At 62.8% G+C, this 113689-nt stretch carries 98 protein-coding genes and 5 pseudogenes (1 of these 103 running past the window's edge); 48 read left to right on the top strand and 55 right to left on the bottom strand.

What is annotated here, in order from left to right; genetic code table 11:
• The 3 genes and pseudogenes from AC0L3O_RS08795 to AC0L3O_RS08785 form a co-directional block, all read right to left on the bottom strand.
• Positions 1–569, bottom strand: the 5' portion of a protein-coding gene (locus AC0L3O_RS08795) for a xanthine dehydrogenase family protein molybdopterin-binding subunit (RefSeq protein WP_287345770.1). Its footprint begins 1783 nt before the window's first position; 569 of the gene's 2352 nt are visible here — the first part of the coding sequence; the start codon lies at positions 567–569; its stop codon lies beyond the left edge, outside the window.
• 111 nt (positions 570–680) lie between these two features.
• Positions 681–1175 carry a (2Fe-2S)-binding protein gene (locus tag AC0L3O_RS08790; RefSeq protein WP_128177211.1) on the bottom strand — a complete coding sequence of 165 codons (495 nt, stop codon included), beginning with the start codon at positions 1173–1175 and terminating at the stop codon, positions 681–683.
• Positions 1176–1440: 265 nt separating this feature from the next.
• A pseudogene (locus AC0L3O_RS08785) lies at positions 1441–1873 on the bottom strand (nuclear transport factor 2 family protein).
• A 203-nt stretch (positions 1874–2076) separates the two neighbouring features.
• On the opposite strand from AC0L3O_RS08785, the gene AC0L3O_RS08780 reads away from it, so the two are divergent.
• Together AC0L3O_RS08780 and AC0L3O_RS08775 are read left to right on the top strand one after the other, a co-directional pair.
• Positions 2077–3246, top strand: coding sequence for an FIST N-terminal domain-containing protein (locus AC0L3O_RS08780; protein ID WP_473534275.1), 1170 nt, complete (start codon positions 2077–2079; stop codon positions 3244–3246).
• A gap of 8 nt (positions 3247–3254) precedes the next feature.
• Entirely contained in the window at positions 3255–4595 is a 1341-nt protein-coding gene (locus tag AC0L3O_RS08775) for an ATP-binding response regulator (RefSeq protein ID WP_287257882.1), read from the top strand.
• A gap of 123 nt (positions 4596–4718) precedes the next feature.
• Here AC0L3O_RS08775 and AC0L3O_RS08770 read toward each other — a convergent pair whose 3' ends face one another.
• On the bottom strand, positions 4719–5402 hold the full coding sequence (locus AC0L3O_RS08770; protein WP_023803603.1) for a response regulator: 684 nt from the start codon (positions 5400–5402) through the stop codon (positions 4719–4721).
• A 157-nt stretch (positions 5403–5559) separates the two neighbouring features.
• Between AC0L3O_RS08770 and maiA the strand changes: the two genes are divergently transcribed.
• Together maiA and AC0L3O_RS08760 are read left to right on the top strand one after the other, a co-directional pair.
• Positions 5560–6210: a maleylacetoacetate isomerase gene (maiA, locus tag AC0L3O_RS08765; protein WP_473615363.1), complete on the top strand. Its 651-nt coding sequence runs from the start codon at positions 5560–5562 to the stop codon at positions 6208–6210.
• A gap of 172 nt (positions 6211–6382) precedes the next feature.
• Positions 6383–7423: a zinc-dependent alcohol dehydrogenase family protein gene (locus AC0L3O_RS08760; protein WP_027156160.1), complete on the top strand. Its 1041-nt coding sequence runs from the start codon at positions 6383–6385 to the stop codon at positions 7421–7423.
• Between the two features lie 170 nt (positions 7424–7593).
• On the opposite strand, the gene AC0L3O_RS08755 is transcribed toward AC0L3O_RS08760, so the two are convergent.
• The gene (locus AC0L3O_RS08755) at positions 7594–8457 is read right to left on the bottom strand and encodes a DMT family transporter (protein WP_287240669.1); all 864 of its coding nucleotides are present in this window, start codon (positions 8455–8457) and stop codon (positions 7594–7596) included.
• A gap of 106 nt (positions 8458–8563) precedes the next feature.
• Here AC0L3O_RS08755 and AC0L3O_RS08750 point away from each other — a divergent pair, with 106 nt between their 5' ends.
• The gene (locus tag AC0L3O_RS08750) at positions 8564–9967 is read left to right on the top strand and encodes an aminotransferase-like domain-containing protein (RefSeq protein WP_473615361.1); all 1404 of its coding nucleotides are present in this window, start codon (positions 8564–8566) and stop codon (positions 9965–9967) included.
• 180 nt (positions 9968–10147) lie between these two features.
• Here the strand turns inward: AC0L3O_RS08750 and AC0L3O_RS08745 are convergent, their stop codons facing one another.
• The 3 genes from AC0L3O_RS08745 to AC0L3O_RS08735 all read right to left on the bottom strand — a co-directional run bounded on the left by AC0L3O_RS08745 (position 10148) and on the right by AC0L3O_RS08735 (position 12696).
• Positions 10148–10648: a MaoC family dehydratase gene (locus AC0L3O_RS08745; RefSeq protein ID WP_473615360.1), complete on the bottom strand. Its 501-nt coding sequence runs from the start codon at positions 10646–10648 to the stop codon at positions 10148–10150.
• Between the two features lie 228 nt (positions 10649–10876).
• Entirely contained in the window at positions 10877–11305 is a 429-nt protein-coding gene (locus AC0L3O_RS08740; RefSeq protein ID WP_473615358.1) for a phasin family protein, read from the bottom strand.
• A 95-nt stretch (positions 11306–11400) separates the two neighbouring features.
• The gene (locus AC0L3O_RS08735) at positions 11401–12696 is read right to left on the bottom strand and encodes a DUF445 domain-containing protein (protein WP_473615357.1); all 1296 of its coding nucleotides are present in this window, start codon (positions 12694–12696) and stop codon (positions 11401–11403) included.
• 198 nt (positions 12697–12894) lie between these two features.
• Between AC0L3O_RS08735 and rirA the strand changes: the two genes are divergently transcribed.
• Positions 12895–13356: an iron-responsive transcriptional regulator RirA gene (gene rirA / locus AC0L3O_RS08730; RefSeq protein ID WP_473615356.1), complete on the top strand. Its 462-nt coding sequence runs from the start codon at positions 12895–12897 to the stop codon at positions 13354–13356.
• Between the two features lie 263 nt (positions 13357–13619).
• On the opposite strand, the gene AC0L3O_RS08725 is transcribed toward rirA, so the two are convergent.
• From AC0L3O_RS08725 to hemP, 5 genes are all read right to left on the bottom strand, one after another.
• A complete protein-coding gene (locus AC0L3O_RS08725; RefSeq protein WP_473615354.1) occupies positions 13620–14408 on the bottom strand; it encodes a heme ABC transporter ATP-binding protein in 789 nt (262 codons plus the stop codon).
• Between the two features lie 62 nt (positions 14409–14470).
• Positions 14471–15571 (bottom strand): FecCD family ABC transporter permease, encoded by a 1101-nt coding sequence (locus AC0L3O_RS08720; protein WP_419693602.1) that lies wholly within the window; start codon positions 15569–15571, stop codon positions 14471–14473.
• Positions 15572–15582: 11 nt separating this feature from the next.
• Positions 15583–16449: a heme/hemin ABC transporter substrate-binding protein gene (locus tag AC0L3O_RS08715; protein WP_473615401.1), complete on the bottom strand. Its 867-nt coding sequence runs from the start codon at positions 16447–16449 to the stop codon at positions 15583–15585.
• A gap of 47 nt (positions 16450–16496) precedes the next feature.
• Positions 16497–17576, bottom strand: coding sequence for a hemin-degrading factor (locus tag AC0L3O_RS08710; protein WP_473615353.1), 1080 nt, complete (start codon positions 17574–17576; stop codon positions 16497–16499).
• 11 nt (positions 17577–17587) lie between these two features.
• Positions 17588–17824, bottom strand: a complete 237-nt coding sequence (gene hemP / locus AC0L3O_RS08705) for a hemin uptake protein HemP (RefSeq protein WP_473477969.1) — start codon at positions 17822–17824, stop codon at positions 17588–17590.
• 206 nt (positions 17825–18030) lie between these two features.
• On the opposite strand from hemP, the gene AC0L3O_RS08700 reads away from it, so the two are divergent.
• The 4 genes from AC0L3O_RS08700 (at position 18031) to hmuQ (ending at position 22176) form a co-directional block, all read left to right on the top strand.
• Positions 18031–20271, top strand: coding sequence for a TonB-dependent hemoglobin/transferrin/lactoferrin family receptor (locus AC0L3O_RS08700; protein ID WP_473615352.1), 2241 nt, complete (start codon positions 18031–18033; stop codon positions 20269–20271).
• A 5-nt stretch (positions 20272–20276) separates the two neighbouring features.
• Positions 20277–20720 carry a hypothetical protein gene (locus AC0L3O_RS08695; RefSeq protein WP_236376692.1) on the top strand — a complete coding sequence of 148 codons (444 nt, stop codon included), beginning with the start codon at positions 20277–20279 and terminating at the stop codon, positions 20718–20720.
• A 299-nt stretch (positions 20721–21019) separates the two neighbouring features.
• Positions 21020–21793, top strand: a complete 774-nt coding sequence (locus tag AC0L3O_RS08690) for an energy transducer TonB family protein (RefSeq protein WP_473615350.1) — start codon at positions 21020–21022, stop codon at positions 21791–21793.
• Between the two features lie 68 nt (positions 21794–21861).
• The gene (gene hmuQ, locus AC0L3O_RS08685) at positions 21862–22176 is read left to right on the top strand and encodes a heme-degrading protein HmuQ (RefSeq protein ID WP_128176755.1); all 315 of its coding nucleotides are present in this window, start codon (positions 21862–21864) and stop codon (positions 22174–22176) included.
• A gap of 379 nt (positions 22177–22555) precedes the next feature.
• On the opposite strand, the gene putA is transcribed toward hmuQ, so the two are convergent.
• Entirely contained in the window at positions 22556–26167 is a 3612-nt protein-coding gene (gene putA, locus AC0L3O_RS08680) for a bifunctional proline dehydrogenase/L-glutamate gamma-semialdehyde dehydrogenase PutA (RefSeq protein WP_473534049.1), read from the bottom strand.
• 162 nt (positions 26168–26329) lie between these two features.
• Here putA and AC0L3O_RS08675 point away from each other — a divergent pair, with 162 nt between their 5' ends.
• Complete coding sequence (locus AC0L3O_RS08675) at positions 26330–26782, top strand: Lrp/AsnC family transcriptional regulator (RefSeq protein ID WP_023803583.1); 453 nt, start codon at positions 26330–26332, stop codon at positions 26780–26782.
• A gap of 218 nt (positions 26783–27000) precedes the next feature.
• On the opposite strand, the gene AC0L3O_RS08670 is transcribed toward AC0L3O_RS08675, so the two are convergent.
• Entirely contained in the window at positions 27001–28203 is a 1203-nt protein-coding gene (locus tag AC0L3O_RS08670) for a cytochrome-c peroxidase (protein ID WP_473532307.1), read from the bottom strand.
• Between the two features lie 13 nt (positions 28204–28216).
• Entirely contained in the window at positions 28217–28666 is a 450-nt protein-coding gene (locus tag AC0L3O_RS08665) for a FixH family protein (protein ID WP_023803581.1), read from the bottom strand.
• 210 nt (positions 28667–28876) lie between these two features.
• Between AC0L3O_RS08665 and AC0L3O_RS08660 the strand changes: the two genes are divergently transcribed.
• Positions 28877–29797, top strand: a complete 921-nt coding sequence (locus AC0L3O_RS08660; protein WP_473534050.1) for a sugar kinase — start codon at positions 28877–28879, stop codon at positions 29795–29797.
• A gap of 39 nt (positions 29798–29836) precedes the next feature.
• On the opposite strand, the gene AC0L3O_RS08655 is transcribed toward AC0L3O_RS08660, so the two are convergent.
• The gene (locus AC0L3O_RS08655) at positions 29837–30871 is read right to left on the bottom strand and encodes a class I SAM-dependent methyltransferase (RefSeq protein ID WP_128166787.1); all 1035 of its coding nucleotides are present in this window, start codon (positions 30869–30871) and stop codon (positions 29837–29839) included.
• A gap of 286 nt (positions 30872–31157) precedes the next feature.
• On the opposite strand from AC0L3O_RS08655, the gene AC0L3O_RS08650 reads away from it, so the two are divergent.
• Positions 31158–33179 carry a putative bifunctional diguanylate cyclase/phosphodiesterase gene (locus tag AC0L3O_RS08650; protein WP_128176810.1) on the top strand — a complete coding sequence of 674 codons (2022 nt, stop codon included), beginning with the start codon at positions 31158–31160 and terminating at the stop codon, positions 33177–33179.
• A gap of 136 nt (positions 33180–33315) precedes the next feature.
• Here the strand turns inward: AC0L3O_RS08650 and AC0L3O_RS08645 are convergent.
• Positions 33316–33471: pseudogene (locus tag AC0L3O_RS08645) on the bottom strand (DUF899 domain-containing protein); the annotation flags it as partial.
• Between the two features lie 326 nt (positions 33472–33797).
• Entirely contained in the window at positions 33798–34220 is a 423-nt protein-coding gene (locus tag AC0L3O_RS08640; RefSeq protein ID WP_287342679.1) for a hypothetical protein, read from the bottom strand.
• 622 nt (positions 34221–34842) lie between these two features.
• Between AC0L3O_RS08640 and AC0L3O_RS08635 the strand changes: the two genes are divergently transcribed.
• From AC0L3O_RS08635 to AC0L3O_RS08605, 7 genes are all read left to right on the top strand, one after another.
• A complete protein-coding gene (locus AC0L3O_RS08635) occupies positions 34843–35178 on the top strand; it encodes a hypothetical protein (protein WP_473615349.1) in 336 nt (111 codons plus the stop codon).
• A 90-nt stretch (positions 35179–35268) separates the two neighbouring features.
• Positions 35269–36750, top strand: a complete 1482-nt coding sequence (locus AC0L3O_RS08630; RefSeq protein ID WP_473615348.1) for a multicopper oxidase family protein — start codon at positions 35269–35271, stop codon at positions 36748–36750.
• 26 nt (positions 36751–36776) lie between these two features.
• Positions 36777–37217 (top strand): DUF411 domain-containing protein, encoded by a 441-nt coding sequence (locus tag AC0L3O_RS08625; RefSeq protein WP_023803572.1) that lies wholly within the window; start codon positions 36777–36779, stop codon positions 37215–37217.
• 35 nt (positions 37218–37252) lie between these two features.
• Positions 37253–37387: a hypothetical protein gene (locus AC0L3O_RS08620; RefSeq protein ID WP_023803571.1), complete on the top strand. Its 135-nt coding sequence runs from the start codon at positions 37253–37255 to the stop codon at positions 37385–37387.
• Complete coding sequence (locus AC0L3O_RS08615; protein WP_023803570.1) at positions 37384–37833, top strand: c-type cytochrome; 450 nt, start codon at positions 37384–37386, stop codon at positions 37831–37833. The genes AC0L3O_RS08620 and AC0L3O_RS08615 overlap by 4 nt, the downstream gene beginning before the upstream one ends.
• Positions 37830–38375: a TlpA family protein disulfide reductase gene (locus AC0L3O_RS08610; protein WP_473534052.1), complete on the top strand. Its 546-nt coding sequence runs from the start codon at positions 37830–37832 to the stop codon at positions 38373–38375. Before AC0L3O_RS08615 ends, AC0L3O_RS08610 begins: the two co-directional genes overlap by 4 nt.
• 55 nt (positions 38376–38430) lie before the next feature.
• Entirely contained in the window at positions 38431–39015 is a 585-nt protein-coding gene (locus AC0L3O_RS08605; RefSeq protein ID WP_353834086.1) for an SCO family protein, read from the top strand.
• Positions 39016–39187: 172 nt separating this feature from the next.
• Here the strand turns inward: AC0L3O_RS08605 and AC0L3O_RS08600 are convergent, their stop codons facing one another.
• The 10 genes from AC0L3O_RS08600 to nanR all read right to left on the bottom strand — a co-directional run bounded on the left by AC0L3O_RS08600 (position 39188) and on the right by nanR (position 50182).
• Positions 39188–39976 carry a DUF899 domain-containing protein gene (locus AC0L3O_RS08600; RefSeq protein WP_473534053.1) on the bottom strand — a complete coding sequence of 263 codons (789 nt, stop codon included), beginning with the start codon at positions 39974–39976 and terminating at the stop codon, positions 39188–39190.
• A gap of 409 nt (positions 39977–40385) precedes the next feature.
• Positions 40386–42365, bottom strand: a complete 1980-nt coding sequence (locus AC0L3O_RS08595) for a D-apionate lactonase family protein (RefSeq protein ID WP_473615346.1) — start codon at positions 42363–42365, stop codon at positions 40386–40388.
• Positions 42362–43456 (bottom strand): ABC transporter ATP-binding protein, encoded by a 1095-nt coding sequence (locus tag AC0L3O_RS08590; protein WP_473534055.1) that lies wholly within the window; start codon positions 43454–43456, stop codon positions 42362–42364. The genes AC0L3O_RS08595 and AC0L3O_RS08590 overlap by 4 nt, the downstream gene beginning before the upstream one ends.
• A gap of 11 nt (positions 43457–43467) precedes the next feature.
• Entirely contained in the window at positions 43468–44316 is an 849-nt protein-coding gene (locus AC0L3O_RS08585; protein ID WP_128246859.1) for a carbohydrate ABC transporter permease, read from the bottom strand.
• Positions 44316–45257 carry a carbohydrate ABC transporter permease gene (locus tag AC0L3O_RS08580; RefSeq protein ID WP_287242094.1) on the bottom strand — a complete coding sequence of 314 codons (942 nt, stop codon included), beginning with the start codon at positions 45255–45257 and terminating at the stop codon, positions 44316–44318. Before AC0L3O_RS08580 ends, AC0L3O_RS08585 begins: the two co-directional genes overlap by 1 nt.
• Before the next feature lie 112 nt (positions 45258–45369).
• Positions 45370–47025: an extracellular solute-binding protein gene (locus AC0L3O_RS08575; protein ID WP_287059078.1), complete on the bottom strand. Its 1656-nt coding sequence runs from the start codon at positions 47023–47025 to the stop codon at positions 45370–45372.
• 114 nt (positions 47026–47139) lie between these two features.
• Positions 47140–48192, bottom strand: a complete 1053-nt coding sequence (locus AC0L3O_RS08570) for an NAD(P)-dependent oxidoreductase (RefSeq protein ID WP_287213098.1) — start codon at positions 48190–48192, stop codon at positions 47140–47142.
• 13 nt (positions 48193–48205) lie between these two features.
• Entirely contained in the window at positions 48206–48982 is a 777-nt protein-coding gene (locus AC0L3O_RS08565; RefSeq protein WP_287195557.1) for an HpcH/HpaI aldolase family protein, read from the bottom strand.
• 49 nt (positions 48983–49031) lie between these two features.
• Positions 49032–49337, bottom strand: coding sequence for a putative quinol monooxygenase (locus AC0L3O_RS08560; RefSeq protein WP_128246864.1), 306 nt, complete (start codon positions 49335–49337; stop codon positions 49032–49034).
• Positions 49337–50182 (bottom strand): transcriptional regulator NanR, encoded by an 846-nt coding sequence (nanR, locus tag AC0L3O_RS08555; protein ID WP_287342716.1) that lies wholly within the window; start codon positions 50180–50182, stop codon positions 49337–49339. Before nanR ends, AC0L3O_RS08560 begins: the two co-directional genes overlap by 1 nt.
• A gap of 426 nt (positions 50183–50608) precedes the next feature.
• On the opposite strand from nanR, the gene AC0L3O_RS08550 reads away from it, so the two are divergent.
• The 3 genes from AC0L3O_RS08550 to AC0L3O_RS08540 are packed head-to-tail and all read left to right on the top strand — an operon-like array spanning position 50609 to position 54995.
• Positions 50609–51634 (top strand): ABC transporter substrate-binding protein, encoded by a 1026-nt coding sequence (locus tag AC0L3O_RS08550; RefSeq protein WP_473615344.1) that lies wholly within the window; start codon positions 50609–50611, stop codon positions 51632–51634.
• 2 nt (positions 51635–51636) lie between these two features.
• Positions 51637–53919, top strand: a complete 2283-nt coding sequence (locus tag AC0L3O_RS08545) for an ABC transporter permease (protein WP_473615343.1) — start codon at positions 51637–51639, stop codon at positions 53917–53919.
• Entirely contained in the window at positions 53919–54995 is a 1077-nt protein-coding gene (locus AC0L3O_RS08540) for an ABC transporter ATP-binding protein (RefSeq protein ID WP_023803563.1), read from the top strand. Before AC0L3O_RS08545 ends, AC0L3O_RS08540 begins: the two co-directional genes overlap by 1 nt.
• Here AC0L3O_RS08540 and AC0L3O_RS08535 read toward each other — a convergent pair.
• From AC0L3O_RS08535 to AC0L3O_RS08515, 5 genes and pseudogenes are all read right to left on the bottom strand, one after another.
• Positions 54985–55755: an inositol monophosphatase family protein gene (locus AC0L3O_RS08535; protein WP_473615399.1), complete on the bottom strand. Its 771-nt coding sequence runs from the start codon at positions 55753–55755 to the stop codon at positions 54985–54987. The two genes, AC0L3O_RS08540 and AC0L3O_RS08535, sit on opposite strands and share 11 nt — an antisense overlap.
• 109 nt (positions 55756–55864) lie before the next feature.
• A complete protein-coding gene (locus AC0L3O_RS08530; protein ID WP_473615342.1) occupies positions 55865–56437 on the bottom strand; it encodes a histidine phosphatase family protein in 573 nt (190 codons plus the stop codon).
• 115 nt (positions 56438–56552) lie between these two features.
• Positions 56553–56837 (bottom strand): annotated as a pseudogene (locus tag AC0L3O_RS08525) (aldose epimerase family protein); the annotation flags it as partial.
• Between the two features lie 80 nt (positions 56838–56917).
• The gene (locus AC0L3O_RS08520) at positions 56918–59386 is read right to left on the bottom strand and encodes an adenylate/guanylate cyclase domain-containing protein (protein WP_473615341.1); all 2469 of its coding nucleotides are present in this window, start codon (positions 59384–59386) and stop codon (positions 56918–56920) included.
• An 83-nt stretch (positions 59387–59469) separates the two neighbouring features.
• Positions 59470–60570, bottom strand: a complete 1101-nt coding sequence (locus AC0L3O_RS08515) for a branched-chain amino acid ABC transporter substrate-binding protein (protein ID WP_473615339.1) — start codon at positions 60568–60570, stop codon at positions 59470–59472.
• 674 nt (positions 60571–61244) lie between these two features.
• Here AC0L3O_RS08515 and AC0L3O_RS08510 point away from each other — a divergent pair.
• Together AC0L3O_RS08510 and AC0L3O_RS08505 are read left to right on the top strand one after the other, a co-directional pair.
• Positions 61245–61448: a glutathione S-transferase family protein gene (locus AC0L3O_RS08510; RefSeq protein ID WP_473615338.1), complete on the top strand. Its 204-nt coding sequence runs from the start codon at positions 61245–61247 to the stop codon at positions 61446–61448.
• Positions 61445–62299 (top strand): alpha/beta fold hydrolase, encoded by an 855-nt coding sequence (locus AC0L3O_RS08505; RefSeq protein ID WP_473615336.1) that lies wholly within the window; start codon positions 61445–61447, stop codon positions 62297–62299. Before AC0L3O_RS08510 ends, AC0L3O_RS08505 begins: the two co-directional genes overlap by 4 nt.
• Before the next feature lie 271 nt (positions 62300–62570).
• Here the strand turns inward: AC0L3O_RS08505 and AC0L3O_RS08500 are convergent, their stop codons facing one another.
• From AC0L3O_RS08500 to AC0L3O_RS08475, 6 genes and pseudogenes are all read right to left on the bottom strand, one after another.
• Positions 62571–63404, bottom strand: a complete 834-nt coding sequence (locus AC0L3O_RS08500; protein WP_473615335.1) for a hypothetical protein — start codon at positions 63402–63404, stop codon at positions 62571–62573.
• A gap of 40 nt (positions 63405–63444) precedes the next feature.
• Positions 63445–64281 carry an adenylate/guanylate cyclase domain-containing protein gene (locus AC0L3O_RS08495; RefSeq protein ID WP_473615334.1) on the bottom strand — a complete coding sequence of 279 codons (837 nt, stop codon included), beginning with the start codon at positions 64279–64281 and terminating at the stop codon, positions 63445–63447.
• A gap of 209 nt (positions 64282–64490) precedes the next feature.
• Positions 64491–64809 (bottom strand): annotated as a pseudogene (locus tag AC0L3O_RS08490) (IS91 family transposase); the annotation flags it as partial.
• A gap of 84 nt (positions 64810–64893) precedes the next feature.
• A complete protein-coding gene (locus tag AC0L3O_RS08485) occupies positions 64894–65925 on the bottom strand; it encodes an aldose epimerase family protein (RefSeq protein ID WP_473615333.1) in 1032 nt (343 codons plus the stop codon).
• Between the two features lie 86 nt (positions 65926–66011).
• Entirely contained in the window at positions 66012–67469 is a 1458-nt protein-coding gene (locus AC0L3O_RS08480) for an NAD-dependent succinate-semialdehyde dehydrogenase (RefSeq protein WP_287360620.1), read from the bottom strand.
• Between the two features lie 318 nt (positions 67470–67787).
• Positions 67788–68735, bottom strand: a complete 948-nt coding sequence (locus AC0L3O_RS08475; protein ID WP_287195576.1) for an AEC family transporter — start codon at positions 68733–68735, stop codon at positions 67788–67790.
• Between the two features lie 167 nt (positions 68736–68902).
• On the opposite strand from AC0L3O_RS08475, the gene AC0L3O_RS08470 reads away from it, so the two are divergent.
• Entirely contained in the window at positions 68903–69451 is a 549-nt protein-coding gene (locus AC0L3O_RS08470; protein ID WP_023802971.1) for a histidine phosphatase family protein, read from the top strand.
• A gap of 402 nt (positions 69452–69853) precedes the next feature.
• Here the strand turns inward: AC0L3O_RS08470 and AC0L3O_RS08465 are convergent, their stop codons facing one another.
• A complete protein-coding gene (locus AC0L3O_RS08465; RefSeq protein WP_473615332.1) occupies positions 69854–70735 on the bottom strand; it encodes an AraC family transcriptional regulator in 882 nt (293 codons plus the stop codon).
• Between the two features lie 201 nt (positions 70736–70936).
• Between AC0L3O_RS08465 and AC0L3O_RS08460 the strand changes: the two genes are divergently transcribed.
• Positions 70937–71692, top strand: a complete 756-nt coding sequence (locus tag AC0L3O_RS08460) for an SDR family NAD(P)-dependent oxidoreductase (RefSeq protein WP_473615330.1) — start codon at positions 70937–70939, stop codon at positions 71690–71692.
• Between the two features lie 525 nt (positions 71693–72217).
• Here AC0L3O_RS08460 and AC0L3O_RS08455 read toward each other — a convergent pair.
• Positions 72218–74074, bottom strand: a pseudogene (locus AC0L3O_RS08455) (adenylate/guanylate cyclase domain-containing protein).
• Between the two features lie 441 nt (positions 74075–74515).
• Here AC0L3O_RS08455 and AC0L3O_RS08450 point away from each other — a divergent pair.
• Entirely contained in the window at positions 74516–75328 is an 813-nt protein-coding gene (locus AC0L3O_RS08450; RefSeq protein ID WP_473615329.1) for a class I SAM-dependent methyltransferase, read from the top strand.
• 530 nt (positions 75329–75858) lie between these two features.
• Here AC0L3O_RS08450 and AC0L3O_RS08445 read toward each other — a convergent pair.
• The 4 genes from AC0L3O_RS08445 to AC0L3O_RS08430 form a co-directional block, all read right to left on the bottom strand.
• The gene (locus tag AC0L3O_RS08445; RefSeq protein ID WP_473615327.1) at positions 75859–79194 is read right to left on the bottom strand and encodes an AAA family ATPase; all 3336 of its coding nucleotides are present in this window, start codon (positions 79192–79194) and stop codon (positions 75859–75861) included.
• Between the two features lie 414 nt (positions 79195–79608).
• A complete protein-coding gene (locus tag AC0L3O_RS08440) occupies positions 79609–82980 on the bottom strand; it encodes an adenylate/guanylate cyclase domain-containing protein (RefSeq protein WP_473615326.1) in 3372 nt (1123 codons plus the stop codon).
• Positions 82981–83461: 481 nt separating this feature from the next.
• A complete protein-coding gene (locus AC0L3O_RS08435) occupies positions 83462–83935 on the bottom strand; it encodes a hypothetical protein (RefSeq protein WP_473615325.1) in 474 nt (157 codons plus the stop codon).
• Positions 83919–84188: a hypothetical protein gene (locus tag AC0L3O_RS08430; RefSeq protein WP_287257844.1), complete on the bottom strand. Its 270-nt coding sequence runs from the start codon at positions 84186–84188 to the stop codon at positions 83919–83921. The genes AC0L3O_RS08435 and AC0L3O_RS08430 overlap by 17 nt, the downstream gene beginning before the upstream one ends.
• A gap of 216 nt (positions 84189–84404) precedes the next feature.
• Between AC0L3O_RS08430 and AC0L3O_RS08425 the strand changes: the two genes are divergently transcribed.
• The 5 genes from AC0L3O_RS08425 to AC0L3O_RS08405 are packed head-to-tail and all read left to right on the top strand — an operon-like array spanning position 84405 to position 89314.
• Positions 84405–84686, top strand: a complete 282-nt coding sequence (locus AC0L3O_RS08425; protein WP_023802974.1) for an acyl carrier protein — start codon at positions 84405–84407, stop codon at positions 84684–84686.
• A 51-nt stretch (positions 84687–84737) separates the two neighbouring features.
• Complete coding sequence (locus tag AC0L3O_RS08420) at positions 84738–85925, top strand: beta-ketoacyl-ACP synthase (RefSeq protein ID WP_473615323.1); 1188 nt, start codon at positions 84738–84740, stop codon at positions 85923–85925.
• 19 nt (positions 85926–85944) lie between these two features.
• Positions 85945–87216 (top strand): beta-ketoacyl-ACP synthase, encoded by a 1272-nt coding sequence (locus AC0L3O_RS08415; RefSeq protein WP_287257841.1) that lies wholly within the window; start codon positions 85945–85947, stop codon positions 87214–87216.
• A gap of 35 nt (positions 87217–87251) precedes the next feature.
• On the top strand, positions 87252–88280 hold the full coding sequence (locus tag AC0L3O_RS08410) for a zinc-binding dehydrogenase (RefSeq protein ID WP_473534069.1): 1029 nt from the start codon (positions 87252–87254) through the stop codon (positions 88278–88280).
• A gap of 38 nt (positions 88281–88318) precedes the next feature.
• Positions 88319–89314, top strand: coding sequence for a lipid A biosynthesis lauroyl acyltransferase (locus tag AC0L3O_RS08405; RefSeq protein WP_473534070.1), 996 nt, complete (start codon positions 88319–88321; stop codon positions 89312–89314).
• Between the two features lie 129 nt (positions 89315–89443).
• On the opposite strand, the gene AC0L3O_RS08400 is transcribed toward AC0L3O_RS08405, so the two are convergent.
• Positions 89444–90067, bottom strand: coding sequence for a TetR/AcrR family transcriptional regulator (locus AC0L3O_RS08400; RefSeq protein ID WP_473524494.1), 624 nt, complete (start codon positions 90065–90067; stop codon positions 89444–89446).
• 119 nt (positions 90068–90186) lie between these two features.
• Here AC0L3O_RS08400 and AC0L3O_RS08395 point away from each other — a divergent pair, with 119 nt between their 5' ends.
• Positions 90187–90786, top strand: coding sequence for an SDR family NAD(P)-dependent oxidoreductase (locus AC0L3O_RS08395; RefSeq protein ID WP_473534071.1), 600 nt, complete (start codon positions 90187–90189; stop codon positions 90784–90786).
• Between the two features lie 182 nt (positions 90787–90968).
• Here the strand turns inward: AC0L3O_RS08395 and AC0L3O_RS08390 are convergent, their stop codons facing one another.
• A complete protein-coding gene (locus AC0L3O_RS08390; protein WP_473534072.1) occupies positions 90969–91865 on the bottom strand; it encodes a LysR family transcriptional regulator in 897 nt (298 codons plus the stop codon).
• A gap of 95 nt (positions 91866–91960) precedes the next feature.
• Between AC0L3O_RS08390 and AC0L3O_RS08385 the strand changes: the two genes are divergently transcribed.
• Together AC0L3O_RS08385 and AC0L3O_RS08380 are read left to right on the top strand one after the other, a co-directional pair.
• Positions 91961–93166: an MFS transporter gene (locus tag AC0L3O_RS08385; RefSeq protein ID WP_473534073.1), complete on the top strand. Its 1206-nt coding sequence runs from the start codon at positions 91961–91963 to the stop codon at positions 93164–93166.
• A 102-nt stretch (positions 93167–93268) separates the two neighbouring features.
• Complete coding sequence (locus AC0L3O_RS08380) at positions 93269–93451, top strand: LysR substrate-binding domain-containing protein (RefSeq protein ID WP_031256575.1); 183 nt, start codon at positions 93269–93271, stop codon at positions 93449–93451.
• A gap of 162 nt (positions 93452–93613) precedes the next feature.
• Here AC0L3O_RS08380 and AC0L3O_RS08375 read toward each other — a convergent pair whose 3' ends face one another.
• From AC0L3O_RS08375 to AC0L3O_RS08365, 3 genes are all read right to left on the bottom strand, one after another.
• Complete coding sequence (locus AC0L3O_RS08375) at positions 93614–94396, bottom strand: ATP-binding cassette domain-containing protein (protein ID WP_023802984.1); 783 nt, start codon at positions 94394–94396, stop codon at positions 93614–93616.
• Entirely contained in the window at positions 94389–96644 is a 2256-nt protein-coding gene (locus AC0L3O_RS08370; RefSeq protein WP_473534074.1) for an ABC transporter permease, read from the bottom strand. The genes AC0L3O_RS08375 and AC0L3O_RS08370 overlap by 8 nt, the downstream gene beginning before the upstream one ends.
• 83 nt (positions 96645–96727) lie before the next feature.
• Positions 96728–97810 carry a substrate-binding domain-containing protein gene (locus AC0L3O_RS08365; protein WP_473615322.1) on the bottom strand — a complete coding sequence of 361 codons (1083 nt, stop codon included), beginning with the start codon at positions 97808–97810 and terminating at the stop codon, positions 96728–96730.
• A 246-nt stretch (positions 97811–98056) separates the two neighbouring features.
• On the opposite strand from AC0L3O_RS08365, the gene AC0L3O_RS08360 reads away from it, so the two are divergent.
• Positions 98057–99460, top strand: coding sequence for a selenium-binding protein SBP56-related protein (locus AC0L3O_RS08360; protein WP_287342913.1), 1404 nt, complete (start codon positions 98057–98059; stop codon positions 99458–99460).
• 3 nt (positions 99461–99463) lie between these two features.
• Positions 99464–100126, top strand: coding sequence for a hypothetical protein (locus AC0L3O_RS08355; RefSeq protein WP_473534076.1), 663 nt, complete (start codon positions 99464–99466; stop codon positions 100124–100126).
• Here AC0L3O_RS08355 and AC0L3O_RS08350 read toward each other — a convergent pair.
• Entirely contained in the window at positions 100123–100551 is a 429-nt protein-coding gene (locus AC0L3O_RS08350) for a L,D-transpeptidase (RefSeq protein ID WP_023802989.1), read from the bottom strand. The genes AC0L3O_RS08355 and AC0L3O_RS08350 overlap by 4 nt on opposite strands.
• A 229-nt stretch (positions 100552–100780) precedes the next feature.
• Here AC0L3O_RS08350 and AC0L3O_RS08345 point away from each other — a divergent pair, with 229 nt between their 5' ends.
• From AC0L3O_RS08345 to AC0L3O_RS08325, 5 genes are all read left to right on the top strand, one after another.
• Positions 100781–102061, top strand: coding sequence for an acetylornithine deacetylase/succinyl-diaminopimelate desuccinylase family protein (locus AC0L3O_RS08345; protein WP_473534077.1), 1281 nt, complete (start codon positions 100781–100783; stop codon positions 102059–102061).
• 130 nt (positions 102062–102191) lie between these two features.
• Positions 102192–103670: an ABC transporter substrate-binding protein gene (locus tag AC0L3O_RS08340; protein ID WP_473615321.1), complete on the top strand. Its 1479-nt coding sequence runs from the start codon at positions 102192–102194 to the stop codon at positions 103668–103670.
• Positions 103671–103932: 262 nt separating this feature from the next.
• Positions 103933–104880, top strand: a complete 948-nt coding sequence (locus tag AC0L3O_RS08335) for an ABC transporter permease (protein ID WP_128176797.1) — start codon at positions 103933–103935, stop codon at positions 104878–104880.
• Positions 104877–105746 (top strand): ABC transporter permease, encoded by an 870-nt coding sequence (locus AC0L3O_RS08330; protein WP_128176799.1) that lies wholly within the window; start codon positions 104877–104879, stop codon positions 105744–105746. The genes AC0L3O_RS08335 and AC0L3O_RS08330 overlap by 4 nt, the downstream gene beginning before the upstream one ends.
• On the top strand, positions 105743–107386 hold the full coding sequence (locus AC0L3O_RS08325) for an ABC transporter ATP-binding protein (protein WP_473615319.1): 1644 nt from the start codon (positions 105743–105745) through the stop codon (positions 107384–107386). The genes AC0L3O_RS08330 and AC0L3O_RS08325 overlap by 4 nt, the downstream gene beginning before the upstream one ends.
• 22 nt (positions 107387–107408) lie before the next feature.
• Here the strand turns inward: AC0L3O_RS08325 and AC0L3O_RS08320 are convergent, their stop codons facing one another.
• Positions 107409–107840: a TerB family tellurite resistance protein gene (locus tag AC0L3O_RS08320; protein WP_023802995.1), complete on the bottom strand. Its 432-nt coding sequence runs from the start codon at positions 107838–107840 to the stop codon at positions 107409–107411.
• Positions 107841–108261: 421 nt separating this feature from the next.
• On the opposite strand from AC0L3O_RS08320, the gene AC0L3O_RS08315 reads away from it, so the two are divergent.
• The 3 genes from AC0L3O_RS08315 to AC0L3O_RS08305 all read left to right on the top strand — a co-directional run bounded on the left by AC0L3O_RS08315 (position 108262) and on the right by AC0L3O_RS08305 (position 109873).
• On the top strand, positions 108262–108432 hold the full coding sequence (locus tag AC0L3O_RS08315; RefSeq protein WP_023798964.1) for a hypothetical protein: 171 nt from the start codon (positions 108262–108264) through the stop codon (positions 108430–108432).
• A 100-nt stretch (positions 108433–108532) separates the two neighbouring features.
• Complete coding sequence (locus tag AC0L3O_RS08310) at positions 108533–109366, top strand: helix-turn-helix domain-containing protein (protein WP_473534079.1); 834 nt, start codon at positions 108533–108535, stop codon at positions 109364–109366.
• Between the two features lie 84 nt (positions 109367–109450).
• Positions 109451–109873, top strand: a complete 423-nt coding sequence (locus AC0L3O_RS08305; protein WP_023798962.1) for a VOC family protein — start codon at positions 109451–109453, stop codon at positions 109871–109873.
• Here AC0L3O_RS08305 and AC0L3O_RS08300 read toward each other — a convergent pair.
• Together AC0L3O_RS08300 and AC0L3O_RS08295 are read right to left on the bottom strand one after the other, a co-directional pair.
• Entirely contained in the window at positions 109870–111342 is a 1473-nt protein-coding gene (locus AC0L3O_RS08300; protein ID WP_023798961.1) for a cobyric acid synthase, read from the bottom strand. The two genes, AC0L3O_RS08305 and AC0L3O_RS08300, sit on opposite strands and share 4 nt — an antisense overlap.
• A complete protein-coding gene (locus AC0L3O_RS08295) occupies positions 111342–111956 on the bottom strand; it encodes a dimethylsulfonioproprionate lyase family protein (RefSeq protein ID WP_128246888.1) in 615 nt (204 codons plus the stop codon). The genes AC0L3O_RS08300 and AC0L3O_RS08295 overlap by 1 nt, the downstream gene beginning before the upstream one ends.
• 151 nt (positions 111957–112107) lie before the next feature.
• Between AC0L3O_RS08295 and AC0L3O_RS08290 the strand changes: the two genes are divergently transcribed.
• Positions 112108–113274 carry an isobutyryl-CoA dehydrogenase gene (locus tag AC0L3O_RS08290; protein WP_473615318.1) on the top strand — a complete coding sequence of 389 codons (1167 nt, stop codon included), beginning with the start codon at positions 112108–112110 and terminating at the stop codon, positions 113272–113274.
• Positions 113275–113312: 38 nt separating this feature from the next.
• Positions 113313–113681, top strand: coding sequence for a four helix bundle protein (locus tag AC0L3O_RS08285; RefSeq protein ID WP_473524482.1), 369 nt, complete (start codon positions 113313–113315; stop codon positions 113679–113681).
• The last annotated feature ends 8 nt before the right edge of the window (positions 113682–113689 follow it).

Raw genomic sequence — 113689 nt, 5'->3', positions numbered from 1 at the left:
TTCATGCGGGTGATGTGGGCAGCCGCCTTGATTGCCGCGTTGGTCGCCGCGCTGTCGCCGAGCTCCCAGTCGAAAATCAGATTGCCGTCGGCTTCCGGATGGATCTGTGGCGCACTCCTTTCGAGCGCCTTCGGAGCGTCGACGACCGCCTTCAGTTCCTCGTAGGCGATGTCGACCGCCTCGGCAGCGTCGCGCGCCTGGCCCTTGGTCTCGGCAACCACAACGACCACTGCATCGCCGACATAGCGGACCCTGTCGAAGGCCAGCGGCGACCACGCCCCCATCTTCATCGGCGAGCCGTCCTTGGAATGGATCATCCAGCCGCAGATGAGATTGCCGATGCCGTCGGCCTTGAGCTCCTTGCCGGTCAGCACGCCGATGACGCCCGGCATGGCCTGCGCCTTTTTGACATCGATCTTCTTGATCTCAGCATGCGCATGCGGGCTGCGTACGAAGGCCGCATGCTTCATGCCGGGAACCACCATGTCGTCGACATAGCGCCCGGCGCCGGTAATGAACCGCTTGTCTTCCTTGCGCGCTACACGAGCGCCAACACCTTCAATGCCCATCGCAGAAATTCCTCCCGAAAAAGTAGGGGAATAGGGGAGTAAGGCAGTAGGGCAGTAGGGATTTGAGCCGACTTCCCCTACTGCCTTACTGCCCTACTCCCTTACTCCCCCTCATGCAGCTTGCCTGGCCTTGCCCTTCGAAGACATCGTCTCCGATGCGGCGAGGATCGCCTTCACGATGTTGTGGTAGCCGGTACAGCGGCAGATATTGCCTTCGAGCTCGGCCCGCACCGTGGCCTCGTCGAGGCCTCCGGGATGGCGGTTGACCATGTCGGTCGCCGCCATGATCATGCCGGGCGTGCAGAAACCGCATTGCAGGCCGTGATGCTCCTTGAACGCCGCCTGCATCGGATGCAGGTCGGCGCCGTCCGCCAGACCTTCGATGGTCACGACGCTCGACCCGGAGGCTTGCACCGCAAGCATCGTGCAGGATTTTACCGCCTTGCCGTCGACATGGATCACACAGGCGCCGCATTGCGAGGTGTCGCAGCCGACATGCGTCCCGGTCAGGCCGAGATTCTCCCTCAAGAAATGAACCAGAAGCGTACGGTCTTCGGCAGTGCCGCTGACCCGCTTTCCGTTCACCGTCAATGATATCTCCGACATGAAACCTCCCTGGGTGCTACCTTGGTCGTTTTTGGCGTCGGTGGTGCCCGAGCCCTCCATCTGTCCGCTATTCTTATACCGCATAGAAGCACGGGAAATAGTGCCGCGGAATGCCGAGATTGCGAGAATGCAGTTCGGCCGAAAATCCGCCTATTGTACTTTCGGTCACGCAAAGACAGGCAAACAGCGGAGCGAAGCGAAACCATGGTCGCCTGGCGATGCCGCCTGCCGGCCATCAGCGGCAATGGTGCTGGCCAGGCCGATTTCAGCCGATGCCGTGCTTTCTGAGAACCTCCTGCTCGTCGCCTGACACCCAGCCAAATATTTTAGGCTCTCCGGCCAGTTTCTGCACGAGGTAGTGGACGTCGAAATCGATCGTGACGTCAGTCTGGCCTTTGCGCGCGAAGATCGACGTCCAGGCGACGTGGGCAACGCAATGATGCTCGTCTATCGGCGAAATGCGAATCATCGCGTATTCGCATCTCCTTGGTGCCGATCGCTCGATAGCGAGCATAGCCTTGTTCCATAGCCTGCTTGAGCTGGTCGTCGTTCTTCCCGACCATGATGCCGGCAGGCGACGCCGCAATGAAGGCGGAAGCATAGACCGACGTGACTTCGTCCATGTCGGCATCACCGGCGAGGGATTTCCGGAAAAGCCGCTCGTACCGTTCGAATAGCTTCCTGACCTGGGCGTCCATGGATCACTCCCTTCCGCTGTGGTTTTGGGATCTGAAGTTTCTGAGCGCCGATGCCGTCAAAAACAGCAGAAAATTCAATTCCGTCATGTTGGCTCATTGCCAAAGTAGCACTTGAAGACAACAATGACTTCGACGCCGGCGCGCCAGGATCAAAAAAGAGCCGCGCACAAAAAGAGCGTCGGAGGAAGTAGAGGAGGAAGCCGCTGGCCAGTTCACGGACGCGCTATGCATGCGGCCTATCGGTTCTCACCACCGACGAACCCGACGCGGATGCGTTCGCCCGGGCGGTGGCAGTGGAAGCCGCGGCCATCGACGCTGGGTTTGCCCTGCTGTTTTTCTCGCAAAGCCTGCTTGAGGCAGTCGCCCTTTCGGAAGCGCTGGAGAACCACGCGCCGGCGCTCCGCTATGCCGGCTGCTCGACGGCCGGCGAGATTACGCCCAAAGGCCTGGAGGACGGCCAGGTCATGGCCATGCTGCTTCCCTCCGTATCTTTTTCGGCAGCCAGCACCATGGTCGAAAATCTGTCGTCATCGGGCATGGACGGGATCACCGGCGAAGTCGAGGCGCTGAGGCGTTCGTTACGCGGCCGCGTCGGGCACGAGCGAGCCGACACCACTTTCGCGCTCTGCCTGATCGACGGGCTGTCCTATGCCGAGGAAGCGGTCACCTCCGCCATCCATTGGGGGCTCGACGATATTCCACTGATCGGCGGGTCGGCGGGCGATGATTTGAAATTCGAGACGACGCGGCTGATCTCGAACGGCAAGGTTGCCTGCGACTGCGCCATCATCGTGCTGATCACCACGGAAATTCCTTTCCACGTGTTCAAGACCGACAATTTCGTCCCCACCGACGAGAAGCTGGTGGTGACCGCGTCCGATCCCGATCACCGCACCGTGCGCGAATTCAACGCCACCAATGCCGCCGAGGAATATGCCGCCTCGGTCGGCGTCATCCCGCAGATGCTGACGCCGCTGAGTTTCGCTTCGCACCCGGTGGTGGTGAAAGTCGGCGGCGAATTTTACTGCCGCTCGATCCAGAAGATGCACGCGGACGGCTCGCTGTCGTTCTTCTGCGCCATCGACGATGGCGTCGTCCTGTCCATCGCCCGACCCAAGAACATGGTTGAATCGACGCGTGCCGCCTTCAGGGATGTCGAGGAAAGGCTTGGCGGCATCGACATGATCCTCGCCTTTGACTGCGTGCTGCGCAGGCTCGATGCGCGCAACCGCCAGGTCTTTCGGGAGATGTCGGAACTCTACAAGGTCAACAACGTCATCGGCTTCGGCACCTATGGCGAGCAGTACCGGTCGATGCATCTGAACCAGACGTTCACCGGCATCGCCTTCGGAGAGCGGCAGGCGGCGGAGTAGGAGGTTTCATGCCGCTCAGGGACATCAACGACCTGGAGAAGCTGAAGAAGATCAACGCAGCCCTTGTCAGCCGCGTCGAGCGCTCGATGGACCAGCAAGGCAACGCGTTCTCGCTGTTCCAGACCGCGATTTCGCTCGAGAATCGAGTGCGTACGCGCACCGAGGAACTGCACTCGACACTGCGTAGATTGGAACAATCCAACATCGATTTGAGCGCGGCCAAGGAAAACGCCGAACTGGCGAACCTGTCCAAGACCAGGTTCCTGGCAGCCGCCAGCCACGACGTGCTGCAACCGCTGAACGCCGCGCATCTCTCCGTCTCGGCGCTGGCCGAAGTGCAGACCAGCGACGAAGGCAAAAAACTGGTCCGGCAGGTCGAGCGGTCGCTGGAGACGATGGAGGATCTGCTCCGCACCCTGCTCGACATCTCCAAACTCGATGCCGGCGTCGTGCAGCCCGATATCGGCGACGTCAGCCTGGAGGTGCTGTTTTCGTCGCTGCGTTCGGATTTCCTGCCGGTCGCCGAATTGAAGGGCCTGACGCTAAAATTCCGGCCGGTCAACGCCGTCGTGCGTTCGGACCGCACCTTGCTGCGCCGCATCCTGCAGAACATCCTTTCCAACGCGCTGCGCTACACCCGCTCCGGCGGCGTGCTGGTCGGCACCAGGCATCGCGGCGACACGATCCGCATCGATGTCGCCGATACCGGCTGCGGCATCCCCGACGACCAGCGCGAGGCGGTGTTCGAGGAGTTCCACCGCGGCACGTTCCCGACCGATGCCGGGCTAGCCGGCGGTGGGCTGGGACTGGGCCTGGCCATCGTGCGCCGCATCGCCGCCGCACTCGGCCATCCCGTGACGTTTTCGTCGAAAGTCGGACACGGCACGATTTTCCACATCGACGTTCCGGTCGGGATCGGCGCCAGCGTCGATGCCATTGCCAGCAGCGCCGACATGGAGCGGCCGCGCGGCTACGGTCTGTTCGGCACGAAGGTGCTGCTGGTCGAGAACGACGTCGAGGTGCTGCAGGCGATGACATCCCTGCTCGAGCGCTGGCAATGCCTGGTGCGCCCTGCCACCTCGACCGATGCCGCGCTCGAGATGCTCGGCGATACGGACTGGGTGCCGGACATCGTCATCGCCGACCAGCATCTCGATGGCGGCGACCTCGGCACCACGACCATCGCCGAGGTCCGCGATTATCTCAGCCGCGCCGTGCCGGCGCTGATCGTCACCGCCGACGGTTCGGAGACCGTCGCCAAAGCCGCCCGCGCCGCCGGCATCGAGCTGATGCGCAAGCCGCTGAAACCGGCGCAGCTGCGCGCCCTGCTGGCGCATCTCTTGGCTTGATCCCAAAGACACGGGCAGAAGACCGCGAGCGACAGGAAAATGGTGCACTGTCACCGTGATTCCCGTCCTTGGCCGGAAAAGGTAAGTTCTCGGTGACGGTTTATTCACCCTAACGGGTGCGCCTTAAAACCCCGCCTGGCCGCGAAACAGCTCGGCGCTGTCGAGCTTCGAAACCTCGATGACGGCTTGCGTCCGGCTGTAGACGTTGAGCTTGCGCAGGATCTCGGAGACATGCGCCTTGACGGTGGTTTCGCCGACCTGCAGCTCGTAGGCGATCTGCTTGTTGAGCAGGCCCTGGCGCAGCATCTGCAGCACCCGCAATTGCTGCGGCGTCAGTTTGGCAAGCCGCTGCACCATCTCGGCGCGGTCGGTGCTGTCGGCGTCCGGCGGCTGGCCCTCATAGGTTTCGGGCACGTAGATCGCGCCTTCCATCACCGAGCGGATGGCGGCGGCCAGGTCGCTCTTGCGCGCCGATTTCGGGATGAAGCCGGCCGCCCCATAGGACAGCGCCTCGGAAATGATCTTGGGCTCCTCATGCCCCGAAACGATGACCACCGGCAGGCGCGGATAGCGGGTCCGAAGCTGCAGCAGTCCGTCGAAGCCGTGCACGTCGGGCATGCTGAGGTCGAGCAGCGCCAGATCGAACGGCTTGGCGTCCGCCAGGAGCTCGAACGCCTCGGTGATCGAGCGCGCCTCGACAGTGTCGACGTCCGGATAGGCCATTTGCACAGCGCTGTGCAGCGCCTCGCGAAACAGCGGGTGGTCGTCGATGATCAGAAACCGGGCGCGATCGTTGACTGCGGTCATGGCGTTCGTTTCAGTTCAGGGCAGGATAGAATAGCCCAGCGACCATGGCCAGATTATTGGCAAATAGTACATCGCCATCCCTGGCTGAAGGGCGGAGATGGCAATTTCAGGACCACCACGCCTTGCCCGGTCGTCCAAATCGGCCGAATGTGCAGGGATGAGCGACCTCATCCTGCATAACTACTACCGCTCCTCCACCTCCTACCGGGTGCGGATCGCGCTGGAGATGAAGGGCCTGACCTACCAATATGTGCCGCATCATCTGCGCCACGGCGAGCATCTCGAGCCAGCCTATCTCTCGGTCAATCCGCAAGGACTGGTGCCGGCGCTGATCCTGGGCGATGGCACGCTGCTGACGCAATCGCTGGCGATCATCGAATTTCTCGACGAGACCAGGCCCGAACCGCCTCTTTTGCCACAGGACGCGCCTGGCCGGGCCCGCGTCAGGATGCTGGCGCAGATGATCGCCTGCGACATCCATCCGGTGAACAACCTGCGCGTGCTGACGTCGCTGCGCACGCTGTTCGGCGCCGGCGACGAGGACGTCACCAACTGGTTCCGGCACTGGGTGAACGAAGGTTTCCAGCCGCTTGAAAAGATTCTGACTTCCTCGGCCGAAACCGGGGCATTCTGCCATGGCGAAACGCCGGGGTTGGCCGACATCTGCCTGGCCGCCCAGGTCACCAGCAATGCGCGTTTCGGCGTCGACCTGACGCCCTACCCGACGATCGCCCGCATCCACGCCGCCTGCATGGCGCTGCCGGCCTTCCAAAAGGCCGCGCCGGAGAACCAGATCGATGCCGAGTAGAGCAAGTTGGATTAGGGTGTTTGAGATTCAGGTCAGGCCGAGCCGAGAATGGTGGTTTCCGAGAACCGGAGCGGAGCGTACTTTTGGGTACGTGAGCACCGGAAGCGCAGGAAACCGCCGTTCGCAGGCCGGCATCACCTGAATCTCAACACATCCTAATGAGGAATTGCCGATGAAAGCCGTTGTCTTCGAAAAATTCGGCGAGGTGCCGACGATCCAGACTGTTGCCGATCCGGAGCCAGCACCGGGCGGCGTTGTCATCAAGGTCGAGGCGACCGGGCTCTGCCGCAGCGACTGGCATGGCTGGATGGGCCACGACGACGGCATCCGCCTGCCGCATGTGCCGGGCCACGAGCTTGCCGGCGTCGTGGTGGCCGCCGGCAGCCAGGTGACCCGCTGGAAGACCGGCGAGCGCGTCACCGTGCCGTTCGCCGTCGGCTGCGGCCGCTGCTTCGAATGCAGCTCCGGCAACCATCAGGTCTGCGAGCACCAGACCCAGCCCGGCTTCACCGGCTGGGGCTCGTTCGCCGAATATGTCGCCATCGACCATGCCGACACCAATCTGGTCCGCTTGCCGGACGAGATGGAATTCGCCACCGCCGCCAGCCTTGGCTGCCGCTTCGTCACCTCGTTCCGCGCCATTGTCGACCAGGGCCGGGTGACACCAGGCGAATGGGTCGCCGTGCATGGCTGCGGCGGCGTCGGCCTGTCGGCGATCATGATCGCCAGCGCCATGGGCGCCAACGTGATCGCCATCGACCTGACCGACGAGAAGCTGGACTTCGCCAAAAAAATCGGCGCGGTGGCGACGATCAATGCCGCCAGGACGCCGAACGTGGTCAAGGCGGTCAAGCAGATCACCAATGGCGGCGCGCACATGTCGATGGACGCGCTCGGCCATCCGACGACCTCGTTCAACTCGATCGCGAACCTGCGCCGGCGCGGCCGCCATGTCCAGGTCGGGCTGATGCTCGGCGATCACGCCAGGCCGCAGATCCCGATGGACAAGGTGATCGCCTTCGAGCTCGAAATCCGCGGCAGCCACGGCATGCAAGCCTACCGCTACCAGGCGATGATGGAGATGATCCGCACCGGCAAGCTGAAACCCGAATTGCTGGTCGGCAAGCGGATCAGCCTCGATGAGGCGCCCGCGGCCTTGATGGCGATGGGCGGCTTCGAAGGCATCGGCATCGGTGTGGTGACGAAGTTCTAGCCGTGCGGCTCCCCCTTCTCCCCTTGTGGGAGAAGGTGGCCGCGAAGCGGCCGGATGAGGGGTGCTCCAGCTTGGCACCAACAGCACTCCGGCCGGCACCCCTCTTCCGTCTTGGCGCTGCGCGCCAATCCACCTTCTCCCACAAGGGGAGAAGGAAGAAAGGCCGCCGCCTACCGCGCATATTTCTTCGCACCGACCACGCAAAGCACGACGGCGGCGGTGACGGCGATCATGGCGGGGCTGACTTGCTCGTGCAGCAGCATTGCCGCTAGCCCGAGGCCGAAGAAAGGCTGCAGAAGCTGCAACTGCCCGACCGCGGCGATGCCGCCTTGAGCCAGCCCGCGATACCAGAACACAAAACCAATCAGCATGCTGAACAGCGAGACATAGGCCAGGCCGATCCAGGCGGCCTTGCCGACGTTTTCGAGCGACGGCGGCATGGTGATGAGCGTCAGCGCCAGCATGACCGGCAGCGACAACACCAGCGCCCATGAGATCACCTGCCAGCCGCCAAGTTTGCGCGACAGCCTGGCGCCTTCCGCATAGCCCAGTCCGCACACGATGATTGCCGCCAGCATCAGCATGTCGCCAAGCGGCGAGGCCGAGACACTTTGGGTCACCGCAAATCCGGCAACCAGGGCGCTGCCAAGGCATGAAAACAGCCAGAAGGCCGGTTTGGGGCGATCGCCGCCGCGAATGACGCCGAAGATCGCGGTCGCCAGCGGCAACAGGCCGATGAAGATGATGGAATGGGCCGAGGTGACATGCTTGAGCGCCAGCGCGGTCAGCAGCGGAAAGCCGACCACGACGCCGAGCGCCACGACGGCCAGCGACAACAGATCCTGCCGTTCCGGGCGCCGCTGGCGAAAGACGAGCAGAAGCGCCAGGCCGAGGATGCCTGCCGTGGCAGCGCGGGCGACGGTCAGGAAGGCCGGATCGAAATCCATCACCGCAACCCGCGTTGCCGGAAGCGATCCGCTGAAAATCAGTACTCCTACGAATCCGTTGATCCAGCCGCCCGCCGTCTTGTCCATCGCATGCTCCTGATGTTCTCGCCCTCTATCGGGCCGGACCTATGGCGCCGCCAGAGACAATGAAGTACAGTTCGACAAAACTGTCATGGCAGATTGAGCAGTACGGATGGACGAGCAGACGACGGCAAATGTGGGCAGCGGGACGCTTGTCGAAAGCGTCATGGCGACGATCAGGCACAGGATCGCCGCGCGCAGCCTGACACCGGGAACACGATTGCCTTCGATCCGGGCTTTCGCGAAAACCATGCAGGTTTCGAAATCCACAGTGGTCGAAGCCTATGAGCGTCTTGCCGCAGAAGGCATCATCCGCTCGCGTCCAGGTTCGGGCTTTTATGCCGCCGGACCGTTGGCTCCCTTGTCGCTGGCCGAGATCGGCCCCAGGCTTGACCGTGCCGTCGATCCGCTCTGGGTTTCGCGCCAGTCGCTGGAAGCCGGCGACGGCGTGCTCAAACCCGGTTGCGGCTGGCTGCCGGCCGCGTGGATGCCGGAGGCCGGATTGCGCCGGGCGCTGCGGACAATGGCACGCGGCGATGATGTCACGCTGACCGATTACGGCACTCCGCTCGGGCTGCCGCCGCTGCGTCATCTGCTCGCCCGGCGCATGGCAGAGCACGGCATCGAGGCGTCTCCCGACCAGATCATGCTGACGGAATCGGGCACCCAGGCCATCGACCTCCTGTGCCGGTTCCTGCTCGAACCGGGCGACACGGTGCTGGTGGACGACCCCTGCTATTTCAACTTCCATGCCCTGTTGCGCGCTCATCGGGCCAAGGTGGTCGGCGTTCCCTATACGCCGTCGGGACCGGATATCGGGCTGTTCGCGCAGGCGCTGATCGAGCACCGGCCGCGCCTCTACATCACCAATTCCGCGCTTCACAATCCAACGGGTGCAATTCTGTCGCCGGTCGTCGCCCACCGATTGCTCAAGCTCGCCGACCAATCGGATCTGACGATCATCGAAGACGATATCTTTGCCGACTTCGAACACACCCCGGCACCCAGGCTGGCGGCGTTCGACGGTCTTGGTCGCGTCGTCCATATCGGCAGCTTCTCCAAGACGCTTTCGGCGTCGGTGCGCTGCGGCTTCATCGCGGCTCCGCGCGACTGGATGGAAGGGCTGACCGACCTCAAGATCGCCACGTCCTTCGGCAGCGGCAGGCTTGCCTCCGAACTGGTGCTGACGCTGCTGAAGGACGGCAGCTATCGCAAGCACGTCGATTTGCTGCGCACGCGGCTTTCACGCGCCATGGCTGAGACAGGCAGCCGCCTGAAGGCGATCGGCATCATGCCGTGGATCGACCAGCCGACCGGCATGTTCTTGTGGTGCAGACTGCCGGAAGGCGTCGATGCAGCGGAAATAGCCCGCCGCGCCCTGTCGGCCAATGTCGTGCTGGCGCCCGGCAATGCGTTCAGCCTGTCCCAAACCGCCAGCCGTTTCCTGCGCTTCAACGTCGCGCAGTCGGCGGATGAGAGAATTTTCAGGACGCTTGAAGAGGCGATGTCGCGTTGATTTTCCCGCACTGTCCCTTCTCCCCTTGTGGGAGAAGGTGGCCTCGCGAAGCGAGGTCGGATGAGGGGTGTTCCAGCTTGGCACCAACAGCACTCCGGCCAACACCCCTCAACCGTCTCGGCGCTGCGCGCCGATCCACCTTCTCCCACAAGGGGAGAAGGCAAGATGGCGCTTCGCCCCTCACGGCCCCGCCCGCCTGCGCCGCCGCTCATAGAGCATGACCAGGGTTTCGGCGGTCAGCGCCGGCTTCTTCTCACCTTCGATCTCGACGATGTTGGCCGCCTTCATCAGATACTGGCCGGGGCCCTTGTCCTCCATGGACAACAGCGTGATCCGCAGCCTGATGCGCGCGCCGGCCCTGACCGGCGCCAGGAACCGCACCTTGTCGAAACCATAATTGAACACGGCTTGCGTATTTTCGGGCACGATGCCCATGTCGAGCGCCAGCGCGCCGATGATCGACAGCGTCAGATAGCCATGCGCGATGGTGGCGCGGAACGGGCTCTGCCGCTTCGCCCGCTCTGGATCGACATGGATCCATTGCCGGTCGCCGGTGCATTCGGCGAACTGGTCGATGCGGCTCTGGTCGACCATCGTCCAGTCCGACACGCCAAGCTCCTGCCCTGTCATCGTCCTGAGCTGTTCGTAGGTCGGCGGCGGCCTCAGCCGTATTTGCGTCATTCCTGCTTTCCCGATCGCTTGCCCTGCCTCCGGACCACGAACCGGCCGCCTCTGTCAATTCGCTCAGTGTGTTCCGCCGCGATATCCTCGGCCGGATCGCGCCAGTGCCGGTGTAGAGCTGGCAACAGGATTATCGAGCAAGAGAACTTTGTGCGCCTCGGCGGGACCAACACCAAGGCTTTCACCAGCCGGGATGACGACAGAAAAGTCCAGCGGCTTGGGAACAGCCTACTTCTTGTCGTAGCCGCTGCGGATTTCCTCCATCGCCTCCTTGATGCGCTCGCGCAGGATCTCGACCGATTCGGTGCCGGATTTCCTGGCCAGCTCGGCCACCTCGCCGGCATTCTTCAATGCGGTTTCGAAGGATTTCCTGGCGAACGCCGTTTGCTTGGCCATCAGCTCCCGAGGATCGCCCGGCGCCCTGTAGCCCTGTGCCATGTCGGCGATCTCGTGCAGCGTGTCCTGCAGCATCTCGCGTTGCCTAGAGAGCATCGACGACGCTCCGGCAGCACTTGCCCTAGCCGACTTTTCCAGTGCTTCGAGGTTCTTGCGATGATGGCTGAGGATCGCCTCGACATCGACGCTCGGCAGCTTCAGGTCGCGGCCGAACCTGCCGAACATGTCGATGAAGGTGTCGGATTCCGGTCGCTTTGCCATGGTGGCGTCTCCCCTGTTGCTGCGAATGCGGCAGCTGAAGAGAACAATAGGGCACTGGAGCCCCACGGTCCATTCGGCCGCGCACACATCGCGCCTCAGCCGACGAGGAACAGCCGTTCCACCGTATGGAGCACGATGCCGGCCAGGCCGCCGATGACCATGCCGTTGAAGCGGATATATTGCAGATCCCTGCCGATGTTCATTTCGATCAGCCTGGTCAGCTGGGCAAGGTCCCAGCGCTTGACCTGATCGGCGATGAATTTCGAGACGCCGCTCTTCTGGCTTTCGACGAACGAAGACAACGCCACGACAAACCCCTGGTTCATGTCGGCCCTGATCTGCGCATCGCCGGCAAGATGGCGGCCGACCTCGACGAACATGCTGGCGAGATGGGCGCGGATCCTTGAATTCGGCGTCTTGGCGTCCTGCTCGATGAACAGGCTGAGGCTTTCCCACATGTCGCCGGCCAGCGCCTTCAGCTCCGGCCGGGCGAGGAAATCGCGCTTTAGTTTCTCGGCGCGCTTGGCGTATTGCTTGGACGTCCTCAGCCGCTCGACGAAGCTCAGGACAAAACGGTCGAATTCGGCGCGCATCGGGTGATCGGGATCGGCCCGCACCTCGTCGAGCAACGAACCGGCGGAGGCGACGATCTTCTTCAGCAGATAGGCGTCGGCGCGAAACAGGTTGAACAGCGACGGCAGTTCCTCGCGGATCTTCTCGCGCATCGTCGCTAGCGCCTGCTCGTCGCTCAGGAAACGGCCGACGACCTTGGTGAATTCGTCGAACAGCCTTTGGTGGCGGCGGTCGTCGGTCAGCGCCGACAGCAACTCGGCGGCGAGCGGCGCCAGCGGCACCTTTTCGATCTGCTCCAGAACGCGGCTGCTGACGAAGCCGCGCAGGCCGGATTGCTCGACGGCCGCCAGTGTCTGCGGCACCAGCCGGCCGACGAAATGCGACAGATCGGCGGCGCGGTTGGGGTCGGCCAGCCAGTCGGCGACGAGCGCGGAAAAATCGACCTCGGCAAGCTTTTCGCGCACCGGCTCGGGCGCCAGGAAATTGGCCTCGATGAAGCGGCCGAGATTGTCGGCGATGCGGTTCTGGTTCTCCGGGATGATCGCGGTGTGCGGGATCGGCAGGCCGAGCGGCCGTCTGAACAGCGCCACCACCGCATACCAGTCGGCCAGCCCGCCGATCGTCGCCGCCTCGGCGAAAGCAGCGACGAAACCCAGCCACGGATAGTGGCCCTCGAACGACTTGGCCACCGCAAAGATGAGCACGCAGAGGGCGAGCGCTGCGGTGGCGACGAATTTTGTGCGCCGAAGCGCCGAAAGTTTGGCCTCCGCGTCGGCATCGAAGCGGGCGGACGCCCAAGCCCGTGATGATTGTGACATGGATGAACTGCTCCTGGTCTATGTCGCGGAGTTAACTTAGTAATCCGCCCACCCGAATGCGCGCCATATCAGGGTCGTGGTTTGCACGACCGCCCACACAAAGCTGATAAAAATATTCAACTATTATGCGGTGCTTGTCTGGAATTATTCCAAGGTATAGGCCATATTAGGGTTGAGCTACTGCTTCGTGAGGACACAATGCGGCTGACACGCCAGACCAACTACGCCATGCGCATCCTGATGTATTGCGCCGCGAATACCGACCGGCTGAGCCGCATCCCGGAGATTGCGGCGGCCTACTCGGTGTCTGAACTTTTTCTCTTCAAGATCCTGCAGCCTTTGGTCGAGCATGGTCTGGTCGAGACGGTGCGCGGCAGGAACGGCGGCGTCAGGCTCGGCCGCGCGGCCGAATCGATCACATTGTTCGACGTCGTGCACGTGACCGAAGAGAGCTTCGCCATGGCTGAATGCTTCGAGAACGACGCTGCCGAATGTCCGCTGGTCGACAGTTGCGCACTGAATTCGTCGCTGCGCGAGGCGCTCAATGCCTTCTTCGCCGTGCTCGAGCGCTATACGATCGCCGACATGGTGGCAGCGCGCCCGAACGTGCGCCACCTGCTCGGCATCGACATGCTGGTGCAAAGGGCGCCGGCCGCCTGATCCGGGTCGAGCCATAGCCGAACAGCGCTTGCGCCGCCCCTCACCTCCTGCCGGCATCCTCTCCCCGTATAGTGACGGGGAGAGGGAGGCTCCCGTCGATGATTTCGCCAATCGCCAGCGTTGCAAAAGGGCGCCGGCTTTGCGGCCAGCCCCTTCTCCCCGTCACTATACGGGGAGAGGTGCCTGGCAGGGCGATGAGGGGCAGCGCCGACCCCTGCAAGTTGGAACGCGTTGGTTGCAGCCCGGCTGACTATCAGACCGACCTAAGCCGCTGACTGCGGCAGCACGAACGGCATGTCTCCGGCCGGCAGCACGCCGACCCGCAGCCGGCAATCGAACACTTTTTCGATCAGATCGTCACTCAGCACGTCCTGCGGTGAGCCGGTGGCGGCAAGCCTGCCGCGGTGCATGACAAAGATCCTGTCGACATACATCGCCGTCAAGTTGAGGTCATGCAGGATCGCGACAACGCCGCCGCCCCGCCTGGCGAAATCTCGGGCGATGTTCATGATGATCAATTGGTGCTTGATGTCGAGGCTGGAAACCGGCTCGTCGAGGAAGAGATAGCGCGGTTTGCCGTCGAGGACCGGCGCCCAGACCTGGCAAAGCACACGGGCCAACTGCACGCGCTGCTGCTCGCCGCCCGAAAGCTCCTGGTAGAAACGGCCGGCAAAGCCGTCGAGATCGACGCGCGACAGCGCCCGTTCGGGCAGGCGCTCGTCCTCGCCGGGCAGCGCGCCCGAGCGCCCGCCGAGCAGGCCAAGCCTGACGATCTCGCGCACCGTGAAGGGAAACGACAGCGTCGTCGCCTGCGGCAGCACGGCGCGCAGCATGGCGGCCTCGACCGGCTTCATCACCGACAGGTCGCGACCGTTGATGGTGACCTCTCCCGAATAGGCAAGATCGCCGGACAGCGCCCTCAGGAAGGTCGTCTTGCCCGAACCGTTGGGACCGACGATGGCCGCGATCTCACCGGGCCGCATGTCGAAATCGACATTGGCGACGATGCGCTTGCCGCCGATCGCCACCGAGACATCCCGCGCTGCGATCATGCCCGCACTTCGCTCATGAAAAGGCCTTCTCACAGGTCCCCCCTCTTCACAGGTCCCCCGCTTCACAGGTCAACGACGCCACGCTTGCGCAGCAGGATCCAGAGGAAGAACGGGGCGCCGGCGATCGCGGTGACGATTCCGATCGGCAGTTCCGCCGGCGCCACGATGGTGCGGGCGACGGCATCGGCCAGCAGCAGCAGGCAAGCGCCAAGCAGGGCCGAGGCCGGCAGCAGATAACGATTGTCCGGGCCGATGGCCAGGCGCAGCAGATGCGGCACGACGATGCCGACAAAGCCGATGCCGCCGCTGACGGCGACAGACGCCCCGACCGCCGCCGAGACGCCGACGATGGCCGTGTATTTCAGCCGCTGAACCGGAATGCCGAGATGGCCGGCGGTGGCTTCGCCCAGCGCCAGCGCGTTGAGGCCGCGCGCCACGAACGGCATCGCCGCCAGCGCCAGCACGATCACAGGCCCAACGGAGCCGATTTTTTGCCAGGTCGCGCCGGCGAGCGAGCCGAGCTGCCAAAAAGTCAGGTCGCGCAACTGCCGGTCGTCGGCCATGAAGATCAGGATACCAGTCAGCGCCATGGCAAGGGCCGCCAGCGCGATGCCGGCGAGCAGCATGGTGGCGACCGAGGTTTGGCCGCGCCGGGTGGCCACCTGATAAAGCACCAATGTCGTCGCCAGCCCGCCGCAGAACGCCGCCAGCGGCAGAGCGAGTGTGCCCAGCATCGAAGTTATCGGCGCCAGCACTGTGGCGCCAAGCACGATGACGGACACCGCGCCGAGGCTCGCTCCGGCCGAAACGCCGATGAGACCGGGGTCTGCCAGCGGGTTGCGGAACAGCCCTTGCATCACCGCGCCGGAGACGGCCAGTGCTGCGCCGATCAGCACACCGAGCGTGACGCGCGGCAGGCGGATGTCGTAGACGATCAGGCGGTCGCGCGCGCTCAGCGCCTCGTTGCCGGGTGCTGCACCCAACAGCCAGTCGCCGACGACGCTGACGGCCGAGGCATCGGATGCGCCTGAGGTCAGCGACAACAGGACGGCAACGGCAAGTCCGAGGAACAAAGCCAGGATGACGATGCGCGCGCGCCCAGAGCGGTCGCCGTCGGATGCTGTCGCCATGGTGCTCGAACCAGCGATCGATTGATCCACCATCGGGCGCCCGCTCAGTCCGCGGCCTGCCCGCCATAAAGCGAGGCGGCAAGGTCGTGGATGACGTCGGCGGTGCGCGGCCCGAAGCCGAGCAGATAACCGCCATCCATGCGGACCACCTTGCGCGCCGCGCCCGCCGGTGTCGACCGGATGGACGGGTGCGCGAACAATTCATCGTCCGATACGCCGGGGCCGGCATTGTTCATCATCAGGATCACGTCGGGCCTGGCGGTGATGACAGCCTCGTCGGACAGTTGCTTGTAGCCGGAATAGCCGTCGATCGCATTGACGCCGCCCGAAAGTCTGATGATGCCGTCGGCCGCGGTGTCGCCGCCGGAAGCGAGGATCTTGCCGCCCCGCATTGACAGAACGAACAGGACGCGCTTGCGGTCCTTGATCCCGAACGTCTGCTTTTCGGCGGCCTTCAGCTTGGCATCGATCTCGGCTGCCAGCGCATCGGCCTTGGCGTCTGCGCCAAGCGCCTTGCCGACGATGCGGATCTTTTCGAGAATGCCTTCGTGGTCGTAGCGCTCGGGCACCTCGATGAACGGGATGCTCGTCTTCTTCAGCACGTCGACGGTTTCCTTCGGCCCGCTGCCGTGCAGCGCCAGGATGCCCGACGGATTGACCGACAGGACGCCTTCCGGCGACAGCTGGCGCATGTAGCCGACGTCAGGCAGCTTGAGCGCCGCTTCGGGATAACGGCTGGTCGAATCGCGAGCGACCAGCCGGTCCTGCTCGCCGAGCGCAAAGACGATCTCGGTGATCGAACCGCCAATGGCCGCTATCTTCGACGGGTCCGCAAAAACCTCCGTGCCTTCGGCGGCGCGGGCCTGTAGCGCAAAGGCCACGCAAAGGCACATCGTGGCCCCGAGCGCCATTCTAAAAACACGCGCCCGTTCAAGCAAAGCAGCCATTGTCGTTGTCCTCAGGCTGCGGTCGGGCTTGGAATGCGCGGCAGGTTCTCTGCCAGAAACCGCCAGTCCTCGCGCTCGCTTTCGCCTTCGTGGCGCTGGCCGAAGAACTGGATGATCATCTTGCCGTCGGCGCCATAGGCTTCGAGAGACGTGACATGGCCATCCTTGGTCGGCTTGCGCACGGCCCAGACCTCTTGGATGCGGTCGGTCCGCAGATGCAGGTGGAAGGTCTCGTCCAAGACGTTGATCCACGGCCCCATCGGCTTGATCGACTTGATCGGGCCCGAATGGATCTGGATGCAGCCGCGATTGCCGACAAAGCACATGATCGGCATCTCGCCCTCGGCGGCATGATGGAACATGGCGCTGACGGCATCGTGGTCGAGCAGCCAGGCGTAATCCTGGCCAACCATGCGCAGCGCCTGGCGGCGGTCGAGCTTCAGCGTCTTCAGCATGCCGAAGAACTGATGCACGTCGGTCAGACGGCTCCAGCGGTCGCGCAGATCGTCGACGTCAGCGGAAGCGGCGGAAGCCTCGGCCTCGCTTTCAGGCCCGCCTTCTGAGATCGACCCTTCCTCTGAAATCGCGACGCTCGACTCCTGGTTCGGCGATTCCAGCTCGGCCACCAGCTTCTGATAGGCATAGAGGTTCGACGCCGGCCGCAGATGCACCTTGTGCACCGCCTCGCCTGCCGCATCGAAGAACTGCAGGCTGCGCCTGATATCGCCGCCGTCGCGCTTTTCGACGGCAAAGCCGTGCGCCCAGGCTTTCGGGAAGATGCGCAGGTCGATGTTCTCGCCAAGCACCATGGCATTGTGGTTGCCGGTCACGACCTTGTCGTAGACGCCGATCTTCTCGTGCACAGCGCTTTCATTGCGCGTCAGCGCCATAACCTCGCCGACGGCTTCGAGGCCGGTCAAAAGATCGTTGACGCGCGGCTCGACGCGGATGACGCTGTCGCCGCAATGCGCGGCGACCAGCTCGGCCTCCGAAATGCCAAGCTGGGCGGCGAGATCGCGCTCGCGCGTCTTCGGATTGTCTGCCCGCGCCCGCCGGATCTCGTGCGGCGCGGGCCTTACGCGCTGGTCCATATTTTTACTACCTACTTGTTGAGGATGAGCTTGCCCTGGCGGGTGATTTTTAGCCGGTAGAGCGCTCCGTGATGCTCGATGCCGATCTCGTGCTCGCCCTGGAACAGCGCGTTGCTGGACAGGGTCCTCACCGTCAACGGAACCCGATCGAAACGAGCCGAATTGTCGTCGGAACGGAGGACGCGATCGCGAAAGTCACTGGGCCGAAAGTCATTGGGCCGAAAGTCTTTGGGATTGTGCGTGTTCATCTGGTTCGATCCCTTTCCTGGGCCGGGCCTGGTCGGCTGGCGCGGCGCTGTGTGAAATGCCGATTCATTTCTTGACTTGAATACTCATGTTTACTAGTCAGTGCAATACCGGACTACATGAGTCAGGATTTAAGAAGCCGGACACGACGAAAAATGCCGGCGCGTCAAGCCGGCCAGCATCGAACCAGGATTTTTGGAGTTGGGGCATGGGGTTGGGGAATTGGGGACGGCTGGGTCTGGCGAATAGCAACCCAGATCCGAGGCATCGATCAATGGCAAAGCGCATGGCAGCATTGCTGGCGGGTGCTGCGGCGATCGCGCTGCTCACCCCGTCGGCCCATGCTCAGTCGGCCAATGCCCAACAGGCCGCCCAACCTGCAACAGATCAGCAGCAGGCCGAACAGGCGCAGACGCCTAAACAGGCTGTGACGGCCGCGGCAGGCGCAACGCTGCTCGACCAGATCCTGGTCGTCAGCCGCACCGGCGAGACGGCGATCGATTCCCTGGCTTCGGTCAGCCATGTCGATCAGGAGCAATTGCAACGCCGCATGGCGACGACGCCCAACGACATGCTGTTGGGTGTGCCGGGTGTAGCGGTCCAGGCCGACGCGAGGCGCGTCTCCTCCAGCATCAACATCCGTGGCTTGCAGGATTTCGGCCGCGTCGCGGTCATCGTCGACGGTGCGCGGCAGAATTTCCAGCGCTCCGACCACGGCCCGCAATCGACCTTCTATATCGACCCGGAACTCATCAAGTCCGTCGACGTCATTCGCGGCCCGGTCGCCAACACCTACGGCTCGGGCGCCATCGGCGGCGTTGTCCTGTTCGAAACCAAGGACGCGGACGACTATCTTCGCGACGGCGAGACATGGGCGGCGGCCGCGGCCGGGCGCTATGAGAGCAATGGCGAAGGCTGGACGACCAGCGCTGCCGGCGCCTACCGTTTCAACGAAAACTGGGATGTCCTCGGCAACATCGTCTATCGCGACTACGACGACTACAAGGATGGCGGCGGCGATACGGTCGACGGCACCGGCTTCGACGTTTTGAGCGGTCTGCTGAAGACAACCATCCGCCCCAACGAAAACAGCGAACTGAAGCTGGGCTGGAATGGCACGAGCGACGGCTGGAACGAGGTCAGCGGCGGCACGCTGGTGAATGACGTCGACCTGGAGGCGAATACCTTCACGGCGCGCTACAACATCACCGATGAAGACAAGAGCTGGCTCGATCTCCACGTCAACGCGTCCTACAACAAGACCAACATGGAGATGACGAGCCTGGTTCCGCAAAACCGCTTTGATCCAGTCACCGGTCTTCCCATCGTCCTGCCGGCGGGCTCGATGTCGACCTTCGATGTCGGCACTTCGGGCATCGACATCTGGAACACCTCGCGGTTCGAGACCGCCGGCATTGCGCACGAACTGACCTATGGCGGCGACTGGGTTGGCGACGACGTCGAGACCGGTGGCGCCGCGGGCGGCGCCAGTTTCTATACCCCTTCGGGCAACAGAAACGTTTCCGGCACCTACATCCAGGACAAGCTCACCTGGGACTGGCTCGAAATCATCGCCGGCCTGCGTTACGACAGCTACAAGCTCGAAAGCGATGTCGGCGAAACCTCCGGCGACCGGCTGTCGCCGCGCATCACCGTCGGCGTCTCGCCGTTCGAAACCGCCAGCCTTGCGGGACTGCAATTCTACGGCACCTATGCCGAGGGATATCGCTCCCCGTCGCTGTCGGAAACCCTCATCAGCGGCAACCATCCGGCAGGCGTCAGCTTTCCCTTCCTCCCCAATCCCGATCTGAAGCCTGAAACCGGCAAGACCGTCGAATTCGGTGTCAACTACAAGCACGACGACATCCTCGAAGCCGGCGACGCGTTTCGTTTCAAGGCGGCCTACTTCAACAACGAGGTCGACGACTACATCGAAGGCGTCACGCTATCGGCCTTCGATCCGACCAGCGGCTGCCCGTTCGGCCCCGGCATCCCGATCTGCTTCCAGTACCAGAACTTTGCAGAAGCCAGGATCCGCGGCTTTGAAATGGAAGGCGTCTATGACGCCGGCTGGGGTTTCGCCGGGCTTTCCGCATCGATCATCGATGGCCACACCATCTCCTACGACGGCGAGCGGGCAGACCTTGTCACCATCCCCTCTTCGCAGGTCACCGGGCAGCTCGGCTTCCGCTTTCTGGAGGACAAGCTGACCGTCGGCGGCGAGGTGCAGTATAATGGTAAGCCGAAGGGCAATCCGGTGGCCAGGGACTATACGCTGGTCAACGCCTTCGCCAGCTACCAGGCGACCGACAATCTCAAGGTCGACTTCCGTGCCGACAATTTGTTCGACGTCAAATACACCAACCCGTTGAATGCACCAGCCACTGTTGTAGTTTACGAGCCCGGCGTCACGCTCAAGCTGGCGGCGACAATGCGATTTGGAGGCTGACGACAATGACAAGCTTGACGGCATCGCTTCGCCTGCTGACCTCGGTGCTGGCCATGCCGCTTGCGATGGGTCCGGCGTGGGCGCAACAGTCTGCGCCGGCCCCTGCTCTCACGCTTGAGCTCAATGGCGCGCAGGCCTCCGAAAAGGGCTGCCGTCTGACGTTCGTGGTCAATAACACGCTCGGCGCCGACCTCTCGAAAGCGGCGTTCGAGATCGCGCTGTTCAACGAGGCCGGCGTCGTCGACCGGCTGACGGTGCTCGACTTCAAGGACCTGCCGGCGGGCAAGACCAAGGTGACGCGTTTCGATCTTGCCGGCGCCGACTGCGCCAAGGTCAGCCGCGTGCTGATCAACAGCTCGACCGAATGCGCCGGCACCGGCATCAAGCCGGACGCTTGCATGCGTGGACTGAAGACCGAGACCAAGACCGGTATCGCCTTCGGGGTCTGAGAAGGCAGCCCGCGCTGGCCGACCTGTTGCCGCTGGGGGCAAATGATGTTGATTTGACAAGTCCGCGCTGGTCGCGGCAGGTCTCGTCGCGAGCCATGCAGAAAATCATTCCCCTCCCCGACGCCGATGGCGAACTGGCGCTTGCGCCGACCGGAACGCTTGCGCCGGCCGCCCGACCGCCAGCCTTGAGCCCCAAATGGACGGCGGCGATCGTCGCCTCCTGCCTGTTTCATGCCGCGGTGGCGGCTGCTTTTCTCTTCGCACCTGCCGGCACGTTTGATGCCGGGGACGCAATCGAGGTGGAAGGCGGCGATCAAACCGGCGCCGACGTGGTCGGCAGCGCCTTGGATAGTCAGGGTGCGTTGAACGTCACCCTGGTGCCCGACCCGCGGCCAGCCAAGCCCGAGGTCAAGCCCAAGCCGCCTGCCGACCGGCCCACCGGGGACCGGCCCATTAGGGAAATGGCGGTGCAACCCCCCGCGCCCTTGCCGCAGATTGTCGAGCAACCCACTGCCACGCCAGACATGCTGATGGCCGAAACCCCACGGCTGGACGAGCAGAGCGTGGTTCCGAAGATCGAAACGCCGGCAGAGCCGGCTGCTCCGGCCGAAAGCACCGAGGCCGCTCCTGCCGATATCGGACAGCCGCCGATCCCGACGCCAAGGCCGAGCCCGACACCAGGTCCTGGCGGAGCCGACGAAACGAACGAGGCCCGCGGCGCGGCGGATGGCGAGGAACGCACCGCGGTGGCTTCCAGCAAGGGCAAGGAGCAGGCGGCGGCAGGCAATGCGATTGAATCCCGCTACAGCGGTGAAGTCCAGAAGAAGCTCGCCCGCGCCAACCGTCGTGTTTCGAAAGCGATACAGGCCAGCGCTCGCAACAATGCCAGGGTCGTTTTCGTTGTCATGGCCGACGGCAGCATCAGCGATATACAGCTTGCCGAAAGCTCAGGTTCTGCGGAGCTTGACCAATTCGCTTTAACACTGGTGCGCAAGCAGGCGCCGTTCCCTCCCATTCCAAGCGAAACCGGCAAGTCAAGTTGGGTGTTTAAAGCGCGGATCGGTCCATTTTAACAGCCTGGGCCTCATCGTTTCAGGCAATCCACCAAGCATCATAATTCGCAATCCCGGAAGGACGGCCAATGTACATCGCCATGAATCGCTTCAAGGTCCAGAATGGCTCGGAAGCCGCTTTCGAGGACATCTGGAAGAACCGTGATTCCAGCCTGTCCGAAATGAAAGGTTTCAAGGAATTTCATCTGCTGCGTGGTCCGGTCAACGAGGCCGAAGGTTACACGCTGTTCGCTTCGCACACGGTGTGGGCGAGCCATGAGGATTTCGTCGCCTGGACCAAATCCGAGAACTTCCGCGCCGCGCACCGCAACGCCGGCTCCACCAAGGTGCACTATCTCGGCCATCCGCAGTTCGAGGGCTTTTCGGTCGTCGAGGGCGCGTGAGTAGTCTCAGGCGACCCATGGTTCCCTTGGGCTTTTGCCGAACGATCGGCGCCTGACGGAATAGGGCGCCGTCGGCGAAGCTGCCAATCTCCCCCCTTGTGGGGGAGATGCCCGGCAGGGCAGAGGGGGGCGCTGTCCCGCCGGCCTGCTGATCAAAGGCATGCCTGCTCCTACCATCACTCTTTTCGCAGAACTTGACGCGTACAACTGGATCAATTTCAGACCGCAACCTTCGGCGCATGGCGGGCAGAAAAAAGCAAAGCCGGCGATCCTTCACGCCCCCCTCTGTCCTGCCGGACATCTCCCCCACGAGGGGGGAGATCGGCCGTCATCTCGGCCTTCGCCAATCGTGGGAATGCAGGAAAGCCCCGGCCGTCCCTTACGCCGCGGCCAGCAGGCTGGCATTGCCGCCGGCAGCCGTGGTGTCGACGCAGACGGCGCGCTCATGCGCATAGGCGGCCGGGTTGAGCACTTCGCTGACCAGCGGCACGATCGGGCCGGCGCGATCGGCGATCACCTTGCGCACGATGCGAGCGGCCTCAGGCGTGCCGGAAAAGGCAACGACGTCGACACGCAGCGCGCGTGCCTCGACCGGGTCGGGCCGGCCGTCAATGGCCGCCAGCGGCAGGCCTTTGCCGGTCAGTGATGACAGTGCTGCCGGCGCACCCGGCGCGACGGCCAGCACCGCATTGCCGGCGGCGAGCGCCTGGATGGTCTGGGCAAGCAGCGTGTCGGCGTCCGGTCCGAGGCAGAGCACGCGGCCGCGCGGCGACAGCGACAGCGTGTTGGCCTCGCCGGTCGGTCCGGGCAAATCGACCTGGCCGAAATCGATGCTTGCGGCAGCACCGATGGCCGCAGCACCCTTGCCGCGCAAATGCTTCCTCAGCACCGCCACCCGATCCGCCCGCGTCGACCAGCCGCCAAGCGTCGGGTCCGGCAGATTGTCGGCAAGTTCGGTCGCCGTCACCTTGCGGCCGTCAAGAACAGGCGTGCCCGCCTGCGGCCCCTTGCGGAACCGCCTGAGATAGTGCGGCCCGCCGGCCTTCGGCCCGGTACCGGAAAGTCCTTCGCCGCCGAACGGCTGAGAGCCGACCACGGCGCCGATCTGGTTGCGGTTGACATAGATGTTGCCGGCATGGATGCCGTCGACGAAATGCTGGGCGCGGCCTTCGATGCGGGTGTGCAGGCCGAAGGTCAGGCCATAACCCTTGCGGTTGATCGCGGCGATGACCCCGTCGATATCGTCGGCGTCGAAGCTGGCGACATGCAGCACCGGCCCGAACACCTCGCGCTCGATGTCCTCGATGCCCTTAACCCGAAACACATGCGGCGCCACGAAGCGGCCCGGCTTCGGCGCTTCGAGCTTGGCGATCAGCCGGCCTTGCAGGCCCATGTCGGTGCAATAGTCGCGGATCGATTTTTGTGCCTCCTCGTCGATGACTGGCCCGACATCGGTCGAGATCCGCCAGGGATCGCCGACGCTGAGCGCTTCCATCGCGCCTTTCAGCATGTCCAGCATCTTCTTCTCGACGTCCTTCTGCACGTAGAGCACGCGCAGCGCCGAGCAGCGCTGGCCGGCGCTCTGGAAGGCCGAGGCCAGGATGTCGCGCACCGCCTGCTCGGGCAGCGCAGTGGAATCGACGATCATCGCATTCAACCCGCCGGTCTCGGCGATCAGCATGGCGTCGGGCGCGGCAGTCTCGGCCAGCTGCTTCTCGATCAGCTTGGCGACGTCGGTCGAGCCGGTGAAGCAGACGCCGGCAATGCGCGGATCGGCGGTCAGCGGGCCGCCGACCGAGGGACCGTCGCCGGGCAGAAGCTGGATGACGTCTTCCGGCACGCCGGCTTCGCGCAGCAATTCGACCGCACGGAAGGCAATCAGCGGCGTTTGCTCGGCCGGCTTGGCGATGACCGAATTGCCGGTGACGAGTGCTGCCGCAATCTGGCCGGTGAAGATGGCGAGCGGAAAATTCCATGGCGAGATGCACGCGATCACGCCGCGCGCCTCAGTTCCCGTTTCGGCATTGGCCGCCTCGATCGCGTAATAGCGCAGGAAATCGACCGCCTCGCGCACCTCAGCGACGCCGTCGGCCAGGGATTTGCCGGCCTCGCGTGTGGCGAGCGCGAAGAATTCGATGGCGTTGGCCTCATAGAGGTCGGCCGCGCGGTTGAGGATGGCGGCGCGCTCGGCGACGGCGCGCTTCGCCCAGGCCGGTTGCGCCTCCATGGCGATGCGCATGGCGGTCGCAACCTGTTTGGCGGTAGCCTCGCTGACCGTGCCGACCACTTCCTCGGGCTTTGCCGGATTGACCACCGGACGCTGATTGCCGTAGCCGGCGGCACGGGTGATCGGCCTGGCGTGCCAGCGGTCCGGCCCGGCGAATTCAGCCCTGGCCTTGTCGATCGCGGCCAGCGTCACCGGATCGGTGATGTCGAACCCCTTCGAATTGCGGCGGGCAGCACCGAAGATCGCCGACGGGCTGGGAATCGCCGGATTGGCGGCCGGCCTCTGTTTCTCGACGGTTTCGAGCGGGTCGCGGGCAATATCCTCCGGCTCGACCTCCTCGTCGGTGAGTTGGTGGACGAAGGAGGAGTTGGCGCCGTTTTCGAGCAGCCGGCGGACCAGATAGGCAAGCAGGTCGGAATGCGCGCCGACCGGGGCATAGATGCGGCAGCGCGTGCCCTCGGCCCGCCGCACCGTCTCGTGCAGTGCCTCGCCCATGCCGTGCAGGCGCTGGAACTCGAAGGAGTCGCGATCGCCGGCCATCGACAGGACGGCGGCGACGGTGTGGGCGTTGTGGGTGGCGAATTGCGGATAGATGCGGTCGGTCATCGACAGCAGCTTTTTCGCGCAGGCCAGATAGGACACATCGGTGTTGGCCTTGCGGGTGAACACCGGATAGCCGTCGAGCCCGAGCGCCTGCGCCCGCTTGATCTCGGTGTCCCAATAAGCGCCCTTGACCAGCCGCACCATGATGGTGCGGTCGTGCTTCTTCGCCAGCGCATAGAGCCAGTCGATGACGAAGGCGGCGCGTGGACCGTAGGCCTGGACGACGACGCCAAAGCCGTTCCAGCCGGCGAGCTCCGGCTCGGCCAGCACCCGCTCGATGATTTCGAGCGACAGGTCGAGGCGGTCGGCCTCCTCGGCGTCGATGTTGAGACCCATGCGCGAATGGCGCGCCGCCAGCGCCAGCGACAAAAGCCGCTCGGCCATCACAGGCAGCATCTTTTCCTTCTGCGTCGCCTCGTAGCGCGGATGCAGCGCCGACAGCTTGACCGAGATGCCGTGATTCTGGCGGATGTCGGGGCCGTTGGCGCCGGCATCGAGCGACGAGATGGCGTCGGCATAGGCCTTGAGATAGCGCAGTGCGTCGGCCTCGGTGCGAGCCGCTTCGCCCAGCATGTCGAAGGAATAGAGATAGCCTTTCTGGGTCATCGGCCGGCCGCGCTTGACGGCCTCGGCAATCGTGCGGCCGAGCACGAACTGCTCGCCCATTTCGCGCATGGCGGCGGCGACCGCCCTGCGGATGACCGGCTCGCCCAGCCGGCGCACCATGGCGCGCAGCGTGCCTTCGATGCCGTCCTCGCCTTCATCGAGCACCCGGCCGGTCAGCATCAGCGCCCAGGTCGACGCATTGACGAAGATCGAGCTCGAGCCGCCCGAATGCGCCGACCAGTCGTGCGGCGCGATCTTGTCGGCGATGAGGTCGTCCATCGTCTCGGTGTCCGGCACCCGCAGCAGCGCTTCGGCCAGGCACATCAGCGCGACGCCCTCCTTGGTGGACAGGCCGTAAGCGGACAAAAAGACTTCCATCAGCCGCGGATCGGACGAGCCGCGCACCGCCCGCACCAGATCGGCGGCGCGGGCCGAGATTGCCTTGCGCTCTTTCGTCGAAAGGCCCGTCGCCTCGGCCAACCGCTTCACGGCCTCGTCTTCGTCAGGCAAGTAATTGGCACGGATCTGCTGGCGGATGGCTTCGAGCGCTGGCATGACGGTCCTGTGGAGCGAGCATCAGTGAGCGGTCCGGCGGTCACCGGACCGAATGACGCAAGCTAGCACAAAGCGTGGTTTCGATCGGTCCAAAGAAATCGACAGGAGAGGTCGATTGATCTATCATTTGGGCGGATTTCCTCCAATTTGACCAGATATTTGATGACAGAAGACCAATTGGACCGCATCGACAGGAACATCCTTTCGGCGCTGGGCAGCGACGGCCGGCTTTCGATGTCGGAACTCGCGGCAAAGGTCGGCCTGTCGAAGACGCCGGTGCAGGCGCGGGTCAAGCGGCTGGAAAAGGACGGCATCATCCGAGGCTACCAGGCGATCGTCGACCGTGAGCGGATGGGCGAAGGCCATGTCGCCTTCGTCCAGGTGAAACTGTCGGACACCCGCTCGGCCGCGCTCGACGCCTTCAACCGCGCCGTGCAAGCGGTGCCGGAGATCGAGCAATGCCACATGATGGCGTCGAGCTTCGACTATCTGCTGAAGGTCCGCACCACCGACATCGCCGCCTACCGCCGCGTGCTTGGCGAGCGCATCTCCGCTCTGCCCCACGTCGCCCAGACCTCGACCTTCGTGGCGATGGAGACGGTCAAGGACCGGTAGTAAAGCGCTGATGCATTGACGTCGGCGGGACAGCGCCCCCTCTGTCCTGCCGGACATCTCCCCACTTGGGGGAGATCGGCGGCTTCGGCGACAGTGCCCCTTTTCTTGAATGTTGAAAATTGGCGAAAGCCGAGGGGCAGCCAATCTCCCCACTCGTGGGGGAGATGTCCGGCAGGACAGAGGGGGGCGCGAAGGATCGCTACCGAGCAGCTGGTCCCTCACTCCGCCAGCGTCTTCAAGAACGCCACCAGTGCCGCGCGCTCGCGGTCCGAAAGCTGCAGCGGGTGGATCTCGGATACACCCTCGACACTGGCAGGCGCCTTCGAATAATGCGCCACAACCTCCTCGAGCGAGGAAAACTGCCCGGCATGCATGTAGGGCGCACGGGTGGCGGCGCCGCGCAGCGACGGCGTCTTGTAGGCGCGGACGAGTTCCGGCCCGGCCTTGACCATGAAGCGCAGCTCGCCGCAGGCGCTGGCGCCACCATCGCGAAACGCGCCGAAACAGTTGAACGGATCGGCCTCGACTTGGCGTACCGCGTCTATGCGGCCGCGATCCGGCGGCAGGTTCGCCACCGACGGCACGCCGGTGTTGTGAAAACCGCCGTCCGTAAAACGCGGCCCGTTATGGCAGGTCACGCAATTGGCCCTGCCGATGAACAGCTTTAGCCCGAGGATTTCTTCGGGCGACAAGGCATCGCCGCCTTGCGGCGCCTGTATACGGGTATCCAAAGCGGCGGCGAACCGGTCGAAGCGCGTCTGCGGTGGCGCGATCGATCGCTCGAAGGCGGCGATCGCCTTGCCGATATTGGCGAAGACGCGGTTGACGTCCTCGGCTTGCGCATCGGACATGGCATTCCAGGCAGCCTTCTCGGCATCGCCGCCGAGCGGACTGGCATTGGCCGGCACATTTGAAAGGTCTGGCAGCGGCCCGAAGATGCGCTCGTAGCGCTCGCCGAATCGCGCCTTGATATAATGCGCGTAGGCGGCGCGGTTGCCGGCCTGCTCCAGCGGATTTTCCAGCGGCGCCAGCGCCTGCGCCCAGAGACTGTCGCGCCGCCCGTCCCAGAAGAACCATGCGTCATGTACAACGCCGGCCAGCGGCATGGTGCGCCGGTTGGTGCGGCCGACACCGACCGCTCGCGGCAGATCGTCCTGGAACTGCCGGTCGATCTTGTGGCAGGTCGAGCAGGAAACCTTGCCGTCGCCGCTCATCCCGGGGTCGAAAAACAGCGTCGCGCCGAGCGCGGCGGCAGCCGGCACGTCGGCGAAGCGGTTGGTGGTGTCGGTTTTCAGCGGCGGCAGGGCTGACAGCGCCAGCGAGGCGATGGTCTTCTTTTCGGCATCGGAAAACTCAGGCTTGCCGCAGCCGGCAAGCACAGCCATCGCCAGCAGCGCGAAAAGTCGCGGAAAGCGGTTCATCTTGCTCCAGCGCTCAGAGCAACACATTGAAGACCACCGTGTCGGATCCGGCCGCCGCGGAAATGGCGAAATGCAGTTGCCACAATCCGCTCATTGTGAATTTCACCCCGCCGATGCGATAGCGGCCATCGCCCAGATAATCGGTCGCATGCGGGCTGGTTGGCAGACCGTGCCTGTGCTGCGGCATGCCGCCGGATATCGAGATCGCAGCGCCCTCCACCGGGGTGCCCGCATTTGTCTTCAGGGTCAGCAGCCAGGATTGCAGCTCGCCTTGACGGACAACGCCCCGCTCCGGCTCGAAACTGGCTACGAACAGGCCGTTCGCCGTCTCTTTCGAACGGGCAATCTCGGAGCCGGCGAGCCGAGGCGCTTGCGGCGCGGTCACATAGACGGCGGCGAGAATGCCGGCCAGCAAGGCAGCCAGACCAACACCTGCCAGAACGTTGCGCCATAACGATGCCAAACCGTTTCCTCTTCCGGATATAACGCCCGCTGGGTAGATTTGCGTCCCGCCGCTTAGTTGAGAAAACGCCGCTGGCGCAAAAATCCTCTGCCGCCAAGCATGGCGCTGCCGCTCGCAAAAAGCTACAGCACCGGGTCTTTGGTTTGTGCATGTCGTGATCCCAAAACCGCCGCGCAGGCTGTGGGCGACATGCACCAGGAGAGAGAGTACATGGCAGGAAACGGCGTCGCTTCGATCGGTGAATGCATGCTCGAGCTTTCAGGCCAAGCCGGGCCGAACTGGCGCATGGGCTTTGCCGGCGACACGTTCAATACGCTGTGGGCGCTGCATGCGCTGAGCGGTGACCGGCCAGCGACCTATGTGTCGGCGTTCGGCGACGACCCGTTCTCGCGCGACCAGAGCGATTTCTTCGCGCAAAACGGCATCGGCATCGGCGCCAGCCCGATTATACCAGGCGCCCGGCCTGGCCTCTATGCAATCACGCTGACCGGCGCCGAACGCTCCTTCACCTACTGGCGCGGCGACGCAGCCGCGAGACAGCTTGCATCCGACGCGGCCGCTTTGGCGAAAAATCTTGAAAATCAGGCGCTTGTTTACTTTTCCGGAATCACTTTGGCAATTCTGGACGACGCCGCGCGCAAGACACTTTTGGCGGCGGTGGCCAAGGCGCGCGCCGCCGGAACGCTTGTCGCCTTCGATCCCAATTATCGGCCGCGGCTGTGGCGCCGGCGCGAGGAAGCACAGACCGCGATCCTCGATGCGCTGGCAGTCTCTGACATCGCGCTGCCGACCTTTCCCGACGAGCAGATGCTGTTCGGCGACGCAGCGCCGCAGAAAACCTCGGAAAGGCTGCGAAAGCTGGTCGGCGAAGTCGTTGTCAAGAACGGCGAGGAGCCGGCGCTGATCGCCGCAGACGGCACCCTGCAACCGGTTCCGGCCGTGCATGTCGCCGCCCCCGTCGATACGACCGGCGCCGGCGATTCCTTCAATGGCGCCTATCTCGCCGCCCGGCTTGCCGGCGATGCCCCAACCGAGGCCGTGTTGCGCGCGCATCGCGTCGCCGCCGCCGTCGTCCAGGTGCGTGGCGCGCTGGCGCCATTCGAGACGTTAAGGGCAGCGTTCGGGGATTAGAACCGACAACCGCCGACAAGCTCGCAGCCCAGGCGCTCGCTATCCGCGCTTTTCGATGACGCCGTACAGGACGTTGCGGTTCTCGCCAAAGAACACCTGCGCCTCGACGGTGTTTCGATCGACGCTGGCATTGATGATGTTCCACATATCGGCCTCCGACCGCAGCAGCAACACCCAGTTCATGAATGTCTCCCAATACCCGGCGTCAGGGTTGCCTTCTGCGTAGTTCGCAAACAGGAAGGTCCCGTTCGGCTTCAACATCTGCAGGCAGGTTTTCGTGAGCTTCACGGCGACGTTGTGCGCAAGGTAGTCGTAAAGGCCGGAGGCGTAGATGAAGTCGAACTTGCCAAGCTTGTGGCCCCGCGTGAGCACGGTTCGCACCGAGCCGTCGATGGCCTCTACCGCAGTGCCCTGGAAGTCGCGCGTGATCAATCCAACGCTCTGAGGGTCCTGATCGAGTGCAACCCAGCGCTTGAGACGGCCCTCCTGTAATGCGGCCGAGCGATTGGCCTCCCTTAAATGGCCGGCCGCAATCGCCAGGACCTCGGTTTGCGGTCCATTCCTGGTCGCAATCTTATCGACATAGCGGGTCAGAAGATCACGCCGTTCCCGTGCCGCGATGGACGACGGCACATCCTTGGTATGCATGTAGAGCGCCTTGCCGATCTCCGAGGCGTTTGCCACGCTCTCCGCCACGTGCGGATCGCAATAGATGTAGTCGAGCAACTGCGCGTCGCCGGAATAACCTCTGGGCTTGTCATGGGACCACCGCGTGAGCGGATCCTCAAGAAAGTACTCCAGGACCGGGTGGTTCTGCACCACCGGTATCAATGCCTGCCAGACGTCGGGATGAACCTTGGAACGCGTCGCGCTGAGGTACGACGTCACACGACGAATGATCTCGGCGGGGTCCTTTCGTTGCTCGATTTGCTGGTGTGTGGTGTGGAGAATGAGCGCAAGCTCGACGCGAGCGGTTTCGAACGCTTCGCTATGAGGCTCGAGCTTTTTTTGAGGGAGACTGGCGGCAATCATCTCGGCAGTAATCAAACTTTTGCCATCGAGGATGGTTGCCACCGCAGAACTCCATAATCACATTTAACTAGATATCGTTACATATTGCGTAAAATTTTATCTTTGCCAAGACACATGTCAGGCATTTTAGCGGTGTCGTTAAATTCCCGCCAACCATGCTGGTTTTTTGGACGCCTTGCGGGTCGGATTCCAGATACGAGTTAACCCAAACCTATATGCGCGACTGCATATTGCTTGCGAGGCGCCGCAATTCGCTGTCGCGCCTGAGGAGTCGGCCGGCGTGGGGGTAGAAGCTAGAAATGAGTTCGGCATACAAAGCCCCGTTCAAATGGGGCTTAGGGTGACGAACGAATACGCGTCATCCGCATTGGCCGATATGGCCCATGCGGAACCGCTTGAGCGGCGCTACGAGCGACGGTCCGACGAACTCCGCAGCCTCTACTGGGAGGAAGGCCAGGCGAAGCGAAGGATGGACGCCAGGCCGGGGCTTTGGATCGCCGTCGCCATCTATCTCATGTTTTCGGCAACGGATCTGCTGCTGATTCCGGATGTGGCACTCTATACGATCACGGCGCGCTTCGCGGTCGGAGTGACTGCGCTGTTGACCCTGGAAGCACAACTTCGCCGGGGGGTCGGAACGGAATGGATTGACGTGACTTGCGCCGCAGCCATCATCTTTGGCTATGTTGGTTGGTTGTCCCCAGCGGTTATGGCCGCGGACAAGGAAAGCGTCTCTTATTATATGGTCTTCGGTACTATCTTCATGATGGGCGCCAATCTTTTCTTCACATTCAGGTTTAATCTATCCATCGTAACTTCTGCTATAATTTTGTGTGTACTATACACCGTGAACTATTTCGTACCTTCTACGCTAACATACAAAATAGTACTAGGAATTTTTTACATTTCGTGCTTCATATTCACGTCGTATGTAAACTGGAGGTTAAACGAGGAACGTTACAACGTCTTCCTGAACGCCTTGGAAGCTAAAATCCAGCACAAGGAGGCCACCGAGCGCGGACAGGCGCTCTTGAATCTGTCGAGAACCGATCCGCTTACCGGTCTGGAGAATCGGCGTGCGATCGACGAGAAGCTGCGCGACTACTGGAGCGACTGGCAAAGGCATGGCAGCGGTTTTGTGGCGATCCTCATCGACGTGGACTTCTTCAAAAGGTTCAACGACTACTACGGACATCAGGAAGGCGATCGCTGCCTGATACTTGTCGCCAATGCCCTTGCCGAAATGATCAAGCAGCACAATGGTTCAATCGGCCGCTACGGCGGGGAAGAATTCATTGTCCTGGCTCGCATGGAGAAAAGGGAACAGGTCGCAGGTCTTGCCGAAGCCATTCGAAGCACGGTGGAGAACCTCGCGCTTCCCCACCAGCAGCGCAGAGACGGCACCTCGGTGGTGACGGTGAGCGTCGGCGCTGCCTTCACCAGGGCGCAGACTGGCGCCAAGCTGGAGAAGATCGTCCACGAGGCCGATCGTGCGCTCTATCTGGCGAAAGCAGGCGGTCGCAATTGTACCTGGCTGTTCGATCCAAACGATCCCCAGAGCAGCGACGAGAGCGAGAACATTGCGGCTTTGCTGAAGATCGCGATCGGCCAGGATCTCGTTTCACTCGTCTACCAGCCGATCCAGAACGTGGCGTCTGGCCGGGTTGAAGCCGTCGAGGCTCTGATGCGCCTCAAAATGCTGGACGGTACATCGGTTCCGCCGAGCCTGTTCATTCCTGTTGCGGAACGAACCGGCGCGGTCCTGGAGCTCGGGCGCTGGGCCATAAGGACAGTGTGCACCGAGCTCTTGGCGGACGATCACGTCCGTGTCGTCAGCGTCAACGTCTCTCCAATTCAGCTCAAGACGCCCGGCTTCGCAGCTTCGGTTGCGACGATTTTGAGCGAGACCGGCGTCGCCGGCAGCAGGCTGGCCCTCGAAATCACCGAAGGGCTGGAGATGGAGATGCACTCCGACGTTCTGCGCTGCATCAGCGACCTGAAGCTGCTGGGGGTCAGGGTATGGCTTGACGACTTCGGGACAGGCTTCGCGGGCCTCTCATGGCTTCGTCTCATCGATTTCGATATGGTGAAGATCGACCGCTCGTTCCTGCATGACTGCGGCACCCCAAGGGGCAAGGCGATGCTGCAAGACATCATTGCCCTGGTGCGAAATCGCGGCCATAAAATCCTGGTCGAAGGGGTGGAAACCGACGAGCAGCTGGCCCTGATCCGCGAATTCGACATCGATAAGATCCAGGGCTTTCACGTCGGCCGACCTGCTCCCGCCGCCAATTTCCGCACGAAACCGGCCGCTTACAAACGCACATTGTCGATCGTCAAGTCCGCATGAATGGCGGCGAGCGGCTACCGCCAGCCGTCGTCGCCGCGCTTCCCTCAGCAATGGTCCAGCGGCAATGTCTCGGGCCCGGATATCCGGATAGCCGATCGACCGTCGCCGCCGTCTATCTCAGCGGATCAGGTCTGGCTCATTGCTTCGTGCTCGCCTCCCGGAACGCCGCCTCTCCGGCCTCCGAAACCTCGGCCCACTTCTTGTCGGCTGCCGGATCCGCGGCGTAGCTGTCGTGCCAGTTCCACCATTTGTAGGCCGGGGTCTGGGGATAGCCTTCGGGCGAGTCCTCCCAGGAGGCGATGGAGCCTGGCTTTCAGGCGGTCGTCGACTGCATGCTGGGGGCCGGCTGGACGCGGGGAGATCTGCTGTTCGCCGGCTGCGCCGCCGCCGCGAACTGGCCGAACAACTGGCGATCATCGCCATCGTTTCGCGCGGCGATTCCAAGGAAATCAGGAAACAGATCAAGCAGCTGTCGAGGGACTAGGGTCAAAACTCAATCAGCCGGTGATCGACAATGACCGGGATGGAAGGCGGCCCGTCGTTGGACGTTCCCCACCACGACAGATACGCGCTCGGGCATCTCTTTAGGGCAGCCATAGCCGCACTTCCACCCATCGCTTACCTCATGCGGGCATCAATGACCCGCATGATCGCGACCGCAGTGCTCGTGTTCTGGGTGCCTTCTGTAGTAGCGCCTTTAGCGCAGGCCCAAACATCGCCCTTCTTGACTGTGAACTTTTCTTTGTTGTGAACGACCGAAAGTTCTCCCTCAGTCATGTGGCAGAGCATGTCGTTCGTCATCATGTTGTCCGGCGTCTTCGCCCCGGGTTGGATAACAACATCGCGTAGCATGACCGTTTTATAAGCTGGTATGACCGAAGCCCGCTCACCAAGCGCTACAACTCTGACACCGGGGCCGATCTCCTTGCCCTCATCGGGGCCGTAAGTCTGTGCGGCTGCTGGGGTCGCCCAAGCGATCAGTGGCGTCGCGGCTACTGTAAGACCGAGTGCAAATGTGGATCTACGATTGACGGCTTCCATTGCTTCCTCCCTATCAAAAGTTGGTCGGAAAGGTAGGCCAACAAGTCAAGGATGAGCGTTGCGGCCCAAAGTCAACTGATCTTCCGTTGGGTTTTGAGCCTAGGGCCGGATGGATAACTGCCTGACGACACGAGGAACTCGGAGTGCGAATTGTTCTTGGCGTGACAGCGGTGCGTGACGCTAGTGAACCCGGCTTAACCCACTGCATCGTCGGCCGCTTCTTCATCTCCTTGGGCGCCTCGCCGGCATGCTGGAGGCCCTTCCACAGCCGCTTCCAACTCAGTGAAGGCGGCGCGGCTCCCGCAAAAGGAAACGCCGAGGTCGAGGCGCAGCTCGCAATTGCACGCTCCATGATCCGCGCCGGCCGGCCACTCTAGAATCATAACTAGCGGACTTCGCGTCTTAGGCTACTCGGAACCGCTTAATGCCGCCGCGGTCCAGAAGCCAGCGCAATGGCACCAAAGGCGGTTATAATCTCACGCCAGACCATTTCCGGAACCTAGTCAGACATTCCAAGGCAGCCTGCAACAAATCGCCTCCCGTCGGCATCCGTTTGCGGCGGTCATGGTTCACCTGCGACCGAATCTGGACACGGCGCAGAGCCAGGACTACTGTCTACCCAATGAGCAGGTTCGTCCGCATCCTCGCAGTCGTCTTCCTCGCGGCCTTCGCCCTCGGCACGGCGGCGCATGCCGCGGCTTTGACGGACATGTCCCTGAAGATGTCGATGGCTGAGATGGACGGCGACATGCCCAACTGCCAGGACTGTCCCGGCGATGACGGTGAGACGTCGGCATGCGACCAGTTCTGCGTTACCTCGCTTGTCGCGATCTGCACGCCTGCCGCGGCCGAGCTGCCGCATTTCGCCGGTATCGTATCCTTGCCTCCCGGAGAACCGTCCGACGGCCGCACCGGTCCGCCCGAGCCCTATCCTCCCCGAACCACCTTCCTGAGCTGACACGGCCGCGGCATCCGCTCGCGACCGACCCGTCGACGCGCCCGGCTACGTCCGCGCGTCAAAAAAGCCTATTCCGGAATGGTTGATCCAATGCCCTATCCACGTGTGCCGGCGCTGACGCGTCGAACCTTCCTCGCATCGGCCGCCGCCGTTTCGGCGGGCGTGGTGCTTCCACCGCGATCCGACGCCGCAGGCCTTCGCGAGTTCCGGATCCGCGCCGGACCGGGACGCGCCCAGATCGCGCCAGAGCCGCATGGCGATACCCCCATCTGGTGCTATGACGGCAGCCTGCCCGGTCCGGAAATTCGCATCCGCCAGGGAGAACACCTGCGGGTGGCGGTCGAGAACAAACTCAACGAAGAGACGACGGTGCACTGGCACGGTTTGCGAGTCCCGAACGCGATGGACGGCGTGCCGCACCTCACGCAGGCGCCGATCTGGCCCGGCGAGACCTTTGCCTACGAGTTCGATGCCGTCGACGCAGGCACCTTCTGGTACCATCCGCACCATCGCAGTTTCGAGCAGGTCGGCAGAGGCCTCTACGGCCCGCTGATCGTGGAGGAAGCCGATCCCATCCGGGTCGACCGCGAAGTCACATGGGTGCTGTCCGACTGGCGGCTGACCAAAACCGCCGAGATGCGGGAAGACTTCGGCAACCGCCATGACATGATGCACAACGGCCGGGTCGGAAACACGGTCACGATCAATGGCCGCGTGCCGGATGTCTTTCAGGTGCGAAAGGGAGAACGCATCCGGCTGCGGCTGATCAACGCCGCCAACGCCCGCATTTTCGGCCTCGACTTCGGGAACCATCAGCCTGCCGTCATTGCGCTGGACGGGCAGCCAGTAGAGCCGCATGCGCCGGAAGGCGGGCTGGTCGTGCTCGGGCCCGCGATGCGCGCCGACCTCATCCTCGACATGACGGCTGACGCCGGAAGCCGGGTTTCCGTGATCGACCGCTTCTACGAGGGCCTCGAATACCGCCTGGTCGACCTAGCCTATGCCGGTAATCCGCTCAGGCAGGCGACTCCCGACTGGCCTGTCGCCCTCCCGCCCAACCCGCTGCCGGAGCCGGACCTTGCATCGGCCGTCCGGCACGAGGTCACCTTCAACGGCGGCATGATGGGAGCCATGGTCATGCAGGAGATGGGCGGCAGCATGGGCGACACGCGCAAGCATTCCCCCGGCGCCGTTGGCGGCATGATGGGCAGCATGGGCGGCATGATGAACATGATGCACTCCGGCGGCATCTGGTTCATCAACGGCATCGCGGCGGAAGGGCACGTCATGGACCCGATGCTGACGCTTGCGCGGGACAAGAGCCATGCCATCGCGATGACCAACGCGACGGCCTGGCATCATCCGATCCACCTGCACGGCCATTCCTTCCGGGTGATCTCCCGGAACGGCAAGCCGAGCAAGCACCGCGAGTGGCAGGACACGGTGCTCATGTCTCCGCGCGAGCGGGTGGAGATCGCCCTCGTTGCCGACAATCCGGGCGACTGGATGCTCCATTGCCACATACTCGAACACCAGGCCGCCGGGATGATGGGCGTCTTCCGCGTCGCCTGACCAATCCCTCAAAAGGAGAACCGAAAATGCGTACTATCCTGAATGCCGTCGCCCTCGCTTCCTTCGTCTGGGCTGCCGTCCCGGCGCTCGCGGGCGAGAAGGACGTCACCCTCTACAAGAACCCGCAGTGCGGCTGCTGCGAAGGCTATGCCGAGTACCTGCGGGAGAACGGCTTCACCGTCACCAGCAAGGCCACCCACGACCTCGCCGAGATGAGCCGCGAGGCAGGCATCGCGGACGAATTCCAGGGCTGCCACCTGTCATTCGTGGACGGCTACGTCGTCAGCGGCCACGTCCCCGTCGGCACGGTCAAGAAGCTGCTCACGGAGCGGCCCGACATCAAGGGCGTGACGCTGCCCGGCATGCCAATGGGCTCGCCGGGAATGAGCGGCACCAAGGAAGCGCCGTTCGAGATGCTGGAGATCACCAAGTCTGGCAGCGTGGGCGGCGTATACGCGCGGGAATAGGCCTGCAACGAGACGCGGAAAAGGAGCCGACAACGATGGACGGCGGAATGATGGAAGGCATGGGCGGCATGATGCTGGGCATGGGTGTGGGCTGGCTCCTGCTCGCAGTTGCGCTCGTTCTCGCGGTCGCGACCTTGGTGAAGTACCTGTTCTTCAGCGGCCGCAAATGAGCAGGCAGGCTGTTATCCTCGGCTTCGCGGCGCTCTTGGGAGTTGCCGCCCTCGCCTTGATCTGGTCGTTCGGAGCAAGCGAGGCCGCGGCAATTGCGCGGGGACGGCAGCTCTATTCCGCGAACTGCGCTTCCTGCCACGGGGCCAGCCTCGAAGGCCAGCCTGACTGGAAGAGGCAGCTTCCCTCGGGACGCATGCCCGCCCCGCCGCACGATGCGTCCGGGCACACCTGGCACCACCCGGACGGGGTGCTGTTCCGGATCACCAAAGAGGGTCCAGCCGCCGTGGTGGGCAACGGGTACGCTAGCGACATGCCGGGATTCGAGGACATTTTGAGCGACGAGGAGATCCGCGCCGTTCTCGCCTTCATCAAGAGCACATGGCCGGAGCGGGAGCGCGCCTACCAGTCGGAGATGAGCCGCCGCGAGCAGGAAAAGACGCAGTGAAGACGATCCCGTCGGCGCTGATACTTACCGTCGTTGTGGCCGTGGGCAACGCGCACGCGCAGGAACCGACAGTGATGCCGCTGCACGAGGAGCCGCAGCCCTTGCCCGAGCTCATCCTCGCCGACGAGGCGGGAGAGCCGCAATCTCTCGACGATTGGCGCGGCAAGATGGTGCTGCTCAACGTCTGGGCGACCTGGTGTGCGCCCTGCCGGGCCGAAATGCCCACGCTCAACCGCCTTCAGGGGCGGCTCGGCGGCGAGGGATTCGATGTCGTCGCCCTTTCGGTGGGCCGAGCGGGAGCCGGCGCAGTCCGGAAGTTCTTCGACGAGATCGGGGTCAAACTCCCCGTCTTCATCGACCAGGACGGGACTGCGATCCGCGCTTTGGGACTGTTCGGCCTGCCAGCCACGCTTCTGATCGGCCCCGACGGAAACGAGCTCGCGCGACTCGCCGGACCCGCCGAATGGGACACCCCCGAGATGGTTTCCTTCTTCGAAGGGATCATCGTACGAGAACTCGACCAAACCGGAGAACGGAGATGAACAGAAAAACACTTCTCGCCGCGATGGCCGTCACGTCTGTCCTCGCGCTTCCCGCATTTGCCCATCATCCGGGCGCCGATCTCGACAGGCTTATGGGCAGCGAGAGAAGTATTTCCAGGCGATCGACGCTCCCGCAGCGCCGGGATTCGATCTGGCCGACGACGAAGGCAATCCGGTCCGCCTCTCGGACTTCGCCGACAAGGTCGTTGTACTCAATTTCATGTTCGCGAGTTGCACCGACGTCTGTCCGCTGCACTCCGACCTGATCGCCCGCGTCCAGGCGATGGTCAACGAAACGCCCATGAAGGACGTGGTGCAGTTCCTGACGGTGACGACAGACCCGAAGTCAGACACGCCCGAGGTCATGAAGGGATACGGCGAAGCGCACGGGCTCGACCCGCGCAACTGGACCTTCCTGACCACCCGCGAAGGGCAGGCGGAGGATGCGACGCGCAAGCTGTCCGAGCAATACAACGTCCGTTTCGATCCGCTCGAAGGCGGCCAGCAGATGCATGGCTTGGTGACGCACGTGATCGACCGCGGCGGGCGCTTCGCGGCCAAGTTCCACGGCCTCAGGTTCGATCCGCTGAACCTGGTCATGTACGTCAATGGGCTGACGAACAGCGTGAATCGGCCGTGATCAATTGACTTGATCCAGCACTACCGCCGGACGCCCTCCGAGGTTGTCCGGTTGGGGGAACAACACGGCAACAGCGCAGGGATCGCTCATGAGCCGCCGCGCCAGCGCCGCTGGGAACAGGATTCCTGCGTTTCGACGCCGCCGCCGTCTATCTCAGCGGATCAGGTCTGGCTCATTGCTTCGTGCTCGCCTCCCGGAACGCCGCCTCTCCGGCCTCCGAAACCTCGGCCCACTTCTTGTCGGCTGCCGGATCCGCGGCGTAGCTGTCGTGCCAGTTCCACCACTTGTAGGCCGGGGTCTGGGGATAGCCTTCGGGCGAGTCCTCCCAGACCTCCTGCCGGCCCAGCGGCGTGATGTCGAGATAGTTCCAGGTGCCGCCCATCTGCTCGTCGCCGCGGTTGTTGATGAAGTAGGTGCGGAACACGCGATCGCCGTCGCGGATGAACACGTTGTGGCCGTGCCACTCGTCGACGCCGAAATCGGCGTCGAAGCTGTCGGTGAGGGTGAACCATGGTATCTCCCAGCCCATCCGCGCCTTCAACCGCGCGATATCCGCCTGCGGCGCACGCGAGACGAAGACGAGGGTGATGTCACGGGCGTTCAGATGGGCGAGGTGGGCAACCTGGTCGGCCACCATGGAGCAGCCGCGGCAGGCATGGTCGGGCCAGCCGAACACTCCCGGCTCGAAGAAGGCGCGGTAGACGATCAGCTGACGCCGGCCGTCGAACAGGTCGAGCAGGCTCACCTTCCCGTCGGGCCCCTCGAACGCATAATTCTTCTCCACCGCCATCCACGGCATCCGCCGCCGCTCGGCGGCCAGCGCGTCACGGGCGCGGGTCTGGGCCTTTTCCTTCACGAGCAGCTGCTCGTGGGCCGCTTCCCACTCCTGCGGCGACACCACCGGTGGCGTGCGCATGGCAGTCTGTCCGCTTTTCCGTTCGCTCTCGGCTACTGAAGTCATGGCTTCCTCCTGATCTGGGCGCGCGCCTCGTCGCTGAAGCGCGGCTCATTCGCTGCCCATCGCTGGTTGTTGGGCCTAAAATAGTTTGGCACCGGAAAACGACCAGTGGGAGTAACAAGTGTGACGCTATTATCCCCTCGGCGCGTTGAACCGCGTGGCGTGGCGCGACGGTGCTCCCGCCGCATGCCCGGGGCGCTGGCGCCATTCAAAATTTTGAGGGCAGCGTTTCGAAGATTGGGCTCAAACTCAAATCAGACTGGCTGCCGCCAATGGCCGAGAACCTTGCTGCTTGAACTGGTCGGCGGGAACTAGCAAAGAGCGCCATAACGGGCATCCGACACTGAACGCAAGAGCGGACGTTGACTCTGTTCTCCGCTACATCAACCCCACCAATCTACCGTCCACCGGGCTATGTCGAAGACGAACGGTGGAGATCGACTCGCGCCACGGCGTAGGCGTCAAGAGAGATGAATTGGTCATCCAACCGTCTTCCGGGACTTTCCATGAAGTTCGGATCGGCTGCCGCCCGCTCGAACTGGTCGGCAGCAAGAAGAGCAATGCGGGCGCTGTTCGGCGTATCCGAAAGCTGCACTGATTGCTTTTTGGCAGTAAGATTCGAGAGCCACAGCGTCGTGCGCCCGTCTTTTTCGGCCGCGATCGCCGCGATGCTGTCAGCTCCGGAAGTTGCCACGGACAGCAGGGTGGCCCCACTGAGTTTTGAGAGGCCTGCCATGACATGGAAAGCGGGATACACCATTCGGCCATCCTGTTCGTCAAACCACGGCTGCACGAAATCGGCCTTCCTGTAGACGTATCCGAACGGGCCGGTGAAGTCGCCGAATGCGACGGCCTCGATTCCCTCGCGCGCGCAGGCCGCGAAATAGCCGACTGTCCAAGCCGCATTGAACAGGCCGCGCTGCCGAGGATCGATGCGGCTCAGACAGACGCGACCGTTCGCTTCATTCGGCGCAGTGGACTTGCCGTAGGGGTTCTCGCGGCAGCCTAGCTGACTGGGACCTATACGCAGGGGCAAGCGGTCGCCCATGAAAGCACGGGTAGAGCGGATCAGATGGGGGATAGCCTGAAGCGTCTCCATTACGGAGACATCATCTGCTGCGTGCACGTTAGGACAGGTGGTGAAGGTTGCGTAGTCGAGCGCTCCGGTTGGCGGACGCTTGCGGTTTAGCTCGGTGAAGTATGCGGCCATGCCGCCGCCCAGCGGCACCCCGGGGAAAGCCCGGCGGGCGGCGGCGTAGTTTTGCTCGAAGGTGGGCATCGCCGGCCACGGTGCTCCCGGCTGCACCGACTTCATGTCCTGCGCCGGAAAGACGGAGACAGCTTCTGGATTGAGGCGAAGGCTTTGGACAGCATCCGCGAGAGGCGCCAATTCGCCGAAAGGATCAAGCGTGCCCTTGGTGATGATCTCAAGTACGACGCCAGCGCCGGTCAACTGTGCCAGGGCGGTGTAACCTTCAAGTTCATCCTGGCCGTGCCCGAACCGGAGATCGACTTGGCAGACCACCCACTGCGGAGCCAATGGTCGAATGAGCTCGGCGACTTCAAACGCGTGCTTCGCCTCGTCGGCAGCGACGCCGATGCCAATGCGGGGCACTCGACCGATGGCTCTGCCAATCGTCAGGTTGATGGATGGATCGGGGTTTTTGGAAGACCCGGCAGGGAGCGTTCCCAACAGCTGAAGTCGGACGGCCTGCGTGAATTTCTCGCCTTTCGGCAATCTGTAGGGCCACGGGCGACGCAGGGGACGGACATAGGTTTTGTAGGAGGCGTCGGACCAATTGCGCTGGTCCTCCATTTCAAAGGCGTCACCTTCCATGGTGCACGTGGCCCAGATTCCAGGCACGATCTCGTGCGAAAGCGCGCGAATGTCGGTGAACGGACACCTAGGATCGATGTAGTCCGGAAAAAGCGAGAGTTTTTCGCGACCGTCCTCGTGCAGCACCTTTACCGGCTTGCCGGCCAAACCCTCGATCGGATGCAGCACGACGAAGCCGGTTCTGTTGGTCAATACGTCAGTTTCGGGCTCCGCCTCCACCACAAACGACAGCGCACCGTCGCTCCCGCCTGCGATCCGCGCCTGGTAGACCAGCCGACCGCACGCACCGGCGCATGTTCCACGATAGGCGACGCTGAACGCATCCGGCTTTTCATCGATCTGAAGGTCATCGAGAACGGGCGTCTCGGTTCCCCAGTTCTCGTCCCGTACGAGAAATGAAATCCCGCGCAGAACCTCGACCCCGCCGATCCGCACATAGCGTATCGCCCCATTGTCAAACTCGACCGACAAGGGTCCCGCGCGCAGTGTCCGCAACTGCGGATCGACCTGTTCGGTCCCACACAAGCGGATTGCTCGAGGTGCTGCCGTGGTCAAATCGCTCTCTCGGTCTTGGCGTCGAAAATCGAGGCCCGGTTCATGTTGATGTCGATCGGCAGTCTCTCGCCGGGACGACTGACGTCGTGCGCCTGCAGTTCCGCCATCACCGGCGCGCCGGCCAGGCGGAAGGTCGCATAGCTGCGCGAGCCGGTCGGCTGCAGCAGGTCGATCGTTGCGTCGTAGCGAAACGTGCCCTGCGCAGGTGTCGCAGCATGCGCGCGCGTCAGATGTTCTGGCCGCAGTCCAAGCAGCACCGCCTGTCCGTCAATGGCGCCATTCAGGCTCCGGCCGCGGGCGACCGGAAGCAGCGCCTCGGAGAGCCGGATGGCGGCAGCGCTGCCGTCCAACTTCAGCGTGCCCGGCAGGAAGCTCATCCGCGGCGAACCGAGAAAGCCAGCGACGAAGGTCGAGGCGGGGCGCTCGAACAGCTCGAGCGGCGCGCCCTGCTGCTCGATCATTCCGTCGCGCATCAGCACGATGCGGTCAGCCAGAGTCATCGCTTCGATCTGGTCATGGGTGACGTAGATCATCGTTGTCGCAATGTCCTGGTGAAGGCGCTTGATCTCGCCGCGCATCTCGTCGCGAAGCTGCGCGTCGAGGTTGGACAGCGGCTCGTCGAACAGGAAAATGCGCGGGCTGCGGACAATGGCGCGGCCGATGGCGACCCGCTGGCGCTGCCCGCCGGACAATTGGCGCGGAAAGCGCCCGAGCAGCGGGGTGATGCCAAGCATGCGCGCCGCCTCGGCGACGCGCGTCTCCACCTCCGATTTCGGCATTTTTCGCGCCTTTAGGCCGAAGCCAATGTTTTTCGCCACGTTCATGTGGGGATAAAGCGCATAGTCCTGGAACACCATCGCCACGTCACGGTCGCGCGGTCGGAAATCGTTGACCACTTCGCCGCCGATCTCGATCGTGCCTTCCGAACTCTCCTCCAGCCCTGCAATGGTCCTCAGCAGCGTACTCTTGCCACAGCCGGACGGGCCGACCAGCACGGTGAACTCGCCGTCGCGAATGTCCAGGTCTATGCCGCGCACGGCATGGAAGGCGCCGTAGCGCTTGTGCAAGCCGGTGATCCTGACTTCGGCCATGCCGACCCTTTCTATCCGCGAACAGCGCCGAGCGTGAGCCCGCGCACGAGATGTCGTTGGGCAAGTACTCCCAGCGCGATCGACGGTACGAGGGAGACGATGGCCAGGGCTGCCGCCTCGCCATATTGCGCGCCCTGGAAACCGATGAAGGCGCGAAACACCGTTGGCAGCGTGAAAGCAGTGCGGCTGGTCAGAATCAGCGCGAAGAAGAACTCCGTCCAGCAGGCGATGAAGGCGAAGACCGCCGCCGCGACGATGCCTGGCGCGGCGAGCGGCACTGCGACGCGCCAGAACGCCTCCCACCGCGTGCAGCCGTCGACAAGGGCCGCCTCCTCCATCGATTTCGGCATGCCGCGGAAATAAGCGAACATCATCCATACCGACACCGGCAGCGTGAACACCGTATAGGCGATGATCAGGCCAATATGCGTGTCGTAGAGGCCAACGCCGCGGTAGATCAGGAACACCGGCAGCACGATGCCGATGGGCGGCAGGAAGCGCTGTGACAGCACCCAGAACGACAGATGCTGGCCGCCGGTGTTGTAGCGCGCCAGGCTGTAGGCCATCAGCGTGCCGAACAGGGCCGAGAGCACCGTTGCCGACAGCGAGATGATCAGGCTGTTGATCAGCCCGTCGAGGCCGCGATAGGCGAACAGCGCAGCTTCATAGTGGACAAGGGTGGGTGCGGTTGGGAACCAGACGGGCGGCACGGTGAGATAGTCGTCGCTCGGCTTGATCGAGGTGTTGAACATCCAGTAGAGCGGCCACAACACGAAGACCAGGAAGAAGCCGAGCAGCAGGATGCGGCCGACCGGTATCGACCGGCGTTTCGGGCGACGGACAGGCGCGACGGCCGCCATCAGACCGGCTCCGTCTTCAAAAGCCGTCGCACCAGCAGCATTACCACGAGCGCGGTGAAGATCAGGAACAACCAGCTTCCGGCGGTCGCCTGCGACAGATGGAATTGGGTGAAGCCGACCGTGTAGAGATAGTAGGAAGCGGTGTAGGTCCGCGTGCCTGGCCCGCCGCCGGTCATGATGAAAATAGTATCGAACATGCGGATTGCATCGAGCAGCCGAAAGGTCAGCGCCAGCAGCATCATTGGCGCAAGATGCGGCAGGGTTATCGCCCAGAACGCTTGCCAGGCATTGACCCCGTCGAGTTCCGCCGCCTCGTAAAGGTTCGGGGGAATGGCGGTAAGCCCGGCGAGCAGGATGACGAACATGAACGGTGTCCACTGCCAGACATCGGCGATGATCAGCGAAACATAGAGCCATGGCGATTCGGTCATCCAGCCGATCGTCACCTCCTGCCCCAGAAGTTGCGTCAAGATGTAGTTGGTCGGCCCGAACGGCCGCTGCAGCAGCAGCGTCCAGGCCTGGCCGACGATGACCGGGCTGATGAACAGCGGCACGATCAGGATCGACATGATCACGCCGCGGCCCGGAAAGCTGCGAACCATGGTCAGCGCCACGAGAAGTCCGAGAACGAATTCGATAGCGACGCTAATCCCCGACAGCCACGCTGTCAGCAAAAGCGACCAGCGCGCGACGGGATCGAACACGACGCGCTCGAAATTCTTCAATCCGACAAAGGCGTGGCCCGGCACCTGGAAATCATAGTTGATGAAAGACACGACCAGCGAGAACAGCAGCGGATAGACCGAGAGCGCCAGGATCAGCAGTACTGCTGGCGCCACCAGCAGCCATTTGAAGTGGCGGTCCGCCCAATTTGCGAAGCCCGACAGCCGTGGCGGGGCGCCGGCGGCCTTCAAGCGACTGATGGTTGCGGTATGCTGCATCGATTACATCCCAAAACCTGCCTGGCGGTTGCGACGAGGTGTTGCGGACCAAGCGCCCGCAACACCGATTTTGGTCAAGAATGCCGGCCGGCGTCCCTGAGGCAGGCCGAACTCAGAGGGTGACCGCCATGCCGAGCTTCTCCACCGTGTTGTCGGCAGTAGCGCCCGGCAGTTTCAGGAACTCGGTGTAGAATGCCTTCTGCGAATCCACGCCGAGCCGGTCGGTCGTCTCATTCCACTCGGCCGCCGCTGTTTCTAGCGACGCCTTCGGATCCGCACCGGCCCACACAGCTGTGCACATGCGGTCGATGCTCAGGAAATAGTCCTGCGCGCCTGGCATGATCGGGTCGAGGAGGCCGACATTGGCCGAGTTGTTAAGATTGCTCAGATACTCCTTGGCGCTCGGGAACAGCGCGCCGTAAAGCTCGGATTTGAAGTGGGAGATGCGGTAGGGATCGCGCAGGGCGTAGGGCAGCATGCAGCGCGCAAGCGAGACGGGTGGCGAGCAGGCCCATTGCATGAAAAGGTAGGCCGCTTCGGGGTTCGCCGAATCCGCCGACAGCGCCTTGTTGTAGCCGGTCGCATGTTCAGGATTGCCGGGCACGACCGCGTAGCCGACCTTGCCGGCGATCTGCGATTGCGGGATGAAGTTGATTGCGGTGGCCGACTGCGAATAGTTCGCGGCCATGCGGCCAGACGGCGGCCAGGAGTAGATCATCGCTACCTTGCCGGTCAGGAACGCCGCCCACAGCGAGACGGCGTCGAGTTCATTGTTGCCGGGAATCGACGCCGCATTGGCTGCAATCATGTTCTGCAGCGTCTTCACGCCGGCATCCGAAACCAAGCCGGCCTTCATGTCGTCGCCGAACAGTTTTCCACCGTTGGCGCGGTACTGCTGCAGAAAGTCGAACTGGTTGCCGGGACTGCCCGCCTTGCGGAAATGGCCAGCGCCATAAACGTTCGGCGCCATCTGGTCGGTGATGAACTGGGCGATCTGGGCATATTCCTCCCAGGTCTTCGGCGGCGCCAGCTTGGCGTTGAACTTGGCCTGGTAGGCCTCCACCATCTTCGGATCCTCGAAGATGTCCTTGCGGTAGTAGAGAGCGAACATGTCGCCGTCGTCGAAGAAGCCCCAGATCTTGCCCTTGTAGGTCGGCAGCGCCTTGTAGAGCGGATGATAGTCCTCGAGGTCGGCCGGGTTCATGTATTTGGCGATGTAATCGTCGAGAGGTGCGATGACGCCGCCATCGGCCAGCGACGGCGTCCAGGCTGGCGAGATGTCGAGGACGTCATAGGCGCCTGAGCCGGCAATGTGCTCGGCAACGGCCTTGGAGTACTGGTCCGGGTTCGACAGTTCGACCACGTTCGACTTCATGCCCGTAAGCTGCTCCCACATCGGTCCACTGAAATTGCGCGGGTCGAGAGCCTGCAGGCCTGCCTCGTAGGTCATGTTCAGCGTGACGCCCGAATGCGCCTTGGCCGCCTCGACGGCGCGGAAGGCGGAACCATCCGCCGGGCCTTCCATCGACGCCTTCATGGCCGCCGCCTGCGCCTGGCCGAGCGGTGAAGCGGCGTCTGCCAGTTCGAGCTTCTGCTGCGCCAGCGCCCAATCCGTCATCATGGCGAGGATCGGTCCGGACGCCGCCAGCATGCCGGTCATCTGGCCGAAGCGGGTTATGAAAGTTCGGCGGGTGGTTTCGCCGCGCATAAAGGCGTCGACCTCTGCTTCGAGGCCTGCCTGAAAGTCACGTTTTTCATGATCGTTCATAGAACTTGGTCCTCCCATTTTCGTTTGCCTTCACTCGTCCGCGGGCGCGGCGGTCGAGCATTCCTCTCGTGAAGCCGCCGCGAAGGCGCGGCGGCGCGCCGAATGCTCGTACTCCTATGTCCCGAAGCGGGCGGCGAAACCGGCCAGCCGATTCTTCCATGCCTCGCTTGAAAGCACCTCGCGATTGACCACGCCGCGCGGCTCGCGGCCGTGCTGCACCTCGATGACCGCTTTGACGTCCGCAGCACCGTTTCCGGCAAAACACTGGTCGGTCCAGCAGAGCGCGTGCGGCGTCAGGATAACGTTGTCGAGCTTGAGGATCGGGTCGTCGGCATCCGGCGGCTCCTGCTCCAGCACATCGAGCCCCGCGCCGGCGATGCGGCGCTCCTGCAGCACTTTCGTCAGCGCCACCTGGTCGACGATCGGACCGCGCGCGGTGTTGATCAGGTAAGCCGTCCGCTTCATCAGCGCGAGCCGCTCGGCATTGACGATGTGGTGGGTCTGAGGCGTTAGCGGGCAGTTCACCGACAGCACATCGGCGCGGCGGAACAGATCCTCCAGCTCGACCAGTTCGATGCCCAGTTCGGCAGCGACTTTGCTGTCGGCGAATGGGTCATGGGCGATGAAATTCATATCGAAGGGCTTGGCCAAGCGAAAGACCTCGGCGCCTATATTGCCGATGCCGAGCGCCCCCAACGTACGCCCGACGAGACCAACGCCCATATGATCCGAACGCTGATTGAACCCGGCAGGCCCCTTGCGGGTCAGCGCGTCCTTGGTGAGCAGTTTGCCGGTCAGTGCCAACATGAAGGTGATGACGGATACGGCGACCGGCCGCCGCACCCCGTCGGGCGTGATGACAAGGGCGATGCCGGCGGCGGTGCAGGCCTCGACGTCGACGGTATCGTAGCCGACTCCGAAACGGGCAACGACGGCCAGTCGGCCGCTCTTCGGGACACTGGTCGCATCGAAGCGATGGGTGAGCAGGATCAGTGCATCGAAGTCCTCAAGCTGATCGCCGCGCAGCGGATTGTTCGATTCCAGGAACGCCATCTCGATGCCGGGCGCATTGCGCAGCGGCTCCAGGTCGAAGTCGGGATAGGTCGGCGCGCCGTCCGGCTTGCGAAAATCACCGGAGAGCGCCACCCTGAACATTGCGTTGGCCATCGTCTCCTCCGCCTCACTCGCACCCGGCCCGGATCTTTGAGACCGCGTCGGCCATCGCATCGTGCAGGACCCAGACGTCACCCGAATAACAGATGAAATCGAAGCCTTGCGCGTAGAAATCGTGACCCTGCTGGACGCTGGGTACCAGGCGTCCAAGCGATTTGTTGTGCGTCTTGGCGGCGGCAACGATCTTGTCCATCGCCGCGGTGAAGGTGGGATGGGCGAAGTCGCCGGGAACGCCGAGTGAGACCGACAGATCGAAATGTCCGACCCACAGACAGTCGACCCCGTCCAGTCCCGCGATGCCGTCGATGTTCTTGACGCCGTCGGCGGTCTCGATCAGGCAGATGAACACCGAGCGCTGGTTGGCCGTTTCGAATTTATCTGTGACCGAGCCCGGACGGTAGCGGTCATGCGCGATCTGTAGCGCTACGCCGCGAGCGCCAGCAGGATGATACTTCATCGAGTTGATGATGTGCTGCGCCTGTTCGACCGTACTCACCATCGGCGCGATCAGCCCTTCAGCCCCCATGTCCATGGCGCGGGCGAGGAAATGATAGTCCTGCGACGGCACACGCACCATGACGGGCAGGTCGGCTGCCTCGAAATAGCGGATCGCGCTCTTCACCGTTTCCAGGCTGAAGCCCGAATGCTCCATATCGAAGAAGACGAAATCGCAGCCGGCGGATTTCAGAATGTGCCCGATTCCCGGCGTCGCGAATTCGGCGACGAGCGTGCCGAGCTTAACCCGTCGGTGCGCAGCCAACCCCTTGAGACTAGACTCTAACATGCGCTTCCCTCCCCTTCGCCCCGAAGGGCGCAATCCAATTATGCTTTGTTCAAGGCGTTGCCTCGAGAACGAGGTCGCAGATCGTCACCAATTTGGTGTCAACGAGCGGCGCGCTTTGCGTGTTGAATTCATCGAAATGCGCCGTCCGGCAGTGTTCGTCGAAAGCGGCCTCGCTGTCATAAATCTCGTAGAGCACGAGCCGGTCCGGTTCGCCGCGCGCCTCCGTCACGTCAAAGCGGCGGCAGCCGACCTCGTTGCGTACCGACGCGGTCGCATTGGCGTCAACGAGCTTTCGGAAGCTGTCTCGGGCGCCCGGCTTGAGGCGGAAATCGACCCAGACGACGAAGCTGGTCATCACATGGGCCTCGCGATTTCCAGATAGCGCCTCGACACATATTCCAGATGCCTGCGCATCGCCGCTTCGGACCCGTCCGGATCGCGCGCGGCGATCGCCTCGAAAATCTTTCGGTGGGCCTCGTAGGCCTTGCGGTCTTCACCTTCGGCCAAAGTCGTCCGCCGCTGTTCGAGCAGCCATTCGGCCAACGCCGCATGGACAGCTGTGAAGATCCGATTGCGGGTGATCACCGCCAGCACGTAATGGAAGTCCACGTCAGTGCGTTCGAAGCGCGTGAGGTCGCCGATCGACTGCCGGTTCATCTCTAGCGCCGCCTTGAGGCTTTCAATGTCCTCTGGCGTGGCATTCACAGCGGCGTTGCGGGCAAGCCCGACCTCGAAAAACAAACGTGCGCTCTGGAAGTCCTGAACCCCGCCCGGGGCCGAAATCATGTGTCGCGCCGGGCCTGAGAGGGCGTCAAGTACGAATTGGGGTGTGGGGCGGGTGACGCGGGCACGCTCACCGGACCTCACCTCGACAAGGCCCATCTTGCTCAGATGCAGCAGCGCCTCACGGATTGAGGGGCGCCCGACCCCGAATTGCCGCATGAGTTCCCGTTCCGACGGCAGCCGCTCGGCTTCGGCCAGTTCTCCCTTGCGGATCATCCGCTCGAGGTGTTCTGCAACCTCGTCCGAAAGCTTCCGCTGCTTGATCTGAACACCAATCACTTGGCATACCTTTGATACCAACACGCTATTGCCATGTTGCCCCCGTGTCAAACACAACTCAAATCGACAGACGCCCGTCTTCAAGCGCAAAACAAGCGAGCGAGGCTTTGGCTCTTTTTCTACAAGCAACTTGCTCACTAGCTGAGCGATCAGCCAACGCTGTCAGTTCGCGTCAGGATCATTTCGGATCGAACGAGATTGATCGGCAGCGGACGTCGACAATTCCGGTCGGTGGCATCGCAAACCTTGCGGACTAGCCGAAACACCCCTCCACTTCGTCATCCCGGGCGGCGCAAGGAGCGAGGCGACGCGGCGCAGCCCTGGGATCCATCATGCCGTTATCTCAGCCGAAGAATGCAGCAGACCAGAACCGAACGCTACCACCCCGTGAAAAAGCTCGAACCACTCTGGATTGGACGGTCCGTTGCGGGAGAATATATGGACAGCCCTGTTCCAGCCGCCGCCGACTCGATTTGCAAATCGGCGCAAAAGCTCCCAATCTGGTCGCCGCCGCAGCAATGCTTGATACTTGTTAGCGGCGAAATAATGGGAGGAAATTCGCACATGAAAAAGACCTGTGTCCGTCTGGCGGCAACGGCAGTAATGCTCGTCTCCGCCGCCAGCTCGGCTTACGCCGACAGCCTCACCCTCTATTGCGCCGCCGACGAGGCCTGGTGCCAGCAAATCAAGACCAGCTTCGAGGAAAAGACCGGCATCACCGTCGACATGACCCGCAAGAGCTCAGGCGAGACATATGCCCAGATGCGCGCCGAGGCCGGAAACCCAAAGGGCGACGTTTGGTGGGGCGGCACCGGCGATCCTCATCTCCAGGCCGCCGAGGAAGGACTGACCGAGGAATATACGTCCCCGAAGCGCGGCGAACTGCACGATTGGGCGATCAAGCAGGCGGAAGCCGCCAACAACAAGACGATCGGCGTTTACTCCGGTGCGCTCGGCTTCGGCTACAACAAGGATCTGTTGGCCAAGAGCAACCTGCCGGAGCCGAAATGCTGGGCCGACCTGACCAAGCCGGAATACAAGGGCCACATCCAGATGGCCAACCCAAACTCATCGGGCACCGCCTATACAATGCTCGCGACGATGGTTCAGCTGATGGGCGAGGACAAGGGTTTTGAGTACCTGAAGGCGCTCCACGCCAACATCAACCAGTACACCAAGTCCGGCTCCGCTCCGATTAAGGCCGCGGGTCTCGGCGAAACGACCATCGGCATCGTTTTCATGCATGATGCGGTGACGCAGACGGCAGCCGGCTTCCCGATCGTCACGGTGGCGCCTTGCGAAGGCACCGGCTATGAGATCGGCTCGATGTCGCTGATCAAGGGCGCCCGCAACCCGGAAGCAGCGAAGCAGTTCTACGACTGGGCGCTGACCGCAGAGATGCAGTCGAAGGCCAAGGACGTGAAGTCGTTCCAGTTGCCGTCGAACAAGAACGCCACCGCGTCCGAACTGTCGCCCGACCTGTCGACCATCAAGCTCATCGACTACGATTTCAAGCAGTATGGATCGAGCGCCGAGCGCAAGCGCCTGCTGCAGAAGTGGGATACGGAGGTCTCGACCCTGCCGCAGTGATCATGCGCGTCCGCACTGCCACGAGCGCGCTTCACCCGACCGTCGTCCTGTGGACGGCAGTCGGCTTGCTCGGCTATGCGCTGCTGCCTTGGTACGGGATGGACAGCAATCTCTTCACCCTGTCCTGGCTGCTGGACGGCTATCCGCTTGACGATGACGTCGCGCCGGCGCTTTTCCTTGTGCTGCAAGGCGACAAACTCTGGCTCGCACCCCTCGGCCCGCTGCTTCTCGCGCCGCTCCTGCTATGGGGGCGGCGCAAGTCCGACCCTTTCTTTGGCTATTTGCTGATCGCCGTCGGCGCGACCGGCGGCGCCTATTTCCTGCTTCAAGGCTTCGGCATTGGCCTGCGTGGCTTCCAGTGGCAATGGCTGAACTCGCTCTTTGGCGAGCTTGACGACCGCCAGTTTGGCATGGGCTGGGGCACACTGCTGGTAGGCTGCGCGTTCCTGTTCCTGTTCACCCTCGGGCTTGCGGCTCGCGGCGCGGTGGCCGGCGACGAATTCGTCGCCGGCTCGATCGGCTTCGTTGTCGCTGTTGTCGCCATCTTCATCTTCATGCCGATCGGTCAAATGCTGGGGAGCGCGCTGCTCACGCAAGAGGGCGACTATTCGCTTCCCGTCTTTCTCGCGAAACTCTCCAGCGACCGGCTCTGGAGCCTCGGCTGCCTCACCGGTGGCCCGCGCTGCGGCGTCGCCTGGAATTCGCTCCTTCTCGCCGTGCTCGTCGGCGTGACGACCACCGCGCTCGGCCTTGTCTTTGCCCTGGTGGTGACCCGTACCGGCTTTCGCTACGGCGCGCTGTTGCGCGCGCTGACCGTGCTGCCGATCATCACACCACCCTTCGTCATCGGCCTCGCCATCATCCTTCTGTTCGGCCTCTCGGGCGCCATCAATCTGGGTTTCGCCGAGCTGATCGGCGTCCAACCGACGCGATGGGTCTACGGCCTGCCTGGCCTGCTGATCGCCCAGGTGCTCGCTTTCACGCCGATCGCTTTTCTGGTGATGATCGGTGTGGTCGAGGGTGTCAGCCCATCCATGGAGGAGGCCGCGCAGACCCTGCGCGCCAATCGCTGGCAGACATTCATCACCATCTCCCTGCCGTTGATGCGACCGGGTCTGGCCAATGCCTTTCTGCTCGGCTTTATCGAGAGCATGGCTGATTTCGGCAATCCGCTGGTGCTCGGCGGCAATTTCGATGTGCTGTCCACCGAGATCTTCTTCGCCATCGTCGGCGCGCAATACGACCAGGCGCAGGCGGCGATCCTCGCCCTCGTGCTCCTGTTCTTCACGCTCGGGGCATTCTACGCCCAGCGATTCTGGCTTGGGAAGAAGTCCTACACGACCGTCTCCGGCAAAGGCGACGCCGGCGTTCACTCGCATCTGCCGGCAAAATTGCGCAGAGTCGTCTTCGCGGTCGCCGCCGTCTGGACGCTGTTTACCTTGCTGATTTACGTGACGATCTTCTACGGCAGCTTCGTCAAGCTGTGGGGGGTGGATTTCTCTCTGACTTTTGAACACTACGTGACGGCGTTCTCCATCGGCTGGAACGAGTTCGGCATCCACTGGCGCGGCTCGGCCTGGAGTTCTTTTTGGACGACCATGGAAATAGCGATGATCTCCGCGCCGCTGACCGCGGCCATCGGACTCTTGACCGCCTATTTGCTGGTCCGCCAGAATTTTGCCGGCAAGGACACCTTCGAATTCGCGACGATGCTGTCCTTCGCCATTCCCGGCACTGTGATCGGCGTCTCCTACGTGATTGCGTTCAATGTGCCGCCGATCGAGCTCACCGGCACGGGCATTATCCTGGTGCTCTCCTTCATCTTCCGCAACATGCCGGTTGGGGTCCGCGCCGGTGTCGCGTCGATGTCGCAGATCGACCGCAGCCTCGACGAGTCGTCCCTCACTTTGGGAGCCAACTCCTGGCAGACCTTCCGCAAAGTGGTGCTGCCGCTGCTGCGGCCGGCCATCCTTGCCGCGCTGGTCTATTCCTTCGTTCGCGCCATGACCGCCATCAGCGCCATCATCTTCTTGGTCAGCGCCCAGTATGACATGTCGACCAGCTATATCGTCGGCCGCGTCGAGAATAACGAATATGGCGTCGCCATCGCTTATTCCGCCGTCCTTATCGGCGTCATGCTGGCGGTGATCGGTCTGGTGCAGCTTGCCGTTGGCAGCCGCATGATCGGCCGGCGCGGTCTCGACGGCGATCTGGCGCAGTCGCGCACCAATGTCAGCCAGGCGGTCGTGGCGCGTCCACAGCCGGCGATCTCGGGAGGCGCATGATGGCCGAAATTCGCGGCAATGCCGCCTCAGTCGAATTCAGGAATGTCACCAAGATCTACGGCAAGAGCAAGGCGCCCGCCGTCAACGACATCTCGCTGTTCATCGAGGCCGGGAAGCTGGTCACCCTGCTTGGACCGTCGGGCTGCGGCAAGACGACCACCTTGCGCATGATAGCCGGACTGGAAATGGTAACGAGCGGCCAGATCCTGATCGGGGGCGCCGACGTCACCCGGCTGCCGGCCACTGATCGTGATGTCTCCATGGTGTTTCAATCCTACGCGCTTTTCCCGCACATGACCGTGACCCAGAACGTCGAATACGGCCTGGGCTTTTCCGGATTCGGCAGGAAGGAGACGGCCGAGAGGGCCAGAGCCGGGCTTGAACTGGTCGGCCTCTCCAATTTCGGCGACCGCCTGCCGAGCCAGCTTTCGGGCGGACAGCAACAGCGTGTCGCGGTGGCGCGGGCGCTGGTCCTGGAGCCGCAGGTGCTGCTCTTCGATGAGCCTTTGTCGAACCTGGATGCGAAGCTCCGCCGGCGCGTGCGCGAGGAAATCCGCGAGATTCAGCAGAAACTCGGCCTGACGGTCGTCTATGTCACCCACGACCAGGAGGAAGCGCTCGCCGTCTCCGATCGCATCATTGTCATGAACAATGCGGTGATTGCCCAAGACGGCACGCCACGCGACCTCTACGAGCAGCCCGCGAATGCTTTCGTGGCCGACTTCATCGGCGAAGCCAACATGTTCCAATGCGAGGTCGTGTCGGTCGAGGGCGACAGCGCCACCGTGCATCTGGGACCTGCCGTCCTGAAGCTGCCGGCTCGCGGCCGCAAACTGGGGCCGGCCATGCTGGCGGCGCGACCGAGCCGCCTCGAGATTGGCGAGCCGAATGCGCCTGGCGCCTTGCCCGGGACGCTTGAAAAAGTGACCTATGTCGGCAGCCACCTCGAGTTCGTAATTGCCACGCAATTCGGCGAAGTCTTCGTGGTCTCGCCGGATGTCGATACCGCGTTTCGAGCGGGGCAGCCGGTGAGCATCGGCTTTCCCGAACGCGGACCCGTGCTGATCACAGACTGAACGCCGCTTTGCAGAGCGCGTGGACCTTGTCGAACACGCCCTTGCCGCCCGCGATGACCAGTGTTCCTTCCTCGAGAACCGTTTTCGGGTCGGGCGTGACGACCGACCCGCCGGCCTCTTCGACCAGAAGCATGCCGGCGAGGCAGTCCCAAGCATTCATATGCTCCTCGACATAGGCGAGTAGCCTGCCCGAGGCGACGTAGGCAAGCATAAGCGCACCGGATGCATTGCGGAAAAACACGCCGCCCTCCTGAAGCAGGAGATCGATCAGCTTGGCGACGGTGCGCGCTTCACGACGATTGGAGAAGCCGGTTCCGACCGAGCCTTGCGTCAGGCTCGTCGTCGGGCTTGTCTTGATGGGCCGGCCGTTGAGGAAAGCGCCACCGCCGCGGCGTCCATAAAATGTCTCGCCGGTAGAGGGTTCATGGATAACGCCCACGACCGCCACACCCTCCTTGACGCAGGCGATGACGACGGTCCAGGCCGGGATGCCGCGCAGAAAGTTGGCAGTGCCGTCGATTGGATCTATCACCCATGTGTAACCCGATCCGCCGGCGAGTGCGGCGTGTTCCTCTCCGATAACACCGTCTTCAGGATATTGCGCCGCAAGCTCCCGGCGGATGAACGTCTCGACATTCCGGTCGGCCTCGGAGACCAGGTCCTGATGACCCTTGCTCTCGATTGTGAGTGTCTCCAGTTGTCGGAAATATTGCAGGCCGAGTTCGCCGCCGCGCCGCGCCAGCGCAGTCGCAAACAGCATCCGATCGTTATCGTCACCATTCACGCAGTCAAATCCGTCATTGTTTCTGCTTCCATTCGTTCGCCGGCTCTTTGTACTCAAAACCCAATTCTGCAGGGAAAAGTTGAGGTTAACGCTCAGCGATAGGCTGCCATTCGTGGATGATCTTGCAACCTGGCAAGCAGAAAGCGAAGAAATGACCTTGGAACGGTTGATCCCGACTGCGCGAAACCGGCGCATTCAGCAGCTTGCAAAGCAGCAGCGTGCCAACGCCGCCATGCGAGACGAAAGCAATGTCGCCGTCGTGATGGGTCGCAAGAATGCGAAACACGGCCCGCGCGACGCGATCCTGGGCATCGAGCGCGCGCTCCCATCCGCAAACGCTCTCATTTGGATTGGCGAAGAAGGCGTCAGCAACTCGTTCGAAATCGACGGGTGGAAGGAAACCGGTCGCGGAGCGGTCGTTCTCGCCAAGGTGCTCATCCACTTGGACGGGCAAACCAAATCCCGCCGCCAGCAGGCCAGCCGCTTCAATAGCCTTGGCCTCGGAGCTCGACCAGATGGACGTCAGGCCGGACAGCACCGCACAGCCCGCGAAAGCCCTCATCCGGGTGACGCCGCGGTCCGAAAGCCGCCAAGCTGGAACTGGCGTGGCGGGATCAACGGAAACTTCCGGATGAGTGATAAAGAAGGCCGTCGGCATGCCGTTGCGCTCCGATAAAATCTTTCCGACGCCTAACAGAGCTGATCAAGCGCAGGAAGTATCAACACACACCAACCACGTCATTGCACGGGCACTTTTCACAGCCTCAATGGTATCAGAAACAGGAACGTCTGTATCGCGCTGCCATTAGCGGACCTCCGGCCATCAAAACCGCTACATTGTCTCCAAACTCGTCGCAGTTCATTCCGCGCACCGGTCTGCGATTGGCGTAGCGCCCGATCAAGGCGCCGAAATAGGGGGGCAAGGATTCGTAGTCGGCGAGTTCCTTGAAGCCGAGCACGACGTTGTCGAGCTTGCCCCAGCGGTCGGGCACATTGATCGCCGTGATTATACCGCCATAGGCGATGAACTTGATGGACGCGCCTCTGTCGTTGATGAGCGTGTAGAGATCGACGGCTTTGCCGTCCTGCGTGTTTCAGAATGGGGACTTGTCCACAGAGCCGATGCCGACGATCCCTCCTACCCGGGCTTGTGACAAAGTCGATCGAGCAGGTCTCGAAGCGCAGTTGCGGCTTGGTCACGCTCGTCAGCAGACATCAGCTCGGGCTCAGCTTCTAGTCTGAGATGCGGCAGTTCGGTTCGAACGGCGCGACGGGCAGCGACAAGATTGGCCTTCACATCGATGACGCGATACGTGGCGACCGGATAGGCGATCCCTTTGACGTGGATGCGCCCCAGTTCGTCGCAGTCAATCGTGTCCTTCACTTGCGCAAACGTCTCATAAGAAATGAGAACGGTCCCTGGCTGCGCTTCCTGCTCAAGACGTGAGGCGAGATTCACGGCGCCGCCGATTATCGTGTAGTCCATCCGGTCCTCGCTGCCGAAGTTGCCGACAGTGCAGTAGTCGGTGTGAATGCCGATGCGGCAGCGCAGTGGTGTTTCAATTCCAATGTCGCGCCAAACTTCGGCGAGTTCGCTCATCCGCTTCTGCATGGCGAGAGCCATCTGCACGCCGGCGAGCGCGTCCTCCTTGACGCCGCGAGTTTCCGGATCGCCGAAAAACATCAGAATCGCGTCGCCGACATACTTGTCGATCGTCGCGCCATGATCCGAAGCAATTTTCGACATTTCCGTCAGATAGTGATTGAGGATCTGGGTGAGGTCCTCCGACTCCATCTTGTCGGTGGTCTCGGTAAAGCCGGCGATATCCGAGAAGCATATTGTCAGCTTCTTCCGCTGGCTGGCGATCCTGACCTCCTGACGGCCGGTGAATATCGAGTTGTACACCTGGGGCGCCAGGTATTTCGCCAGCTTGCTGGAAAGCGCCTCGAGAGCCGCGGATTTCTCGGCGAGGTTCTCCTCCCGTAGCTTCAGCTCGGTGATGTCCGAGTAGACCGCGACTGTGCCGCCGCCGGTGATCCGCCGCTCGCTTATCATGATCCATCTTCCGTCGCCTCGCCGCTGCTCCCACGGTTCGCCAGGGTTGCGGTGCCGGGCGAGCCGCTCGGCGACCCATTCCTCGAATCGTCCCTCGGCATCCCTGATGTAGCCGCGCTCAGCGGATCGGCGGATGATGTGCTCGAATGTCGTACCGGGCGTCAGTTCGATCGCAAGGTCGCTGTAGAGCAGTTCGCGGTAGCGGCTATTGCTAAGGATGAGCCGGTCCTCGCCGTCGTAGAGAGCGAATCCCTCAGAGATGCTCTCAATGGCATCGATGAGCCGCTGGCGCGCTTCGGCGACCTCGCGCAGGTTCTTTTCCTCGACCTCGACTGCAGTGTCCCGGAAGAGCCTGAGCGCCTCGGCCATGCGGCCGATTTCGTCGTGGCCCGCGGCAGGCAATGGCGCACGAAGATTGCCGCCGGCGATTGCGAGCATGCTTTGGCTCACCCCTCCCAGGCGGGCGAGGAGGCTGCGGTCGACATAGAGCCAAACAACCAGAACGGAACTCAAGAGGCTGAGAAAGGCGGAGCCAAGGACAACTCCGGTCCCGTAGCGCTGGACGACCGCGGCTTCGAGACCAGATGCGGTGATCTCGCGGTCTGCCGCAGCGACCAGGCGATCGACGGCAGCGGTAAGACTGCGCGACAGCTGATTGTTTTCGGCCAGAAGCTCTTCGCCCTGCGCCAGGACGGCGAACTCGTCCTGCCGCGCCTTCGGGATGCTGTTTCCACCGTCGATCAGTGCCTTGAACTCGTTGACCCGCTGCTGGAAACGGGTTCGCAGCCTATCGTCGATCTCGTTGGAAATCGTGTCCAGAACGGCGAGTGACCGGCGCAGCGGAAACAGGATCAACGCCAGATCGCCTGGCGTCGGCGCGTCCGCCGTGTTGACCAGCGCGTCATTGACCGCCGAGATCTCCTGCTGCGCCTTCTGCTGCGGGATGTAGGCCGCTATCGACTGGACCAGGTCGGCCGTCGCCTCCGCGCCTCGATCGGACGCGAGCGGCGTGTCGGCCGTGACCGCCCGCCATTGCTGGAGTTTGGAATTCATCACGAGCATGCCGGGCGCCACAAGGCGCTGGCTTGCATTTGTCGTAGCCGACAGGCGACGTAACAGTTCCTCTTTGCGCGCCACCACGGTGAGGCGGGCGGCGACAAGGTCGTCGAGGGCGTTGAGATTGCGCCGCAGACCAAGCACCGCAGCCTCGATCTCAGCCACTACCGCCGTGCTAGGCTTGGCGCCTTTGAGAGCGGCAAGCAGTTCCTCGAGGCGCGTCATCTCTGCCGCGATCGCAGTCGAGACCTCGTTATGCTGAGGCTTGCTGGTCGAAGCAAGTGCGGCGGGCGCAGTGGCGGCGACCCGCTCGGCCTGGCGCGACAGCTGGAGGGACGCGAGCGCCGACGGCACACGCTCCTTGGTGATGTGGTCGACGACCTCCCCCACCTCGAGGAAGGCATAAAGAGCGGCTGTTGTCGCGAGCACCGCGAAGGTGCTGATACCGAAAAAAGCGAGCAACAAACGGCCGCGTATGCCGAGACGCTTAAGCATCGCGGCGACGCATTGATTCAGCTGGCGCGGCCGATAGGGTCTGCACAGATTGGCTCAAGGCGATTCGCCGGATCGGTGGTCCATTACTCCAACGGCACGTATTCGCCACCCTTCCAGACATACCATACCCAACTCTGAACAGTGAGGTCGCCTTTATTATCAAAGTCCATACGGCCCAACACAGTGTCAAATTGATTGCCGCGCAGTGATGCAATCACGGCTTGGAGTTCTAGTGAGCCTGCCTTCTCGACCGCCTGCGCCCAGGTCTGGGCGGCGCCGTAACTGTGCAGCGTCCAGGAATCGGGTTCGAAGTTCTCGGCTCGGAATCGTTCGACGACTTTGGCCGCTTCGGCATTTCGACGCGGGTCGGGGACAAAGGTGAAGAGCGTGCCCTCGGCGGCAGGGCCGGCAATCAGCCCAAATGCCTCGGTCGCTGTATCGTCACCCGAGATCAGCTGAACCGAGTAGCCCCGGTCGCGCGCCGCACGGACCATAAGCGCAGCCTCGGTATGATACCCGCCCATGTACAGCACGGCGATATCCGCCCCCTGTAACGTGCTGATCTCGGCCGAGTAGTCGTCTTTCCCGGGAGTGTAGCCTTCATAGATTGATTCGGTCACGCCCCGCTTGTTCAACTGCTTTCTTGTCTCATCGGCGAGACCCTTCCCATAGGTCGTATTGTCGTGAAGGATCGCGATCTTCTTGTCGCTCCAATGATCGGCCAAGTAGTTGCCGGCCTCGAAGCCCTGCGCATCGTCGCGACTGCAGACGCGGAAAACGTTGTCGCGGCCTTGTTCGGTCAACATCGGATTGGTCGAGGACGGCGAAATCTGCAGAATTCCCGCCGCCTCGTACACCTCCGATGCCGGAATCGAGGCTCCAGAGCAGTAGTGCCCGACGACGAACACTACACCGTCAGCCACCAGCTTTTGGGCAGCAGCCACCGCTTGCTTGGGATCGCAGAAGTCGTCGACCGTGATGAGCCGCACCAGCTCGCCGAGGACGCCGCCCGCCGTATTGATGTCGGCCACAGCCACCTCTGCGCCGCGCTTCAATTGCGTGCCAGTCCATTCGAGCTTTCCGGTCATCGGGCCTGCGACCCCGATCAGCACCTCCGCCCGCGCAGGACAGCTAAGCGCGGCGGCCGTGAGCGCGACAATAGCTACGGTGGTGATACGGTGCATGGATGCACCCCAAAGGCCGTAGCTTACGCCAATCCCGTCAGCGCCGACAGTCCTTTTCCGCGAGCGTCGCATGCGCCCCGACAACCAGAGTCGAGGAAGATACTCGCGTCCGTCCTGTGCCTCTGCGTGTGCGAGCAATCAGCGAGCAGCTGAGGGGGATCCTGGAACCGCGTTCCCCGCTCCTAGTTTCTTGGTCAAACCGAGGTGGGAGTATCCAATTGTCGGCACGTTGTTGAGCAGATGACCTAAGATGCAACTGGTTGTGAAACCAAGCAGCAGCAGAAGGAGTCGGATCGATGAAGCTTTATTCTGTACCCGGGTTCACCAGCCTGGCCGACCATATCGCGATGCTGGAGGCTGGAATTCAGTTCGACGTGGTCAAGGTCGATATCGAGACCAAGCAGATCGAAGGGGGGTGGCCGCTATATCGATATCAATCCGAAGGGCTATGTGCCCGCTCTCGTGTTCGACGACGGTGAGGTGCTGACCGAGAATGTTGCGATCCTGGCTTGGGTCGCGGATCGCGCGCCGGAGCTCGCGCCGCAGGGTCATCTGGGCCGCTATCGCCTGCTTGAGATGCTGAGCTTCATCGCGACCGAGATTCACAAGCGCTTTCCCACCTACCTAATGCTTCCTGAAGACGTCAGGGAGCCGATCGCCCAGGAAATACTGCGATGGTTCCGCTTCGCCGTAGGCCGGCTGGAGCGGGGTATTTGTTCGGAAAGACTTTCACCGTCGCGGATCCCTATCTCTTCCAGCTGGCGCGCGGCGCGGCGGAGCTCGGATTTCAACTGCCCGAGCCGCTTCGCGATTACATCGCGCGCATCGAAGAGCGGCCTGCCGTACAAGCGGCTCTGCGCCGCGAAGGACTGGCATGAACGAGCTGGTGATCCGTGCCGATGGGGTCGAGCTCGCAACGCAGAGCTTCGGCAATCCGGCCCAGCCGCCGATACTTCTCATCATGGGCGGGATGGCCTCGATGCTCTGGTGGCCGGAGGAATTCTGCCGCCGACTCGCCGCACGGGGCCGCTTCGTCATCCGCTACGACCAGCGAGACTCCGGTCTTTCGACCAAATATCCGTCCGGTCGGCCGGGCTATGGCTTTGACGATGCGGTCGAAGACGCCCTTCGCGTGCTCGACGGCTACAGGATCACGGCGGCGCACGTCGCGGGCTTCTCCCAAGGCGGAATGGTCGGCCAGGGTACGGCGCTCAAACATCCAGAGCGGGTGCTTTCACTGACGGCGATCAGCACCTCGCCGATCGGGGTGGACCGGTCCAGCCTCCCCGAGAGCGACAAGGCGTGGTTGGAACATATGGCTGTGGACGTGGACTGGTCGGACCGGGCGGAAACGGTTGCTTACTGTCTCGAGGACGCGCGCCTAATCGCGGGAACGACACACCCATTCGACAAAGCCGAGACCAGAGCCTTCATCGAGCGGGATTTCGACCGCTCCGGCGGTTATCTCAGCGCCACCAACCACAGCGTCCTCTTCAAGATTGGCAAGGCATGGCAGGGAAGGCTGCACGAGATGAAGGCACCGCTGCTCGTCATTCACGGCACCGCCGATCCAATTTTTCCGGTCGAGCACGGGATGGCGCTTTCCGAGGGTGCGCGGCTCTTGAAGCTCAAGGGCGGCGGGCACGAGCTGAACCCCGGCGATTGGGACCGGATCGTCGAGGCGATCGCCGAACACACGGGTCCGAAGCGAGCCGTCGACCGGCGCTGACAAGACTCTGCCATGCGGCGCGAAGCGGAAATCCAACGCGAACGCAGGGAAGACGGCAATGGGTCATCATAGTTGGTTGCGCCCAATGATAGCTATCGGGGAAGGAAATCGGCACATAAAGTTCCGGACCGGAGACAATCCTTCGCGTTCGGCAAGGACTCGGATGCGCGCCAGAAGGAGCCTTCAGTGGAAGGCAATCACGCTCAGGATGACGCACGCCTCCAGACTAGGTAGTCGGGCCACGTCGGGGTCAGGGCTACGAGATGGCGCGTCATACGGGCAGGCCTGCCTTGCGGTAGCCCTCAAGCCAGCGTTCGCGGTCTTCTTGATGAGCGATCATGCGCATCTGCGAAGCAATCATGGTCTTTGGGTCCGGCTTGGGGGCTGGACTTCGATGGAAAGCCGCGACAGCCGCTTTCGACTCCTCGATGCGACCCAGCTGTGCGTACGCTGCAGCTTCGATCAGGTGCATATAGGCCGGCACATCGTGCCTGTGCCTGAGGATCCCAATTACTGTCTCGTATTCTCTCAACATGAAGTGGCAGTCGCACAGCACCTCTGATCTGGCATCATCCGGCGCCAAAGGGTCGATCCTCTGCATTTGGGAGAAGATTTCGATCGCCTCGGATGGTCGACCCAGATGGGCGAGAACAAATCCGCGGCTGAAGAGAGCCGATGCATCATTCGGATTGCTCGCCGTTGCACGCGCGGAGTGAAGATCGGCAAGCTCATGCATGCCGCTCGTGATATAGGCGGAAGCGGCAGCCGCATTGACTTCGGTATCGCCGCCGTCGAGCGCCACTGCGCGCGCCGCATGATGGCACGCGCGTTCGATCGCAATCTCCGGTTCAAGGCCCAACGCATAGATGCCATAGGCAAAGGCGGTGGCGATCTGCGCGTGCGCGGCCGCATAGTTCGGATCGGCCTCGATCGCTTTCTCCAGATGAACCAAGGCACTTTGCAGACCATCAGTGGAGTGAAACAGAGCCCAACGTCCCCGCAGCAAATGGTCGAAGGCTGTGAGGTTCGCCGGCGGCCTCCGGCGCGCGTGCTCGACTGCGATTCGACCAAGATGCCCCGGTATTGTACCGACGATTGCTTGCACGACCTCGTCCTGGACCTCGAAAATGGAGTCGAGCGTGCGGTCATAGCGTTCCGCGCGCCCCAGTCGTTGCGTCGATTAGCTGGGCCGTTATGCGTACCCAGTTCCCGGCCTTGCGCACGCTGCCTTCGACGATCCAGCGCACGCCGAGTTCGCGCCCGACGTCCTGGATCCTCGGCGACCGCCCTTTGTAGTAAAATGAGGAATTGCGCGCGATGACCAAGAGGGTCTTGAAGCGCGAGAGTTCCGTGATGATGTCTTCGGTCATGCCGTGCGCGAAGTACTCCTGCTCGGGATCACTGCTCATGTTCACAAACGGCAAGACGGCGATGGCAGGCTTCTCGGCTGTGACTCTGGGCGTCACGACCGCAACAGCCGGTGTTCCGGCGACCCGATAGATCCGAACCGGCTCGGCGATGTTCTTCAGGTTCTGCGTACCGAGATCGTCGAAGCCTATTTGGACTTTGTTCCTGATGTGGTCATGCGCGGTCCCGGAGACCAGGATGGAACCCGGTTCGGCGATGCTTTCGAGCCTCGCGGCGATGTTGACGCCCTCGCCATAGAGATCACTGCCTTCGACAATGACGTCACCCAGATTGACGCCGATGCGCAGCACGATCCGCCGCTCCTCAGGCTGATCGCTGTTTGCGGCGGCCATGCCCTCCTGGAGCTCGACCGCGCATTGCACGGCGTTAACAGCGCTGGCGAACTCCACCAGCACGCCATCGCCGGCGACCTTGAAGATGCGTCCGCGATGCTTGGCAACCAGGGGCCTCAGCACCTCCTTGCGGCGGATCTTGAGGGCAGCCAGCGTGCCGGCTTCGTCGACCTCCATCAGGCGGCTAAAACCGACTACATCCACTGCCAGAATCGCGGCCAAACGGCGTTCCATGCTTATCCCTGGAAAGGCTGACCAGACGGGCACCATACCACCTAACCGCCGTGCTGTGTGCACCGGTGCGGTGGGCTCTCATTCTGTTTCGATCGCCACGTCCGCGTCAAGTCACGGCCTGCCGGGCGGCCGCGAAGGGAAATAGAGAAGCGTCATATCGTCTCTTTGGACTGGTTGTGATGGATGGCGACCCGGCACCCGGGGCGGCAGCCGATCCAGCGGGTGCCATCCGGCGACAGTCCCCCGCCAGGCACGATAATGTGAACATGCGGGTGATGCGTCAGCGCCGATCCCCAGGTGTGCAGCACGCTGGTCATGCCGATGCGTGCGCACGGGCCGCTTGGGATCGGCCGCGATCGTGGTCAGCGTCTCGGCCGATGCCCGAAACAGCAGGTCATAGACAGCCTTCTTGTTCCAATAAGTGATCTGCGCGATCTCGGCAGGCAGGGTGAAAACCACGTGGAAATACTCCACGGGCAGCAGGTCTTCGGCACCGGCGGCCATCCAGTCCCGCGCCGCAAAGGACGCTCTTTGAACTTTGCGCACGGTCCTGTCCGGACCGAAGGTAAGCACAGCAAAAGCCGGTACCGGCTTCCGGCGTCAAGCGCCAGGCAGTCGGAACCGGTATTCCGTCACATGATGGTAGATTTGGCCCGGCCATAGCGTGGCCTGCGGGAAATACGGCCGGTTCGGCGCATCCGGCCAGACTTGCGGCTCCAGGCAAAAGCCCGAATAAGCCTTGTAATGAACTCCCCCGAGCCCCGGCGAAGCTGGCGCCAGATACTGGCCGGTATAGAGCTGCACGCCCGGTTCCGTGGTCCACAGCTCCATCTCGACGCCGGAATTTGCGCCTTGCGCCCATGATGCCAGCTTGAGCGGCCCGTGCGTCGAGGCAAGGCAGAAATTCTGATCGTAGGGGAGCTGCCTGCCCTCGCTCTCCATGCGCAGCGGCCGCGCCTGACGGAAATCGAACGGCGTGCCGTCGACCGGCTTCACGACGCCGGTCGGGATCAGGTCGCCATCGACCGGAAGATAGGCGCCGGCGTTCAGCATCAGCCGGTGATCGAGGACATCGCCGGCGCCACCGTCATCCAGGTTGAAATAGGAATGCTGGGTGAGATTGCACAGCGTCGGCTCCTCGCAGGTGGCGGTCAGCTCGACGCTGAGCGTGCCTGGGATCTTCAGCCTGTAGGTGCAGGTCACGTCGAGCGCGCCGGAAAAGCCCATCGTGCCGTCGGGATCATGCAGCGTCAGGGTGACAAAATCCCTGCCATGCAGCGAAACCTCCCATGGCCGGTGCGAAAAACCTTGCGAGCCGCCATGCAGCGTGTGCTTGTCGAGGAAGTTGCGCTCGGTCTGGTAGCGCTGGCCGGCGATGGTGAAGCGGCCATCGCGGATACGGTTGGCATAGCGTCCGACGACGGCGCCGAAGAAGGCCGTATCCGTTTCATAGGGCTCAAAACTGTCATAGCCGAGCACCAGCGGCGCATCGTGGCCGGCCAGCCGCAGATCCTGAATGATGGCGCCAAGCCCGATGATGTTGGCGGTGAGGCCGCCGCCGCGGATGCTGAAGCGGCGGATGGCCTCGCCCGCTGGCGTCGTACCGAAAACCTCGCCGTCCTTCATCGCCATGCCCGAAACGCCAGTTGGTTGATCGATCCCCGCCCGGCCTCTCGGGCCGGTTTGGGTCCATTGGCAGTCAATTGACCCCTGCCCAATCAGAGGCCGAGGCCGCCGATACAAACATATTTGGTGTCGAGATAATCCTCGATGCCCTGATGTCCGCCTTCCTTGCCGAGGCCCGATTCCTTGACGCCGCCGAACGGCGCCTCGGGCGTGGTGATGAGGCCTTCATTGACGCCGACCATGCCGTATTTCAGCCCTTCCATGACCCGGAAGGCGCGGCCGAGATCGCCGGTGTAGAAATAGCAGGCGAGGCCGAACTCGGTATCGTTGGCGAGCGCGATCGCCTCCTCTTCGGTTTCGAACTTGAACACGGGCGCTACCGGGCCAAAGATCTCTTCCTTCATAAAACGCATCTTCGGCGTGGCATTGGCGATCACCGTCGGCTGGAAGAACGAACCGCCGAGCGCATGGCGCTTGCCGCCGGCGACGATCTTGCCGCCCTTGGCGGTGGCGTCGGCGATCAGTTCCTCGACCTTCTCGACCGCCTTCTCGTCGATCAGCGGCCCCTGCTGCACGCCGTCATCGAGGCCGGAACCGACCTTCAGCCCGTCGCTGGCGGCGGCGAGCTTTTCGACGAACTTGTCGTAGACACCAGCCTGGACCAGGAAGCGGTTGGTGCAGACGCAGGTCTGGCCGGAATTGCGGTATTTGGCGGTGATCGCGCCGGCGACGGCGCGCTCGATATCGGCGTCGTCGAAGACCAGGAACGGCGCGTTGCCGCCGAGTTCCATCGACACCTTCTTGACGGTGACGGACGACTTCTGGATCAGGATCTTGCCGACCTCGGTCGAGCCGGTGAAGGTGATCTTCTTGACCAGCGGGTTGGCGCAGATCTCGTCGCCGATCTCGCCGGCGGCGCCGGTCAGGATGTTGATGACGCCCTTGGGGAAGCCGACTTCCTCGGCTAGCGCGCCCCAGGCAAGGCCGGAATAAGGCGTCTGCGACGCCGGTTTGACGACCGCGGTGCAGCCAGCGGCAAGTGCTGGGCCGAGCTTGCGGGCCAGCATCGAGGACGGGAAATTCCACGGCGTGATGGCGGCGATGACGCCGACCGGCTCCTTGGTCACCAGGATGCGGCGGTCCGCCCAAGGCGACGGCACGACATCGCCATAGGTGCGGCGGCCTTCTTCGGCGAACCACAATATGTACGAGGCCGCCGAACCGATCTCACCCTTCGATTCGAACAGCGACTTGCCCTGCTCGATGGTCAGCAGCTCGGCCAGCACGTCCTGGTTGTCCATCATGGCGTCATGCAGCTTGCGCAACAGCTTCGAGCGCTCGAGCGCGGTGGTCTTGCGCCATGTCTGGAAGGCGGCGTCGGCAGCTTCGATGGCGCGGCGCGTCTCGACCTTGCCCGACTTCGGCACGGTGCCGATCTTGAGGCCGGTGGCCGGATTGTTGACGTCGACCGTCTGGCCGCTGTCGGCCTGCACCCACTCGCCGTTGATGAGATTGGCCTGGCGCATGAAATGGCTGGTTTTCTGAAGCATGGTCTAGCCTCCGTTCGGCGCACTGACGGGCCGCTATCTGGATTTCCTTGACGGGCGTGCGCACTGGCATCGATGCCGGCACGCCTGGAGCCACTGCTCTTTACCTAGGGCAAGCCCCGCAATCAATCGCAAGATGGCATATAGGGTTTGGGCCAGCACAAGGCGAGGCCGATTTGCGCTCCCGTTGTTGCTTGAGGGTGTGTGAGGAAACGACCGGACCGGCGGCTCCCGAGAACCGGAACGGAGCGTAACGTTTGGGTATATGAGTACCGGAAGCACCAGGAAACCGCCCTTCGCAGGCATCAATATCGATCATACCTATCCAAACACCTGGACCACCACCGTCAGCCAAAACGCCGTGGTGACGACCGCGCAGGCGGTGGCGATGGTCATCTGGTTCGATGCCAGCGCCTGGCCGGTGTTGAACTGCGTCGCAATCAGGTAGGAATTCACCCCGGATGGCAGCGCTGCCGCCACGACCGCGACTTTCGCCGACAGCGGCGGCAGGCCAAGCAGCCAGACCAGGCCGAGCGCGACGGCCGGCATCAGCATCAGCTTCAGCGCCGACAGCGCCAGCGCCGGCCGCACATTGCCGGAGATGCCGAAACGGCACAGGCCCAGCCCCATGGCAAACAACGCGACCGGTCCGGCGATGTTGGCCAGCGCGTCGACCAGCCGGACCGCCAGCGCCGGCAATGGCAGGCCGGTGATGCGCCACACCCATCCGGCCAGGATGCCGATGATCAGCGGATTGGAGAGCAACTTTCGAAAGAAGCGCCGGATGATGCGCAGCGGATGCACATGCTCGTCGCCGCGGCCAAAGATCTCAAACAGGATGATCGATGCCATGATCATCGTCGGCAGATGCACGGAAATCAGCAGCGACAGCACTTCGAATCCACTTGGCCCGAATGTGCCGAGGAAGAACGGGATGCCGAGCAGGACGAGGTTGGAAAAAGCCGACGACACGCCGCCGACGACCCCGGCACGCGCGTCGCGCCCGAACACCCGGGTGATGACCAGGTGGCCTGCGGCCCACGTCACTGCGGCAGCCGTAAAATAGGCTCCCCAGAACAACCAGGGCGCGGTGCCATGGAAATCGGCGTTGACCATGGTGCGGAACAGAAGCAGCGGCATCGCCACCCCGACGGCGAATTCGGCGATGGCCCCACCCGCCTCGGCCTTCAGATAGCCGGTGAGCCCGGCCAGATAGCCGAGCGCGACAAGGCCGAAGACAAAAAGGACGGTTTCGATGAGTGGGGACATTTTTCCCCTGATAGGCGAGCCGGGATTTGAGCGCAACCGCCCCGCCTTGCAAAGCGGTCCGTTCTCGCAAACAGCCGGGATAGGTGATGCCTTGTTTTTCAGCCGGCTTTGCCGTCCCTATATGCGGTCACCGGAAGCCACCTCCGGTGACCGGAAAAGGACGCCTGATGCTTCGATCTGTGCTGGCTCTATTGCTGCTCGTCATTCCCGCCGCGGCCCACGCGACCGAAGCCGGCTGGGCGCTGTTGCGCGACGGCGGACATGTCGTGCTGCTTCGCCATGCCATGGTCACCGGCACCACCGATCCGGCGAATTTCGACATCGAGAAATGCGCCACCCAGGTCAATCTTTCGGTGCGCGGCAAGCAGCAGGCCCGCAAGATCGGCGCGCTTTTCGACGCCCGCGCGGCGCCGGTCGAGCGCGTGCTGTCCAGCCGCTATTGCCGCGCCCTCGACACGGCTCGCACCGCTTTCAGAGAAGAGCCCGAACCCTTCGCTCCGCTTGACCTGCTGAAGACCGACGCGAGCGAGAAAGCCGCCCAGCTCGAGGCGATCATGAACGAGATCAGCGCCTATTCCGGCTCCGACAATGTGGTCATGGTCACCCATCTGGAGAATATCATGGCGCTCACCGGCATCTCGCCGCGCGAAGGCGAAGCCGTGATCGTCGAGCCGCAAGGCGACGGCCTGCGCGTGCTCGGCCGCGTCACTTTCTAATCTGCGCTGGAGCCAGTTGAAGCGTTCGCCAGTGGTGAAATCTAACGCTTGGTCCCTGAACGGAATACCGGTTCCGACCCCCCTAGCGGTAGCTCGTTCGTTCGGCCTCGGCCGAATCTACGCAGATGACCCAATGCGGACGTTTGCGACACCCATCAGAGATGTCGGCTTAGCGCCGATGTCGGACATTGAGATCAGCATTGCCGCTTCCTGAAAGCCGACATCCCAAGAACCTCGCTGAGGGTCGTGGTTGCGCCATAAGCCGCCGTTCCCGACGGTTCTCCGAACGGGACGTTCACGCTCCGGCAGGTGTCGACCCTTTCCGGTCCTCGGCGGCGGACGCGACGAACGGCTCAATTGAGCCCACAGCGGACGCTCGCTTTCTTCTGAAGCAGAGTCAGACTACGCATCCATCTGTGCCTGTCGTATGTCGCGGGCCGGTGGTTTGCCGAACAGACGGCCATATTCGCGGGTGAACTGAGGCACGCTCTCATAGCCCACCGCATAAGCCACCGAACTCACGCTCATGCCATCGGCCAGCATCTGGCGCCGAGCCTCGATCAGGCGCAACTGCTTCTGGAATTGCAAGGGAGACAGCGTGGTGGTCTGGCGGAAATGCTGGTGGAAGGACGAGGTGCTCATCCCCGCGGCCTCGGCCAGTTCCTCGATGCGGATCGGCCGTGCATAGCTTTCGCGGATCATAGCGACCGCACGGGCGATGCGTTGTGCATGGCCATCGGCCCCGCCGAGGCTGCGGAGGGCCGATCCGTGCCGTCCCGCCAGAAGCCAGAAATGAATCTCGCGCAGCAACGGCCCTTGCAGGACCGGGAGGGCAGAGGGACGGTCCAGAAGCCGCATCAGGCGCAGGGCCACATCGGCGACATCTGCGTCGGTCGGCTCCACTCGGACAGGCTTGCACGGATCGCCCGGGACCGCCGCCATCTCGACCGCGAGTTCCCGCATAAGGACGGGGTCGAGTTCCAGCACCAGCGAATAGTAGGGCGCGCCGAGGCTTGCCTGCGTGATCTGGCTGACCGTGGGCACATCGGCCGAGATCAGCAGCGACTCGCCCGGACCGAATTCCAATGTCTCGGCCCCTATCGTGACCCGCTTGACACCTTGTAACAGCATGGCCACCAGCGGCCGATTGACAGCCACCTGCAATTCGCCGGGCTGCGTGGCGCGGATCGCGGTCAGGCCGGGAATAGGCGTCGACGCCGCCCCGAAACGGTCGGCATGAATGTCGGCAAAGCTGCGCACAAGGTCGAGAAGCGTTCGGCTCATGGGGGCAAGTTGAAGGGTGGTGGCGTTTCAGGCAAGAACTAAAGAAGGATCAGGCAAGCAATCCGGACATTCTGGCAAATCCTGTGCGGCAAGCCGATCCAGATTTGCAGGAACAGGCAAGACTACGCGAGCAATCGGCAACAACTGGAGACGCTCTTGCCGCATGTTGTCCCCATCGCTTCGGATGAAAGGACTTCCCGCATGACCAAGATCGCACTTGTCACCGGCGCCAACCGCGGCCTCGGCCGCAACACCGCTGTCAGCATCGCGCAGCATGGCCGCGACGTGATCGTCACCTATCGCGGCAACGCATCTCAGGCCCGCGAGGTTGTGGCCGAGATCGAAGCCCTGGGCCGTAAGGCGGTTGCTCTGCAGCTCGATCTCGGCGTGGTCGCCAGCTTCGCGGCCTTTGCCGAGACCCTGCGCGCGGCGCTGAAAGAGACCTGGGGCCGCGACAGCTTCGATTACCTGATCAACAATGCCGGCCACGGCGAATTCGCCATGATCGGCGATACGACCGAGGCGCAGTTCGACGGTCTGTTCGACGTCCATGTGAAGGGCGTTTTCTTCCTCGTGCAGGCGCTTCTGCCGCTCATCGCAGATGGCGGGCGGACCGTGAACTTTTCTTCGGGCCTGACCCGCGTGTCCTATCCGGGCTTCTCGGCCTATGCGGCCGCCAAGGGGGCGGTCGAAATCTTGACCGTCTATATGGCGAAAGAGTTGGGTGCACGCGGGATCACAGTGAACACGGTCGCGCCCGGAGCGATCGAGACCGATTTCGGTGGCGGGCTGGTGCGCGACAATGCCGAAGTCAACGCGCAGTTCGCAGGGATGACCGCGCTTGGCCGCGTAGGGCTGCCCCACGACATCGGGCCAATGGTGGCAAGCCTTCTGGGCGAGGATAACCGTTGGGTTACGGCACAGCGGATCGAGGTTTCGGGTGGTCAGGCGATCTGATCAGTCGGACCCCCGACAACTGAAGCGCGCGGCCGTATAGCCGCGCGCATTGATCCGCCGTCGGGAAAAGCCTCCTTTGGCCGTCGACTGAAGCTGAAAGACCGGAATGTCCGGCAAACACGTCGTTCCGAGAGCCACACTTGAAGGGCGGTCCTCCACCCAACGGCGACGTAGAACGCTCCGCGGCTGTACGGCAGAGCCGAATCCTACCGCCGGCTCGGTCGCGCCATTTCCAGACATTTCCGACGCTTTTCAGGAGCGGACCTTCGCTTATCGTCCGAAACCGACCCCTTGCGGACCATCCCTGATGGGAGGTCAAGTGAACGTCATGACCCATTCGAGACCTTCCGAAGCCTATATCCGGTCCCAAAACCGGACATTGCGCGCAACCCGCGCTTGTGACCCTTTGCTGTCCTTCCCTTCAGGGAGTTGGAAAGGCCTGAACGGGGGTGGAAAGCGGACATATCGCAAAGACAGATGCATAACCGATGTAGGGCGTCGAAGGCTGAACATCATTCCCTTAGGCTATTGAGTCGGGCTACCCGGAAGGCCGGCGCGCGCAAGGTCTGCGGCGGCTTGATCGAGAATGGAAGGATCTCGGAAGTTCAAGGTCTGCCGCCATGTCTGGATCGTCATTGCGGGGTTGGCTTTGAGCATTTTCTCCACCGCGGCCTTAGCATCGGCTGTTCGACCCAATCGCGTGTAAGCGATAGCCAATACCAACGGCGCATCCGCGAACTCGGTGCCTTTCAGCGCCACCACGGCGTCTTCGTACTTTCCGAGTAAGATGAGTGCCCATCCTCTCGAGAGATTGAAGGACCAGGAGAGGCTTGGATCGCGCGCAGCAGCGATGTCAGCAAGCTCCAGAGCCTTCTCGGGTTGCCCCGCTTGAAGGAATATGAACGCCGTATCTGACAACTGCAGTGCATCGTACGGCGCCATCGAGATGGCTTTATTGGCCTCCGCAACAGCGCCATCGTGGTTTCCCTTTAAGGTCAGGACCCAAGCTTGGAGCCAGTGCGTGGCTTCGCCACCTGAGGACTGAGGTGCTCTTTGGAGAGAGCCTGGGTTGCCAGCCGACCAGCCTCTTCAATGTTGGCTTCAGGTTCATTGAAGAAGGCGATGACCTTGACCATGGTTGCCCAGCCAAGGGTAACCTGTAGGAGCGGCGATCCCGGAAATTTCTTCAATCCATCTCGCAAGATTGAGTTGGCTTGCTCGAGCCCTTCCATTGAATAGGTCATCATCTGGCTGTGACCGCGAAGGTAATAGTCGTATTCTTGTAAGTTCGTACCGTCCTTTCCCCAGGCTCGATTGTAGTCTGCGCGACGAATAGCGCCCTTCTCGCCTGTCATCGCACTTACAATCTTACCCGTCATCTCGTCCTGAAGCGCCCAAGGGTCGGGGCCAGCTCTGTCGAAACGGTCAGCCCAGACATGGTCACCAGTCTTGGCATCTATCAATTCTGCAATGATGCGTACCCTGCCACCCTCTTTCCGAACGCTGCCCTCCAGGACGTATTCGACGCCCAGGTCTTTGCCAATCTGGCGTACGTCGCCTTCTTTGTCTTTGTACCCAAACGAGAACATGCGTGAGACGACGGCGAGGTCGGGGAAGCGCGACAGAACCGCAATGATATCGTTGGCTACTCCGTCCCCAAGGTAGCCGAGGCTCTTGTCCGGGCTCAGGTCCTTGAAGGGAAGTACGGCGACCGCTGGAATTGTTGCGGGATCGGAAGAGGTCGCCAACAGAGGATGATAGAGGGCGACCCAAGCGGCTAGCAGCGCAACGAGGGCCGCAGGCACGCCGACTGCCCACCAGAGGAAGCTAGGTCTACGCTTGTGGGAGACACTTCGGCGGCGCGGGGCCTCGAACCGCACGTGGTACACGTCTATCGGCTCGTCGATGTTCTTGACCTTCTGCTGCCCCGCCGAGTCAAAGGAAAAGGCGAGCTTCTTCTCGACCTCCTTTGCCACCTTGCCGGACACATAGATCCCACCCGAAGGCGCCAGTTGTTCCAGGCGGGCGGCAACGTTCACTCCTTCGCCGTATCGATCCTCGCCATCAACAATCACTTCGCCGAGATTAAATGCCGACACGGACGTCAAACTTTTCCTCCTCGGGAACGACAGCGTTGCGCTCCGCCATTCCGCGCTGGAGAGACACGGCACATTCGACAGCGTCGACGACGCTGCCGAACTCCGCGAGGAGTCCATCGCCCATGAGCTTGAAGACCCGCCCATGATGCCTCGCGATCTCGGGCTCGAACAGCTCTTTGCGTCGCGCTCGAAGGCGGTCAAAGGTACCCGCTTCGTCTTGCTCCATAAGTGCGGAGTATCCGACCACGTCGGCGGCCAGTATTGCAGACAATCGGCGCTCCATGTCTTAGCTCCCAACATGAATTCCGCGCCAAGCACTGTACATGACTTTGCCGCACGTTTCACGCAGCGGCTACAGAGTTGATCACCAAAAGCGTGGTCTATTGGTTGCATGACTCGTTTACGACAACCACAATTCGCTTACGCTTACGTCGCTTGTGTTCTCGACCACCGTTGCTGCGGCCTCTGTACCCGCGCTATGAATGTCCGCCTAAGGGTCGGACCGCGAAGTTCCCCGCCGCATTGGCGAACGTCCTGAGATGGCGCGTCCCGCTGGTTCAGACACCTGAGCCGCAGAACGGCCGAACTGAGCGTCGAAGGACTGGGTGGGGTGGGGAGCGGTCATCGAACATAGCGGCACCAACGACCCGGAATGTGTCATTAGCAGACAGTCGACGCAGCGTGATAAGCTCAAAGCAGGCACCGGAGCGTGGAGGCTATCTGGATGACAACGTCGTTTCGGGAGGCAGAACTCGCCGGCTGGTCCACCCGCTCAGCAAGCTACGATCAGCACCTATCTCCGATTACCAACCAGGTCATCGCGCCCATCATTGCAGCCTTGGGACCGCTGGACGGAAGGAGGGTGTTGGACGTGTGTTGCGGACCGGGCCACCTCGCTGGATCGCTTGCAGCCGAGGGAGCTGCCGTTGAGGGCGTTGATTTTGCAGCCTCCATGATAGCGAAAGCGGGAGCGAACTATCCGAGACTCACGTTCCAGGTGGGCGACGCCGAAGCGTTGCCCCACGCGAGCGACACATTCGATCATGTCGTATGCGCATTCGGGGTGATGCATCTCAGCCGCCCCGAGTCGGCCATTGCCGAAGCTTTTCGCGTGCTCCGACCCAAGGGCCGATTTGTGTTTACGCAGTGGGGCAAGGACGACGAGGTGCTGAATATCGTACTATCGGCGATCGCCGATCACGGAACGCCAAGCCCAGATCTGCCGGATGCACCTCCGCCATTACGATTCAGTGATCCGCGCGAATGTCGTCGGGTGCTTGAAGCCAACGGCTTTACCGAAGTGCGTGACGATCTCATCGAAACGACATGGACGAGCGAGCGACCGAAAGCGCTGCTCGATCTCATTTATGGCGGCGCTGTGCGAGTTGCCACGGTGCTGGAAGCACAAGAGCCAGCTCGGCGCGCCCGGATTCATGACGCGATTCTCGGTGCCGCGAAAGCGCGTGTCTTCGACGGTACTGTTGTAATCCGAAGGCCCGTGGTGGTGGCTTCCGGTACCAAACCCTCGAGTACCTGACGTCTGAATTGGGTGAGAACGCGCCCTTTCTCACACCGGAGAGCCGTCCGCAAGGGTCGCGAGTTGTCGTTCCGGCTGAAAGCTCGCCCGTTCAATGGAGGTCAACACGCCGCTGACCACATGGATTAATGTAGCACAACGTCAGCGAGTAGAGCCCGCCAGATATTAGACCATGCTAAATGACGGCTGTGGGTCGACTCAAGCCGATGCGCGAAGGGCAGCTTTGAAGGAGCGCCCTGAAGGTCGTGTTATGGCGCTGCCTGTGCGTTCCGATCGCGACACGGAAGGCAGAAAACCACCCAACCTAGTCCTCCAACGGCTTCTTCCGCGTGCAGAGCGGTTAAAAGCACGGGTCGCCTCGATTGCGCCATGTTCGGACCTACACGGGGACAAGCGTGAACGTCTCATCTCAACCATTCCGTTACATTCCAGTCCAAGCGGACGAACGCGCGTCTCGGGTTCGCAATGAGCCAAGCTTGCATCAAATCGACGCAAACTACGTTGTCGGAAGCGACGCAGATGATGCGACCTCAACGACTCAGGGCGTCCAGCGCCCTTTGTGCCGCGATGAGGTCGACGATTGGATATCTGGTTTCAAATGTGTTGATCACGGATTGTAGGCGCGCTTTGGCGTCATTGACACGACCTTGTCGTGCGAGAACCAGTGTCAGTTGCGTTGTGGCGCGGAGTTCAAAAAGTCGCGCTTTCTGCCGCTTTGAAGTTGCAATCGCTGTTTCGAATAGCCGAGCGGCACCCGTCAGGTCACCTCGGCCAGCGGCGATTTGGCCACGGAAGCGAATACATTCTGCTAGGTAGCATGCTTCGTCCGTATCGAGAACGAGCGCATCGACGTCATCAAGCACTTGCGATGCGTCTTCGATGCGACCGGCCCGCAGGAGAAGATCACAAAGTGCGCATGTTTTGTCAGCGGAGTGAAATACCACGCCTTGCCCACGCCAAAGAACCATACTCTCCCGGACGTCATCGATGCCGGCATCCAGTTCACCTAAATGCGAGCGGGCATAGCCACGCCACCTAATGCCGCTGCTTCGACGCGCCGCGTAGCCATGCCGTTCGCAAATCTCGACGATCTTCGTGGCGTTCTCAAGTAGTTTCTCGTATTGACCGAGTAGCTCGCAAAAATGGCACTGAAGGAGAAGATACCAGGCGAGGTCGAAGGGTTTATCGAGCTGACTGACAGTTCTAATCAGTTGCTCTTTTTGTTCGACGGCATCGTCAAAGAAGCCCAATATGATCAGTGAACCGCTAAAATACTCTTGGGCAGAGAGACGTTGATCCGCACCAGCGAACAAGATACGACGACTTGCTTCAACACGTTCAACCAGAGCTAAGGCCTTGCGTAGGGCCTCCGCTGCCAGCGGTTGTTCTCCCCGGTTGTAGTGAGCAATCCCCTTTGCCGCCCAAAGTGCACTCAGATAGGCCGCTGGAACGAGATTGGCATCGTTTGCGAGCTGCTCTTCGGCCAGGGTCAGGTAATCGTGATTGCGCCCAGTGGCATAAAAAAATGGAGCGAGTGAAAGCGCAACGTCACATTGCAATTCGACCAACGCAGTGTTCGCGGCGGCAAGACGTGCATCTTCAAGCGTCTTCCCAAGGCGCTCAGAACGATACCCTTCAGCCTGCATCAAGGCATTGGCCATCGCAAGGTGGAGACGTGTCATCCGTTCGGCGCCGCCGGAGACATCGCCAAGTCTCCTGCTGCAGTCAATAGCACTGGCAAAGTGCGACACGGCTTCCCGAGTGGCAGCTCTGGCCACGGCGGCCCTTCCCGCCTTTTGCCAGTGATCGAGCGCGCCCGCCCAATCCCCAGCTTCCTGAAAGTGGTGCGCGAGGAGCTCGGGTTGCGCTTCAGTGATTTCGGTCCACTTTTCCTCCAACACATCTGCGACACGCTTATGTAGCTCCTGGCGCCTGGCGCGCAGCAGTGTGCCATACGCTGCGTCCTGAACGAGCGCATGATTGAAGAGGTAAGTGGCCAGTGGCTGCGTCCCGCGGCAGAACACCAGACCGGCGCCGACGAGTTGATCCAGTGCGCCATTTAGATCAGCGGCATTTCGCTGTGCAACCGCTGCCAGCAATTCGTAGGAGAACTCCCGACCGAGAACCGCGCCGACCTGTGCGACCTCCTTAACGGTTGAGCCGAGGCGATCGAGCCGCGCCATCAACGAGGCATGCAGCGTGGCGGGGACGTTCAACGCCGTCGCAGCGGCTCTTGAGAGCACTGTCCTGGTGTTGCCGCCCTCCAACACCGCCTTGGTCAGCTCCTCGACGAACAGTGGCACCCCATCAGTGCGCTCGATGATCTCCGCGACAACGTCGCTCGGCAGCTCCCCGGTGCCGACGACCCGCTGGACCAGCGCGGCGCCTTCACGACGGTCGAGCCGGTTGAGGACAAGAACCGTGACGTGCGCCTGCCCGCTCCACGGCGGTTGAAACTCGGGGCGGAACGTGAGGAGAAGCAGCACTGGCAGGAGCGGCACCCGCTCGACTACAAGGTCGAGCAGCTCGCGCGAGCTTGGGTCGATCCAGTGCACATCCTCGAAGAGCATCAGCACCGGACCTTGTCGCGCCAGGTCTTCGAGCTGCCGGAGCAGCGCATCGAAGGTTTTCTCTTTCTTACGCTGGGGCGTCAGTTGGAGAGGCGGGAAGCGGCCTTCGGTCGGCAACGAAAGCAGCTCGGCCAGCAGCGCCCCGTCCTCCGGCGAGGCCGGGGCAAGCAGGGCCGCAAGCTTATCCAGCTTCCTCTCAGGCGGGTCGTCGCGCTCCAACCCGGCGGCACGTTCTAGCTGCGCAATGATCGGGTGGAGCGCGCTGTCTTGATGGTGCGGCGAACAGAAATAGCGCAAGCGGGTGTGTGGCTCATTCTGGATCCGTTCCTGCAAGGTGACGGTGAGGCGCGACTTGCCGATGCCGGGCTCGCCTGAGAGCAGCACCACACGACCTTCACCACTTTTCGCGCGGTGCCAGTGGCGCTGCAGCAGGTCGACCTCCTCCTCACGCCCGACCAGCGGCGTGGGCGTCGTCCCATGCAGCGCCTCGAACCGGCTTTCGACAGCGCTCTCACGAACCACTTGATAGGGATGGATCGGCTCCGGAAAGCCTTTCACCTCGACGGCGCCAAGATCGCGATATTCGAAAAGATCGCCGACCAGCTGCCGCGTTTGCGGCCCGATCACGACCGCGTCGGGTTCGGCAAGAGCTTGCAGGCGGGCGGCGAGGTTCGGCGTCTCGCCCACGACGCCGCGCTCGTGTCCTTCACCGGCGGTGATCAGATCGCCGACGACGACCTGTCCGGTGCCGATGCCGATACGAACCCGCAATGGCTCGGGCTCTGGGAGTCGCCTAACGGCATCGACGAGAGCAAGGCCAGCGCGCACCGCCTGCTCGGCGGCGTTCTCGTGCGCCTGCGGGTAGCCGAAATACACCAAAACTCCGTCGCCCATGTGCTTGGCGACAAAGCCGCCGAACTGGGCGACCGTATCGGCGACACAGCGGTGATACGCTCCGATGATCTCACGCAGGTCCTCGGGATCCAGACGCGTCGCCAGCGCCGTCGAGCCGACGAGATCCACGAACATGACGGTCAGCTGTCGACGCTCCGCGCTTAGCTCCCGGGTGCGGCTCTGAGCCGCGATGTCATCGGTGCTCGCGTCGGGATGACTTGACGACGGCCCCAGCCCCACTACCGCCTTGCGGAATCGCTTGCGATGACCGAGGAGCATACCGAGCTTCTCGAGGTCGGCATCGGTCAGCTCCGGCAGGACTTCCGCGTCGATCGCGTTGTCGCGAAATGCCTGCTCGTATTGCTGGAGGCCGAGGCCTCGCAACCAAGCGGCAACGTCCACACAGCTCTCCCAAGGCTGAATTCGGGTCCCTCAGCCGCAATATTAACTCAGAAGCCAGGGAAATGCTGTAGTCCGACATGGTTACCGCGGCGGTGACAGCTTCTGGCAGCAAAGCGGACGATACGCTCCTAGTGATCAAGTGTCCGCCTTGGGTCAAAGCGGTGAGTTCCGCTCAAGGTCCGCTATCCGGGAGAAAAATTTGAGCCTGGAATGTCCGACTAGGGTCACGAGTGCTGGTTCCGGCCAATGTCGGCTTTCAAGAAGAGAATTCGACTCCGGAAGGTCTCGAAAGGGTCACGAGTGCCGGTTCCGTGGCGGCAAGGTCGCGCCATCTCCGGGCGTCTGCGAGTGCCCCCATCAGGGTCGCATTTCGACGCGTTCCTGGACCTTCTTTGGCCCGGCTGTCGCGTATTATTAGCCAAGCTTATCGAGCAGCACCTTCGCATCGATCAAGTCGCGCGTACTGAAGCCTTCCGTGAACCAAGTGTAGATCGGCTCGAGCAGGTCGTAGGCTTTGTGCCGCTTGCCGCGACCAGCCCACAAGCGTGCGAGCGAAGTCGCCGCGCCCAGTTCGAGGGATCGCGCCTGCTGCTCCCGAGCCACGTCGATAGCGCGAAGAAAATGCGCTTCGCATTTCTCAGAGTCGGGTGCTGCCAGGAGCAGGAGATTCCCAGCGAGCCGGTGATGCTCCGATTCCCATAGGCGCGCGCCATTGGTTTCCGCTTCGGATATTGCCGATTGCAAGGCGTTCAGCCCGGCCTCGACTTCACCCGCCAACTCGCAGACGCGCCCGAACAGGCATAGGTTGAAGCCCTTTCCCTCAATGTCGGCCGATCTCTCGCTCGCCATCGAAATCCGGATCTCGGGCATGCGCGCCCGAGCCTGCTGTTCGTGCTTGAGCGCCGAGACTAAGGTGGCCCGCAGATGGTACGAAGAGATCCAGTCCGGCATGCAGTCGCGCGCGAACCGGAGCGTGTCCGCTGCCGTTTTCCGCATCGCTGCAGCATCGCGGCGGAAGTGGTGAAGGATGAGCGCGTAGAATAGCGCGTGCATAAGGCTGGGGGGATGGGACAGTTGGCGCGCGCGGGCGATGGATTCTTCCACCCGCGCGAGCGCGCGGTCCGGAAAGCCGAGCATCCACAGGCTGATGCCCTCATGGGCAGTGGCGCACACCGCAGAGTCGTGACCACTGTATATGGCGGCGTGGGAGAAATGACCGGGCCGATAAAGGGCAAGGCCCTTTGCGGCATGCTCGCATACCCTGCGCCAGTCGCCGAGCGCGTAGTGCATCGTCCATTGGACGTGGTGGGCCTCCAACAACAGGGATTGGTCTTTCGAACGCCGGGCGATCGCGAGGAGTCGGTCGGCAAGATCACGCGCTGTGCGGATCTGTCCCCGAGCGCGATAGGCGGTCCACAAGCCGCGCAGCGCGGGGAAGTATTTGGACGTGTCGCCGCCGAGCCTGTTGCACAGCTCGTGCGCCCGTGTATAGGCAGCCATGGCCTCGGCTGACCCACGGCCCTTGGCGGCGGCCTGTGGAATGCCTAGCGCAAGCTGGAGGTCGATCTCGCGATTGTCGCGAGCCGGAGTCTCTGGGAGTTGCGCGAGAAGATCCAGGCCTCTGGAGAGGTGGGCAATGGCTTCGGCGTTGGCCGACCGATGGTTGGCGCGCAGGCCAGCCTTGTGCCAATACGACACAGCATCATCGAGCAGTCCGCCCTCGGTTGCATGATGGGCAACCACCTCCGGTTCCGCCTCGGCTCGGTCGGGAAAGCGATCGCGGAGCATGGTGGCGATCCGGCAATGGAGTTGCTGGCGTCGGCTCTTCAGTAGCGACTCGTACGCGGCATCCCGCACCAGCGCATGCTTGAAGGTGTAGATCGCGTCCGGAGGCTTGCCGCGACAAAAAGCCAGTTCGGCATGGACAAGTTCGTCCAGAGCGGTCCTGACCTTCGGCTCGTCCATCCGTGCCGTCGCTTCCAGCAATTCGTAGCTGAACTCGCGGCCGATAACAGCGCCGACTTGCGCTACCTCCTTAACCGGTGACAACCGATCAAGGCGAGCCAAGAGCGAGTCCTGCAGCGTCGAGGGGATGGCGAGCGGTGGAAGCGGGCCGGCAAGCTCATAGTGCTCACCGGCTTCGCGCAGCAGACCGGATTCGAGCACGGTCTTTGTCAGTTCCTCGACAAATAGCGGCACGCCTTCAGTCTTGGCGAGAATATGCGCTTGCACTTCCCTGGGAAGGGGCCGGCCGCCAGTGAGCTGGTCAATGAGTGCTGCGCTTTCGTTCCGCTGGAGATGATTGAGTGTCAGCAGCGTCACATGCGGTGGGCCGGTCCACCGTGGCGCGAACTCGGGCCGGAAGGTAACGACCAGCAGCACCGGCAGCCGCTCGATCCGATCGACAATGCGACCGAACAGCTCAAGGCTGGTGGGATCGAACCAGTGAGCATCCTCGGCCGTCATGAGCACCGGCCGCTTGGCTGCGAGGCCTTCAAGCTGGGCTAGCAGCGCCTGAAACGTCTTCGCCTTTTTCTGTTCCGGGGCGACTTCGGGCACCGGGTAGCGGTCGCCTGTCGGGATCGCCAGATACTCAGCGATCAACGGGATCGCCGATTTCGGGTCAGGCTCAGCCGCGGCAAGCGTTGGCTCCAGCTTGGCCAATTTTACCTCCGGCGCATCCTCGCGCTCGAAGCCGGCAGCCCGACGCAGTTGGCCCAGCACCGGGAACAGAGCGCTGTTGGTGTGATAGGGCGAGCCGTCATAGCGCAGCGACAGGCATTTCTTGCGGCGGAGGTGCTCGCGCAGGGCGATTGCGATGCGGGACTTGCCAATGCCTGGCTCGCCCGACAGAAGCACCACCTGGCCCCTACCGTCCTTGGCCTGCCGCCAGCGGTCGAGGAGCAAGGCTATCTCCTGATCGCGGCCGACGAGCGACGTGAAGCGCATCCCGTGCAGTGCCTCGAAGCGGCCCTCGGCTCGGCTCTCGCCCATGACCAGCCATGCCTGCACCGGCTGGGCGAACCCCTTCAGATCGTGGGTGCCGAGATCAACCAGCTCGAAGAGCTCGCCAAGCAGCAGCCGGGTCCGTTCCGCAATCACCACTGCGCCGACCTCGGCCAGCGATTGCAGGCGCGCCGCCAGGTTTGGCGTCGCGCCGACCACCGCCTCCTCCTGCGCTGCACCTTCGCCGATCAAATCGCCTACCACCACCAGACCCGTGGCAATGCCGACACGCGCACCCAGTGGCTCTTTGGCGGGCGTCGCCAGCTCGGCGACAGATGCGACAATGGCAAGCCCGGCCCGCACCGCTCGCTCGGCCTCGTCCTCATGCGCACGCGGCCAGCCGAAATAGGCCAGCACCCCATCCCCCATGAACTTCGCGACATGGCCATCCAAACGCCTGATCTCCTCGGCCACCGCGGTCTGGTACGTTCGGATCACCACTCCCATCTCTTCGGGGTCCAATTGACCTGACAACGCGGTCGATCCGGCCAGATCGACAAACATCACCGTCAGCTGGCGTCGTTCAGCTTCCGGGCGAGGCGGTGGACCGCTCCCAGGGATCGGTTCAATTCCGGCCGCTCTGGCGGGATCGCCCATACCGCGCTTGCCAAGCTCCGCGATCGCGGCCAACACGAGCTTCCTCGGGCCCATCGGCAGCCCCAGCGTCTTGAGGTCCGCATCCGAGAGATGCGGGAGCACTTCGGGCGTGATCTCGTTCTTGGCGAAGGTTTTGCTATATTTGCCGAGCCCAAGGCTCGAGAGCCACCCGGCAATGTCCATGACACTCTCCGTGCAGTCCAAAGCAGATTAGCACCGAGCGGGCCCAAGGCGAAGCCCGGATGCGCAAGCCGAGACATCAATGTCATGCGGCGTAGCGCTTGCCGAGGAGTGAGCTTGGGAACGGTGTCGCGTTCATCGGCTCGGAGCATGAAGCGTTTCACACCCCGATCAGAACCCGGGCGGCGGCCTGAGAGGATTGCGCTGACACCAGTTCGATAGTCGGGTTACTCAACCCTGGAAATGTCGCGAATGGCTCGCTTCACGCCCTTTGCGACAACGCTCGGGAAGGTCTGGAACGGGTCAGGTCACGACGATGCCCACACCAACTTGAATGTCCGCTGTTGAATATTCGCAGCCCGAAGCTGCCAGTCCGCTGTCGGCCCAGAGGCGACATTTCTCGATCAGCTTGGCAAGGACAGCTTCTGGCGCGGCGCTGTTCCGGGAGACGAAGCGAAGGGTAAAGTTCCACCCTTAGCGGCAGTTAGTTTAAGGCACCTAGCGTTAGATGTTTCACACTTGCAGCCACGCTTCGATACGGAGCTTCCATCCCTCGATCATCTGCCCTGAACGCGTCCTCCGTCAGCTCGGACAGATACGAGCTTCCTGCCGCGTTCAGGGCAGTGAACGTGTAGGCAATCGACGCCTCCGTGCCTCCGTCAGCGGTCGGGCGGCAGGCCACCTCGACAAATCCGAAACGCGTATCCGGCGTCACCCGGACATAGCGGATGCGATGCGCCACGGGGTCCCAGTCCGTGCAGGCCCAGAGCGTGGTCTCATCACCGTGAGCGGTCCTGAAGACCATGCCCTGGCGTGTCTCCCCGTCTTGTGGATGCAGAAACTTCGGATCCCAGCCGTCCACCCACAGGGTCTCCCCAGTCGGCGTGAACAGCGGAAAGACGCGGTCGATCGGCCCCGAAAGCACGATGCTGTGGCTGCGCTCAAGATGGTTGGTCATCCCCCTCCCCGGCGATTTCGACCAGACGGTGGCTGTCCGCTGCGCCAAGCTCCATTCCGTAGATGCGCTTCAATTGGCCGATTGTTTCCAGGGTCGTCGGGGAAAACGGCGTCTGGCCTTCGAAGGCATGCAGCACGATGCCCTCGATGAGTTCACCCAGGCTCATGTCGCGATGCTCGGCCAAGGCCTTGAGCACCTTCACCAATCGTTTTTCCAGGCGAACCCCGGTCTGCACGCGTTCGATGGTGGTCATAGGATTTCCGTACCATGGTACACTGGTAGATGCAATGACCAGAGATGGGATGGTTGCGGCATATCGCCGGGAGGGTCGCCAACGCCTCTTCTTGCGTTTACGGAGTGGGTATCCCATCTGCGCCCGGCGTTCAGGCCTTTTCCTGCCCGGAAAAACCGACTAGACAGCGCGCAAACACCAGCGGACAGATTCCGCCCGCAACCGAAGGAAAAGCCCTTGTCCACCACGTTCGACAAAGTCGCCAAGATCATCGCCGACACCAGTGAGATCGATATCGACACGATCACCCCTGAAAGCCACACCATCGACGATCTCGGCATCGACAGCCTCGACTTCCTCGACATCGTCTTTGCCATCGACAAGGAATTCGGCATCAAGGTGCCGCTGGAAAAGTGGACGCAGGAGGTCAATGACGGCAAGGCCTCGACCGACGATTACTTCGTCATGAAGAACCTGTGCGCCAAGATCGACGCCCTGGTCATGGCAAAGAACGCCTGAAATGGCTTGTCTTCTAGCCTGACCCAACAGCCGCCCCATGAACCCTCGCCCATGAGCTCCCACGACGTCGTCATATCAGGCATCGGCCTTGTCTCTTCGCTGGGAGAAGGCCCGGATGCGCATTGGCGCAAGCTCGTCCAGCCCGGCCTGGAGCCGGTGCTCGAAGCCGCCCGCTTCTCGCCCTACACCGTCCACCCGCTGCCGGAGATCGACTGGAACCTGCAGATCGCCAAGCGCGGCGACCAGCGGCAGATGGAAACCTGGCAGCGGCTCGGCACCTATGCCGCCGGCATGGCGCTGGACGACGCCGACATCAAGGGCAATGACGATCTCTGCACGACGATGGACATGGTGGTGGCTGCCGGCGGCGGCGAGCGCGACGAGGCGGTCGACGCCGACATTCTCGCCGCTTCGGAAAGCCGCAACGACCGCGACGTGCTGCTCAACGAGAAACTGACCACCGAATTGCGGCCGACGCTGTTTCTGGCACAGCTTTCCAACCTGCTCGCCGGCAACATCTCAATCGTCCACAAGGTGACCGGCTCGTCGCGCACTTTCATGGGCGAGGAAGGTGCCGGCGTCGCCGCTGTCGAGACAGCCGCCGCGCGCATCCGCTCCGGCCAATCGACGCATATCCTGGTCGGCGGCGCATTCCAGACCGAACATTCCGACATGCTGCTTGGCTATGAGCTGGCCGGCTACTTGCATCGCGGCCCCTGGAGACCGGTCTGGCAGAGACAGGGCCTGGACGGCGGCGGCGTGGTGACTGGATCGGGCGGTGCGTTTCTCGTCCTGGAACAGCGCGAGCACGCGATCGGCCGCGGGCAAAAGATCTATGCCGAACTCGGCCCGGTCGTATCCGGACGCGCCATACGCCGGCAGGGCGAGCTCGATGCCGAGATTGCCGCGCTGCTCAGCCAGGCGGCATTGCCGAACGGCGAGCTGCTGACGATTTCAGGCGCTTCGGGTGCCCATGCCGCGACTGCTGCCGAGAAATCGGCGCTCGACGCCAATCCGGCGATTGCCGCACGCGGTTTTTCGACGCTGACCGGCCACATGAAGGAAGCGCAGTTTCCCTTCGCCGTGGCGCTTGCGGCATTGGCTGTCGAACGCAAGGCCGCCTACCCGGCTTTTGACGCCGCCACCGAGAAGCCGTTCAACGGCATTCCCAGGACCGTGCTTGCAACGGCGATCGGCTATCACCAATTCGAGGGCATGGCGTTGGTCAACGCCGCCTAGAGGGTTTTGGGACAAAAACATGGCCAATCTGAACGACCACATGGGCAGGCCGATCGTTGCCGTCACCGGCATCGGCGTGGTGACGTCGCTGGGCGTCGGCAAGGCCGACAATTGGGCAGCGCTCACCGCGGGCACGTCCGGCATCCATCCGATAACCCGCTTTCCGGTCGACCATCTGAACACCCGCATCTCCGGCACGGTCGATTTCCTGCCGTCGAGCTCCAAGGGCGCTTCCCTTCTTACCTACGACCTCGCCGAGATAGCCGCGCAGGAAGCCGTGGCCGAAGCCGGCCTCGATTCGGGCGATTTCGGCGGGCCGCTTTTCCTCGCCTCGCCGCCGGTCGAGCTCGACTGGAGCGAGCGCTTTTCGCTGTACAATTCCGACAAGCACGACGTCGGCGCCGAACGGCTGCTTCGGGTGGCGCGCGGCTTGAAGGGGTTCGATGTTTTCGAGACCACCCAATTCGGTTCGATCGCCGACCGGCTCGCCGACCGTTTTGGCACGCGCGGCCTGCCGATCACGCTGTCGACGGCCTGCGCCTCTGGCGCCACCTCGATCCAGCTGGGCGTCGAGGCGATCCGCCGCGGCGAATGCGACCGGGCACTGTCGATCGGCGCCGACGGCTCGGCGACCGCCGAGGCGCTGATCCGTTTCTCGCTGCTTTCCGCACTCTCCACCCACAACGACATCCCCGAAAAGGCGTCAAAACCGTTTTCCAGGGATCGCGACGGTTTTGTCCTCGCTGAGGGTTCTGGCGCGCTGGTATTGGAATCGCTGGAGGCGGCACTCGCCCGTGGTGCAAACATCCTCGGCATCCTGCGCGGCTGCGGCGAGAAGGCCGACGATTTCCACCGCACCCGCTCGAAGCCGGACGGCTCGCCGGCGATCGCGGCGGTTCGCGCCGCGCTCGCCGATGCCGGCTTGGGCGAGGACGAGATCGATTATGTCAATGCCCATGGCACCTCGACGCCGGAAAACGACAAGATGGAGCATTTGTCGCTGTCGACCGTGTTCGGCGAGCGGATCGGCTCGATGCCGATCTCGTCGAACAAGTCGATGATTGGCCACACGCTGTCGGCCGCCGGCGCGGTCGAGGCGGCGTTTTCGCTGATGACCATGCGCGAAAGCGTCATCCCGCCGACCATCAATTACGACAATCCCGATCCGGCGATCGTGCTCGACGTGGTGCCGAACCAGAAGCGCAACGCCGAGGTCGGCACGGTGCTGTCGAACTCCTTCGGCTTCGGCGGCCAGAACACCTGCCTTGTCATGGCGCGGGAACCAGTCTAAGCGACCGTTCTTCGCCAACAGAACCGACAGGCTCCATGCGCGCATTGCAACTTATCGAGGACCGCCGCCTTGAAACGGTGGACCTGCCGCTTCCGCCGCAGCCTGCGCTGGGCGAAGTGACGCTGCGCATCAAGGCCGTGGCGCTCAATCATATCGACGTCTGGGGCTGGCGCGGCATGGCCTTCGCCAAGCGCAAGCTGCCGCTGGTCGTCGGCGCCGAAGCCTCGGGCGAGGTCGAGGCGGTCGGCCCCGGCGTCTCCAGCCTTGTGCCGGGGCAGCTTGTATCGATCTACGGCGCGCGCACCTGCGGGCTTTGCCGCGCCTGCCGCGAAGGCCGCGACAACCTCTGCGAGCATGTCTCGGGCGTTCACGGCTTCCATCTCGACGGCTTTGCGCAAGAGAAGATAAACCTGCCGGCGCGCCTGCTGGTCCCTGCCCCGCCTGGCGTGACCGACGTCGGCGCCGCCGTCGCGCCCGTCACCTTCGGCACGGTCGAGCACATGCTGTTCGACAATGCCAGGCTGCAGGCCGGCGAAACCATCCTGATCCATGCCGGCGGCTCGGGAATCGGCTCCGCCGCGATCCAGCTGGCGAAGAAAATGGGCTGCACCGTGATCACCACGGTTGGCTCGAACGACAAGATCGACAAGGCGAAGGCGCTTGGCGCCGATCACGTCATCAACTATCGCGACGACCGTTTCGAAGGCGTCGTGCGCAAGCTGACGAAGAAGAAGGGCGTCGACGTCGTCTTCGAGCATGTCGGCGCCGACACCTTTGCCGCCTCGATGCTGTGCCTGAAACGCGGCGGCCGCCTGGTGACCTGCGGCTCGACCTCGGGCGTATCGACGCAGATCAACCTGATGCAATTGTTCCAGCAGCAGCTGAAGCTGCTCGGCTCGTTCGGCTGCCGCATGCAAAACATGGCCGACGCCATGCAGAAAATGGCGGCGGGGCTGGTTTCTCCGATTATCGACACCGAAGTCGGCTTCGACGGCATCGACGCCGCGCTGAAGCGCATGGAAGGCCGCGACGTGTTCGGCAAGATCATCCTGCGCGTCGGCTAGACCATGATGCTGCTGTCTGAAAACATCATGGTCTAGGAATGGTCGGCAACGCCTTCAAGAAGCTCCGCCGGGACCTGGCGTTCCGCTACGGCAGGCAGCTGCGCCAGTTCAACTACTGGCTGCTTGCGCGCCTCGCGATGACGATGATTTGGCTGCTGCGTCGGCTGCCGGTCGACAGCGCGCTCAATTTCGCCGACCGCGCCGCCCGCCGCATTGGCCCTTGGGTGGGGCGCCATAACGTCGCCATCGCCAATCTGCGCAAGGCTTATCCGGAAAAGAGCGACAAGGAGATCCAGGCCATCGCCTCCGACATGTGGGGCAACATGGCTCGCCTTGCCGCGGAATACGTCTTTCTCGATGCCCTGTTCGACTACGATCCCGCCGCGACGAAACCGGGGCGCATCGAGGTCAAGGGGGTCGAGCACTTCGTGCAAATCGCCGGCGAGCAAAAACCGCATATCATCTTCACCGGGCATCTCGGCAATTTCGAGCTGCTTCCGGTGGCGGCAGCCACTTTCGGCATGAACATCACGGCGCTGTTTCGTCCGCCCAACAACCCCTACCTTGCCGACTACATCCTCTCGACTCGCCGCTCGACCATGGGCTCGCTCCTGCCCTCCGCGACCGGCGCTTCGTTCGCGCTGGCGGCCATCCTGGAGAAAGGCGGCAATATCGGCGTGCTCGTCGACCAGAAATTCTCGAGCGGGCTCGAAACGACTTTTTTCGGCCGCCCATGCGAAAGCAACCGGGTCCTGGGCACCCTGGCGCGGCACTATGACTGCGATGTCTATCCGGCGCGCTGCGTGCGCCTGCCGGGCAACCGCTTCCGGCTCGAGATCGAGGACAAACTGATCTTGCCGCGCACCGCCGGCGGCAGTGTCGACGTCCATGGCACCACCCAGCTGCTCAATGACGTGGTCGAGCGCTGGGTGCGCGAGGATCCCGGCCAATGGATGTGGTTCCACAAAAGATGGGAAATCAGCGGCCCGCGCGGGAAGCACAAGCGGGCGAGGAACCGCGGCAAAGCCGCCTGAGTAGAAGTGAGTGACAGCAATTATGCTATTGTTGGCAATGTGCTAATTGCGCCACCGACCCCGCCCGGTTACCGAGGTGGGTTTTTGTTTGGTCACCGATCGCTCGGTGGCCTGTCCTGGCAAGACCAATCAGCCAACCGAAGGGGCGCCATAGCGAAGCCCATCCACCAGCAAGCCAACCATGCGTCGTGCCTGGTCGGGGCCTCCACCATAGCGGTCTGGTGAGCAGAGCCTGGCAATCGCGAACAATAATTCCTTAGCATCAACGTCCGAGCGAACATCGCCTGCTTCGGTCGCGGCATCCAGCAAGCTCTGCAGCGCGGGCCTAAGTTTCTCAAGAAAATACTGCGGCAAGGACTCATATGCCGGATCGCCGGAGGAGAAGGCCGCGGCGAGTCCACGCTTGGCAGCGATAAAGTCCACGTAACGCTGCATCCATCGGGCGAGCGCTTCGCCGGGTTCATGTTCGGCCGCAATGGCAGATGCAGCATTTGCGCAGGCATCCACTTCGTTACGGAAGACCGCCACGATCAGGTCCGAACGCTGCGGAAAATGCCGATAGAGCGTACCCACGCCAACGCCGGCCTTATCGGCGATCTCTCGCACCGGAGCATCGACCCCCGAAGCTGCAAACACTGCCATTGCCGCTTCGAGCAGCGCCTTGGAGTTGCGTTGCGCGTCCGCACGCACGCGTCGATCCGTCGAGTTTACGGGCTCCAAGCCACCACCCCGCTCCTTCGATTTGTCGTCCATGATTTTTCCATTGATAAACGGAACAATGTTCCGTATAAAACGGAATGCAGTTCCGATTGGGAAAATTAGCACAGCATGGCGCCGTTGCCTACACGTCAATGCAAAAAGAGGAGATCACCATGCGGGTCAAACCTATTGCCCTGGTCACTGCGGCCAACAAGGGAATCGGCCTCCAGATCGCCAGGGACCTGGCGACGCACGGCCTCACCGTGCTCGTAGGGTCGCGTATGCTCGAGCACGCGGAGACGGCTGCAAAGAGCGTCGGCGCGGATGCCCGCGCCCTCCAACTCGATGTCACGAACCAGGCCTCGATCGCCGCCGCGGCAAAGCGCATCCGTAACGAGTTCGGTCGCCTCGACGTCCTGGTGAACAATGCAGGCATTTCCGATGCGGGAAAGCAGGGCATCTCGCATGCGGCGCCCCTCGAGGGACGCGCGGTGTTCGAGACCAACGTGTTCGGCGTCATCGCCGTTACGCAGGCGATGTTGCGGCTGCTTGGTGAAGCGCCGGCGGCACGCATCGCCAGCGTCGACCCCTCCAGTCCACAGCGCGCATTGTTCGGCCCTGTTTACAGCCCCTCGGAGACTGCCCTCGATGCGCCGACGCTCGCCTTCGCCATCGAATTTGAGGCCGCTGGCGCCGACGCTGCCTGCTCCGGCTTCACTTCGACGAACCTCAACAAATTCGAGGGCACCCTTACGGCCGAACGGGCCGCGTGAGCCCTTCGCCTCGCGCTCCTCGACGCGAACGGTCCGATGGGCACGTTTCCCGAGCCAGGACGGGCCGTCCGTGCGGCGGTCTCGTCCCGATTGCTGGCGCCGGGAGAGTGGCGGCGCACCTTGGCTCCGGTGCCAATCGAGCCCGCATCCTGATCTGCGATCTTGGGGCGGGTCGAGAAGGTCTATTGAGACTGGTACCGGAAAGCCGCGACAAAGGCCGCAAACGCCGGCGTTTGATTGCGCCGGCTGGGGTAGTAGAGATGATAGCCCTGGAAGGTCGGGCACCAGTCGGCAAGGACTTCCTCGAGCCGACCACTCACAACATAGGGCTGAACAAGATCCTTCGGTGCATAGACCAAACCAATGCCGTCGAGGGCCGCGTCAAGCGCCGGCGCGATATTGTTCAGGGTCAGCTGGCCGTCCACACGGACGCTGAACTCGCGTCCGTTCTTCCTGAATTCCCAGGCATATAACGCGCCTGAGCTGGGAAGCCGCAGGTTGATGCAGTTGTGGTCGGTCAAGTCCTGAGGGCTTTTCGGCGCATCCCGACGAGCGAAATAATCGGGTGAGCCGACGACGGCATAGCCGACATCGGGACCAATGCGAACGGCCACCATGTCGCGGGCGATTGCCTCGCCAAGTCGAACACCGGCATCGAACTGACGCTCGACGATGTTGGTGAAGCCGTTGTCGACAATGAGCTCCACGTTGATGTCCGGGTAGTCTCGCAGGAACGCTGGCAGCCTGGGGCGAAAGACCAGATTGACGGCATCATCGGGGCACACGATACGGATCTGGCCCGAGGGCTGGCCGCGCAAGGCGCTGATCGCGCTGATCCCGGCGGCAATGCTTTCGAAATGCGGCTCGATGCTTTCGACGAGGCGTTCTCCGGTCGCCGTGGGCGCCACATCGCGGGTCGTGCGAGAGAGCAGACGGACGCCAAGCCGTTCCTCCATTGCCCTGATCGTATGGCTGAGGGCCGATCGGGTAACACCCAATTTGGCCGCCGCTCGCGTAAAACTGCGCTGCCGAGCGACCTCAAGGAAGGCTCGCATCTCGCTGAACTCGTCACGCGGCATTGGTGAGCTCCGTTCACTACGACATGCAGATTATAGCTGCTAGTCTGACAAGACCAGCCCGGCTACCTAGTCTGTCGACGGACAGGAGCGCACGAATGGCTATCGAACTGACACTGGATGACACGCTGGCGGCTGAAGAGGCGGTAACGCCATGGGCCGCCGTCACCTGCCTGTCGCTTTTGACCTTTCTCCTGGTCGGCCTGGAGTTCATGCCGGTGAGCCTGTTGACTCCGATTGCGCAGGACCTGGCCATCTCGGAAGGCCAGGCCGGACAGGCGATCGCCGTGTCGGGGCTCTTTGCCGTGATCACCAGCCTGTTCGGCAACGCGCTCCTGGCCAAGCTCGACCGGAGAACGGTCGTCCTGCTCTACACGGCAGTGCTGGTCGCATCGAGTTTGGCTGTTGCCCTCGCTCCCAACTTCCTGGTTTTTCTGGCCGGACGGGCCCTGGTCGGGATCGCGATCGGCGGCTTCTGGTCGCTCTCCACGGCCATTTTGGCGCGCCTGGCCTCAGGCTCCGACCTGCCCAAGGCGATCACCCTGCTGCAGGGCGGAACTGCATTGGCGATCGTCATCGCCGCACCGCTCGGGAGCTTCCTCGGCGAATTGATCGGGTGGCGGGGCACCTTCTTCGTCACAGTCCCAGTCGGCCTCGCGGCGCTCATCTGGCAGTTCGCCGTTCTGCCGAAGATGCCGCCGATGGAGGCCGTTTCGGTATCCAGCATGTTCCGTCTGCTGCGCAATCGGACATTCACCATCGGCATGGCCGCAACTGGGCTCGCATTCATGGGAATGAATTCGCTATCGATCTATCTGCGCCCATTCCTTGAAAGCGTCACCGGCCTCGACGTGAACGTCCTGTCGCTGGTGCTGCTGGGCCTCGGCTTGGGAGGCCTGGCGGGACTGTCCATCGCCGGCTTTGTTCTCCGGCGAAACCTCACCGCCGTGCTGATCGGGCTGCCGAGCGCGCTTGCGCTCCTCGCGCTGCTCCTGATCGCAGTGGGACCGGTGCTTTGGGCCACGGCTTCGCTTCTGGTTCTTTGGGGGCTGTTCAACACCCCGATTCCGGCGGCGTGGGGTACATGGATGGCTCAGATCATTCCCGACGATCTTGAAGCTGGAGGCGGGCTGCAGGTCGCATTGATCCAGTTCGCCATCGCCGGCGGCGCTTCCGCGGGCGGCATGCTGTTCGACACTGCCGGCTGGTGGAGCGCCTTCCTGCTCGCCGCCGCCCTGCTAGCGGGCTCAGCCCTGCTCGCCGCTGCCGCCAGCCCTCGCGCTGCTGCGGTGCAGAACCTTTGATCGCGGAGGGACAGCGCCCGGACAGCGCCCCCCTCTGTCCTGCCGGACAGAGGGGGCGCGAAGGATCACTACAGAGCGCTTTTATTCTGAACCGCCGCACTCTTGGCTGGGCTGGGCATTGCTGCGCTGCCCGACTTCCTTACCGACGTGCCGATCGCGGAGGGTACATTGAGACAAGTGATGGCGGATTATCCCTCGCCAGAGGCGGGGATCTATGTGGTGCGGCCACCTGGCGGGATTGCGCCCAGAAAGGTGCGTGCGCTGATTGACATCCTCATCGAATGATTCGGCGCCCGTTGAGCGCAATCATTGCGACCTTCGGGTGGTGATCGCGGCGCAACGGCGAGAAAGCGCAGCCTACACCGGTCCCTTCGCCATCTCGGGCCACAATCTCGATGGACTTAGAGCGGGTGGTTTTAGCCGCATTTCTGCGACGCCAGGACTCGGTCAAAGCATTGCCTCATCGGCCGTAAGTGCATGCTCTCGCGTGCCGGAGACGATGATCTCCAGGACCTCATGCTCGTCGGTGTTTTTGATGTAGCGATCGCCCACGTTCTCGCCGCGCTTAAGCACCATCACGCGGTCGCCCACAGCGAAGATGTCAACGAGGCGGTGGGAGATGATGATCTGGGCAACGCCCTGCTTTTTCAGTTCCAGCATGGTTTCGAGCAACCGCTCGGTCGCCATCACCGAGAGATTGGCGGTCGGCTCATCGAGTATCACCACGCGCGGCTGAAAGGAGATAGCGCGGGCAATAGCCACCGATTGCTGGCGGCCGCCCGAAAGGCTCTCGACCTTTTGATAGACGGAGTTCACGTCGACCTTGAGCCGCTTCAGCACACTGTCGGCTTCCGCGTACATTTTCCGCCGATTGACGAAAAGGCCCCTGCGCGGCCAACGGCCAAGAAAGATATTCTGACCGACATCCATATTCCCGCAAAGAGCGAAATCCTGGTAGATCATCTCGATGCCGGCGTCGCGGCTTTCGTGCGGGCTCTTGAAGTGCACCGGCTGCCCGGCGACGAAGATCTCGCCGCCCGAGTCGCGCTGGTAGGCGCCGGTCAGGATCTTCATCAGCGTCGACTTGCCGGCCGAGTTGTCGCCGACGAGGCCCAGGATCTCGCCGGGATAGAGCACGAGGTCGACATTGCGGAGCGCCTGCACCGCACCGAAGGCTTTTTCGATGCCCCGCATTTCTACGATCGGTGCAGGCCTGGTCGCGTCAAGCATGGGTGGTTTCCGCCGTTCTTGTGCGCCGCGCGAGGCGCGCCCGCAGGCGGCCGAAGATGTTGGCCTGGCGCACCCAGATGTCGATCAGCACCGCCACGATCAGGATGCCACCGATGAAGACGTTGATCCAGTGCTGCGGCATGGTGAAACCCTGTACGTTGAGCTGCAGCAGCGCCCGGATCAGGGTGATCACCGCCGCCCCGGCGAGCGCCCCGATCACGGTGCCGTAGCCGCCGAAGATCGAACCGCCGCCGATGATCACCGAAGCGATGGCGTCGAGCTCGCGGAACTGGCCGGCCACCGGGTTGAAGCTGCGGAAGTAGGCGACGTTGATGATCCCGGCCATTGTCGCGCAGAGCGCCGCCAGCATGAGCGCGAAGAACCGCACCCGGTTGGTGTTGATCCCGGCATAAGCGGCGGCGCGAATGTTGCCGCCGGTCGCATAGACCTTCTGCCCGAACGGCATGTAGGCGAGCACGACGCCGGCAATGAGGGCGACCAACAGCATCCAGATGGTCTGGACGCTCACCACCTCGGCGATCGAGCGCAGCAGCCCGTCCGGCAGCGAGATGCGGTAGTGCAGCAGGATGTCGTTCACCTTGCGGCCAAGCAGGTTGTAGCCCTCGGGCCAGCCGGTGAGCTGCTGCCCGGCGACGAACCAGGCGGCGAGGCCGCGGGCGATGTAGAACATGCCGAGCGTGGCGATGAAGGCCGGCAGCTTGAAGCCGACGGTGACGATCGCGTTGACGAGGCCGGCGCACATGCCCGCCAGCAGGCCCATCGCCACGGCGGTCACGGGGTCGGCGCCGAGGACCTTGAGGAAATAGGCGGCTGTGCTGCCGGCGAGGGCAAGCACCGCCCCGACGGAGAGGTCGATATCGCCGGCGGCGATGACGTAGGTGAGCCCGATGGTGATCAGCGCAAGCTCGGTGTAGTTGAGCAAGATAGCGAAGCTGTTGGACAGGTTCCACCAGTAGTCCGGCCGGAGCGCGAGGCCGGTCAGCCACAGGAGCGCGGTCAGGATGATGGCGAGCGCGTCGCGCCGGGCGAGGAGCTTGCCTAACCCGGTGGCCGACAACGCCATGTCGGCCGCCATCGCGCCCTTAGTCTGCACCCCCTCGATCGCGATGCCGCCGATCTCGTAGGCCGGTGGCGGCGGCCGGCCGCGGAGCCAGGCCCAGAGGCGCCCTGCGACCTGGCGGCGGATGAGATAGGGCTCGATGAGCACAGCGACGACGAGTAGCAGCCCGAGGAACACCGGCACCGCGCCGACCGGTAGCGAGAAAACTGCGTTGACCGTGATCTCCTCGTCGCCGATCTTGATGATGCGCGTGATCGGCCAGCCCTCGCGCAATACCTTGTCGAGCAGCACCACCAGAAGGGCGCCAAGGCAGGATCCGGCGACCCGGCCGCGGCCGCCGAGGATCGAGGCGCCGCCGATGATCACGGCGGCAATGACGGTCAGTTCACCGCTGACGCCGTAGAGCGGCGTCACGCCCTTGTCCTGCGCAGCTGACATCAAGCCGGCCAGCGCCGCGCAGAGCGAGGAGATCAGGAAGGCTCGGATGCGCACCCAGTTGGTCGGGATGCCGGCATAGGACGCCGCCTGCTCGTTGCCGCCGGTGGCGAAGGTCTCGTAGCCCCAGCGCGTCTTGGCGAGCACATATGCGCCGATCACGGCGACAACGACGAAGATCACGATCTGGTTGTTGAAGCCGAGGAGGTTGGTCTCGCCGAGGTGAAAAAAACCCGGATAGCCGGCCGCCTTGGCAGGGTAGTAGATCGCCTGGCCGTGAGTGAGCGCCAGCACGAAGCCGCGGCCGATGAAAAGTATCGTCAGCGTGGCGATGAACGCCGGCACCTTCAGGATCGTGACGAGCACGCCGTTGATCAGCCCGATAAGCGTGCCGAGCAGCAGGCAGAGGATCGCCGACGTGACGACGCCGAGGTCAAGGAAGTTCGGCGCGAACAGCCTGGCAAAGACGACGGCGACTAGGCCGTAAGTTGAACCGACCGAAAGATCGAGGTCCTTGTTGACGATGACGAAGGTCACTCCGACCGCGATGATGGCAACCCGCGAGGTGTCGCGGAGCAGCGAGTGAAACGCTCCTGTTGACCCGAAGAACGCGGGATTGACGAGAGCGCCGCCGAGATAGAGCAGCAAAAGCAAGGCAACGAGCCCCACCTCCCAGCCGCCGACAATCTGGGACGGCGCACGGCCGAGCGATGTGGTCGCGGTAAGCGCCATGGTCTCTTCTGGTCGATTTCCTGCTGCCGCATTGCGGGAGAGCCTGCGCTCTCCCGCAATGATTTCAGACGTTCCGAGTGGACTCAGTTCTCGAAGCGCTTGCCGACATCCTCGACGGTCTCCTTCGTCACCAGTTGGGCGCGTGTGTCGAGGTTGGCCGCCGCGATGCCGCGGTCGATCTCCAGATAGAGCTGCATGACCGGCCAGAAGCCCTGCAAGAAGGGCTGCTGCCCGAGCGCGCCGGTCAGATCGCCGCTCTTCATCGCGTCCTGCTGGGCCGGGCCGAGGTCGAACCCGTAGGCGCAGATCTTGCCGGTCATTCCGGTCTGAGCGACGGCCTTGGCAAGCGCCGGCGTGAACACGTTGTTGCCGGCGAACGCGCCTACGACATCTCCGCGCGATTCGAACAGCGTCACGATGCCGTTCACCGGGTCATTCGGATTGGTGTCTATACCGGTGTTCTCCGGACCCGCGTCGACCTTGAAGGCATCAAGCTTGCCGGCATCCTTCAAGCCCTTGACGATGGCGTTGAAAGCCGAAGTGACGCGGTTGTTCACCTCGATGTTGCCCATTGCGGTCGACGACGGCAGGACGATCGAACCCTTCTCTATACCCTTGTCCGCGAGGCACTTGACGAGCGCCTCGCCGGCGATTGCGGCAGCGGAGGCGTCCTGGCCGGTGTGGCCGATGCCGCTGCGGTTGAGGATCGTGCCGTCAAAGGAATTGGTCGTAGCGACCGGTATGCCCTTCGCCTCGGCGGCCTTGACGATGTCGTTGTAGGCGCCGACCTGGGGCGTTGTCATGATCAGCCCGTCGATCGTCGGATCCTGCACGATCTGGTTCAGGATTTCGATCTCGCGGGCAGGGTCGTCAGTCGGCGATTCCGAGCCGAGCAGCAGGACCTTGGCGCCGATCAGGTTGCCGGCGACGGTCGCGCCGACGTAGACCGGATCGAAGAAGCCATTGCCGGCGGTGTGTGTCACGATAGCGAATGTGAGGTGACCATCGGCCGAATGGAAGTCCTTGGTACCGGGGGCCTCCTTTGCGGCTTCTTCGAAGCTGTAGCCGCCGACCGCCTTGTCGACGCCGCCCGATTGTGCGTAGGCGTTCGATACGCCGAGCGATAACGCCGCGGCACATGCCGCGAGCGAGAAAACACGTTTCATGATTATCCTCCCTTGCAACCAACGGTCGGAAGCCGTTCGGGCGCATTTATTCAGGATTCCGAATGCTCCCTCCCACCCCGTATATTCTGCCCAAAGTCTGCCCACGTAAATAGTGCTAGCGCGACGCGGTGTCAGACAGACGAGGAGACTTGGTGTATTGTGATCCCTACCTGGGCCGCATTTCAAAAGGGAGCGACACGGAGAGCACCAAAAAAAGTTTCACAAACGCGTAGGGAGGATACCGCGATGAATCTGCGACCAGACCCCACATTCTATCCGTCACCTAGGCTGGCTATGGAAGGGCCGCCGGAAACTCTGGCCTACACGTTGATGCTTAGCCCGGACTTCTCGCAACCCGACGGTTTGGCTGTGGTGAATGTCGATCCAAATTCGCCGGATTTCGGCAAGATCGTCCACACTGTGATCATGCCAAACAAGGGCGATGAGTTTCATCACTTCGGCTGGAATGCGTGTTCTTCGGCGCTATCACCACTGACTGGCCACGCCTTTTTGGAGCGTCGTTACCTGATCATTCCGGGCATTCGTTCGTCGCGCATCTACATAATTGATGTGAAGGGCGGGCCGACAGCCGCCAAGATTCACAAGATCATCGAACCCGCAGAAGTCTTTGCCAAGACGGGCTATTCCCGCCCGCATACGATCCACTGCGGACCCGAGGGCATCTATGTCTCGACCCTCGGCGGCGGTGGCAAGGACGGTACCGACGGTCCTCCGGGCATTTTCATCATGGATTGCCAGACCTTCGATGTCATTGGCCGCTATGAGATAGATCGTGGCGCCCAGGACAAGCACTACGATTTCTGGTGGAACCTGCCGCGCGACTACATGGTCAGTTCCGAATGGGCCCTGCCGCCGCAGTTCGAAAACGGCATCGTCCCTGAGGATCTACTGTCCAACAAGTACGGCCACCGCATGCATTTCTGGGATCTGCGTGCGCGTAAGAACATTCAGACGATCGATCTGGGCGCCAATCACCAAATGGCGCTCGAAATCCGCCCGGCGCATGATCCAGTCCAGCAATACGGCTTCTGCGGCGTTGTGGTCGATACCACCAATCTCGAAGGCTCGATCTGGACTTGGTGGCGCGACGCAGATGGCAAGTTCCAGGCCAAGAAGACGGCGATCATCCCGCCTCAACCGGCCAATGCCGACGATCTGCCGGATCTTCTGAAGGGTTTCTCGGCGGTGCCCCCGCTGGTCACCGACATCGACCTCAGCCTCGACGACAAATATCTCTATGTGGCTTGTTGGGGTACGGGTGAAATGCATCAATACGATGTCAGCGACCCGATGAAGCCGGTTCTGGCGGGCAAGGTCGAACTGGGTGGGATCGTCAAGAAGACCAAGCACCCCTGTGGCAAGGTCTTCGGCTATGGGCCACAAATGGTCGAGATTAGCCGCGACGGCAAGCGTGTCTATTGGACCAATTCGCTCTACTCGACCTGGGACGATCAGTTCTATCCCGGTGAGCGCGGCGGGGCGATGGTAAAGGCCGATGTTGGCGTCAATGGTGGCCTGACGCTCGACACCAACTTCTTCGTCGAGTTCCCCAAAGGCTATCGAACGCACCAGATCCGGCTTGAAGGCGGCGACTGCTCTACCGACAGTTTCTGCTACCCATCGGCCTAGGTGTTGCCCGAACTCCTTTCGACCACAGCCGGCCTCTGGTTTGCTGTGGTCGCCAGCGGGATTTACCATGGCGTAAACCCGGGTATGGGCTGGCCGCTTGCTGTTTCGGCCGCCCTGATGGAACGGCGAGCCTATGCGCTGCCGGGCGCACTTCTGGCGCTGGCGTTCGGGCATCTTGTCGCCATGACGGTGGTCCTCTTGCCCTTCGCGCTAATGACCATGCTGGTTGATTGGCAAACCGAGATCCGCGTTGGCGCAGGTCTAATTGTCGTCGCGCTCGGAGTCTGGCTGCTCTTCAACCGGCGGCATCCTAGATTTCTGGCGCGCGTGCCGCCGTCGCGACTGGCGCTCTGGTCCTTTCTCGTCGCCGTCGCGCATGGCGCCGGCCTGATGCTGGTGCCGATCTACCTCGGCCTGTGCGGCGTCGTTGAAACGGATGCCGGGCACCATGCCGCGACCGCCCTCATTGCACGAACTGCAGCGCTCTCGATCGGCGTGGCAGCGGTCCACACCGGCGCGATGATCACTGCGGGCGGCGCTTTGGCCTTTGGCGTCTATCGGTGGCTGGGATTAAGGTTTCTTTCGAAAAGCTGGTTTGATCTAGATGTGATCTGGGCGCTAAGCCTAGTTCTGGTCGGGGCGATCGGCGTGTTTTCCGCGCTCTAGTTGGTCACCACGATCCGCGTGTTGCGGAAGCCGGCTTGCCGCACCATCGAATAGAAGGCGGCGGCATTGGACGGGTGCAGTCGCACGCAGCCATGCGACGCTGGGCGCCCGAGAGATTTTACTGCGCCTGTGCCATGGATGGCATAGCCGCCGCGGTAGAACACCGAATGAGGCATCGGCGACATGTCGTATTTGCGCGAATACCACATCCGTGCCGTTCGTTGCGGCCGGTAGCTGCCGCGCGGCGTGATATAGCCTTTGCGCGCCGTGGATACGCGCCATCGGTAGACCGCCCGGCCGTATCTTACAGTCATCGTCTGCGATGACACATCGATCCTTGCAACCAGCTTGGCTGCCCAGCCCTCGACCGAAGAACCGAACAGCATCGTTGCCAGTGCCGCTGCCATGAGAACGGTCTTTTTCATGCGATCAAACCCCTTTGATTGCCCTTGCCTGCCTGCCTTCACGCTATTCTTCATCCTTTAATCGCAAGTGAATGAGGTAACCACACACCTCTGACGAATTCGCCAATCCAAAGCAGCGAATTTGAACGATTTCCCGCGATAGTTGCCGTGGCGACATGTAACCACATAACTAGGGCGCGACCCGCCAACAGGCTTGCCAAAACGCACCGTTGGCTGCTCAATTCGTCGAATGAAAGAACTCCTGCTGAAAGCGGTCGATGATCGGGTCGACGACCTGGTCGCGCTGACCGCGGACCTGATCCGCTTTCCGACTATCAACCCGCCCGGCGAGGCCTATCGGCCATGCGCCGAATACGTCGGAGCGCGGCTGAAAAAGCGCGGCTTCGAAGTCGAATTCATCCGCGCCGAAGGCACGCCCGGCGACACCGACCGCTACCCGCGCGTCAACGTCGTCGGCCGCTTCGATGGCCGCTCGCCCGGCGCCTGCGTGCATTTCAACTCGCATATCGACGTGGTCGAAGCCGGCGACGGCTGGAGCCTCGATCCCTTCGCCGGCATCGTCAGGGATGGCAAGGTCCATGGCCGCGGCGCCTGCGACATGAAGGGCGGCCTGGCCTCCTCGATCATCGCCGCCGAGGCCTTCATGGAGGTTTTCCCCGACTTCCCGGGCGCCATCGAGATTTCGGGCACGGTCGACGAGGAGTCCGGCGGCTTCGGCGGCGTCGCCCATCTGGCAAAGCTCGGCTATTTCTCCAAGCCGAAGGTCGACCACGTCATCATCCCCGAGCCGTTGAACAAGGATCGCATCTGCCTTGGCCATCGCGGCGTCTGGTGGGCGGAGATCGAGACCAAGGGCGAGATCGCGCACGGCTCGATGCCGTTCCTCGGCGACAATGCGGTGCGCCATATGGGCGCCCTGCTAAGGGCTTTCGAGGACGAGCTGTTCCCGGCGCTCGACCGCAAGGTGACGCGCATGCCGGTCGTGCCCGACGGGGCCAAGCGCTCGACCATGAACATCAACTCGATCCATGGCGGCCAGACCGAGGATTTCCGGCCTGGCCTGCCCTCGCCCAATGTCCCCGATTCCTGCCGGCTGACCATCGACCGCCGCTTCCTGCTCGAAGAGGATCTTGGCACGGTCAAGCGCGAGGTGACCGATATCCTCGACCGGCTGAAGCGCGAGCGCAAGAAATTCGACTACGAGATCCGCGATCTCATGGAGGTGCTGCCGCTGATGACCGAGCGCGATGCGCCGGTGGTCAAGGCGGTGGCGCGGGGCATCATGGAGGTATTCGACCGCGAGCCCGACTACGTGATCTCGCCCGGCACCTACGACCAGAAGCACATTGCCCGCATCGGCCACATCTACGACTGCATCGCCTATGGCCCGGGCATTCTCGACCTCGCCCACAGGCCCGACGAATGGGTGGGGATATCAGACATGGTCGAATCGGCCAAGGTGATGGCGATCGGGCTCAACGTGCTGCTGAGGGGCGCGGGCGCTCGGTAGCCGGTGATGGGCGGAAAAACATTCCTGCCGGCGCCGCCGGAAAGCACGAAACGCAATTTACTCCTTGGTGAAATCACGCTTCTATCCACCGGGTTTCGAGCATGTTTTTGAGCATATCGGGAGTTGCACGATGAAATTATGGAAAACCATTCTCACCGCTGCGGCCCTGGTGCTGGCCAACGGCGCTTCGGCGCTTGCCACGCGGACCGATCTGGTCATCGGCATCACGCTCGAACCTCCGCATCTCGATCCGACCGCAGGTGCTGCGGCGGCGATCGACGAGGTGCTTTACGCCAATGTGTTCGAGGGGCTGACCCGCATCGGCCCGAACGGCGAGGTGCTGCCGGCTCTCGCCGAAAGCTGGACCGTTTCCGACGACGGCAAGGTCTACACCTTCAAGCTGCATAGCGGTGTGAAATTCCATGACGGCACCGACTTCAATGCCGACGACGTCAAATTCTCGCTCGATCGCGCCCGTGCCGACAACTCCGTCAACGCACAAAAGGGCCTGTTCGCCGCCATCGATATGGTCGAAATGGTCGATCCGGCGACGGTCAGGATCACGCTGAAGAATCCGCAAAGTTCGTTCCTCTACAATATGGGCTGGGGCGACGCGGTCATCGTCGCGCCGGAGACAGCCGACACCAACAAGGAAAAGCCTGTCGGCACCGGCCCGTTCAAGTTCCAGAGCTGGGCCAAGGGCTCATCGATCACGCTGATCAAGTCAGACGCCTACTGGGGTGCCCCGGTGTCCCTCGACAAGGCCGAGTTCCGCATCGTCACGGATGCCGCAGCCGCCGTGCCGGCGCTGCTTTCCGGCGATGTTCAGGCCTTCCCCTTCTTCGATCCCGACAGCGTCGCCCAGATCCAGGGCGACCCGCGCTTCAAGGTGGTGATCGGCGCGACCGAGGGTGAGACCATCCTTTCGATGAACAACAAGAAGCCGCCTTTCGACAGGCTGCAGGCCAGGCAGGCGATTTCGTTTGCGCTCGACCGCAAGGCGATCATCGACGGCGCCTCGGCCGGCCTTGGCGTGCCGATCGGCTCGCATATGTCGCCCGCCAACAAGGCCTATGTCGACCTCACCGGTCTCTATCCGCACAATGTCGACAAGGCCAGGGAACTCTTGAAGGATGCCGGCCTGGAGAACGGCTTCAAGGCGACGCTGAAACTGCCGCCACCCCCCTATGCGCGGCTTGGCGGCGAGATCATCGCGTCGCAGCTTCGCGATGTCGGCATCGATCTGCAGATCGTGCCGGTGGAATGGGCGCAGTGGCTGGACCAGGTCTTCACCAGGAAGGACTACGACCTGACCATCATTTCCCACACCGAACCCAACGACATCGATATCTATTCGCGCAAGGATTATTACTTCAACTACGACAACCCGACCTTCGACAAGATCATCGCCGACCTGAACCTCACCTCCGATGAGGCCAAGCGCATGACGCTGCTCGGCGAGGCGCAGAAGATACTGGCCGACGATGCCGTGGTCGGCTTCCTCTACGAACTGCCGAAAGTCGGCGTCTGGGACGCCAAGCTCGAGGGTTTTTGGGAAAATGCGCCGATCCAGGCCAATGATTTGACCAAGGTGAAGTGGACGGAGTGAGGGGCTGCTGGCCAAAGGGGCGAAGCTTGCAGCCGGTGGCACCCCCCTCTGTCCTGCCGAGATGCCTGGCCCGAGCCGCAGGGCAATCGCTTCAGTTCTGCGCTGCCGGCATTAACAATTGGCCGGTCGAGCGCTATCTTTTGTCTGTAGCAACTGTCCTGCCGAGGCCCGTGGCTCGGACCGGCGCGTCCGGCAGGACAGACGGGGACGTGAAAGAGCACTGTCGCCCGATCTTTGCAGGCAGCGCTGCGGTCCTCCCCTCATGACCGCCTATCTCCTCAAGCGTCTTGCCATCGCCCTCATCACGCTGGTCCTGGCCTCGATGGTGGTCTTCGCCGTGCTGGAAATCATTCCCGGCGACCCGGCGCGGCTGATGCTGGGCATGAACGCCAGCGCCGACCAGGTCGAGTTGCTGCGCAACCAGATGGGCCTCAACGCGCCGCTTGCCGCGCGCTATCTGCACTGGGCCGGCGGCTTGCTGAGTCTCGATTTCGGTCGTTCCTACACCTATTCGGTGCCGGTCATCGACCTGGTCCGCGAGCGCATCGTGGTCTCGCTGCCGCTGGCCCTGATCGCGCTGGCGCTGTCCACCATCATCGCCATTCCGGTCGGGCTGTTTTCCGCCGGCCGGCACGGACGGGCCGGCGACACGATCGCGATGGGCGCCGCCCAGCTTGGTGTTGCCGTGCCGAACTTCTGGTTTGCGCTGATGCTGATCTACCTGTTTGCCGTCTGGCTGCGGCTGGTGCCGGCCGGCGGCTTTCCGGGATGGAGCGCCGGCGTCTGGCCGGCGCTGAAATCGCTGGTCCTGCCGGCGATCGCGCTCGCTCTGCCGCAGGCGGCGATCCTCGCCCGCGTCACTCGCTCGGCGCTGATCGAAGTGCTGAACGAGGACTATATCCGCACTGCCCGCGCCAAGGGTCTGCCCTATCGCGCGGTGTTGTGGCGGCACGCGCTGCGCAACGCAATGATCCCGGTGCTGACCATTCTCGGCCTGCAGTTCGCCTTCCTGCTCGCCGGCACCATCATCATCGAGAACGTCTTTTATCTCCCCGGCCTCGGCCGGCTGGTGTTCCAGGCGATCACCCAGCGCGACCTGATCGTCGTCGAAAGCGTCGTCATGCTGCTGGTCGCCGCCGTCATCGCGGTCAACCTGCTTGTCGATCTCTCCTATGCGGTCGTCGATCCGCGGCTGAGAAGCCGCCAATGACGCTGCGCTTCGACATCCCGGAGGAAAATTTTGCCGACATCCTCGTCAAGGCTTTCACCAATCGCTCGTTCCTCACCGGCTTCGTCATCACTGCACTTGTGGCGGCGGTCGCCATCGTCTCGTTATTCTGGACGCCTTTTGACGTCACCAGGCTGATCATCGCCGACAAGACCCAGGCACCCTCGCCGGCGCACTGGTTCGGCACCGATCATTTCGGCCGCGACATTTTTTCCATGATCATGGTCGGGGCCCGCAATTCGATCGCCGTGGCGCTGGTGGCGGTCGGTATCGGCATGGGCGTTGGCGTGCCGCTCGGCGCCCTTGCCGCGGCGCGCGGCGGCGTCGTCGACGAGGCGGTGATGCGGCTGAACGATCTCGTCTTCGCCTTCCCTGCCCTGCTGTCGGCGATCATGATCACCGCCATCTTCGGCCCGGGCGCGCTCAACGCCATCATCGCCATCGGCATTTTCAACATCCCGGTCTTCGCCCGCGTCGCCCGGGCCGGCGCGCTGGCGATCTGGCCGCGCGAATTCATCCTCGCCGCGCGTGCCGCCGGAAAAGGCAAAGCACTGATCACCATCGAACACGTGCTGCCCAACATCGTTACTTTGCTCCTGGTGCAAGGCACCATTCAGTTCGCGCTCGGCATCCTGGCTGAAGCCGGGCTTTCCTATGTCGGGCTCGGCACACAGCCGCCGATGCCGAGCTGGGGGCGGATGCTGTTCGACGCCCAGACGCGCATGGGGATGGCGCCGTGGATGGCGATCTTTCCAGGCATGGCGATCGTCGTCACCGTGCTTGGACTGAACCTGCTCGGCGACGGTATTGCCGACATCCTCGACCCAAAATCGCGGCGGCAGCGATGAGCCTGCTCGAAATCGAGAAATTGTCGCTGACGATCGGCGACACGCCGATCCTGAGGGATGTCGAGCTCGCCGTCGCGCCCGGCGAGGTGATGGGGCTGGTCGGCGAATCCGGCTCGGGCAAGTCGATCACGGCATTGACGGTGATGCGGCTTCTGCCCTGGGCGGCGCGCGCCAGCGGGCGCGTCGTCTTCGACGGCATCGACATCCTCGCGGCCAGCGAAGACCAGATGTGCGCGCTGCGCGGCGATGATGTCGGCATGGTTTTCCAGGAGCCGATGACGGCGCTGAACCCGGTCAAGACGATTGGCGAGCAGGTTGCCGAAGGCATACGCTGGCACACCAGGGCAAGCCGCGCCGACGCCGAGGACCGCGCCCGAAAAATGCTCGACCGGGTCGGCCTGTCCTCAGCGCAATTTCCGCTGTCGCGCTATCCGCACGAGCTTTCCGGCGGCCAGCGCCAGCGTGTCGTCATCGCCATTGCCTGCGCGCTGAAACCAAAACTGCTGATCGCCGACGAGCCGACGACGGCGCTCGACGTCGTGCTGCAGGCGCAGATCCTCGACCTGTTGCGCGACCTGGTCGCAGAAAACCGCATGGGCCTGCTGTTGATCTCGCATGACCTCGCGGTGGTGACCGAAATGGCGGAGCGCATCACCATCCTGCGCCACGGCGAAGTGATGGAGGCCGGCGACACGGCGCGCACCTTGTCCGAGCAGCTTCATCCCTACACAAGACAACTGGCGCAGGCCTCGATGCACGTGCCGGCGCGTGCCAGGACGCACGAGGTCGGCCAAGACAACCCCCTGCTCCAGGCTGCCAAACCTCTCCTTCACGTAGAGAGCGTGACGCGGGACTATCCGGGACGGCGCAAATCGCTGCTGCAGCGCGCGGTTCCGACCCGCGCCGTCGACGATGTCTCGTTCTCGATCGATCCTGGGCAGTCTGTGGCGCTGGTCGGGCGTTCCGGTTGCGGCAAGTCCACGCTTGCCCGCATGGTCCTGGCGCTGGACGGGCCGACATCGGGAACGATCCGGTTTCGCGGCGAAGTCATCACCGGCAAGAGCGAGGCGGAGCTCAAGCCGGCGCGCCGCGACATGCAGGTGGTGTTCCAGGACCCTTACGGCTCCTTCGATCCGCGCCAGAAGGTGGAAAAACTGGTCGCCGAGCCACTGCATGTCCTGGAGAAAAGGCCGACGAATGCAGAGCGGCGCGAGATGGTGGCAAAGGCCTTGCACGAGGTCGGCCTTGGTCCACGCGACATGGACAAATATCCGCACGAATTTTCAGGCGGCCAGCGCCAGCGCCTGTCGATCGCCCGCGCCATCATCACCCGCCCCAGGCTGGTCGTCGCCGACGAGCCGGTGTCGGCGCTCGACGTCTCGATCCGCGCCCAGATTCTCGATCTATTCGCCGAGCTCAACCAGAAGCTCGGCGTCGCCTATCTGTTCATCACCCACGATCTGACCGTTGCCCGCGCCATTACCGACCAGGTGATAATCATGCATGCCGGCAAGATCGTCGAGCGGGGCAGGACGAGCGCGGTTCTCGACCATCCGCAGTCCGAAGCCGCCAAGGCGCTGGTCGCTGCGGCCCCGGACCTGCACCGCGCGATTGCCCGGCGGCTACAAGAACAGGGGTGAACAGCCGACCGTCGGGAGAGGCTTACTCTTCGGCCTTCACCACATCAGCGGGGCTGATGTCGAGCAAGTCGAGGGTGCGGCGCAAGAGCTGCATCTCTGTCCCGGCAAGTTGCGAATCGGCCTTGGCGATCTCGGCCATATGGCGCGCAAGCAGGCTGCGCCTCTCGACGTCGAGGTCACGGAACTGCGCGATGGCTTGCGAGCCATTGGTCTCGTAGCCGAACTCGTTGAGATATTCGATGACGCTGTCGATGCTGGCTTCCGGAATGCCGAAGGCTTCCCGGCAGATGCGCCTGAACGCGGCCATTTCACTCTCGTTGACCGTGCCGTCGGCCAAAATCATGCGAAACAGCATCAGCAGTTCCGCCGACAGCACCGGATCGTCCGCGACCTTGCGCACGCCGGGGTCGCCGTCGAAGATCGAACGTATCTGCTCCAGCAGTGCGAATGCCATCAGCGTCCCTTTCCGATTCGTTGCAAATAGGTAACGCGGAATCGGCCTTGCGCAAATGGTCGGCTGTGGTTCGACAGGGGCAATTGCTGGCAATTGCTTTCAGGTTTTGAAATTCGGCTCCTCACCCTTTTCCGGCCATTGGCGCTGCCCCTCACCTGCCTTCCGGCATCCTCTCCCCGTATAATGACGGGGAGAGGGGCGCTCCCATCGAAGGTTTCGCCAATCACCAGCGTTGCAGAATGTTCACCGAGGTCGCCACCGCCCTCTTCTCCCGTCCCTAAACGGGGAGAAGTGCCCGGCAGGGCGATGAGGGGCGGCGCCAAGATCGACAATTGGTCTCCGCCGCTGCGCACGCTGATTGGTGTGTGAACGGGGCGCCTGGTAGGATGCGGTTGTACGAATCATGTCGGAGGAGCCACACATGAATCTCAGTGCGCCTACGCAGCTTATTTTCATCATATCCCTTGTTATCGCCATCATCGGTCTTCTCGCCGCTCTCGGCGTTTTTGCGTTCATTCCCCTGGCCGCGGTGTGGATCGTCCTCATCGCTTATGTCGTGCTTGCCGGCGGCTGCCTGGTTCGCGGCGCTTAAGCCCTCAGATCTCTCAGGCAACTCGGAGCGCCCGGCCACAAGCCGGGCACTTTTGATTCTGAGGGTTGGTCTGCTACCATCCGCGGGCGGAGGAAAGCTCATGTCTGCCCAGAGCGAAGACGGCAGCAACCAGCACAGTCCTGGCCTCGACCGGTTCGAGATGGTTCGGCGTGCGCCTGGCCCTTGGCTCCAGGATTCAGTCACTGACATCTGCGGCTACCGCGAAACCATGCCCGGCCGTTTCCGCAACGTCGAATACGCATCGCTGACCGTGCCGCTGGTCATCAGCTTTGCCGAACCCTTCGCCATCGGGCTCGGCAGGGAGCCGGGCGACAACGACCGCTTCGCCAGTTTCGCCGCCGGCCTCTATGCCGGTCCGGTGGTGATCGAATCCCGCGGCGGCGCCTGCTGCATCCAGGTCAATTTCACCCCGCTCGGCGCCCGACGCTTCTTCGGCCTCGCGATGAGCGAACTGACCGACCGCATGGTCGGCCTCGACGATGTGCTCGGGATCGAAGGCATCGCGCTGCGCGAAAGACTTGGCAATGCGCACGGCTGGAACGCACGTTTTGCCATCGTCGAGACGTTCGTCGCCGCGCGGCTGACTGACGCCCGCGAAATGCAGGCCGAAATCGCGTGGGCCTATGACCGGATCATCGTCTCGGGTGGCCGCATTCGCGTCGCATCGCTCGCCGACAGGCTGGGCTGGAGCCGCAAGCATCTCGCGGGAAAATTCTCCAACGCGATCGGCGTCGGCCCCAAGACGCTGTCGCGCATCGTCCGCTTCAACCGGGCGCTCGGCCTGTCAAGGCAGGGCAAATCCGACTGGGCTGATATCGCCGCCGATTGCGGCTATGCCGACCAGGCGCATCTGGTGCGCGAATTCCGCGACCTTGCCGGCGAAACGCCGACGGCGCTGGCCGCCCAGGCATAGAGGCGCAGGTAACATTTCTTCAAGACGTGGGAAAAGCCTTCGCCCAGACTGGATTATCGTCCAATCCAATTGAAGGAGATCGTCATGACCATGTCAGTCGAACCGCCCAGGCTCTATCCCACCTTGCGCTACCGCAATGCCGCGAAAATGATCGACTGGCTCGGTGAAGCCTTCGGCTTTGCCGTTCATGCCCGCTACGGCGAAGGCGACATCGTCCAACACGCCGAACTGACTTTCGGCTCCTCGATGATCATGCTGGGCACCGCACGCGACGACAAGTTTGGCCAGATGATCGGCGCACCGGGCCCGGGTGGCGGCAGATCGATCTATGTTGCCGTCGACGATGCCGATGCCGCTTATGCCAGAGCCAAAAAGGCCGGCGCCGAAATACTGGAAGAGCTCACCGACCGCGACTATGGCAGCCGCGAATTCATCTGCAGCGATCCGGAAGGCAATGTCTGGTCGTTCGGCACCTATTGGCCAAAGGCCGGTGAGCCCGCCAGCTAACGCGCCAGACCAAAGATAGCGTCGCAGTCGAGGTGGGTTTCCAGTTCGGCTGCGACTTCGTCCAATGCCCGTTCGACCTCGGCGCGATAATCGATGCCGCCGCCTTTGACGCCGAGATTTTCCAGGAATTTCGCCCGAAAAGCGTCGGCGGAAAACAGCCCGTGCAGATAGCTGCCCGACACCTTGCCGTCGGCGGAGACGGCGCCGTCATCGGCGCCGTTGATGACGGTAGATGGGCGCAGCGTGTCCGGACCGGTGGTGCGGCCGAGATGGATCTCGTAGCCCTCGAGCGGCAGGTCGAACTGGACCGAGCGCGCGCTGACATTGCGCACCGTCTTTTCCGGCTCCATCAGCGTTTCGACGTCGAGCAGGCCGAGCCCGTCGGTCTCGGTAACGCTGCCCTCGATGCCGTCGGGATCGCGCACGACACGGCCGAGCATCTGGAAGCCGCCGCAGATGCCGACGACGTGGCCGCCGCGCTTGCGATGGGCAAGCAGATCGCGGTCCCAGCCATTTTCACGGAACCTTAGCAGGTCGCCGATCGTCGACTTGGAGCCGGGAATGATCACCAGCCCAGCGTCGTCCGGCAAATGCTGGCCGGGCGGCACGAAGACGACCTCGACCTGCGGCTCGGCCTTGAGCGGGTCGAGGTCGTCGAAATTGGCGATGCGCGAAAGCATCGGCACGGCCACCTTCAGCGCGCGCTTCTCTCCGGACGCCAGGCGTTCGAGCACCACGGAATCTTCCGAGGGCAGCCGCGCCGCCGCCTTCAGCCATGGCACGACGCCAAAACAGCGCCAGCCGGTGAAGCTCTCGATCGCCTTGATGCCGTTATCGAACAGCGAGACATCGCCGCGGAACTTGTTGATGAGATAGCCGACGATCATGCGCCGGTCCTCTTCCGGCAGGATCAGATGGGTGCCGGCGACCGAGGCGATGACGCCGCCGCGATCGATGTCGCCGACCAGGATCACCGGCACGTCGGCGCGCGTCGCAAAGCCCATATTGGCGATGTCGCGGCTCCTGAGATTGATCTCGGCCGGCGAGCCGGCGCCTTCGACGATGACGAGGTCGGCACCCTCGGCGACCTCGGCCCAGGAGTCCAGCACGGCATCCATCAGCCGGCCCTTCAGCGCCTGGTAGTCTCGCGCCCGCGCCTCGCCGAACACCTTGCCCTGCACCACCACTTGGGCGCCGATATCGGTCTGCGGCTTGAGCAGCACCGGGTTCATATGGACGGTGGGCACAACGCCGCAGGCGATCGCCTGCAGCCATTGGGCGCGGCCGATCTCGCCGCCGAGTTTGTCGCCCGGAATATCGGCGACGGCGGCGTTGTTCGACATGTTCTGCGGCTTGAACGGCCGCACCTTCAGCCCACGCTTCTTCGCCACGCGGCAGAGGCCCGCGACCAGCACCGTCTTGCCGACATCGGAGCCTGTGCCCTGCAGCATGATCGCCTTGGCCGCCATCAATTCCTGCCCTGTGAAACGCTGCCGGTGATCGTGGATTTCGCGGCCAGTGGTCCGCCGCGCCAGAGGTAGAGCGCCAGCAGCGGCTCCTTGCCGGTGCGCATGGCGTGGCTGACATCAGAGGCATGGTGGATCACCTCACCCGCCTCGCGCCTGCCAAAGTCGCCTTCGCCCATGCGCCATTCGGTGCCGCCGGTCAGCGGAATGTAGATCTCCTCGGCGACATGATGGTGGTCGGGATAGACGATTTCAGGTCCGAGGATCAGCAGACCGGCCGCGACCTCGTCGTTGACGAAATGGCCGCGCGTGCCGAAGACCTCCAGCCAGCCGTAATTGTCGATGAACGTCTTGCCGAAATCCGCCTCGCTGTAGGTCTGCCCCCAGCGCAATTGGCCGCGACGCTCCGCAAGCAGCCGCGCCAGCGGCTGGGCGTTGGCCGGAGCGAGCTCGACGATACGATCGAGCTGGCGCAGGCAGGCAAGCGGACGCGGATCGAGCGGTCGTGCCGGCATGGCCCAGCCGATCCGGGCCACCTCATTGCGCACCAGCGCATCATCGAATGTTGCGAGAGTGGCGTGGAAACGCTCGAGCAGTTCATCGAAATTTGTCGTCACGCCTTGCCCCAGACACGCATTATCACACAGGCGCCCCCAGATCGTTGGATGGAGCTAGTCGGCTTGCGCGGCGGCATCATTGGTCTAGATTGAACCGCGCGCAAAGCCAAAAACGACAGGCCAGGAGGCCGACGACATTACGGAGCACGCCATGGACGCCGCTGTTGATGCGGGCACCAGCCAGTTCGAACTCAACGAGGACCAGCGCGCCATCCAGCAAATGGCCGAGGCCTTCGCTGCCGATCGCGTTGCGCCGAACGCGCTCGACTGGGACCGCAACAAGCATTTTCCGGCGGACGTGATCCGCGAGACTGGCCCGCTCGGGCTTGGCGGCATCTATGTCAGTGACGATGTCGGCGGCTCAGCGCTCGGCCGGCTCGACGCGGTGCTGATCTTCGAGGCGCTTTCGCGCGCCGATCCGGCCTTCTCCTCCTTCATCTCGATCCACAATATGGTGGCTTCGATGATCGACCGCTTCGGCAGCGACGAGCAGCGCCAGCACTTCCTGCCGAAGCTGACCTCTATGGAATGGCTGGCGAGCTATTGCCTGACCGAGCCGGGTTCGGGATCGGATGCTGCGGCGCTGAAGACGCGTGCGGTGAGGAGCGGCGGCGACTATGTGCTGAACGGCGTCAAGCAGTTCATTTCGGGCGCCGGCGACAGCGACCTTTACATCGTCATGGCGCGCACCGGCGCCGACGGTCCGAAGGGCATTTCGACCTTCGTCGTGACGAAAGATGCGCCCGGCCTGTCTTTCGGCGCCAACGAGCACAAGATGGGCTGGCACATGCAGTCGACCCGCCAGGTCGTCTTCGAGGACTGCAAGTTGCCGGTTGAAAACCTGCTCTCGGACGAAGGCGCCGGCTTCGGCATCGCCATGGCCGGGCTCGACGGCGGCCGGCTCAACATCGCCGCCTGTTCGCTGGGCGGGGCGCAATCGGCGCTCGACAAGGCGCTGTCCTACACCGCCGAACGCAAGGCCTTCGGAGCCAAGATCAACCAGTTCCAGGCGCTGCAATTCAAGCTGGCCGACATGGAGACCGAGTTGCAGGCAGCACGGATATTCCTTTACGCCGCTGCCTCGAAGCTCGACCGCAAGGCCCCGGACGCCTCGAAATGGTCGGCGATGGCGAAGCGCTTCGTCACCGACGTCGGCTTCAACGTTGCCAACGACGCGCTGCAACTGCATGGCGGCTATGGCTATCTGCACGATTACGGCATCGAGAAGCTGGTGCGGGATTTGCGCGTTCACCAGATTCTCGAAGGCACCAACGAGATCATGCGCGTCATCATCGCACGCGCGCTGATTGGTCGGTAAAGGCAGTAGGCAATAGGCAATAGGCAATAGGCAGCAAGATGACCGGCAAGATCAATTCGTACAAGGATCTTATCGTATGGCAGCAGGCGATGGATCTGGCCGTCACCACCTACGCCTTGACCAAGGCATGGCCAAAAGAGGAATTGTATGGGTTGACCAGCCAAATCCGCCGCTCAGCAACGTCAGTCCCTGCAAACATCGCGGAAGGTTATGGCCGAGACAACAGGGGCTCTTATCAGCAATTTCTCCGGATAGCCCAAGGGTCGCTGAAGGAATTCGAGACGCACCTCCAGATCGCTGAACGCATTGGCCTAGCTACGCAAGATCAAGCTTGTCAGATACTGTTAGCGACCGAGGGCATCGGAAAAATGCTGCGCCAACTTATCAGCAGACTCGCGCCCGAATAGGCCGCCTA

The sequence above is a fragment of the Mesorhizobium sp. WSM4810 genome, assembly GCF_055811235.1.
This window is presented reverse-complemented; position numbering and strand designations above follow the sequence as displayed.

What these genes read in the sequence shown, in the direction of transcription:
- AC0L3O_RS08790 (WP_128177211.1), bottom strand. Translation starts at nt 1,175, where the DNA reads ATGTCGGAGATATCATTGACGGTGAACGGAAAGCGGGTCAGCGGCACT.
- AC0L3O_RS08775 (WP_287257882.1), top strand. Translation starts at nt 3,255, where the DNA reads ATGCCGCTCAGGGACATCAACGACCTGGAGAAGCTGAAGAAGATCAAC.
- AC0L3O_RS08770 (WP_023803603.1), bottom strand. Translation starts at nt 5,402, where the DNA reads ATGACCGCAGTCAACGATCGCGCCCGGTTTCTGATCATCGACGACCAC.
- maiA (WP_473615363.1), top strand. Translation starts at nt 5,560, where the DNA reads ATGAGCGACCTCATCCTGCATAACTACTACCGCTCCTCCACCTCCTAC.
- AC0L3O_RS08760 (WP_027156160.1), top strand. Translation starts at nt 6,383, where the DNA reads ATGAAAGCCGTTGTCTTCGAAAAATTCGGCGAGGTGCCGACGATCCAG.
- AC0L3O_RS08755 (WP_287240669.1), bottom strand. Translation starts at nt 8,457, where the DNA reads ATGGACAAGACGGCGGGCGGCTGGATCAACGGATTCGTAGGAGTACTG.
- AC0L3O_RS08750 (WP_473615361.1), top strand. Translation starts at nt 8,564, where the DNA reads ATGGACGAGCAGACGACGGCAAATGTGGGCAGCGGGACGCTTGTCGAA.
- AC0L3O_RS08745 (WP_473615360.1), bottom strand. Translation starts at nt 10,648, where the DNA reads ATGACGCAAATACGGCTGAGGCCGCCGCCGACCTACGAACAGCTCAGG.
- AC0L3O_RS08740 (WP_473615358.1), bottom strand. Translation starts at nt 11,305, where the DNA reads ATGGCAAAGCGACCGGAATCCGACACCTTCATCGACATGTTCGGCAGG.
- AC0L3O_RS08735 (WP_473615357.1), bottom strand. Translation starts at nt 12,696, where the DNA reads ATGTCACAATCATCACGGGCTTGGGCGTCCGCCCGCTTCGATGCCGAC.
- rirA (WP_473615356.1), top strand. Translation starts at nt 12,895, where the DNA reads ATGCGGCTGACACGCCAGACCAACTACGCCATGCGCATCCTGATGTAT.
- AC0L3O_RS08725 (WP_473615354.1), bottom strand. Translation starts at nt 14,408, where the DNA reads ATGATCGCAGCGCGGGATGTCTCGGTGGCGATCGGCGGCAAGCGCATC.
- AC0L3O_RS08720 (WP_419693602.1), bottom strand. Translation starts at nt 15,571, where the DNA reads ATGGTGGATCAATCGATCGCTGGTTCGAGCACCATGGCGACAGCATCC.
- AC0L3O_RS08715 (WP_473615401.1), bottom strand. Translation starts at nt 16,449, where the DNA reads ATGGCGCTCGGGGCCACGATGTGCCTTTGCGTGGCCTTTGCGCTACAG.
- AC0L3O_RS08710 (WP_473615353.1), bottom strand. Translation starts at nt 17,576, where the DNA reads ATGGACCAGCGCGTAAGGCCCGCGCCGCACGAGATCCGGCGGGCGCGG.
- hemP (WP_473477969.1), bottom strand. Translation starts at nt 17,824, where the DNA reads ATGAACACGCACAATCCCAAAGACTTTCGGCCCAATGACTTTCGGCCC.
- AC0L3O_RS08700 (WP_473615352.1), top strand. Translation starts at nt 18,031, where the DNA reads ATGGGGTTGGGGAATTGGGGACGGCTGGGTCTGGCGAATAGCAACCCA.
- AC0L3O_RS08695 (WP_236376692.1), top strand. Translation starts at nt 20,277, where the DNA reads ATGACAAGCTTGACGGCATCGCTTCGCCTGCTGACCTCGGTGCTGGCC.
- hmuQ (WP_128176755.1), top strand. Translation starts at nt 21,862, where the DNA reads ATGTACATCGCCATGAATCGCTTCAAGGTCCAGAATGGCTCGGAAGCC.
- putA (WP_473534049.1), bottom strand. Translation starts at nt 26,167, where the DNA reads ATGCCAGCGCTCGAAGCCATCCGCCAGCAGATCCGTGCCAATTACTTG.
- AC0L3O_RS08675 (WP_023803583.1), top strand. Translation starts at nt 26,330, where the DNA reads ATGACAGAAGACCAATTGGACCGCATCGACAGGAACATCCTTTCGGCG.
- AC0L3O_RS08670 (WP_473532307.1), bottom strand. Translation starts at nt 28,203, where the DNA reads ATGAACCGCTTTCCGCGACTTTTCGCGCTGCTGGCGATGGCTGTGCTT.
- AC0L3O_RS08660 (WP_473534050.1), top strand. Translation starts at nt 28,877, where the DNA reads ATGGCAGGAAACGGCGTCGCTTCGATCGGTGAATGCATGCTCGAGCTT.
- AC0L3O_RS08650 (WP_128176810.1), top strand. Translation starts at nt 31,158, where the DNA reads ATGGGGCTTAGGGTGACGAACGAATACGCGTCATCCGCATTGGCCGAT.
- AC0L3O_RS08640 (WP_287342679.1), bottom strand. Translation starts at nt 34,220, where the DNA reads ATGGAAGCCGTCAATCGTAGATCCACATTTGCACTCGGTCTTACAGTA.
- AC0L3O_RS08635 (WP_473615349.1), top strand. Translation starts at nt 34,843, where the DNA reads ATGAGCAGGTTCGTCCGCATCCTCGCAGTCGTCTTCCTCGCGGCCTTC.
- AC0L3O_RS08630 (WP_473615348.1), top strand. Translation starts at nt 35,269, where the DNA reads ATGCCCTATCCACGTGTGCCGGCGCTGACGCGTCGAACCTTCCTCGCA.
- AC0L3O_RS08625 (WP_023803572.1), top strand. Translation starts at nt 36,777, where the DNA reads ATGCGTACTATCCTGAATGCCGTCGCCCTCGCTTCCTTCGTCTGGGCT.
- AC0L3O_RS08620 (WP_023803571.1), top strand. Translation starts at nt 37,253, where the DNA reads ATGGACGGCGGAATGATGGAAGGCATGGGCGGCATGATGCTGGGCATG.
- AC0L3O_RS08615 (WP_023803570.1), top strand. Translation starts at nt 37,384, where the DNA reads ATGAGCAGGCAGGCTGTTATCCTCGGCTTCGCGGCGCTCTTGGGAGTT.
- AC0L3O_RS08600 (WP_473534053.1), bottom strand. Translation starts at nt 39,976, where the DNA reads ATGACTTCAGTAGCCGAGAGCGAACGGAAAAGCGGACAGACTGCCATG.
- AC0L3O_RS08590 (WP_473534055.1), bottom strand. Translation starts at nt 43,456, where the DNA reads ATGGCCGAAGTCAGGATCACCGGCTTGCACAAGCGCTACGGCGCCTTC.
- AC0L3O_RS08585 (WP_128246859.1), bottom strand. Translation starts at nt 44,316, where the DNA reads ATGGCGGCCGTCGCGCCTGTCCGTCGCCCGAAACGCCGGTCGATACCG.
- AC0L3O_RS08580 (WP_287242094.1), bottom strand. Translation starts at nt 45,257, where the DNA reads ATGCAGCATACCGCAACCATCAGTCGCTTGAAGGCCGCCGGCGCCCCG.
- AC0L3O_RS08575 (WP_287059078.1), bottom strand. Translation starts at nt 47,025, where the DNA reads ATGAACGATCATGAAAAACGTGACTTTCAGGCAGGCCTCGAAGCAGAG.
- AC0L3O_RS08570 (WP_287213098.1), bottom strand. Translation starts at nt 48,192, where the DNA reads ATGGCCAACGCAATGTTCAGGGTGGCGCTCTCCGGTGATTTTCGCAAG.
- AC0L3O_RS08565 (WP_287195557.1), bottom strand. Translation starts at nt 48,982, where the DNA reads ATGTTAGAGTCTAGTCTCAAGGGGTTGGCTGCGCACCGACGGGTTAAG.
- AC0L3O_RS08560 (WP_128246864.1), bottom strand. Translation starts at nt 49,337, where the DNA reads ATGACCAGCTTCGTCGTCTGGGTCGATTTCCGCCTCAAGCCGGGCGCC.
- AC0L3O_RS08550 (WP_473615344.1), top strand. Translation starts at nt 50,609, where the DNA reads ATGAAAAAGACCTGTGTCCGTCTGGCGGCAACGGCAGTAATGCTCGTC.
- AC0L3O_RS08545 (WP_473615343.1), top strand. Translation starts at nt 51,637, where the DNA reads ATGCGCGTCCGCACTGCCACGAGCGCGCTTCACCCGACCGTCGTCCTG.
- AC0L3O_RS08540 (WP_023803563.1), top strand. Translation starts at nt 53,919, where the DNA reads ATGGCCGAAATTCGCGGCAATGCCGCCTCAGTCGAATTCAGGAATGTC.
- AC0L3O_RS08535 (WP_473615399.1), bottom strand. Translation starts at nt 55,755, where the DNA reads ATGCTGTTTGCGACTGCGCTGGCGCGGCGCGGCGGCGAACTCGGCCTG.
- AC0L3O_RS08530 (WP_473615342.1), bottom strand. Translation starts at nt 56,437, where the DNA reads ATGCCGACGGCCTTCTTTATCACTCATCCGGAAGTTTCCGTTGATCCC.
- AC0L3O_RS08520 (WP_473615341.1), bottom strand. Translation starts at nt 59,386, where the DNA reads ATGCTTAAGCGTCTCGGCATACGCGGCCGTTTGTTGCTCGCTTTTTTC.
- AC0L3O_RS08515 (WP_473615339.1), bottom strand. Translation starts at nt 60,570, where the DNA reads ATGCACCGTATCACCACCGTAGCTATTGTCGCGCTCACGGCCGCCGCG.
- AC0L3O_RS08510 (WP_473615338.1), top strand. Translation starts at nt 61,245, where the DNA reads ATGGTTCCGCTTCGCCGTAGGCCGGCTGGAGCGGGGTATTTGTTCGGA.
- AC0L3O_RS08505 (WP_473615336.1), top strand. Translation starts at nt 61,445, where the DNA reads ATGAACGAGCTGGTGATCCGTGCCGATGGGGTCGAGCTCGCAACGCAG.
- AC0L3O_RS08485 (WP_473615333.1), bottom strand. Translation starts at nt 65,925, where the DNA reads ATGGCGATGAAGGACGGCGAGGTTTTCGGTACGACGCCAGCGGGCGAG.
- AC0L3O_RS08480 (WP_287360620.1), bottom strand. Translation starts at nt 67,469, where the DNA reads ATGCTTCAGAAAACCAGCCATTTCATGCGCCAGGCCAATCTCATCAAC.
- AC0L3O_RS08475 (WP_287195576.1), bottom strand. Translation starts at nt 68,735, where the DNA reads ATGTCCCCACTCATCGAAACCGTCCTTTTTGTCTTCGGCCTTGTCGCG.
- AC0L3O_RS08470 (WP_023802971.1), top strand. Translation starts at nt 68,903, where the DNA reads ATGCTTCGATCTGTGCTGGCTCTATTGCTGCTCGTCATTCCCGCCGCG.
- AC0L3O_RS08465 (WP_473615332.1), bottom strand. Translation starts at nt 70,735, where the DNA reads ATGAGCCGAACGCTTCTCGACCTTGTGCGCAGCTTTGCCGACATTCAT.
- AC0L3O_RS08460 (WP_473615330.1), top strand. Translation starts at nt 70,937, where the DNA reads ATGACCAAGATCGCACTTGTCACCGGCGCCAACCGCGGCCTCGGCCGC.
- AC0L3O_RS08450 (WP_473615329.1), top strand. Translation starts at nt 74,516, where the DNA reads ATGACAACGTCGTTTCGGGAGGCAGAACTCGCCGGCTGGTCCACCCGC.
- AC0L3O_RS08440 (WP_473615326.1), bottom strand. Translation starts at nt 82,980, where the DNA reads ATGGACATTGCCGGGTGGCTCTCGAGCCTTGGGCTCGGCAAATATAGC.
- AC0L3O_RS08435 (WP_473615325.1), bottom strand. Translation starts at nt 83,935, where the DNA reads ATGACCAACCATCTTGAGCGCAGCCACAGCATCGTGCTTTCGGGGCCG.
- AC0L3O_RS08430 (WP_287257844.1), bottom strand. Translation starts at nt 84,188, where the DNA reads ATGACCACCATCGAACGCGTGCAGACCGGGGTTCGCCTGGAAAAACGA.
- AC0L3O_RS08420 (WP_473615323.1), top strand. Translation starts at nt 84,738, where the DNA reads ATGAGCTCCCACGACGTCGTCATATCAGGCATCGGCCTTGTCTCTTCG.
- AC0L3O_RS08415 (WP_287257841.1), top strand. Translation starts at nt 85,945, where the DNA reads ATGGCCAATCTGAACGACCACATGGGCAGGCCGATCGTTGCCGTCACC.
- AC0L3O_RS08410 (WP_473534069.1), top strand. Translation starts at nt 87,252, where the DNA reads ATGCGCGCATTGCAACTTATCGAGGACCGCCGCCTTGAAACGGTGGAC.
- AC0L3O_RS08405 (WP_473534070.1), top strand. Translation starts at nt 88,319, where the DNA reads ATGGTCGGCAACGCCTTCAAGAAGCTCCGCCGGGACCTGGCGTTCCGC.
- AC0L3O_RS08400 (WP_473524494.1), bottom strand. Translation starts at nt 90,067, where the DNA reads ATGGACGACAAATCGAAGGAGCGGGGTGGTGGCTTGGAGCCCGTAAAC.
- AC0L3O_RS08395 (WP_473534071.1), top strand. Translation starts at nt 90,187, where the DNA reads ATGCGGGTCAAACCTATTGCCCTGGTCACTGCGGCCAACAAGGGAATC.
- AC0L3O_RS08390 (WP_473534072.1), bottom strand. Translation starts at nt 91,865, where the DNA reads ATGCCGCGTGACGAGTTCAGCGAGATGCGAGCCTTCCTTGAGGTCGCT.
- AC0L3O_RS08385 (WP_473534073.1), top strand. Translation starts at nt 91,961, where the DNA reads ATGGCTATCGAACTGACACTGGATGACACGCTGGCGGCTGAAGAGGCG.
- AC0L3O_RS08375 (WP_023802984.1), bottom strand. Translation starts at nt 94,396, where the DNA reads ATGCTTGACGCGACCAGGCCTGCACCGATCGTAGAAATGCGGGGCATC.
- AC0L3O_RS08370 (WP_473534074.1), bottom strand. Translation starts at nt 96,644, where the DNA reads ATGGCGCTTACCGCGACCACATCGCTCGGCCGTGCGCCGTCCCAGATT.
- AC0L3O_RS08365 (WP_473615322.1), bottom strand. Translation starts at nt 97,810, where the DNA reads ATGAAACGTGTTTTCTCGCTCGCGGCATGTGCCGCGGCGTTATCGCTC.
- AC0L3O_RS08360 (WP_287342913.1), top strand. Translation starts at nt 98,057, where the DNA reads ATGAATCTGCGACCAGACCCCACATTCTATCCGTCACCTAGGCTGGCT.
- AC0L3O_RS08350 (WP_023802989.1), bottom strand. Translation starts at nt 100,551, where the DNA reads ATGAAAAAGACCGTTCTCATGGCAGCGGCACTGGCAACGATGCTGTTC.
- AC0L3O_RS08345 (WP_473534077.1), top strand. Translation starts at nt 100,781, where the DNA reads ATGAAAGAACTCCTGCTGAAAGCGGTCGATGATCGGGTCGACGACCTG.
- AC0L3O_RS08340 (WP_473615321.1), top strand. Translation starts at nt 102,192, where the DNA reads ATGAAATTATGGAAAACCATTCTCACCGCTGCGGCCCTGGTGCTGGCC.
- AC0L3O_RS08335 (WP_128176797.1), top strand. Translation starts at nt 103,933, where the DNA reads ATGACCGCCTATCTCCTCAAGCGTCTTGCCATCGCCCTCATCACGCTG.
- AC0L3O_RS08330 (WP_128176799.1), top strand. Translation starts at nt 104,877, where the DNA reads ATGACGCTGCGCTTCGACATCCCGGAGGAAAATTTTGCCGACATCCTC.
- AC0L3O_RS08325 (WP_473615319.1), top strand. Translation starts at nt 105,743, where the DNA reads ATGAGCCTGCTCGAAATCGAGAAATTGTCGCTGACGATCGGCGACACG.
- AC0L3O_RS08320 (WP_023802995.1), bottom strand. Translation starts at nt 107,840, where the DNA reads ATGGCATTCGCACTGCTGGAGCAGATACGTTCGATCTTCGACGGCGAC.
- AC0L3O_RS08315 (WP_023798964.1), top strand. Translation starts at nt 108,262, where the DNA reads ATGAATCTCAGTGCGCCTACGCAGCTTATTTTCATCATATCCCTTGTT.
- AC0L3O_RS08310 (WP_473534079.1), top strand. Translation starts at nt 108,533, where the DNA reads ATGTCTGCCCAGAGCGAAGACGGCAGCAACCAGCACAGTCCTGGCCTC.
- AC0L3O_RS08305 (WP_023798962.1), top strand. Translation starts at nt 109,451, where the DNA reads ATGACCATGTCAGTCGAACCGCCCAGGCTCTATCCCACCTTGCGCTAC.
- AC0L3O_RS08300 (WP_023798961.1), bottom strand. Translation starts at nt 111,342, where the DNA reads ATGGCGGCCAAGGCGATCATGCTGCAGGGCACAGGCTCCGATGTCGGC.
- AC0L3O_RS08290 (WP_473615318.1), top strand. Translation starts at nt 112,108, where the DNA reads ATGGACGCCGCTGTTGATGCGGGCACCAGCCAGTTCGAACTCAACGAG.
- AC0L3O_RS08285 (WP_473524482.1), top strand. Translation starts at nt 113,313, where the DNA reads ATGACCGGCAAGATCAATTCGTACAAGGATCTTATCGTATGGCAGCAG.